The 115065-nt window shown below is 65.4% G+C and carries 103 protein-coding genes, 1 other RNA gene, 1 pseudogene and 1 riboswitch (1 of these 106 only partly in view); of the genes and pseudogenes, 52 read left to right on the forward strand and 53 right to left on the reverse strand.

Features of this window, described 5'->3' with window-relative positions; translation table 11 throughout:
* Nucleotides 1-263 precede the first annotated feature (263 nt).
* Nucleotides 264-710: a DUF192 domain-containing protein gene (locus J2X57_RS14030; RefSeq protein ID WP_036116148.1), complete on the forward strand. Its 447-nt coding sequence runs from the start codon at nucleotides 264-266 to the stop codon at nucleotides 708-710.
* A gap of 255 nt (nucleotides 711-965) precedes the next feature.
* Here J2X57_RS14030 and J2X57_RS14035 read toward each other — a convergent pair whose 3' ends face one another.
* Complete coding sequence (locus J2X57_RS14035; protein WP_036116149.1) at nucleotides 966-1157, reverse strand: rubredoxin; 192 nt, start codon at nucleotides 1155-1157, stop codon at nucleotides 966-968.
* A gap of 95 nt (nucleotides 1158-1252) precedes the next feature.
* Here J2X57_RS14035 and thiE point away from each other — a divergent pair, with 95 nt between their 5' ends.
* Both thiE and hemL read left to right on the forward strand, forming a co-directional pair.
* Nucleotides 1253-1900: a thiamine phosphate synthase gene (gene thiE / locus J2X57_RS14040; protein WP_309868097.1), complete on the forward strand. Its 648-nt coding sequence runs from the start codon at nucleotides 1253-1255 to the stop codon at nucleotides 1898-1900.
* Nucleotides 1897-3174: a glutamate-1-semialdehyde 2,1-aminomutase gene (gene hemL, locus J2X57_RS14045; protein WP_309868100.1), complete on the forward strand. Its 1278-nt coding sequence runs from the start codon at nucleotides 1897-1899 to the stop codon at nucleotides 3172-3174. Before thiE ends, hemL begins: the two co-directional genes overlap by 4 nt.
* Nucleotides 3175-3336: 162 nt before the next feature.
* On the opposite strand, the gene J2X57_RS14050 is transcribed toward hemL, so the two are convergent.
* The 6 genes from J2X57_RS14050 to J2X57_RS14075 form a co-directional block, all read right to left on the reverse strand.
* Complete coding sequence (locus J2X57_RS14050; protein WP_309868102.1) at nucleotides 3337-4584, reverse strand: acetylornithine/succinylornithine family transaminase; 1248 nt, start codon at nucleotides 4582-4584, stop codon at nucleotides 3337-3339.
* 353 nt (nucleotides 4585-4937) lie between these two features.
* On the reverse strand, nucleotides 4938-6275 hold the full coding sequence (locus J2X57_RS14055) for a sigma-54 dependent transcriptional regulator (protein ID WP_309868105.1): 1338 nt from the start codon (nucleotides 6273-6275) through the stop codon (nucleotides 4938-4940).
* Nucleotides 6276-6488: 213 nt separating this feature from the next.
* A complete protein-coding gene (locus J2X57_RS14060; RefSeq protein ID WP_309868108.1) occupies nucleotides 6489-7304 on the reverse strand; it encodes an NAD(P)-dependent oxidoreductase in 816 nt (271 codons plus the stop codon).
* 11 nt (nucleotides 7305-7315) lie between these two features.
* A complete protein-coding gene (locus tag J2X57_RS14065; RefSeq protein WP_043692087.1) occupies nucleotides 7316-7918 on the reverse strand; it encodes an LON peptidase substrate-binding domain-containing protein in 603 nt (200 codons plus the stop codon).
* Nucleotides 7919-7928: 10 nt separating this feature from the next.
* Nucleotides 7929-9287 (reverse strand): UDP-N-acetylmuramate:L-alanyl-gamma-D-glutamyl-meso-diaminopimelate ligase, encoded by a 1359-nt coding sequence (gene mpl / locus J2X57_RS14070; RefSeq protein WP_309868114.1) that lies wholly within the window; start codon nucleotides 9285-9287, stop codon nucleotides 7929-7931.
* Between the two features lie 5 nt (nucleotides 9288-9292).
* Nucleotides 9293-9877: an adenylate kinase gene (locus J2X57_RS14075; protein WP_309868116.1), complete on the reverse strand. Its 585-nt coding sequence runs from the start codon at nucleotides 9875-9877 to the stop codon at nucleotides 9293-9295.
* 176 nt (nucleotides 9878-10053) lie between these two features.
* Here J2X57_RS14075 and J2X57_RS14080 point away from each other — a divergent pair, with 176 nt between their 5' ends.
* Nucleotides 10054-11310 carry a 6-phosphofructokinase gene (locus tag J2X57_RS14080; protein WP_036116163.1) on the forward strand — a complete coding sequence of 419 codons (1257 nt, stop codon included), beginning with the start codon at nucleotides 10054-10056 and terminating at the stop codon, nucleotides 11308-11310.
* Between the two features lie 128 nt (nucleotides 11311-11438).
* Here J2X57_RS14080 and J2X57_RS14085 read toward each other — a convergent pair whose 3' ends face one another.
* Nucleotides 11439-12857 (reverse strand): UdgX family uracil-DNA binding protein, encoded by a 1419-nt coding sequence (locus tag J2X57_RS14085; RefSeq protein ID WP_309868119.1) that lies wholly within the window; start codon nucleotides 12855-12857, stop codon nucleotides 11439-11441.
* 2 nt (nucleotides 12858-12859) lie between these two features.
* The gene (locus J2X57_RS14090; RefSeq protein WP_036116172.1) at nucleotides 12860-14074 is read right to left on the reverse strand and encodes a putative DNA modification/repair radical SAM protein; all 1215 of its coding nucleotides are present in this window, start codon (nucleotides 14072-14074) and stop codon (nucleotides 12860-12862) included.
* 115 nt (nucleotides 14075-14189) lie between these two features.
* Between J2X57_RS14090 and J2X57_RS14095 the strand changes: the two genes are divergently transcribed.
* The 7 genes from J2X57_RS14095 to ppa all read left to right on the forward strand — a co-directional run bounded on the left by J2X57_RS14095 (nucleotide 14190) and on the right by ppa (nucleotide 29104).
* Complete coding sequence (locus J2X57_RS14095; protein ID WP_309868124.1) at nucleotides 14190-15476, forward strand: amidohydrolase family protein; 1287 nt, start codon at nucleotides 14190-14192, stop codon at nucleotides 15474-15476.
* A 149-nt stretch (nucleotides 15477-15625) separates the two neighbouring features.
* Nucleotides 15626-16048, forward strand: coding sequence for an RcnB family protein (locus J2X57_RS14100; protein ID WP_036116175.1), 423 nt, complete (start codon nucleotides 15626-15628; stop codon nucleotides 16046-16048).
* 24 nt (nucleotides 16049-16072) lie between these two features.
* Nucleotides 16073-16465 carry an RcnB family protein gene (locus J2X57_RS14105; RefSeq protein ID WP_043692073.1) on the forward strand — a complete coding sequence of 131 codons (393 nt, stop codon included), beginning with the start codon at nucleotides 16073-16075 and terminating at the stop codon, nucleotides 16463-16465.
* Between the two features lie 146 nt (nucleotides 16466-16611).
* Nucleotides 16612-23982 (forward strand): SpvB/TcaC N-terminal domain-containing protein, encoded by a 7371-nt coding sequence (locus J2X57_RS14110; protein WP_309868127.1) that lies wholly within the window; start codon nucleotides 16612-16614, stop codon nucleotides 23980-23982.
* A 118-nt stretch (nucleotides 23983-24100) separates the two neighbouring features.
* On the forward strand, nucleotides 24101-26149 hold the full coding sequence (locus J2X57_RS14115) for a sodium-translocating pyrophosphatase (RefSeq protein ID WP_043692070.1): 2049 nt from the start codon (nucleotides 24101-24103) through the stop codon (nucleotides 26147-26149).
* Nucleotides 26150-26381: 232 nt separating this feature from the next.
* Nucleotides 26382-28508, forward strand: coding sequence for a prolyl oligopeptidase family serine peptidase (locus tag J2X57_RS14120; RefSeq protein ID WP_309868130.1), 2127 nt, complete (start codon nucleotides 26382-26384; stop codon nucleotides 28506-28508).
* A 62-nt stretch (nucleotides 28509-28570) separates the two neighbouring features.
* Nucleotides 28571-29104, forward strand: a complete 534-nt coding sequence (ppa, locus tag J2X57_RS14125; protein WP_036116186.1) for an inorganic diphosphatase — start codon at nucleotides 28571-28573, stop codon at nucleotides 29102-29104.
* Nucleotides 29105-29191: 87 nt separating this feature from the next.
* On the opposite strand, the gene J2X57_RS14130 is transcribed toward ppa, so the two are convergent.
* The 4 genes from J2X57_RS14130 to J2X57_RS14145 form a co-directional block, all read right to left on the reverse strand.
* A complete protein-coding gene (locus J2X57_RS14130; RefSeq protein ID WP_036116187.1) occupies nucleotides 29192-30211 on the reverse strand; it encodes a DUF2333 family protein in 1020 nt (339 codons plus the stop codon).
* A gap of 46 nt (nucleotides 30212-30257) precedes the next feature.
* Nucleotides 30258-30848, reverse strand: a complete 591-nt coding sequence (locus J2X57_RS14135; protein ID WP_036116189.1) for a DUF892 family protein — start codon at nucleotides 30846-30848, stop codon at nucleotides 30258-30260.
* A gap of 134 nt (nucleotides 30849-30982) precedes the next feature.
* Nucleotides 30983-32830, reverse strand: a complete 1848-nt coding sequence (thiC, locus tag J2X57_RS14140; RefSeq protein ID WP_309868133.1) for a phosphomethylpyrimidine synthase ThiC — start codon at nucleotides 32828-32830, stop codon at nucleotides 30983-30985.
* A 76-nt stretch (nucleotides 32831-32906) separates the two neighbouring features.
* A riboswitch (TPP riboswitch) is annotated at nucleotides 32907-33005 on the reverse strand.
* Nucleotides 33006-33040: 35 nt separating this feature from the next.
* Nucleotides 33041-33706, reverse strand: a complete 666-nt coding sequence (locus J2X57_RS14145; RefSeq protein WP_043692063.1) for a TetR/AcrR family transcriptional regulator — start codon at nucleotides 33704-33706, stop codon at nucleotides 33041-33043.
* Nucleotides 33707-34067: 361 nt separating this feature from the next.
* On the opposite strand from J2X57_RS14145, the gene J2X57_RS14150 reads away from it, so the two are divergent.
* The 3 genes from J2X57_RS14150 to J2X57_RS14160 all read left to right on the forward strand — a co-directional run bounded on the left by J2X57_RS14150 (nucleotide 34068) and on the right by J2X57_RS14160 (nucleotide 36875).
* Nucleotides 34068-34727, forward strand: a complete 660-nt coding sequence (locus J2X57_RS14150) for a protein-L-isoaspartate O-methyltransferase (RefSeq protein ID WP_309868136.1) — start codon at nucleotides 34068-34070, stop codon at nucleotides 34725-34727.
* A 34-nt stretch (nucleotides 34728-34761) separates the two neighbouring features.
* Entirely contained in the window at nucleotides 34762-36114 is a 1353-nt protein-coding gene (locus J2X57_RS14155; RefSeq protein ID WP_043692061.1) for a TolC family outer membrane protein, read from the forward strand.
* A 167-nt stretch (nucleotides 36115-36281) separates the two neighbouring features.
* Nucleotides 36282-36875, forward strand: coding sequence for a hypothetical protein (locus J2X57_RS14160; protein ID WP_309868138.1), 594 nt, complete (start codon nucleotides 36282-36284; stop codon nucleotides 36873-36875).
* Nucleotides 36876-36879: 4 nt separating this feature from the next.
* Here the strand turns inward: J2X57_RS14160 and waaA are convergent, their stop codons facing one another.
* Nucleotides 36880-38145, reverse strand: coding sequence for a lipid IV(A) 3-deoxy-D-manno-octulosonic acid transferase (gene waaA / locus J2X57_RS14165; RefSeq protein ID WP_036118482.1), 1266 nt, complete (start codon nucleotides 38143-38145; stop codon nucleotides 36880-36882).
* 80 nt (nucleotides 38146-38225) lie between these two features.
* Between waaA and lpxL the strand changes: the two genes are divergently transcribed.
* Complete coding sequence (gene lpxL / locus J2X57_RS14170; protein WP_036116199.1) at nucleotides 38226-39143, forward strand: LpxL/LpxP family Kdo(2)-lipid IV(A) lauroyl/palmitoleoyl acyltransferase; 918 nt, start codon at nucleotides 38226-38228, stop codon at nucleotides 39141-39143.
* A gap of 245 nt (nucleotides 39144-39388) precedes the next feature.
* Entirely contained in the window at nucleotides 39389-40306 is a 918-nt protein-coding gene (locus J2X57_RS14175; RefSeq protein WP_043692056.1) for a DUF535 family protein, read from the forward strand.
* Here J2X57_RS14175 and J2X57_RS14180 read toward each other — a convergent pair.
* The 6 genes from J2X57_RS14180 to J2X57_RS14205 all read right to left on the reverse strand — a co-directional run bounded on the left by J2X57_RS14180 (nucleotide 40250) and on the right by J2X57_RS14205 (nucleotide 45083).
* Nucleotides 40250-41047, reverse strand: coding sequence for a glycosyltransferase family 2 protein (locus J2X57_RS14180; protein WP_309868140.1), 798 nt, complete (start codon nucleotides 41045-41047; stop codon nucleotides 40250-40252). The genes J2X57_RS14175 and J2X57_RS14180 overlap by 57 nt on opposite strands.
* On the reverse strand, nucleotides 41037-42317 hold the full coding sequence (locus tag J2X57_RS14185) for an O-antigen ligase family protein (protein WP_051944024.1): 1281 nt from the start codon (nucleotides 42315-42317) through the stop codon (nucleotides 41037-41039). Before J2X57_RS14185 ends, J2X57_RS14180 begins: the two co-directional genes overlap by 11 nt.
* On the reverse strand, nucleotides 42314-43453 hold the full coding sequence (locus J2X57_RS14190) for a glycosyltransferase (protein ID WP_036116201.1): 1140 nt from the start codon (nucleotides 43451-43453) through the stop codon (nucleotides 42314-42316). Before J2X57_RS14190 ends, J2X57_RS14185 begins: the two co-directional genes overlap by 4 nt.
* Nucleotides 43454-43514: 61 nt before the next feature.
* A complete protein-coding gene (locus J2X57_RS14195) occupies nucleotides 43515-43721 on the reverse strand; it encodes a zinc-finger domain-containing protein (RefSeq protein ID WP_036116202.1) in 207 nt (68 codons plus the stop codon).
* 107 nt (nucleotides 43722-43828) lie between these two features.
* Complete coding sequence (locus tag J2X57_RS14200; protein WP_036116203.1) at nucleotides 43829-44419, reverse strand: YceI family protein; 591 nt, start codon at nucleotides 44417-44419, stop codon at nucleotides 43829-43831.
* Nucleotides 44420-44489: 70 nt separating this feature from the next.
* Nucleotides 44490-45083: a malonic semialdehyde reductase gene (locus tag J2X57_RS14205; RefSeq protein ID WP_036116204.1), complete on the reverse strand. Its 594-nt coding sequence runs from the start codon at nucleotides 45081-45083 to the stop codon at nucleotides 44490-44492.
* 98 nt (nucleotides 45084-45181) lie between these two features.
* Between J2X57_RS14205 and J2X57_RS14210 the strand changes: the two genes are divergently transcribed.
* A complete protein-coding gene (locus J2X57_RS14210) occupies nucleotides 45182-46171 on the forward strand; it encodes a mitochondrial fission ELM1 family protein (RefSeq protein ID WP_309868144.1) in 990 nt (329 codons plus the stop codon).
* 12 nt (nucleotides 46172-46183) lie between these two features.
* On the opposite strand, the gene J2X57_RS14215 is transcribed toward J2X57_RS14210, so the two are convergent.
* From J2X57_RS14215 to rpoZ, 5 genes are all read right to left on the reverse strand, one after another.
* Entirely contained in the window at nucleotides 46184-48781 is a 2598-nt protein-coding gene (locus tag J2X57_RS14215) for a TIM-barrel domain-containing protein (protein ID WP_309868146.1), read from the reverse strand.
* Between the two features lie 47 nt (nucleotides 48782-48828).
* Complete coding sequence (gene recG / locus J2X57_RS14220) at nucleotides 48829-50928, reverse strand: ATP-dependent DNA helicase RecG (protein WP_309868428.1); 2100 nt, start codon at nucleotides 50926-50928, stop codon at nucleotides 48829-48831.
* Between the two features lie 37 nt (nucleotides 50929-50965).
* Nucleotides 50966-51349, reverse strand: coding sequence for a RidA family protein (locus J2X57_RS14225; protein WP_036116206.1), 384 nt, complete (start codon nucleotides 51347-51349; stop codon nucleotides 50966-50968).
* A 130-nt stretch (nucleotides 51350-51479) separates the two neighbouring features.
* The gene (locus J2X57_RS14230) at nucleotides 51480-53666 is read right to left on the reverse strand and encodes a bifunctional (p)ppGpp synthetase/guanosine-3',5'-bis(diphosphate) 3'-pyrophosphohydrolase (RefSeq protein WP_051944027.1); all 2187 of its coding nucleotides are present in this window, start codon (nucleotides 53664-53666) and stop codon (nucleotides 51480-51482) included.
* A 112-nt stretch (nucleotides 53667-53778) separates the two neighbouring features.
* Nucleotides 53779-54069 (reverse strand): DNA-directed RNA polymerase subunit omega, encoded by a 291-nt coding sequence (gene rpoZ / locus J2X57_RS14235; RefSeq protein WP_036116209.1) that lies wholly within the window; start codon nucleotides 54067-54069, stop codon nucleotides 53779-53781.
* Between the two features lie 185 nt (nucleotides 54070-54254).
* Here rpoZ and J2X57_RS14240 point away from each other — a divergent pair, with 185 nt between their 5' ends.
* The gene (locus J2X57_RS14240; protein WP_036116210.1) at nucleotides 54255-55073 is read left to right on the forward strand and encodes a VacJ family lipoprotein; all 819 of its coding nucleotides are present in this window, start codon (nucleotides 54255-54257) and stop codon (nucleotides 55071-55073) included.
* A 112-nt stretch (nucleotides 55074-55185) separates the two neighbouring features.
* On the opposite strand, the gene J2X57_RS14245 is transcribed toward J2X57_RS14240, so the two are convergent.
* The 7 genes from J2X57_RS14245 to J2X57_RS14275 form a co-directional block, all read right to left on the reverse strand.
* Nucleotides 55186-55482: an STAS domain-containing protein gene (locus J2X57_RS14245; protein ID WP_043692053.1), complete on the reverse strand. Its 297-nt coding sequence runs from the start codon at nucleotides 55480-55482 to the stop codon at nucleotides 55186-55188.
* Nucleotides 55479-56159: an ABC transporter substrate-binding protein gene (locus J2X57_RS14250; protein WP_036116214.1), complete on the reverse strand. Its 681-nt coding sequence runs from the start codon at nucleotides 56157-56159 to the stop codon at nucleotides 55479-55481. The genes J2X57_RS14245 and J2X57_RS14250 overlap by 4 nt, the downstream gene beginning before the upstream one ends.
* A 21-nt stretch (nucleotides 56160-56180) precedes the next feature.
* Complete coding sequence (gene mlaD, locus J2X57_RS14255; protein ID WP_036116215.1) at nucleotides 56181-57056, reverse strand: outer membrane lipid asymmetry maintenance protein MlaD; 876 nt, start codon at nucleotides 57054-57056, stop codon at nucleotides 56181-56183.
* Between the two features lie 58 nt (nucleotides 57057-57114).
* On the reverse strand, nucleotides 57115-57882 hold the full coding sequence (gene mlaE, locus J2X57_RS14260; RefSeq protein ID WP_036116216.1) for a lipid asymmetry maintenance ABC transporter permease subunit MlaE: 768 nt from the start codon (nucleotides 57880-57882) through the stop codon (nucleotides 57115-57117).
* The gene (locus J2X57_RS14265) at nucleotides 57879-58691 is read right to left on the reverse strand and encodes an ATP-binding cassette domain-containing protein (protein WP_036116217.1); all 813 of its coding nucleotides are present in this window, start codon (nucleotides 58689-58691) and stop codon (nucleotides 57879-57881) included. The genes mlaE and J2X57_RS14265 overlap by 4 nt, the downstream gene beginning before the upstream one ends.
* On the reverse strand, nucleotides 58688-59305 hold the full coding sequence (gene gmk / locus J2X57_RS14270) for a guanylate kinase (RefSeq protein ID WP_036116218.1): 618 nt from the start codon (nucleotides 59303-59305) through the stop codon (nucleotides 58688-58690). Before gmk ends, J2X57_RS14265 begins: the two co-directional genes overlap by 4 nt.
* Before the next feature lie 94 nt (nucleotides 59306-59399).
* Nucleotides 59400-60326, reverse strand: a complete 927-nt coding sequence (locus J2X57_RS14275; protein ID WP_309868155.1) for an AraC family transcriptional regulator — start codon at nucleotides 60324-60326, stop codon at nucleotides 59400-59402.
* A gap of 117 nt (nucleotides 60327-60443) precedes the next feature.
* Between J2X57_RS14275 and J2X57_RS14280 the strand changes: the two genes are divergently transcribed.
* Entirely contained in the window at nucleotides 60444-61412 is a 969-nt protein-coding gene (locus J2X57_RS14280; protein ID WP_309868430.1) for an oxidoreductase, read from the forward strand.
* Nucleotides 61413-61487: 75 nt separating this feature from the next.
* Here the strand turns inward: J2X57_RS14280 and J2X57_RS14285 are convergent.
* Both J2X57_RS14285 and J2X57_RS14290 read right to left on the reverse strand, forming a co-directional pair.
* Nucleotides 61488-62792, reverse strand: a pseudogene (locus tag J2X57_RS14285) (amidohydrolase family protein); the annotation flags it as partial.
* A 9-nt stretch (nucleotides 62793-62801) separates the two neighbouring features.
* Nucleotides 62802-64988, reverse strand: a complete 2187-nt coding sequence (locus J2X57_RS14290; protein WP_309868157.1) for a penicillin acylase family protein — start codon at nucleotides 64986-64988, stop codon at nucleotides 62802-62804.
* Nucleotides 64989-65101: 113 nt separating this feature from the next.
* Here J2X57_RS14290 and J2X57_RS14295 point away from each other — a divergent pair, with 113 nt between their 5' ends.
* Nucleotides 65102-65614: a lactoylglutathione lyase family protein gene (locus tag J2X57_RS14295; protein WP_309868159.1), complete on the forward strand. Its 513-nt coding sequence runs from the start codon at nucleotides 65102-65104 to the stop codon at nucleotides 65612-65614.
* A complete protein-coding gene (locus tag J2X57_RS14300; protein ID WP_309868161.1) occupies nucleotides 65611-66726 on the forward strand; it encodes an alkene reductase in 1116 nt (371 codons plus the stop codon). The genes J2X57_RS14295 and J2X57_RS14300 overlap by 4 nt, the downstream gene beginning before the upstream one ends.
* 50 nt (nucleotides 66727-66776) lie before the next feature.
* On the opposite strand, the gene J2X57_RS14305 is transcribed toward J2X57_RS14300, so the two are convergent.
* The 4 genes from J2X57_RS14305 to J2X57_RS14320 form a co-directional block, all read right to left on the reverse strand.
* Nucleotides 66777-67418, reverse strand: a complete 642-nt coding sequence (locus J2X57_RS14305) for a hypothetical protein (RefSeq protein WP_036116232.1) — start codon at nucleotides 67416-67418, stop codon at nucleotides 66777-66779.
* Nucleotides 67411-67974: a hypothetical protein gene (locus tag J2X57_RS14310; RefSeq protein WP_156108807.1), complete on the reverse strand. Its 564-nt coding sequence runs from the start codon at nucleotides 67972-67974 to the stop codon at nucleotides 67411-67413. The genes J2X57_RS14305 and J2X57_RS14310 overlap by 8 nt, the downstream gene beginning before the upstream one ends.
* A gap of 665 nt (nucleotides 67975-68639) precedes the next feature.
* A complete protein-coding gene (locus tag J2X57_RS14315) occupies nucleotides 68640-69560 on the reverse strand; it encodes a M14 family metallocarboxypeptidase (protein WP_309868165.1) in 921 nt (306 codons plus the stop codon).
* Nucleotides 69561-69571: 11 nt separating this feature from the next.
* A complete protein-coding gene (locus J2X57_RS14320) occupies nucleotides 69572-70435 on the reverse strand; it encodes a YicC/YloC family endoribonuclease (RefSeq protein WP_036116235.1) in 864 nt (287 codons plus the stop codon).
* Nucleotides 70436-70510: 75 nt separating this feature from the next.
* On the opposite strand from J2X57_RS14320, the gene rph reads away from it, so the two are divergent.
* The 8 genes from rph (at nucleotide 70511) to pepQ (ending at nucleotide 78255) form a co-directional block, all read left to right on the forward strand.
* Entirely contained in the window at nucleotides 70511-71242 is a 732-nt protein-coding gene (gene rph / locus J2X57_RS14325; protein ID WP_036116236.1) for a ribonuclease PH, read from the forward strand.
* Nucleotides 71239-71751, forward strand: coding sequence for an N-acetyltransferase (locus J2X57_RS14330; protein WP_036116239.1), 513 nt, complete (start codon nucleotides 71239-71241; stop codon nucleotides 71749-71751). The genes rph and J2X57_RS14330 overlap by 4 nt, the downstream gene beginning before the upstream one ends.
* Before the next feature lie 3 nt (nucleotides 71752-71754).
* Nucleotides 71755-72348 (forward strand): RdgB/HAM1 family non-canonical purine NTP pyrophosphatase, encoded by a 594-nt coding sequence (rdgB, locus tag J2X57_RS14335; protein ID WP_036116240.1) that lies wholly within the window; start codon nucleotides 71755-71757, stop codon nucleotides 72346-72348.
* Entirely contained in the window at nucleotides 72345-73502 is a 1158-nt protein-coding gene (gene hemW / locus J2X57_RS14340; protein ID WP_036116242.1) for a radical SAM family heme chaperone HemW, read from the forward strand. Before rdgB ends, hemW begins: the two co-directional genes overlap by 4 nt.
* A 116-nt stretch (nucleotides 73503-73618) precedes the next feature.
* Nucleotides 73619-75838, forward strand: coding sequence for a DUF1631 family protein (locus J2X57_RS14345; protein WP_308852119.1), 2220 nt, complete (start codon nucleotides 73619-73621; stop codon nucleotides 75836-75838).
* Nucleotides 75835-76182 carry a PilZ domain-containing protein gene (locus J2X57_RS14350; protein ID WP_036116246.1) on the forward strand — a complete coding sequence of 116 codons (348 nt, stop codon included), beginning with the start codon at nucleotides 75835-75837 and terminating at the stop codon, nucleotides 76180-76182. The genes J2X57_RS14345 and J2X57_RS14350 overlap by 4 nt, the downstream gene beginning before the upstream one ends.
* Before the next feature lie 58 nt (nucleotides 76183-76240).
* Nucleotides 76241-76855, forward strand: coding sequence for a hypothetical protein (locus tag J2X57_RS14355; RefSeq protein ID WP_309868170.1), 615 nt, complete (start codon nucleotides 76241-76243; stop codon nucleotides 76853-76855).
* Between the two features lie 80 nt (nucleotides 76856-76935).
* On the forward strand, nucleotides 76936-78255 hold the full coding sequence (pepQ, locus tag J2X57_RS14360) for a Xaa-Pro dipeptidase (protein WP_309868172.1): 1320 nt from the start codon (nucleotides 76936-76938) through the stop codon (nucleotides 78253-78255).
* 36 nt (nucleotides 78256-78291) lie between these two features.
* Here the strand turns inward: pepQ and J2X57_RS14365 are convergent, their stop codons facing one another.
* From J2X57_RS14365 to J2X57_RS14380, 4 genes are all read right to left on the reverse strand, one after another.
* Complete coding sequence (locus tag J2X57_RS14365) at nucleotides 78292-79362, reverse strand: heparan-alpha-glucosaminide N-acetyltransferase domain-containing protein (RefSeq protein ID WP_309868173.1); 1071 nt, start codon at nucleotides 79360-79362, stop codon at nucleotides 78292-78294.
* 95 nt (nucleotides 79363-79457) lie between these two features.
* Nucleotides 79458-80993: an N-acetylmuramoyl-L-alanine amidase gene (locus tag J2X57_RS14370; protein WP_309868174.1), complete on the reverse strand. Its 1536-nt coding sequence runs from the start codon at nucleotides 80991-80993 to the stop codon at nucleotides 79458-79460.
* A 130-nt stretch (nucleotides 80994-81123) separates the two neighbouring features.
* A complete protein-coding gene (locus tag J2X57_RS14375; protein WP_139382644.1) occupies nucleotides 81124-82416 on the reverse strand; it encodes an aminopeptidase P N-terminal domain-containing protein in 1293 nt (430 codons plus the stop codon).
* Complete coding sequence (locus J2X57_RS14380; RefSeq protein WP_036116256.1) at nucleotides 82413-82979, reverse strand: UPF0149 family protein; 567 nt, start codon at nucleotides 82977-82979, stop codon at nucleotides 82413-82415. Before J2X57_RS14380 ends, J2X57_RS14375 begins: the two co-directional genes overlap by 4 nt.
* Before the next feature lie 115 nt (nucleotides 82980-83094).
* Here J2X57_RS14380 and J2X57_RS14385 point away from each other — a divergent pair, with 115 nt between their 5' ends.
* The 11 genes from J2X57_RS14385 (at nucleotide 83095) to J2X57_RS14435 (ending at nucleotide 92631) form a co-directional block, all read left to right on the forward strand.
* The gene (locus J2X57_RS14385) at nucleotides 83095-83319 is read left to right on the forward strand and encodes a TIGR02449 family protein (RefSeq protein ID WP_036116258.1); all 225 of its coding nucleotides are present in this window, start codon (nucleotides 83095-83097) and stop codon (nucleotides 83317-83319) included.
* A 9-nt stretch (nucleotides 83320-83328) separates the two neighbouring features.
* Nucleotides 83329-83637: a cell division protein ZapA gene (locus J2X57_RS14390; RefSeq protein ID WP_036116260.1), complete on the forward strand. Its 309-nt coding sequence runs from the start codon at nucleotides 83329-83331 to the stop codon at nucleotides 83635-83637.
* 7 nt (nucleotides 83638-83644) lie between these two features.
* Nucleotides 83645-83828, forward strand: a non-coding RNA gene (gene ssrS / locus J2X57_RS14395) — 6S RNA.
* A 65-nt stretch (nucleotides 83829-83893) separates the two neighbouring features.
* Nucleotides 83894-84505, forward strand: coding sequence for a 5-formyltetrahydrofolate cyclo-ligase (locus tag J2X57_RS14400; protein ID WP_036116261.1), 612 nt, complete (start codon nucleotides 83894-83896; stop codon nucleotides 84503-84505).
* A complete protein-coding gene (locus J2X57_RS14405; protein ID WP_036116262.1) occupies nucleotides 84502-84960 on the forward strand; it encodes an EVE domain-containing protein in 459 nt (152 codons plus the stop codon). Before J2X57_RS14400 ends, J2X57_RS14405 begins: the two co-directional genes overlap by 4 nt.
* Complete coding sequence (gene rpiA, locus J2X57_RS14410) at nucleotides 84957-85613, forward strand: ribose-5-phosphate isomerase RpiA (protein ID WP_036116263.1); 657 nt, start codon at nucleotides 84957-84959, stop codon at nucleotides 85611-85613. Before J2X57_RS14405 ends, rpiA begins: the two co-directional genes overlap by 4 nt.
* Nucleotides 85614-85674: 61 nt before the next feature.
* Complete coding sequence (gene rmuC, locus J2X57_RS14415) at nucleotides 85675-87132, forward strand: DNA recombination protein RmuC (RefSeq protein ID WP_309868176.1); 1458 nt, start codon at nucleotides 85675-85677, stop codon at nucleotides 87130-87132.
* Nucleotides 87133-87212: 80 nt separating this feature from the next.
* Nucleotides 87213-87809, forward strand: coding sequence for a GTP cyclohydrolase I FolE (gene folE, locus J2X57_RS14420; protein ID WP_043692025.1), 597 nt, complete (start codon nucleotides 87213-87215; stop codon nucleotides 87807-87809).
* A 2-nt stretch (nucleotides 87810-87811) separates the two neighbouring features.
* Complete coding sequence (locus J2X57_RS14425; protein ID WP_309868179.1) at nucleotides 87812-89122, forward strand: hypothetical protein; 1311 nt, start codon at nucleotides 87812-87814, stop codon at nucleotides 89120-89122.
* Nucleotides 89115-89846 (forward strand): hypothetical protein, encoded by a 732-nt coding sequence (locus J2X57_RS14430; protein WP_308846263.1) that lies wholly within the window; start codon nucleotides 89115-89117, stop codon nucleotides 89844-89846. The genes J2X57_RS14425 and J2X57_RS14430 overlap by 8 nt, the downstream gene beginning before the upstream one ends.
* A complete protein-coding gene (locus tag J2X57_RS14435) occupies nucleotides 89839-92631 on the forward strand; it encodes an AAA family ATPase (protein ID WP_309868182.1) in 2793 nt (930 codons plus the stop codon). The genes J2X57_RS14430 and J2X57_RS14435 overlap by 8 nt, the downstream gene beginning before the upstream one ends.
* Before the next feature lie 33 nt (nucleotides 92632-92664).
* Here J2X57_RS14435 and J2X57_RS14440 read toward each other — a convergent pair whose 3' ends face one another.
* Both J2X57_RS14440 and cysK read right to left on the reverse strand, forming a co-directional pair.
* On the reverse strand, nucleotides 92665-93048 hold the full coding sequence (locus J2X57_RS14440; protein ID WP_036116269.1) for a hypothetical protein: 384 nt from the start codon (nucleotides 93046-93048) through the stop codon (nucleotides 92665-92667).
* A gap of 114 nt (nucleotides 93049-93162) precedes the next feature.
* Entirely contained in the window at nucleotides 93163-94116 is a 954-nt protein-coding gene (gene cysK / locus J2X57_RS14445) for a cysteine synthase A (protein ID WP_308846266.1), read from the reverse strand.
* Nucleotides 94117-94209: 93 nt separating this feature from the next.
* On the opposite strand from cysK, the gene J2X57_RS14450 reads away from it, so the two are divergent.
* The 4 genes from J2X57_RS14450 (at nucleotide 94210) to J2X57_RS14465 (ending at nucleotide 98578) form a co-directional block, all read left to right on the forward strand.
* Entirely contained in the window at nucleotides 94210-94554 is a 345-nt protein-coding gene (locus tag J2X57_RS14450; protein WP_036116277.1) for a hypothetical protein, read from the forward strand.
* A gap of 58 nt (nucleotides 94555-94612) precedes the next feature.
* Nucleotides 94613-95797, forward strand: coding sequence for a cation:proton antiporter (locus J2X57_RS14455; RefSeq protein ID WP_309868186.1), 1185 nt, complete (start codon nucleotides 94613-94615; stop codon nucleotides 95795-95797).
* Nucleotides 95794-97056 carry a TCR/Tet family MFS transporter gene (locus J2X57_RS14460; RefSeq protein ID WP_309868188.1) on the forward strand — a complete coding sequence of 421 codons (1263 nt, stop codon included), beginning with the start codon at nucleotides 95794-95796 and terminating at the stop codon, nucleotides 97054-97056. Before J2X57_RS14455 ends, J2X57_RS14460 begins: the two co-directional genes overlap by 4 nt.
* Nucleotides 97057-97213: 157 nt before the next feature.
* Nucleotides 97214-98578, forward strand: a complete 1365-nt coding sequence (locus J2X57_RS14465; protein WP_036116282.1) for a diguanylate cyclase — start codon at nucleotides 97214-97216, stop codon at nucleotides 98576-98578.
* A gap of 4 nt (nucleotides 98579-98582) precedes the next feature.
* Here the strand turns inward: J2X57_RS14465 and J2X57_RS14470 are convergent, their stop codons facing one another.
* The 4 genes from J2X57_RS14470 to J2X57_RS14485 all read right to left on the reverse strand — a co-directional run bounded on the left by J2X57_RS14470 (nucleotide 98583) and on the right by J2X57_RS14485 (nucleotide 101649).
* A complete protein-coding gene (locus J2X57_RS14470) occupies nucleotides 98583-99281 on the reverse strand; it encodes a VIT family protein (protein WP_309868190.1) in 699 nt (232 codons plus the stop codon).
* Nucleotides 99259-99873: an FUSC family protein gene (locus tag J2X57_RS14475; RefSeq protein WP_081907601.1), complete on the reverse strand. Its 615-nt coding sequence runs from the start codon at nucleotides 99871-99873 to the stop codon at nucleotides 99259-99261. The genes J2X57_RS14470 and J2X57_RS14475 overlap by 23 nt, the downstream gene beginning before the upstream one ends.
* A gap of 70 nt (nucleotides 99874-99943) precedes the next feature.
* Nucleotides 99944-100705, reverse strand: a complete 762-nt coding sequence (locus J2X57_RS14480) for an ABC transporter permease (protein ID WP_036116285.1) — start codon at nucleotides 100703-100705, stop codon at nucleotides 99944-99946.
* The gene (locus tag J2X57_RS14485; protein WP_036116286.1) at nucleotides 100702-101649 is read right to left on the reverse strand and encodes an ABC transporter ATP-binding protein; all 948 of its coding nucleotides are present in this window, start codon (nucleotides 101647-101649) and stop codon (nucleotides 100702-100704) included. The genes J2X57_RS14480 and J2X57_RS14485 overlap by 4 nt, the downstream gene beginning before the upstream one ends.
* 124 nt (nucleotides 101650-101773) lie before the next feature.
* Between J2X57_RS14485 and J2X57_RS14490 the strand changes: the two genes are divergently transcribed.
* The 5 genes from J2X57_RS14490 (at nucleotide 101774) to J2X57_RS14510 (ending at nucleotide 105918) form a co-directional block, all read left to right on the forward strand.
* A complete protein-coding gene (locus tag J2X57_RS14490) occupies nucleotides 101774-102268 on the forward strand; it encodes a DUF1993 domain-containing protein (protein ID WP_036116287.1) in 495 nt (164 codons plus the stop codon).
* On the forward strand, nucleotides 102265-102849 hold the full coding sequence (locus J2X57_RS14495; RefSeq protein WP_036116288.1) for a DNA-3-methyladenine glycosylase I: 585 nt from the start codon (nucleotides 102265-102267) through the stop codon (nucleotides 102847-102849). Before J2X57_RS14490 ends, J2X57_RS14495 begins: the two co-directional genes overlap by 4 nt.
* A 90-nt stretch (nucleotides 102850-102939) precedes the next feature.
* Nucleotides 102940-103221, forward strand: a complete 282-nt coding sequence (locus J2X57_RS14500) for a DUF2188 domain-containing protein (RefSeq protein WP_036116289.1) — start codon at nucleotides 102940-102942, stop codon at nucleotides 103219-103221.
* Between the two features lie 67 nt (nucleotides 103222-103288).
* On the forward strand, nucleotides 103289-105385 hold the full coding sequence (gene dinG / locus J2X57_RS14505) for an ATP-dependent DNA helicase DinG (protein ID WP_309868197.1): 2097 nt from the start codon (nucleotides 103289-103291) through the stop codon (nucleotides 105383-105385).
* A complete protein-coding gene (locus J2X57_RS14510; RefSeq protein WP_309868199.1) occupies nucleotides 105382-105918 on the forward strand; it encodes a HutD family protein in 537 nt (178 codons plus the stop codon). The genes dinG and J2X57_RS14510 overlap by 4 nt, the downstream gene beginning before the upstream one ends.
* A gap of 14 nt (nucleotides 105919-105932) precedes the next feature.
* Here the strand turns inward: J2X57_RS14510 and J2X57_RS14515 are convergent, their stop codons facing one another.
* Entirely contained in the window at nucleotides 105933-106310 is a 378-nt protein-coding gene (locus J2X57_RS14515; protein WP_309868201.1) for a hypothetical protein, read from the reverse strand.
* A gap of 168 nt (nucleotides 106311-106478) precedes the next feature.
* Between J2X57_RS14515 and J2X57_RS14520 the strand changes: the two genes are divergently transcribed.
* From J2X57_RS14520 to J2X57_RS14530, 3 genes are read left to right on the forward strand one after another with little or no spacing between them, the layout of a single operon-like run.
* A complete protein-coding gene (locus tag J2X57_RS14520; RefSeq protein WP_309868433.1) occupies nucleotides 106479-106982 on the forward strand; it encodes a lipocalin family protein in 504 nt (167 codons plus the stop codon).
* 5 nt (nucleotides 106983-106987) lie between these two features.
* On the forward strand, nucleotides 106988-107386 hold the full coding sequence (locus J2X57_RS14525) for a YchJ family metal-binding protein (protein ID WP_309868203.1): 399 nt from the start codon (nucleotides 106988-106990) through the stop codon (nucleotides 107384-107386).
* Entirely contained in the window at nucleotides 107383-107694 is a 312-nt protein-coding gene (locus tag J2X57_RS14530; protein WP_051944040.1) for a hypothetical protein, read from the forward strand. The genes J2X57_RS14525 and J2X57_RS14530 overlap by 4 nt, the downstream gene beginning before the upstream one ends.
* 97 nt (nucleotides 107695-107791) lie before the next feature.
* On the opposite strand, the gene J2X57_RS14535 is transcribed toward J2X57_RS14530, so the two are convergent.
* From J2X57_RS14535 to gltB, 4 genes are all read right to left on the reverse strand, one after another.
* The gene (locus J2X57_RS14535) at nucleotides 107792-108586 is read right to left on the reverse strand and encodes an SDR family oxidoreductase (protein ID WP_036116299.1); all 795 of its coding nucleotides are present in this window, start codon (nucleotides 108584-108586) and stop codon (nucleotides 107792-107794) included.
* 202 nt (nucleotides 108587-108788) lie between these two features.
* The gene (locus J2X57_RS14540) at nucleotides 108789-109640 is read right to left on the reverse strand and encodes an NRDE family protein (protein WP_309868205.1); all 852 of its coding nucleotides are present in this window, start codon (nucleotides 109638-109640) and stop codon (nucleotides 108789-108791) included.
* A 156-nt stretch (nucleotides 109641-109796) separates the two neighbouring features.
* The gene (locus J2X57_RS14545) at nucleotides 109797-111233 is read right to left on the reverse strand and encodes a glutamate synthase subunit beta (protein WP_309868207.1); all 1437 of its coding nucleotides are present in this window, start codon (nucleotides 111231-111233) and stop codon (nucleotides 109797-109799) included.
* Nucleotides 111230-115065: the 3' portion of a glutamate synthase large subunit gene (gene gltB, locus J2X57_RS14550; RefSeq protein WP_308846274.1), read on the reverse strand. It continues 616 nt past the right edge of the window; the window shows 3836 of its 4452 coding nt (coding positions 617-4452); its start codon lies off the right edge, out of view; the stop codon is at nucleotides 111230-111232. The genes J2X57_RS14545 and gltB overlap by 4 nt, the downstream gene beginning before the upstream one ends.

Genomic DNA, 115065 nt, shown 5'->3' on the forward strand with positions numbered 1-115065 from the left:
TTTCTGCGTCAGGACGTTTCGTCCTAGTGAGCCGCCCATTCTATATCGTTTTTCGTTTCCGTCAACACCCTCGTGAAACTTTTTTTCGAGGTTGTTGGTGAAGCAGAAGAACTTAGGAACTGTCGCGTGGGCTGCTTTGTTCGCGACCAGAAGAGAAGTATAGGGTCGTATCGACGATCTGTGAAGGGGTTTTCGACATCTTTCTGAAAAAAAGTCACACGCTAGACTTAATCCATCTGCTCATACTAATAAGGTGTCTTTCGATGTTACGTCGCGCTGCTCTTATCGCACTGCTTTTCGTTACTCACGGCGCTTCCGCCGCGACCGCCCCTTCGGTCACGCTCCATGGCAAGACGTTCTCCACCGAATTCGCCACCGACGATGCGTCGCGCGAGCTCGGGCTGATGAATCGCACCGAACTCGCGGCCGACCACAGCATGCTCTTCGTCTTCGTCGATGACGAACCACGCGCGTTCTGGATGAAGAACACCCTCATCCCGCTGGACATCCTCTACTTCAACAAGGATCGCCAGCTGGTCTCCATGCAGCTCAACGCGCAGCCCTGCAAGGCCGATCCCTGCGCGATCTACCCCAGTGGCGGTCAGTACGCGCGATACGTGCTCGAGCTCAAGGCGGGCACCGCGGGCAAGCTTGGGCTGAAGCTGGGCGAGACACTGACCATCGAGGGCGATCCCGGCACGGTGCGCTGATCGGACGACAACCCGCGCTCGCAGGGCACGTCGACCCGGTACGGCAACAGCCGGGACGGATCCAGAGCGGCCAGCTCGTCCCACTGATCTTCGAAAGGTATGAATCGCTGCATGAGTGCTTCCTCCACGTATAGGCACGCGTTGCGCGGCCGTGGAGCTATGGAAGCAGGATTTCCTGCGTTATCGCAGGCGGAATGGGGCGAAACGATGTCAGCCCCATCGCCGGACGCTATCCGTCGGGGACGGCGGCATCTGTCAGTCCAGCTCGACCATCTCGAAGTCGTCCTTGGTCACGCCGCAGTCGGGGCAGGTCCAGGTATCCGGGATATCCTCCCAGCGCGTACCCGGTTCGATGCCTTCATCCGGCAGGCCCAGGGCTTCGTCGTAGATGAAGCCGCAAACGACGCACATCCATTTGCGAAGGGTGGTTTCAGTGCTCTGGCTCATGGCTTGCGTACTGTCGTCAAACGGGAAAGTCCCCCATTCTGTCACCCCCGGCGCGGCGACGGTAGCGCGCCACCGTCACATTCCGAAGGACCTGTATGAGCACCCTCCTCCGACACCGCCCGCATGGCAAGGGCGTTTACGTGATTACCGACGGCCCTCGCGACGATCTTTTCGCCGCCGTCGAGGCCGCGCTGGCCGGTGGCGCCCGCATGCTTCAGTACCGCGACAAGTCCACCGACGCGGACCGCCGACGCAGAGAGGCCGACGAGATCTCCCGCCTGTGCGCCCTCCACGACGCGCCCTTTATCGTGAATAACGACGTCCCGCTCGCCCTGGCCACGGGCGGCGGGGTGCATCTGGGCCGCGAGGATGTGTCGATCGCCGAAGCCCGCGCGGAACTGGGCCCGGACGCCATCATCGGTGTCTCCTGCTATGGATCCCTCGAGCGGGCGAAGCAACTGGCGGGAGAGGGGGCGGACTACCTGGCTTTCGGCGCCATGTACCCGTCGACCACCAAGCCCCATGCCCCGGTCGCCCCGCACGACGTTTTGACGCAGGTCGCCCTCCTGGGCCTGCCGGTCGTGGCGATTGGCGGGATCACCCCCGACAATGGACGGGTCCTTATCGAAGCGGGTGCCGACTACCTTGCCGTGGTCTCCGCCGTTTTCGCCGCGCCCGATATCCAGGCCGCGACGCGCCGCTTCGCCGATCTTTTCGACTCACGCCCCGGAATCATTCAATGACCAGCAACCAGGAACTCTTCGCCCGCGCCCGAAAGCTGCTGCCCGGAGGGGTCAATTCGCCCGTGCGCGCCTTCCGGTCGGTCGGCGGCGAGCCGTTCTTCACCGCCCGGGCTGACGGTCCCTTCCTCTGGGACGTCGAGGGCAAGCGCTACATCGATTACGTCGGCTCCTGGGGCCCCATGGTCGTGGGCCATAATCATCCGGCTGTGCGCGAGGCCGTCGAACGCGCCGTCAGGAACGGACTGTCGTTCGGCACGCCCTGCCCCGCCGAGGTCACGATGGCCGAGACCATCGTCGATCTGGTGCCGTCCATCGACATGGTGCGCATGGTCAACTCGGGTACGGAAGCCACGATGTCGGCGATCCGCCTGGCGCGTGGTGCGACCGGCCGCTCGAAGATCGTCAAGTTCGAAGGCTGCTACCACGGCCACGGCGACAGCTTTCTGGTGAAGGCCGGTTCGGGCGCGCTGACCTTCGGCGTGCCGACCTCGCCGGGCGTGCCCAAGGCGTCGGCCGACCTGACGCTCACCCTCCCCTATAACGACATCGATGCCGCCCGCCTGCTCTTCACACAGGAAGGCAAGGAAATCGCCGCCCTGATCATCGAGCCGGTCGCCGGCAACATGAACTGCATTCCGCCGAAGGAAGGCTACCTCCAGGCCTTGCGCGACCTGTGCACCGAGCATGGCGTGCTGCTGATTTTCGACGAAGTCATGACCGGCTTTCGCGTGGCTCTCGGCGGCGCGCAGGCGCACTACGGCATCACGCCGGACCTGACCTGCTTCGGCAAGATCATCGGTGGCGGCATGCCGGTCGGTGCCTATGGCGGCCGCCGCGACCTGATGGAGCAGATCGCTCCGGCCGGTCCGATCTATCAGGCGGGCACCTTGTCGGGAAATCCGGTGGCGATGGCGGCGGGTCTGGCGATGCTGGAGTTGATCCAGGCGCCGGGCTTCCATGACGACCTGGCGGCGCGCACGGTGAAGCTGACCGACGGCATCCTTGGTGCGGCGAAGCGCGCCGGTGTGCCTTTCAGCGTCAATCGCGTGGGTGGGATGTTCGGCTTGTTCTTTACGGACGAAACCGTCGAGAGCTATGCGCAGGCGACCAAGGCCGACGTGGATGCGTTCAATCGCTTCTTCCACGGCATGCTGGAGCGCGGGGTTTACCTGGCACCGTCGGCGTTTGAGGCCGGGTTTGTTTCCAGCGCGCACGACGATGATGTCATCGCGGGCACGGTGGCGGTGGCCGGTGAGGTGTTTGCTTCGCTGTGATATCTGCGGAGTAACGCATGTGGAGGCCGTGCCTGGCGTTGGATGCGCGGCACGGCTTCACTCGTTTTTTTGCCGGGGTGAGGGTTCGCCAGCAGGCTGGCTCCTGCCGGAGAAGAGCATCGTCGATCCGGGCGGCGAGGCCGGCCGGATCGACAGGATCGCTCAGGCGACTTGCGCTTCCTTGGTGAAGGCGTGCAGTGCCGCGCCGAGGCGTTCGAGGCCTTCCGCGGTTTCTTCGTCGGTGATGGTCAACGGCGGAACGATGCGCAGCACATCCGGGCCGGCCTGCAGAATCAGCAAACCATGCGCGGCGGCAAGGTCGAGGATTTCACCCGCCCGGCCCTTATAGGCATCACTGAGCACCGCACCGATCATCAGGCCACGTCCACGGACTTCCGAGAAGAGGTGCAGGTCGTGGTTGAGCTTGTTGAGCCCGGCGCGGATGTCGTTGCCCTGGCGTTCGACGTTGAGCAACACGGCGGGCGACGAGATCTTCTTCAGCGCGACGCGGGCCACCGCGGCGGCCATCGGATTGCCACCAAACGTGGTGCCATGCGCACCGAACTGCATGATGTCGGCGACCTTGGGGCCGACCAGCATCGCACCGATCGGGAAGCCCGCGCCCAGCGCCTTGGCCAGCGTGACGATGTCGGGCGTGACATGGTCGTGCGCGTGGGCGAACAGCGTGCCCGTGCGACCCATGCCGGACTGGATTTCATCCAGCACCAGCAAGGCGTCGTGCTTGTCGCAGAGCTCGCGTACGACCTTGAGAAAACCAGGTTCGGCCGGCATGACACCGCCCTCACCCTGAATCGGCTCCAGCATCACCGCCGACACGCCGCCCTGCGCAAACGCTTCTTCCAGTGCGGGCACGTCGTTGAATGCCACATAGCGGAAGCCACCGGGCAACGGCTCGTAACCTTCCTGGTATTTCGGCTGCGCCGTAGCCGTCACCGACGCGAGCGTGCGCCCGTGAAACGAGCCCTTGAAGGTGATGATGACGCGCTCTTCCGGCGGGCGGCCCTTCGAAGTAGCCCACTTGCGCACCAGCTTGATGGCGGCCTCGTTGGCCTCCGTACCGGAGTTGCAGAGAAATACCCGCTCGGCGAACGGGGCGTGCCCGATCAGTTCTTCGGCCAGGCGCAGCGGCGGCTCGGTCCAGAAGACATTGCTTGCGTGCCAGAGCTTGCCGGCCTGCGTGTTCAGCGCGGCGACCAGATCGGGGTCCTGGTGACCCAGCGCGTTGACCGCGATGCCCGCACCGAAATCGAGGTAGTCGCGGCCTTCGGTATCCCAGACGCGGGAGCCCTTGCCGTGGTCAAGGACGACGTCGCGGGGACGATAAACGGACAGCCAGTAGCGCTTGCCGAGGCCGATGAGATCGGAGGAATCGACAGGATGCGAGGACATGGAACGAACTCCCGGGCCCGGCCGCAGCGCCGGAACCCTTACAGAAACGGATGGAATCGCACGGTACGCTCTGCGGTCCGACATCGAACCCGCATCGTATGATCGGCTGTACCGCGCGTGCAACGACTCTGTGACACGCCGCTTCAGCGGCTGAACGGCCACGCGCCGCAGACCGACGGGAAACTCCTTGCGAATCAAAGCACCTGCCACGTGGCACGGCGTTTGCTGCCTGTGGGACAAGGCCCTGTGAAGCCCGCGATGTTCGTTCGCCCGACGACCCTGCCAAGCCGAGCGACGAATGGGAACTCCCGGTCCCCCAGAGGACCGGGAGTTTTCTTCACTCCGCTGACGGATCAACGCAGCTGGTCGAGCGCCAGCTGGTGCTTCTTGCACAGGCGATAGACGGTGACGCGGGAGACGCGCAGACGGCGCGCGCATTCGCTGATGTTGAACGCACTGGCGCGCAGACAATCGACGATCGCCTCGCGCTCGGCCGAGGTTCGGGCGCTGCCAAGGCTGTCCCGGTCGCCGCCGGGCGCATCCGGCGTCAGCTCGAGATCCTCGGGCGTAATGAGGGCGTCGTCGGCAATGACGGCGGCGCGCTGCACGCGGTTCATCAGCTCACGGACGTTGCCCGGCCACGGGAAGCCGTTCATCGCCTTGCGCGCGGCGGTGCTGAAGGCCCGTGCGCGCGTGCCATAGGTTTCGCGGAAAGCGTCGAGAAAATGCTGGGCCAGCAGCTCGATATCGCCGGCGCGCTCCCGCAGAGGCGGCATTCGCAGCCGGAGCACGTTGAGCCGGTAGAACAGGTCCTCGCGGAAACGGCCCTGGGCGACGGCCCTTTCCAGGTCCACATGAGTGGCGGCCAGCACGCGGACGTCGACATGCACGGACTGACAGCTGCCGACGCGATCGATCGTTCCTTCCTGAAGCACACGCAGCAGATTGGTCTGGGCATCCAACGGAAGGTCGCCGATCTCATCGAGAAAGACGGTGCCGCCGTCCGCCGCCTCGAAATGGCCGATACGCCGTGCCGTCGCGCCGGTGAAGGCACCGCGCTCGTGCCCGAACAATTCCGACTGGACCAGGTTGGCCGGCAGCGCACCGCAATTGATCGCGGCGAACGGCTTTCCGTGACGGCCGGAGAGTTGATGCAGGGCGCGGGCGGCCATCTCCTTGCCGGTGCCTGTCTCGCCCGTAATGAGGAGCGGGAGTTCGACCGGCGCGAATTTTCGAATGTTCTGTGACAGTGCGCGAATGGCCGGGCTGTCGCCGGTCATCACGGTGGGGCGCTCGTCGGGCGGCTCGAGACCACCCTCGTGCGGCACCCTGAGCAGCGCCTGGCGCAGGGCGGCGAACGACGACGCGCCGTCGATGAGTTCGAGCGCGCAGGGCAAGGCGAGCCGGACGGCAGGGTCGCTGGAGGGCGTGTGTGGACCGGTGAGCCCGATCCAAGGCATGCCGGGATGCGACCGCCGCAGTTCGCCCAGGAGTTTCAGGGCTTCAGGAGCCGCCGAACGCAGGTCGACCACGGCGACCGCCATCTCACCGCACTCGGGCAGGTCGCCGCCCACACGACCGGGATCGGCTACCAACGTACGCCATCCCGCCCGGATCAGACCGAAGTGTTCCTCGACGCTCGGCCTGCCCACCCAGACGACACAACGACCCGTCATTTCCCCGCGCGACATGCCTGCTCCTCACACGATACGTGGCCTGCTGCCGGCTCTCGCGGATTCATGACCGGACCCGCCGCCGGCACCCCCTGCTGGCCGACAAGCCCCACATCGCCACTCGGTTGTCAGCCGGCGGCGACAGGGAGAGACGGTACCGCTGCCTGCCGGAAGCGGCCATACGCCAAACGGGCTAGCTCCCGGGAGGCCGCGGCATAGCTGTCGCGGTAGCTACAGAAACAAATCGGGCAGCAGCGGTTCGCCGGGCACCACGGCGTAGCGGTCGAAGTCGGTGACACCCTGCTCCCGCAGGATGTCTTCATCGATGACGAAGTGCCCGGTGTAATCACGGGAAGGCCGCGTCAGGATGGCATGCGCCGCATCGGCCACGATCGCGGGCGTGCGGCAGTTCTGCGGGCGGACGCCCTCGATCATGGCGATGGCCGCCGTGGCGATCACCGTCCGGGGCCACAAAGCGTTGACGGCGATACCCATCGGCGCGAACTCGGGCGCCATACCCAGGACACAAAGGCTCATGCCGAACTTGGCGATCGTGTAGGCCACATGCGGCGCGTACCACGTCGGGTCGATGCTCGGCGGAGGCGACAGCATCAGCACGTGCGGATTCGCGGCTTCTTTCAGGTACGGCAGGCAGGCCTGCGTCACCAGAAACGTGCCGCGGGTGTTCACCTCGTGCATCAGGTCGAAGCGTTTCATCGGCGTGTCTTCGACACCCTTGAGCCAGATCGCGCTGGCGTTGTTCACCACGATATCGATGCCGCCGAAGCGCTCGGCCGCCGTAGCCGCCGCCATGCGCACCTCGGATTCCTCACGGATGTCGACTTTCAGCGGCAGCGCCACGCCACCTTCCGCTTCGATCTCGGCGGCTGCGCTGTGGATGGTTCCCGGCAGCTTCGGATTGGCCACGCTGCTCTTGGCCGCGATGACGATGTTGGCGCCGTCACGGGCCGCGCGCTTCGCGATCGCCAGGCCGATACCGCGCGACGCGCCGGTGATGAACAGCGTCTTGCCCTTCAGCGATGTCATGGTGGTACCCCTTAGGCGCGCTGGAAGCGCGGGAGGATGTCACGCAATTCGGCCAGGCGTTGCAGCGGGTCGTCGAGCTCGAGCATGTGCTGGCACTCGTTCGGATCCAGCGGCAGCAGTTCGGAAAGACGAAAACCGACCCAGCTCGCATCGTCGGCGCGCTCGGCCATGTCATGACGCCACGGCGGCATCATCTGATCGGCGAGGCGCTCCAGGATCGTCGCGAGCAAGCCGAATTCCGCCGGCAGTTCCATCTTCGGTTCGTCGACCCACGGCGCGATGTCACCGCGCACCTGGCCGTCCGAACGCACGCGCGTGCGGGTGACGCGAAAGCGCTGACCGCCCTGGGCGACGATGCCGAGCAGGCCGTCCTCACTGGTATGAAAGTCGGTGATGGTGGCCAGCGTGCCGACGGCGGCGGGCACCGCGGGCTGTCCCGCCTCACGGCCCTCGAGGATCATGCAGACGCCGAACGCGCGACCGGTCCGCGAGCATTCGCGCACGAGGTCGATGTAGCGCGGTTCGAAGATGCGCAGCTGCAGGTGACCGCCCGGGAAGAGGACGTTCGACAGGGGAAACAACGGCAGATCGAGTGCGGGCGTGGTGGCAGCCATGCCCCTGAGTCTAACCTGCGTCCAGCACGTTGAAGAAGCGCCGGGGCGCGCCTTCGAAGCCACCGTTGGACATGAAGACGACCTGGTCGCCGTCCGCCGCTTCGGCGACCAGCGCGTCGATCAGGGCATCGACGGTGGAGGCGGTGGTTCCGCGGCCACCGAGTGCGCCGGTCACCTTGCCCGCGTCCCAGTCCAGCTCGGGACGATGCAGAAACACCACACGATCCGCATCGGCGAGCGAGGGCGCCAGCGCATCGGCATGCGCGCCCAGACGCATCGAATTGGAGCGCGGCTCGAGTGCCACGACGATGCGACCCTTACCGACTTTGGCGCGAAGGCCGGCCAGCGTCGTGGCGATGGCGGTCGGGTGATGGGCGAAGTCGTCGTAAACGGTGACGCCCTTTGCCTGGCCGATCAGCTCCATCCGCCGCCGGGCACTGGCGAAATCGGCGAAGGCCGGCAGCAACGCCACGGGATCGGCACCGGCGGCGGTCGCCGCCGCCAGCGCGGCCAGCGCGTTCATCACGTTGTGACGCCCGAGCGAACCCCAGCGAATCTCGCCGAGCGCGGTGTCACCACGGCGCACGCGGAAGTGCGAACCGTCGGCGGCAATCAGCTCGGCACGCCAGTCGCCCGCGTCGATGCCGAAGGTTTCGACCGGCGTCCACGCACCCATCGCCAGCACCTCGGCCAGATACGGATCCTCGGCGTTGACGATCAGCCGGCCATTGCCGGGCACCGTCCGCACGAGATGGTGGAACTGGCGCTGGATGGCGGCGACGTCCGGGAAGATATCCGCGTGGTCGTATTCGAGGTTGTTGAGAATGGCGATGCGCGGGCGGTAATGAACGAACTTGGAGCGCTTGTCGAAGAACGCCGAGTCGTATTCGTCGGCTTCGATGACGAAGGGCTTACCGTTGCCACGCCGCGCGGACACGTCGAAATTACCCGGGACACCGCCGATCAGGAACCCGGGCGACTGCCCCGCGGCTTCGAGCAGATGCGCCAGCAAGCTGGTGGTCGTGGTCTTGCCGTGGGTGCCGGCGACAGCCAGCACCTCGCGTCCGCCCAGCAGCGTCTCGCCCAGCCATTGCGGGCCGGAGATATAGCGCAGGCCCGCGTCGAGCATGTACTCGACGGCCGGGTTGCCGCGCGTCATCGCGTTGCCGACCACCACCAGATCGGGCGCGGGCTGCAGGTGCTCCGCCCTGTAACCCTGCATCAGACCGATGCCGAGCTGCTCGAGCTGGGTGCTCATGGGCGGGTAGACGTTGGCGTCCGAGCCCTCGACCGTCAGGCCGAGCTCACGCGCCAGCGCGGCGACTCCTCCCATGAAGGTGCCGCAGATACCGAGGATATGGACGCGCACGGGGGTCAGGCGCTGGCGGCCTTGACGCCACCGGGCAGCACATCCAGCACGCGCTGGGTGACCTCGTCGAGTTCGCCGACGCCGTCGACGACCTGCAGCTTGCCGCGCTGCTTGTAGAAGTCGGCTACCGGAGCGGTCTGGTCGGCATAGATGCCAAGACGCTTCTTGACGGTATCCGGGTTGTCGTCGGGACGGCCTTCCTTCTCGAAACGGACCTCGCAGCGGCCGATGATGGCCGCGTCGGGCACGTCGAGCTTGACCACCACGTCCAGCGGCTGGCCGATACGGGCCAGCACGGTGTCCAGCGCGTCGGCCTGGGCCAGGTTGCGCGGGTAGCCGTCGAGGATGAAGCCCGGCCCGGCGTCCGGCTCGCCCAGACGGTGCTCGATGATGCCGAGCATGATGTCGTCGGGCAGCAGCTGACCGGCGTCCATCAGGCCCTTGGCCTTGAGGCCGAGCTCGGTGCCTGCCTTGATCTCACCGCGCAGAAGATCGCCGGTGGAGATGTGCGGCACGCCGAGGCGCTCCTTGAGGCGGGTGGCCTGAGTACCTTTGCCGGAGCCGGGGGCGCCGAATAGCACGAGTCGCATTGATGCTCCGTTCGTCGGACATGCGGGGTAACCCCGCCGCCGGACACAAGAAAATGGGTCTCAAGGTAACGGGCGGGGCGCCACGCCGTCAAACAGGCGACATGTCGCAGGTGTAGGGCGGTTTGACGCGCGTCGCGTTACCCTGCCGGCTCCGCTCCCGCAGAAGGACCCGAAGCATGGCCGCCGGCAAAATCCTCTACGCCCAGTCGGGCGGTGTCTCCGCCGTCATCAACGCCACCGCCGCCGGCGTCATCGAGACCGCCCGGGACAAGGGCATCCCCGTCTACGCCGCGCGCAACGGGATCCTCGGCGCACTGCGCGAGGAGCTGATCGACACGACCAGGGAAGCCAAGGCGAACATCGCCGCGCTGAAGCACACGCCGGGGGGCGCCTTCGGCTCCTGCCGCTACAAGCTCAAGTCGCTCGAAGAGAACCGCGCCGAATACGAGCGCCTGATCGAGGTGTTCAAGGCGCACGACATCCGTACCTTCCTTTACAACGGCGGCAACGACTCGGCGGACACGGCCAACAAGGTCTCCAGGATCGGCCAGGCACTCGGCTACGAGGTCAACTGCATCGGCGTGCCGAAAACCATCGACAACGACCTGGTGGTGACCGACACCTGCCCGGGCTTCGGCTCCGTGGCCAAGTACACCGCCATCGCCGTCCGCGAAGCGAGCCTGGACGTCGCCTCCATGGCCGACACCTCGACCAAGGTGTTCATCATCGAGGTGATGGGCCGCCATGCGGGCTGGATCGCCGCGGCCGCCGGCCTTGCGGGCTCGGGACCCAACGATGCACCGCACGTCATCCTGTTCCCGGAGAACGTGTTCGACCCCGAGGCCTTCCTGGCCAGGGTGCAGGCCACGGTCGAGAAGGTCGGCTACTGCACCGTCGTGGTATCCGAGGGGGTGAAGAACAAGGAGGGCACGTTCCTGGCCGAGTCCGGCGCGCGCGATGCGTTCGGCCATGCGCAGCTCGGCGGTGCGGCACCGGTGCTGGCGGCTCTCGTTCGCGAGAAGCTGGGCTACAAGTATCACTGGGCGTTGCCCGACTACCTGCAGCGCTCGGCACGGCATGTCGCATCCAAGACGGACGTCGATCAGGCGTACGCGGTGGGCAAGAAGGCGGTGGAGTACGCCGCCGAGGGGCTCAACGCGATCATGCCGGTGATCGTGCGCGTGTCCGATGAGCCGTATAAGTGGAAGATCGAAGCGGCGCCGCTGGACAAGATCGCCAACCACGAGAAGAAGATGCCGAAGAACTTCATGTCGAAGGATGGCTTCGGGATCACCGCGGCGGCGCGACGGTATCTGGCGCCGCTGATCGTGGGGGAGGTGCCCCCGCCCTACGGCGACGATGGGCTGCCGGTGTATGTGACGCTGAAGAATGCTTCGGTGCCGAAGAAGCTGAGGAAGTTCAAGCCTGGGTGACGTGTCGCGTCGGGCCGGCGGCGAGCGGGGCGCGCCAGCGGTCGTCGCGGTGTGGGTCGCGCGCGGGGCGCGCTCCTACATGGTCACCGTGCACGTGTAGGAGCGCGCCTGCGTGCGATGCTCCGACCTCAGCCCAACACCCCCCGCATCAACCCCAGATCCCGCACGAACTCCGCATACCCCGCCTCTCTCGCCTCGGCATCCGGCAAGCGCAGCAGATACGAAGGGTGCACCGTGGCCATCGCCTTCCGTCCATCGGGCAGGTCGATCCACTCGCCACGTTGCGCCATCAGCCGGAACGACGAACCGAAAACCGCCTGCGCCGCCATGGCGCCAAGGCAGACCAGGGCCTCGGGCTGCACACGATCGATCTCGGCGGCGAGCCAGGGCCGGCAGGCGGCCTGCTCCTCCGCGTTGGCGCGCTTGTGCAGCCGCACCTTTCCGCGTGGCTCGAACTTGAAGTGCTTCACCGTGTTGGTGACATAGAGCAGGTCTCGCTCGATCCCCGCCTCTTCCAGCGCGCGATCGAACAGCTTGCCCGCCGGCCCGACGAATGGCTTTCCGGCCAGATCTTCCTGATCGCCCGGCTGCTCGCCGATCACGACCACCTTCGCGTGCACCGGGCCTTCGCCGAACACCGTCTGCGTCGCGGGCTTCCACAGGTCGCAGGCACGGCATTCGCGCGCCTGCGCGCGCAACGCCGTGATACTGCCTTCGGGCGCCGCCGCGACCGCTTTCTGCAGCGGCGTGATTTTCTTCTTCGGAATCGTCGGCTGCTTGTCGACCATCGCCTGCATCCTCGGTAACGCGTCGCGTACCAGGCCTGGAATGAGCTTCGCTTCCGGCAGGTTCTTCCAGTACTTCACCGGCATCTCGCGCCGCATCGCATCGACTTTCAACCGGGCCGGATTGAAGATGCTGGCGTAATACGTGCGCCAGAGATCTTCGAGCGCATCGTCGGTGGGTGCATCCGCCCTGCTCGCACCCGGCCCGAACGACAGCGTCTCGCCATTCCAGTGTGCCGTGCGTGACGGCGTCAGCAGGGACCAGTGCATGCCAGTGAAGCGACGCACGAAGAATGGCGCGACGCGTTTGACGATGTCGAACGACGGCTCGAACCAGGCGACGTAGACCGTGTCCTCCCCATGCCGGACTTCACGAAAGCGCACGAACGCCTTCATCTTGTGCATGTCGCGGCTGACCTGCTTCACGCAGGTGTGAGCCCAGGCGACATCGTCATCGGTAGCGATGCGCAGCAAGGCTTTCTCACCGTGCGCCAGCCGCCACAGCATGCGATAGAGCGTGGCGTGGCGACGCCTGTCGGTATGCGCCAGCACGGCGCTGGCGACATTCAGAAAGTCGCGGGGGACGGCGGGAACGCTGGTGCGCACAGGCGGAGGAATCGCGTCGTCGCCGGCGAACAATCCGCCGGCGCCGCCGCCTTCCCAGTCCACTTCGGACGGTTCGATGTCGGCCAGCAACAGCGCCCGCGCCTTGGCGCGCCACTCGTCGAAGTCCGACGGGTCGTCCAGCGTAACGACGCGCATGATCAGCCGAAAAGATCCGGCTGCGAGGGCTCGCGCAGGTCACGGCGAAGCGCCACGCTCTCGTGATCCCCGCGCGGACGGTGATCGACCGTCTCGACGAAGGGTGCCACTTTCTTCACCGGCACACGCAGGCGAATGAGATCGTCATAGCGGATACGCCGGTGCCCTCGCATCGCGATCATCTTGTCGACCGTCTTGACGCCAAGGCCAGGCACGCGCAACAAGGTCTCGCGTGGCGCGCGGTTCACATCCACGGGGAACTGATCCCGATGGCGCAGCGCCCAGGCCAGCTTCGGATCGACGTCGAGCGACAGCATGCCGTCGTCGCCCGGCGGCGCGATTTCGTCGGCGCCGAAGCCGTAGAAGCGCATCAGCCAGTCCGCCTGGTAGAGGCGGTGCTCGCGTACCAGCGGCGGTGGCTTCAGCGGCAGGATCTTCGACGCGTCGGGGATCGGGCTGAAGGCCGAATAGTAGACGCGACGTAGCCGGTAATTCGTATACAGGTTGGTGCTGGCCGAGAGCACGTCGCGGTCGCTGGCATCGTCGGCACCGACGATCATCTGCGTGCTCTGACCGGCAGGCGCGAAGCGAGGCGCCTTCTTCTCCGCCTTGGCTTCGTCGATGGACAGACGCAAGCGACCCATCGCGCTGCGGATGTCACCCAGGTGTTTCTCCGGCGCCAGCGACTTCAAGCCGCCTTCGGTCGGCATCTCGACATTGATGCTCAGGCGATCCGCCCAGCGACCGGCGGCGTCGATGAGTTCAGGCGACGCGTCGGGAATGGTCTTGAGGTGGATGTAGCCGCCGAACTTGTGCTCGGTGCGCAGCGTACGTGCCACGCGCACCAGCTGCTCCATCGTGTAGTCGGGCGACTGGATGATGCCTGACGAGAGAAACAGGCCCTCGATGTAATTGCGCCGGTAGAACTCGAGGGTGAGATTGACCACTTCCTCGGCCGTGAAGCGCGCTCGCGGCACATTGCTGCTGCGCCGGTTGACGCAGTACACGCAGTCGTAGACGCAGAAATTGGTCAGCAGGATCTTCAGCAGCGATATACAGCGGCCGTCCGGCGCGTACGCATGACAGATGCCCATACCTTCGGTCGAGCCGATGCCCCCGCTTTTCAGCGAGTTGCGGCCTTTGCCACCGCTGGATGAGCAGGACGCGTCGTACTTCGCGGCGTCGGCGAGGATGGCGAGTTTGTCGGAAAGCTTCATGGGGGAAGTGATGGTGCCAAAACCGGGCCGGGCCTGCGTGAAGGCGGCCGATCGAGCGATTACCCCGCCAGCGACCCGCCCGTTATCATCCCTGCTTTAAACACTGGCGCCCACCATGGACCTCATCATCCGTCACGCCACGCTTCCCGACGGCCGCAAGGACGTCGACATCGGCATCGAGGGCGGGCGATTCGCAGCGATCCAGCCGGCGCTTCCGGCAAAGGGCGTCGAAGAGATCGACGCGCACGGCCGTCTGGTCAGCCCGCCGTTCGTCGACGCGCATTTCCACATGGATGCGACGTTGTCCCTGGGCCTGCCACGCCTCAACGCCTCCGGCACCCTGCTCGAAGGCATCGCACTGTGGGGCGAACTCAAGCCCGACCTCACGCAGCAGGCGCTGGTCGACCGCGCCATGGCCTACTGCGACATGGCGGTGGCCCAGGGCCTGCTCGCCATCCGCAGCCACGTCGACATCTGTGACGACCGTCTACTGGCGACCGAGGCCCTGCTCGAAGTGAAGCGCCGCGTCGCGCCCTACCTGCATCTCGAACTCGTCGCTTTCCCACAGGACGGGCTGCTCCGCTCACCGACCGCGAAGGCCAACCTGGTCCGCGCCCTCGACATGGGCGTGGACGTGGTCGGCGGCATCCCGCACTTCGAACGCACGATGGCCGACGGCGCGGCATCCGTCCGCTGGCTGTGCGAACTCGCCGCCGAACGTGGCCTGCGGGTGGATATGCACTGCGACGAATCCGACGACCCGCTGTCACGGCATATCGAGACGCTTGCGGCGGAAACGGTGCGCACGGGCCTGCAGGATCGCGTCACCGGGTCGCATCTCACCTCGATGCATTCGATGGACAACTACTACGTGTCCAAGCTGCTACCGCTGATCGCCGAGGCGGGCGTGCATGCCATCGCCAATCCGCTGATCAACATCACCCTCCAGGGCCGGCACGATACCTACCCGAAGCGTCGCGGCATGACGCGCGTCCCCGAGTTGCTCGATGCGGGCGTCAATGTCGCGTTCGGCCACGACTGCGTGATGGATCCGTGGTACGGCATGGGCTCCGGCGACATGCTGGAAGTGGCACACATGGGCCTGCATGTGGCGCAGATGACCTCGACCCGGGGCGTCGCACATTGCTTCGACGCGGTGACGGTCAACGCCGCGCGCGTCCTCGGGCTGGAAGGCTACGGGATCCAGCCGGGCCACCGTGCGGACTTCGTTCTACTTCAGGCGGCTGACGCCTTTGAGGCCATCCGGCTGAAGGCGGCCCGTCTTCTGGTCGTTCGGGGCGGAAAAATCCTTGCCCGCGCACCTGAACGGCGTTCGGCGCTCTTTCTGACGGAACGCCCGTCGAATCTGACACTTGAGTTCCGGCCCGGATCGATTTCCTGAACCGACGGGTTCAATAGCTGTCGCGACAGTGAACGCTTTCGTGAACCTTTCAAAATGTAAGACTTTGCGTTCAGCTTTCCCTTCATAGCATCCGAATCGTCGATCGGCCGTAGCGAGTCACGGCGAGACGATCGTCCAGGAGACAGGCTATGAAAATGATGCTTCGTACCGCCTTTGCCGCCCTCGCCCTGGTCGCCACGACCGCGGCGTTCGCCGACGACCACCGCGATCACGATCGCCACGGTGACTACCGTGGGCATGATCGCGGCCATGACCGTGGCGACTGGCATCATGACAACGGCTGGCACGGTCACCGTCCGCCGCCCCCGCCGCCGCGCTACTACGGCGGGTATCACCACGGGCCGGATCACTACTACCGTCCGCCCCCGCCGCGGTACTACGGCCACTGGGAGCGCGGTCACCGCTACGCCGGTCGCAACGTCGTCGTGTACGACTACGGCAGCTACCGCCTGCGCCCGCCGCCGCGCGGCTACCACTGGGTCCGCGAGAACAACGATTTTCTGCTCGTCGCTGTGGCGACCGGCATCATCCTCGACATCGCCACGCGCTAAAGCGCGCTTAACAGGGACTCGCTCATGAAGATGCTCACCAGAATGGTTTTCTGCATCGCCGCGGCTGGCGCGATCGCACCGGCTTTCGCCCTGGCACCGGCGCCGCAGGACTGGCACCACGACGATCACGACAATCGCAACGATCGTCGTGACGATCATCGCGACGACCACCGCGACGATCATCGCGACCATCGGGACGACCGCCACGACGATCGTCGTGCCGACTGGCACCCGCGCCCGGGCGGTCACTGGGAGCGCGGTCACCGCTATGACGGTCGCGTGGTCGTCGTGAACGATTATCGCGAGCGTCACCTCCGCGAACCGCCACGTGGCTATCACTGGGTGCGCGCCGATAACAACGATCTGCTGCTCGTGGCGATCGCCACCGGTGTGATCGCGGACATTCTGTCGCAGTAACGAAGTGAGGCTTAACAAGGGATTGTGGTCTGAAGCGCCGGATCGGCATATGGATTTGTGCCGATCCGAACGCTGAGCCCGTGCATGAAGGCGGATTCGGGCTATAAAGGAGACGGCAATCTCTGACGCATGGATGTGTCGACATCATGAATGCTCGTCTTGGAGTTATCGAGCCGGAGTCGCTCACCGCGCCCGTCGTGTCACCTCCGATTGGCACGGACTGGGAAGATCCGGATATCCGTGGAGCGGTCTCGTTCGAGATCCCCCTGCCGCTTCCCGCAGCCAGGGGGGCACCCATACTTCGCTTTTCCTATGTGTCGACTTGTGCCTCCGGCCCTTTCGGTGTTGGCTGGAGCCTCAACATGCTTCCGATCGCAAGACGCCCGGGCGGAACAGCGTTGCGATTCGACGACACGGACAATTTCTGCGGGCCTGATGGATCGCCCATTCTCCCCTGGGATGAGACGAGCGTGACGTCGTTCCGGGGCGATGCACTTCCCATGCCCTTTCGTGTTCGCCAGTTCCTTCCCAGGGTGGAAGGAGCCTTCAGACGCATCGAGCATTGGCAAGCGGAAGGCGCACACGATTTCTGGCTCGTGCACGATGCGGACGGTACGCTGCACGTCTATGGCGCGCACGCCGACGCGCGACTGAGCGACCCCGCCGACCCCGAGAGGATCGCAGAGTGGCGCGTCCAGGAATCGCTCTCACCGCACGGAGCACGCACCGTCTACGAATATGCGCGAGAAGACGGCGTGGGACACCCGGACGATGGTCGCGACTCCACCTCCGCTCGCTACCTATCTCGCATCCGCTATGGGAACCGCCACCCCGGAGCGAATCTGCTCGTCTGGGAAACCGCGACCCTGCCTGACGATGACTGGCACTTCGACTGCATATTCGATTACGGGGCCCGGGACACAGGGCCATCCTCCTGTCCGTCGTATGAGCCCGGCGCGCCTTGGCCAGCACGACCCGACCCGGTATGCGATGTCGCGTATGGATTCGAACATCGCCAACTACGCCTTTGCCGTCAGATCCTCGCATTCCATCGCTTCCCCCTGCTCGGGGCGAATCCCGTACTGGTGCATCGCCTGCTCCTGGATTACACGGCCACGCCTCGCTATTGCCTGCTCCAGCGAGTAACACGACTGGCATACGACGAGCACGAGAAATGTCACGCGCTGCCTCCCCTGACGCTTACCTGGAACGAACCCGACGCATCCTTAGGCCAGACCTGCATCTTCGACTGCCCCTCCCCGATGGATCGGACGTCCGATATCCGACTGATCGATCTCTACGGCGGGGGCCTTCCCGGACTGCTCTGGCAGAGCACCGTGGGATGGCTATATGCCGAACCGTACAGAAATCCTGGCGAAGCGGACGGCATTGTCTACGGGCCGGCCGTAGCTTTACCCATGCCAAGCACGGGTAAACCTGGCACATCGCTCCTCGAATTCGTCGGAAGCAGTCCCTGGCGATTCGTCGATGCCAGCTGCGACGGCCGGCTGGAATGGATGCTCAACACCGACACCGTCAAGGGAACGAACCGAATCGGGTCGAACAAGCAATGGACGCGCTTCACCTCGTGCACGTCCATGCCGACGGAATACGTCCCTTCATTTGCCCACGAGGTCGACATCGACGGCTCAGGTCGCCGTGCGATGGTCATCGTAGAACGGCATGCACTCCGCATCTTTGCGCGAAACGCCGCCGGCGACTTTCTTCCACCCCGCACCGAGACGCACCTCGCCGACGCGCTCCCGACGGGGTCGGATCCACGCGAATGGAAAGCGTTCGCCGCGCTCCTGGTCCCTGGAGCAAATGACCTCGTCACGGTGGATGTCCATGGCGCGGTTGTCGCCTGGGCCGACAGGGGTCATGGACGGCTTGCCGCTCGTCGTGCCGTCTGCCAGCTCGATGTCGGTGAAAACCTCGACCCTGCACGACTCTTCGTGGTCGATGTCGATGGCGACGGGCTTGCCGACATTCTCTACGCATCGCGCCGGGGGTTGTTGATTTTCTTTAACCGATCCGGCCATGGTTTCGATCAGGCGCTGATACGTGCCTGGCCCGACGGCTACCGGCTGGACGATACGTGGCACTTCGAGACAGGCGACTTTGCAGGACGCGGAGGATTCAGCCTGCTGATACAGGCACCCGGTGTCGCGGGTAACCGGCCGACGAGATGGCGAATGGATATCGGACTGCCGTTCCCCCTTCGTCTCGCCACGACCGACAACCACCAGGGCGCGCTCACCCGTGTGGATTGGCGGAGTAGTGCGCAGGAAGCGCTTGACGGCGCTCACCAAGGGCTATGCCCCATCGACAGACTCCCTTACGCCATACCCGTTGCCAAACGCATCACCTTGACCGACGAGATTGCCGGCCGCTCCTGCTATCGCGAGTACGCCTATCGCGACGGCCACCACGACGCCGTGGAAAACATATGTCGTGGGTTTCAACGTATCGATACGTTGACCGTGCCAGGAGACGACAGCATCGCCGCCAACTTACAGCGTTGCTGGTACCACGTTGGAGACGCGTCCGTCGACGATGGGCGTACGGGTTTCAACGACACGGCCCCAGGCGCGATCCCGCTAGCGGAAGTGCGGTTCACACAATGGCTCGGTTCGGATGACCGTGACGATCCTCTGCAGAACCCCGAAGACGCCAACGAGCTGCGTCATGCGCTGATCGGATCTCTCCGTCGAAGGGAAACTTACGAGTGCGACAACGGAGGCGAGAACACCCTACTCATCGCCCTCACCGAGGTCAGACATCAGGTGCGCCGCGTCGTGGCGGCCGGCGAAGCCGCACCTTTCGGCTGTTCGCTGCCGCTCATGCTCGAGGATGCGAACGAGGATCGCTCCGGCTGGGAAAGCGATCCTCGACGAGAGCATGGCCTGTATCTCGATCACGACGCTTTCGGCATCGCGCGGCGAACCATCCGCGTAGCGTGCTCGCGAGAGATGGGATGCCCTCCAGATGACGATGAAAGCCGCCGACTATGGGCCGACTCGCACGACGAACAGCAACATGTTCAGACCGTCGTGGAAACTCATATCATGCCGTGGCACAGTTCCGATCGCCAGGCGTGGCGACTTGGACTTGCGGGAGACTGGCGAGTAGACCGCATGATCCTGAGTAACGTCGCCTTGCCCACCGCAACCATCCGCGCCGAGCGCTTCGAGGGAGAGAGCGACCCCACCCTTCATGGGACACGCGCACTGGTCGCTCTTTCTTCGACCGAGTATGTATCAGCCGATGGCCAGGCTCTCCCTGATCTGAACGGCCTGGTCGCATGTGTCATGGTCGCAAGCATCGACGCCGAAGCGCAGACCGGCTACCGGTTGGCGCTTGGCGACGACCGCTTTGCGACGATGGCAGATCACGCCGGTCATATACCTATGCGCAGCCGCTTGATGAGTCCATCGGAAGGCCTCCTCGGCGAGGAACTCGAGCTGCGTGAATACGATGGTCGCGACCATTTCTTCCGCGTCCGACGCGACTCTCCAGCGCGAAGCATCGGATGGACGTCCTATCGCTACGATGCCAGCGACCTGTTCGTCATCAGCGCCAGTGACCCTGTCGGTTGGAACGTGCGATTCGACATCGACTACCGCCGGCTTCGGCCGTGGCGAACAACCGATGCCAACGGCGTCGTCCGCTCCATCGCCATGGATGCCTTCGGTTCGCTTCGGCGCGGCACCATCCATGGCAAACAACGCGACTCCGCCGGCGTAGTGTCCGACACCGGTTTCGGCCAGATATCTCCCATCACACCACTACCTGCCTCGACCGTCGGCGAGAGCGTGGACGACCCGGGAAGTGCGGTGGGGAATCATGGCTTTGCATGGGTTGCCAACGAAAATGCCTGGGACACCGAAAGGCAGCCCACGCATGCTCTGAAGATCGTCGCCGATCGCTATCCCACCGACGCCGCGCGTCAATTTCATCGCTCGATCGTGCATTTCGACGGTTTCGGGAGGCTGATCAGGGAAGTGCACGCAACGTCGTCAACAGCAACGGCATGGTCCGTGCGACGGCAGTTCCACTGGATAACGGATGGCCCGATTGCCGCCAGTTCACTGCCTTACGGCACACAGGACTGGCTCTACCGCGCCATACCTCCCGATGTCGGCGCGACGCGCTTCGCATGGGATGCGCGTGCGCGCCTGACAGCGACGACCGATGCCGAGGGACGCACGAAAAGAACCTGGCGCTTTAGCTGGTACACGGTCGACGAGGACGAGAACCGCGTCGCCGCGAAGCAAAACCTTGCTGACCCGCTTCCTTCCTCACCGCAGATGGTTTCCTTCGATGCGGGCGGCACGGCTATCCGCTTCACCCGCTATCTTGCTGGCTCCACATCGGACGTGACGGAACCTTGCATCGAACGCACCTTGCTTCACCTCGACGGACAGCCTGTATCGGTAGTCGACGCACGATCCTTTCCGCAGGGGCAAGCCGTGCGAACGTACGCCACAGGTCTCGGCGCCGGTCACGTGTGGAGCGCCGATGCCGGGGACGTCTGGTCGCTTATCAACGATGCGGGCAACCTGGTCTGGCGACGGGATGCGACAGGTGTGGACCACGAATGGACCTACGATGCCGCCGGGCGGCTGACCACTACCGACGTGGCGACCGGCACATCCCGCCGAACCATCACACGAGTCGCTTACCGCGACCCGGAGAGATCCCCGTCGGGAGACAATCTCGCGTCGTTGGCGACATGTACGTACGACACAGGTGGACGCATCGATATCGTTCGTGCATCGCTTCTGGGCCGCCCGTTGACTCGGTCGCGTCGACTTCTGAAGGCAGGCGTGCTGGCGAACTGGATCGATAACGATACGATCGACGACGCGCTCGAAGCGGAAGCTTCGGTGACCCATATGGATTGCGACGCGCTGGGAGCGCCCGTCTCGATCACCCACTCCGCAGGCTACCGGCAAGAAGCATCGTGGGCCGCGGATCGCACGATGAAGGAACTACGGGTCTTCACCACCGGCGATGCGCCTGTTGCCGTCGTCGGATACGACTCGCGTGACGCCGCCGGTAGGGCACTTCAGGTGCATTTCGGCTCTATGACCCGGGCCCTCGAGTACGAGGCTGCAACCGGGCGCCTGATCTCCGAGTCCACCGCGACCGGAGCGGGCGGTGTCCTTCACGAGACGCGGATCACCCGTGACCGCGTTGGTAACATCATCGCCCTGGACCTTGGCGATGACGACCAGCGCCATTATCGCTACGACGGCGGCTACCGCCTGGTCGAGGCTTCGGGCCGTGAGTCCGTGACGTCGCCGGTCGACGGTGCCCTTCCTCCGCTGATCCTCGGTCCCGTACTCCCCTCGCTCACCGTGGGCTACACCCAACGATTTGAGTACGATGCATCCGATAACGTAGTGAACGTCGAACATCGTCGCGACGATGGCCGTTTGCGATCCGAATCCACGGTGGTAGCCGCCCTGTCCAATCGCGGATTGCCGGCAGCCACCGGCGCCGTCCCAGGGGACGTGGACCAGTGGTTCGACGCTGCCGGAAGGTTGTCCGTGCTCTGGCCCGGCAAACGACGTCTACTCTGGGACACGGAGGGGCGCCTGCATGAACTCGGCTCGGTGAGCGATCCAGATGGCCACGAGGTCAGCACGTACGGGGGCGACGGCATGCGCCTCCGCAAGACCTGGTGGAGACCCGATGGCACCGGCGAAATCCGTTACGATGGCGCGCTCGCACAGCAAAGCGGCTCACTCGGCGAAACGGACGTCCTCGAAGTGCCGGCAGAAGGCGTCGTGCTCCGCATGCGGGTACACCAGGGCTCCCCCGCGGTGTCTTATGAACTGGATACGACCTCCCGACCGGCTTCTTATGTGGTGGACGACAGCGGCACCATGCTGACGAGCGAGGAATACCATCCATACGGTACTTCGGCGTTACGCGCTGCCCGCGCCGAAGCGGATGAAGCGGCGAAGAATGTCCGTTACAGCGGCAAGGAACGGGAAAGCTGGGGAGGCCAGGACTTCGGCCACCGATTCTACGAGGCGTGGCAATGGCGATGGATGTCGCCGGATCCGGCAGCCGATGCAGCCGGCCTCAATCGCTATGCGATGGTCCACGGCAACCCCGTCACTCACGAAGACGTCGATGGGCTCATGACGCCCGAGGAGCGCCTCGTGCGAGACCAGGACGAACGAGGCATGCGCACGCCCGGAGCCGATATCGCCAGGGCAAGACGACTATTCTTGGACGACGCCGCACGTTACGTTTCCGCACGCCTGCGCGAGGGGCAGACGGGCGAGCAAGCCTTACAGCGAGGCGCCGCGTACGCGGGATTTTTCATTCCTGTCACTAGAACTTTCAGCTTGCAGGCCGTATCCCATGCGCTGGAGACGCATGCCGATACGCTGCAGGTAAGCCTTCAGAACAACAGGGTCGTCGGGATCGCGCAGAATGGCTTCGTCAATCCAGTGGCTCCGGTGTATGGCGATGGGCCGTTCCCCGGCACAACGCCGCTGACGCATGGGGAAATCAGGGGATCCAACGTGTCGTTCAACATTGCTGAGCAGCATCTTCAGGGGGGCACTGCGAGGACGGCGAGTCAGTTTGCGATTACCGACTTCGATGCGTATATCGGCGGCATCAATCGTGCATTCAGACGCTCTGCCAGCGATAGCAGGGCAATCCGCCGTGAGCCCCACGCCGCACCGGCAGAGCTTCATCAATGGACGATAGAGAACATCCGTCAGCATCTCGCGCCACATACCGCTCCGCGAGATCAGGGTGATGTCACCGTTGAGGTTCGGCCCATGCGGCGTGTGGACGGTATCGGCGGCGCACACGCCGAAGTTCAGGCGATCAACCAGGCAAATCGCATCCTCGCGAGTCGTCTTGCATTTAACGACATCCCGGAGAGAGTCATCGTATTCACCGTCAAATTACGACCATCCATTCAGCTCGGACGTGCAGCATCGACCGGGCAGATCGATAGGAAACTCTTGCCATTCGTGGCCTGCTATCACTGCGACGGCATTCTGAGCGGCGCACCAGTGCCGCATGGCGCCATCGCACGGGTGCAGACGGGCCGCTCTAACAACAGCGGATACTTGCCTGAGAGACCCGCATCGCAAAATCGGCCGGACAATGAGCGCAGACATCGCCGTCCGGACTATCGCAGTGATGCCGAGAGCAACTACGCATCATCGGGTAGCAGCCGTTCCAGCAGCGTATCCAGCCGCTCCAGCCGCTCCAGCAGCGTATCAAGCAGAAATTCGGGGAGCTCGCATCACACCAGCGAGAGCGGACGTTCCAGCCGCGGCGAATCGCGACAAGATAGAAGCCGCTCTCCTCGCGGCCGCCCCTCGGAGTTGGCGCAGCGACACCCCATCCTTTATCGAGCGCTCACCACGGATATGCCGCCGCCCGGGCACCGCCCCCCGCGGTCACCCGTCCAGGGGAACAGAACTCCGCGATCACCGCCGCACCGTCCGGGTACGTCGCGGCAACTGGAATTTTGATCGTAGCCAGTTCTCGTCACGCCGCGCACGTGGCGCAGCGCACAACACCTTCGACCGCCTCCCCTGCCTATACTCGGCCCGGGCCCTTGGCGGGCTCCTACAATTCGGGGAGGCTTCGATGCTGCAGCAGTACGGTTTATGGATCGCGCTGGCATGTGCGGTCGTTGCGATTCTGTATGGCGCATTTTCGGTCAGCTGGGTTCTGGCCAGATCGCCGGGCAACGAACGAATGCAGGAGATCGCCGCGGCGATCCAGGAAGGCGCCCGCGCCTACCTTAACCGCCAGTACGCCACCATCGGTGTCGTCGGCATCGTCCTTTTCCTGCTCATCGGCATCTTCCTCGACTGGGGAACGGCGATCGGCTTCTCGCTGGGAGCGCTCCTCTCGGGGGCGACCGGTTACATCGGCATGAACGTGTCCGTTCGGGCCAACGTTCGAACCGCCGAGGCCGCCAGAAGCGGCCTTTCTTCCGCCCTCGCAGTGGCTTTCCGGGGCGGCGCGGTCACCGGCATGCTGGTGGTTGGCCTCGGCCTGCTCGGGGTCGCTGGCTACTACGGCGTATTGCTGCACATGGGCTACGAGCGCACGCACGCGCTGCATGCCCTCGTCGGCTTCGCCTTCGGGTCCTCGCTGATCTCGATCTTCGCGCGTCTGGGCGGCGGCATCTTTACCAAGGGTGCCGACGTGGGCGCGGATCTGGTCGGCAAGGTCGAGGCCGGCATCCCCGAGGACGATCCGCGAAACCCCGCGGTCATCGCGGACAACGTCGGTGACAACGTCGGCGATTGCGCGGGCATGGCGGCCGACCTGTTCGAAACCTACGCGGTCACGCTGATCGCCACGATGCTGCTGGGCGGTGTCATGGCCACCGAGGTCGGTCCGTCGGGGGTGCTGTATCCGCTGGTGCTCGGCGGCGCATCGATCGTCGCTTCGGTGATCGGCACGTTCTTCGTCAAGACCCGCGGCGGCAAGATCATGAATGCGCTGTATGCCGGCGTGTTCGTCTCAGCGCTGCTTGCGGCCATCGCATTCTGGCCGATCACGCAATCGCTGATGGCCGACTCCTCCTACGGTGCCAACCGGATCTTCGGCTGCGCCGTCATCGGGCTGGTGCTGACGGGCGCGATGGTCGTGATCACCGAGTACTACACGGCGACCGAATATCGCCCCGTGCGTCACGTGGCACAGTCGTCGACTACCGGCCATGCGACCAACATCATCGCCGGTCTGGGTGTGTCGATGAAATCGACGGCCTTGCCCGTTCTGGCGGTATGTGCGGCGATCTGGGGAGCGCACACGCTCGCGGGTCTGTACGGCATCGCCATCGCGGCCACCGCGATGCTGAGCATGACCGGCATGATCGTGGCGCTGGATGCCTATGGCCCGATCACCGATAACGCCGGCGGCATCGCCGAGATGGCCGAACTGCCCGCCGAAGTACGCGGTGTCACCGACCCGCTGGACGCCGTGGGCAACACGACCAAGGCGGTGACCAAGGGGTACGCGATCGGCTCGGCCGGCCTCGCCGCGCTGGTGCTGTTCGCCGACTACACGCACAACCTCAACCTGCACTTCGGCGGCACGGAGGTGCGTTTCGACCTGTCCAACCACTACGTCATCATCGGTCTGCTGATCGGCGGCCTGATCCCTTACCTGTTCGCCGCGATGGCGATGGAGGCCGTGGGCCGGGCGGCGGGAGCGGTAGTCGAAGAAGTGCGGCGGCAGTTCCGCGAGATCGCCGGGATCATGGAAGGTACGACGCGCCCCGATTATTCGCGGGCGGTGGACATGCTGACCCGTTCGGCCATCCGCGAGATGCTGGTGCCGTCACTGTTGCCGGTACTGGTGCCGGTGGTGGTGATTTTCGGCTTCAAGTGGCTGGGCGGTCCCGAAGCCGGCGCGCAGGCACTGGGTGGTGTGCTGATCGGCACCATCGTGACCGGCCTGTTCGTCGCGATCTCGATGACGACGGGCGGCGGCGCCTGGGATAACGCGAAGAAGTACATTGAGGACGGGCACTTCGGGGGTAAGGGCTCCGATGCGCATAAGGCGGCGGTCACGGGAGATACCGTGGGCGATCCGTATAAGGACACGGCCGGACCGGCGGTGAATCCGCTGATCAAGATCATCAATATCGTGGCTTTGTTGTTGATTCCCCTGTTGTAGGGCTTCCGGGCGAGGAGCATCGCCAGCAGGGCTGGCTCCTACCCGAGCAGGGATACCCAGCTCGGGTAGGAGCCAGAGCCAGGGGTACCCAGCTCCGGGGGCAGCCAGCCATGCTCGCGAAAGCCCGGCTGCCTCAGCGTCGGACTGGCACCCGCTAGCCCACAAGTCATGCCCCGGACCCCGCCTTCCGTAAGCTAATGTCAGGGAACCGCTAGCAAACGGACCCGACCCCATGCACCGACGCTGGATTGCGCTGGCCATCGCCCTTACTTTCAGTGGCATGACCCACGCCCACGACACTCCCAAGACTTCTTCCGCCCCCGCCACTCAGGCCGCCGGCGACGACGAAAACCTCTGGCTCGACGACATCGACGGCGCGAAGCCGCTCGCATGGGTCCGGCAGGAAAACGCGAAGACCGTCAGCCGCTACGCGGAAGGCGCGGACTTCAAGACGCTGGAGGCACGCATCCTCGAGGTGCTGGACTCCGATGCGAAGATCCCGATGGTCAGCAAGATCGGCGATCATTTCTACAATTTCTGGCGCGACAAGCAGCATCCCAAGGGCCTCTGGCGCCGCACCACCCTGGCGGAATACCGCAAGGACAAGCCGGCCTGGGAGACCGTGATCGATCTGGACGCCTTGTCGGCGGCCGAGAAGGAAAACTGGGTCTGGCACGGCGCGCAATGCCTGCGTCCGGCGAACCGCCGCTGCCTGGTGTCGCTGTCGCGCGGCGGTGCCGATGCCGACGTCGTCCGCGAATTCGACCTGTCGACCCGGACGTTCATCAAGGACGGCTTCACCCTTCCGGAGGCGAAGACGCTGGTCAGCTGGGTCGACGACGACCATCTCTTCGTCGCCACGGACTTCGGCCCCGGCTCCATGACCGAATCGAGCTACCCGCGCATCGTGAAGGAATGGAAGCGCGGCACCCCGCTGTCGTCGGCGACGGTGGTTTACGAGGGCACGCCCAAGGACATGTCCATCTCGGCGTACCGCGACCAGACGCCGGGATTCCAGCGCGATTTCGTACAGCGCTCGCTCGAGTTCTACAACTCGGAAGTGTTCCTGCGCGGCAAGGACGGCAAGCTGAGCAAGATCGATGTACCGAACGACGCCGAAACCGACATCGAACGCGAATGGCTGCTGATCGAGTTGCGTACGGCGTGGACGGTGGGAGGGAAAACGTACCCGTCCGGTGCGCTCCTCGCGGCGAAGTTCGATGACTTCATGGCCGGCAAACGCGACCTCAATGTGCTGTTCACCCCCGATGAGCACAGCTCGCTGGCTGGCCACTCGTGGACGCGCCATCACCTGATCCTCAATGTGATGCGTGACGTGGTCAGCCAGATCCAGGTGCTGACGCCGGCCGACAAGGGCCCGTGGAAGAGCGAACCCCTGGGCGGAGCACCGGCGCTGAGCACGGTGCAGGCTGGCGGCATCGATGCGGATGAGAGCGACGAGTACTTCCTCACCGTGTCGGGCTATACCCAGCCAACGACGCTCTATTACGGCGTGATCGGTCAGGGCGAAGGCGAGGCGATCAAGCACAGCCCGGCCTTCTTCGACGGCTCGACATTCACCGTGAGCCAGCACTTCGCCACCTCGAAGGACGGCACGAAGGTGCCCTACTTCGAGATCGCGCCGAACGGGATGAAGGCCGACGGGAGCAACCCGACGCTGGTCTACGGTTACGGCGGCTTCGAGATTTCGCTGCAGCCGATGTACTCGGGCGGCGTCGGCCGCGCCTGGCTGGAAAAGGGTGGCGTCTACGTCGTGGCCAATATCCGTGGCGGCGGCGAATACGGCCCACGCTGGCACCAGGCGGCCGTCAAGGCCAACCGTCCCCGCGCCTATGAGGATTTCGCGGCGGTCTCGCAGGACCTGATCGACCGCAAGATCACCAGTCCGAAGCATCTGGGCATGATGGGCGGCAGCAACGGCGGTCTTCTGGCCGGCAATATGCTGACCCGGTACCCCCAGTTGTACGGCGCGGTGGTCAGCCAGGTCGCCCTGCTCGACATGAGGCGCTACACGCATATGTCGGCCGGTGCCTCGTGGATGGCGGAATACGGCGACCCGGACAAGCCGGAGGAGTGGAAGTACATCCAGACCTTCTCGCCGTACCACAACCTGCACAAGGGCACGCATTATCCGGCGGTGCTGTTCACCACCTCGACCCGCGACGACCGCGTGGGCCCCGTGCATGCCCGCAAGATGGCGGCCCGCATGCAGGCCATGGGTTTCGACGCGGCGTTGTACGAGAACCTCGAGGGTGGACACGGCGCGGCGGCGGACAACAAGCAGTCGGCCTTCATGAACGCACTGAGCTACACGTACCTCTGGGACCACCTGAAATAGGCCGCAAAAGGCTTTATGCTACCCGGCCGTTCTTCTACCCCACTGAATCGTCAAGGAATCCCATGGGTCTGCATCTCGTTCCCGCCGGCAAGAATGTGCCGGACGAAATCAACGTCATCATCGAAATCCCCAAGGACGCCGAGCCGGTCAAGTACGAAGTGGACAAGGAAAGCGGCGCGATCTTCGTCGACCGCATCCTCTCCACGCCGATGCGCTACCCGTGCAACTACGGCTATGTGCCTGGCACCCTGGGCGGAGACGGCGATCCGCTGGACGCCCTGGTGATCCTGCCGCTGTCGCTGGTCCCGGGCTCGGTGATCCGTTGCCACCCGGTCGGTATGCTGAAGATGACCGACGAAGCCGGCGCCGACGAGAAGCTCGTCGTGGTTCCGGTGGAGAAGGTGTTCGCGGGCTACGCGCACATCAAGGACATCGAGCAGGTTTCCGGCCACTGGCTGGAGCGCATCGGCCACTTCTTCGAGCACTACAAGGATCTGGAGAAGGGCAAGTGGGTCAAGGTCGACGGCTGGGTCGGCGCCGCTGAGGCCAAGGCCGAGATTCTGGCGGGCATGGATCGTTACAAGGCCGACCACTAAGAACGACGGTCGGCAACATATGCAGGAGCGCGCCTTGCGCGCGATGTTTCAGGTTCGCGCGCAGGGCGAGCTCCTACATTGTTTTTGTTACCCGCGGTTCAACAGCCCGCGCAGATCGATGATCGCGGCATTCGCCCGCGAGATGTAATTCGCCATCACCAGCGAGTGGTTGGCGAAGAATCCGAACGGCGAACCATTGAGCACCACCGGGCTGCCGAGCGCCTTCTGCGATTCCTCCAGTTCACGAATCACCTGCTGCAGACTGGCATCCGCATTCTTGCTTCGCAGGATTGGCGCGAAGTCGTGGCGGATGGCCTTGAGCTGCTCCAGCAACGCCCACGTGTAGCCACGCGCTTCGTAGAAGTTGTCGTCGATCTTGTTCCAGGGCGTCTTGACGTACACCGCCCGTGCCGGGCCGGCGTTGCCGCTGACGTCGGCGTTGGGCGCCGCATCCACCTTGAGCTGTCCCGCCGCTGCGGACAGCCGCTGCGAGAGGGAGCCGAGGCGCGCCGACACTGTCTGCAGGTAGTCCGCGAGGTTATCCGCGCGTGCGTAGAAGTGCGCGTTGGCGTCTTCCGCATCGCTCAGACGACCCAGATACTTCTCCAGATCGTCCACCGCCTTCGAATACTGCGACTCCGAACTCGGCAACAACCAGCGATCGTTGGGGCTGTTGAGCAGCGGATCGGCCTCGCCCAGATCCTTGTCCTCGGTGGACTGCGTCTGCGACCGGCTGAGGTCGTTGCGCAACGCGCGCGACAGGTCGCGCGAGGCGGTCAGCGAACCGAATTCCCAGTTCGGCATGTTGTCCATGAACACGCCCGGCGGCATCTTGTCGTTGCTGAGGTAGCCACCGCGCTTGTCCATCAGGGTGTCGACGGAGCGGATCAGCGTATACGTGGTGACGGCACCGGTGCTCAGCGGCCTGCCGATGTCTTTCATGTGCGCCGTGGTGACGGTAACCGGGTCGAACTGTTCAGGCTCCTTGTCCCACCACCACATGAAGAACAGGATGACGAGGATCAGGATCGCGATCGGCACGGCGACCAGCAGTCCGACAGGGTTGCGCCGACGTGGGGTCGGCGCGGGTGAGGCGGTCGCATTCATGATGTCTTTCCTTATCGTCGCGAACGTGAGCGCCTAGCTTACCCAATCAGTGCGCGGAGGGGTTCGAGGGTTCCCAGGTCGTCGTCGGCTCGCCCTTGGCGCCGAGGTTCTCCAGCAGCGTCGCCATGTCCTCGGCGTGCTCTTCTTCCTGCGCAAGGATGTCTTCCATGATGCGGCGCGTGGTCGGGTCGTCGTCGCCGATGTACGTGACGATCTCACGGTAGCTGTCGATGGCGATGCGCTCGGCGATCAGGTCTTCCTTGATCATGTCGACCAGCGTGGTGCCCTCGACATAATCGGCGTGGCTGCGGGAAAGCAGGCCCTCCGGATTGAAATTGGGCGTACCGTCGAGCTGGGTGATGCGCTCGGCGATGCGGTCGGCGTGGCCCTGTTCCTCGTTGGCGTGTTCCAGGAATTCCGACTTGACGCTCTGCGAATGAATACCCGGTGCCATGTAGTAATGGAACTTGTAGCGAAGCACGCAGACGATCTCCGTCGCGAGGGCTTCATTGAGCAGTTTGATCACCGTTTCGCGATCGGCGCGATAGCCGGCGGTCACCGCGCCGTCGTCGATGTGCTGACGCGCACGCTTACGGATGTTCTCAATATCGCTGATGAAAGGCTTGCTGCTGGCCATGGCCTGGTCTCCTGGGAGAGTGGGTTTAGGTATGGCCGGAGACGTTAAGGGCCCCGCCGGGAAGGCGGGGTGAAGGGTTTGCGGAGCACGCCACCGGCGTTGGGGCCTGCCGGCGCAGGCACCCGGCCACGCCGTCAGGCCTTTCGGTACACCTCGGCGCCCTGTGCCACGAACTCCATGCTCTTTTCCGCCATGCCCTGCTCCGCGACAAAATCGCGCACGTCCTGGGTGATTTTCATGGAACAGAACTTCGGACCGCACATCGAGCAGAAATGCGCGGATTTGTGTGCGTCTTTCGGCATGGTCTCGTCGTGAAATTCGCGGGCCTTGTCCGGATCGAGCCCCAGGTTGAACTGGTCGTCCCAGCGGAATTCGAAACGTGCCTTCGACAGCGCGTTGTCGCGCACCTGCGCCCCCGGATGCCCCTTGGCGAGATCGGCCGCGTGGGCGGCGATCTTGTAGGCGATGATGCCGTCGCGTACGTCCTGACGATTGGGCAGACCGAGGTGTTCCTTGGGCGTCACATAGCAGAGCATCGCCGTGCCGAACCAGCCGATCATCGCGGCGCCGATCGCACTGGTGATGTGGTCGTACCCGGGCGCGATATCGGTGGTGAGCGGGCCCAGCGTGTAGAACGGCGCTTCGTGGCACTTCTCCAGCTGACGTTCCATGTTCTCCCTGATCAGCTGCATCGGCACGTGGCCGGGACCTTCGATCATGGTCTGCACGTCGTGCTTCCACGCCAGCTTCGTCAGTTCGCCCAGTGTGTCCAGCTCACCGAACTGCGCCGCGTCATTGGCATCCGCCACGCAACCGGGACGCAGGCCATCGCCGAGACTGAAGGACACGTCGTACGCCTTCATGATTTCGCAGATGTCCTCGAAGTGCGTGTAGAGGAAGTTCTCGCGATGATGGGCGAGGCACCACTTGGCCATGATCGATCCGCCCCGGGAGACGATGCCGGTGACGCGCTTGGCGGTGAGGGGCACGAAGCGGAGCAGGACGCCCGCGTGGATCGTGAAATAGTCGACGCCCTGCTCCGCCTGCTCGATCAGCGTGTCGCTCAAGATGTCCCACGTGAGTTCCTCGGCCACGCCGCCGACCTTTTCCAGCGCCTGATAAATGGGCACGGTACCGATAGGCACGGGCGAGTTGCGGATGATCCATTCGCGCGTCTCGTGGATGTGCTTCCCCGTGGAAAGGTCCATGACGTTGTCGGCGCCCCAGCGGATCGCCCAGACCAGCTTTTCGACTTCTTCCGCGATGCCGGAGCTGACCGCGCTGTTGCCGATGTTGGCGTTGATCTTGGTCAGGAAATGACGGCCGATGATCATCGGCTCGGCTTCGGGATGGTTGATGTTGGCCGGAATGATGGCGCGACCACGCGCGACTTCATCGCGCACGAACGCCGGCGTGATGCGCCCGGGCAAAGCGGCGCCGAACGCTTCCCCACGATGCTGCGTGCGCAGGGCACTGTCGGCCAGCGCCTCGATGCGCTGGTTCTCGCGGATCGCGATGTATTCCATCTCCGGCGTGACGATTCCGCGGCGCGCGTAGTGCATCTGGGTGACGTTGGCGCCAGCCTTCGCCCGAAGCGGCAGGCGCGTGCTGCCGAAGCGGAAGGCATCGAGGCGTGGGTCGTGCACGCGCGAGCGGCCGAACGCCGAGGAAAGCCCATCGAGGCGCTCGACGTCGCCCCGCTCCTCGATCCAGCCTGCCCTCAGCGCAGGCAACCCCGCGGCCAGGTCGACCGTGTGCGCCGGATCCGTATAAGGCCCCGAGGTGTCGTAGACGACGATGGGCGGGTTCGCCTCTCCGCCGAACAGCGTGGGCGTGGCCGACTGCGCGATCTCGCGCATGGCGACGCGAACGTCCGCCCGGCTGCCGCCGATGTGGATCTTGCGCGAGCCGGCGATCGGCGTGGTGACGGAGGTGGAAAGCTCGCGCGCGGCGCGGGCAAGATCGGTGGGACTGGCGTTCATCGGCTTCTCGTACCTTGCGGATAAGGGAGAAGCGGACGGCGCCGCCACGCCGTGCCCCGTGCATGGACGCACGTTGCCTGTCGTGGACGAAGCTTCCTACGCCGGTACGGACCGGATCAGGTTCGAAGGGACTCTCTCAGCCCGCGCAATTGCTTGGGCACCCCCGCTTCGAGGGCGATTCAACCACGAAGCGGGGCGGGAAGCGAGCGCTCAGCCCTGGGACGAGCGCGGCTCATAGGCGCGGAGGAACATGTCGACGGCCGCCAGGGCATTGGCCTTGACCTCCTCGCCGAACTGCACGGCGCAGTCTTCGCAGCCAAACAGGCGCCGGATGAGCAGGTCGCCCTTGAGCAGCGCGAGGAACTGCGTGGTCGCACGGGAAATGTCGACGATTTCGAGCTGACCACGCGAGGTGGCGCCCTCGAGCAGGCGCATCACCAGCTTGTGCATACGTGCCGGGCCTTCCTCCCAGACCAGGCGACCGAAACGCGGATTACCGCCCGACTGGCAATCGGAAAGAATCGCGCGGAACGTACCGACGGACTCGGTGTTGGTCTCCATCGCCGCATGCCGGCTGGCGATGTTGGTCAGCGTGACGCGGATGTCCGCGCCCGGGCTGAAGTCGAACAGGTCGTCCGGCAGGCGCTCCTGTACGTGCGCACGGATGACTTCACGGAAAAGGTTGTCCTTGTCGCCGAAGTGGCTGTACACGGTGAGCTTGGAAACGCCCGCGGATGCCGCGACCGCATCCATGCTGGTGCCCGCGAAGCCGCCCTGCGTGAAGAGCGCCTTGGCGGCATCCAGGATAGCCGCGCGCTTCTCCATGTCCTTGGGACGCCCCGGGCCCTGGCTCTTCATTTTCGGGCTGGCGTTCATGGCTGCACCTTCACAAACAGAAATTATGACTTTATTATACGCAGCGGTTCAGTTATTTCCACCACTCCTGCGGCATGAGCCTCAAGGTGGCGGTACGACGGAAGCGCTGCGCGGCGGATTACAATGAAGTGGGGCCACTGCCCGGGTAAACCCAAGGCGTTCAGGGGCTTGCACCATTCATCGTTCAGGCGCCAGCGAGTGAAGGCACGGTCAGGCATGACTTCCGTCAGCCCGGTCCGGTGACTTCCGGCACTTAGCTCGGGCGGTGGCGCACCCGCAGCCTTGGCAACATTGGGAAAACGGGCGCTAAGCGCTTATCCTTTCGAACCTTTTTCAGCTTTTCGTACGGGATCCAAAAACCATGGCGATGAATTTCGAGCAGGCACGTCACAACATGGTCGAGAACCAGGTTCGTCCCTGGGAAGTCCTCGATGCCGACGTCCTGGAGACGCTGAAGGGCGTCCGTCGCGAAGATTTCGTCGCGCCGTCCCACCGTAATGTCGCCTTCGCCGACCTGACCCTGCCGCTGGGCCACGGCGAAGTGATGATGAAGCCGGTGGTCGAGGGTCGCGTGCTGCAGGCCCTGGAACTGAAGAAGACCGACGAGGTGCTGGAAATCGGTACCGGCTCGGGCTTCCTGACGGCTTGCCTCGCCCGCCTCGCCGGCAAGGTGACCAGCATCGACATGCACGCCGACTTCGTCGACGCCGCCCGCGAGCGCCTCGCCGCCGCCTCGGTGGTCAACGCCACGGTGGAAACCGCCGAAGCCGTCAACGGCTACCAGCCGACGGGCGTTTTCGATGCCGTCGTGGTCACGGGCGCCGTCCATGCGGTTCCCGAAAAATTCGTGCGCTGGCTCAAGCCGGGCGGGCGCATGTTCGTCATACGCGGCAATTCCCCCGCTCAGACGGCGGTCCTCCTCACCCACGAGGGTGACGGCCGCTATCGCGAGGAATCGCTGTTTGAAACGGACCTTCCTTACCTGGCGCATGCCGCGCCGGTGAAGCGCTTCGTGCTTTGACCCAAAGATCTCCCATCACCCACGAGGCGAAACCATGCGCTTGAAGCTGCTCACCGTCGCGCTGGCACTGGCCGCGACGCCGTTCGCGAGCCACGCTGAAGACCTGCTCGACGCCTACCGCCAGGCCCGGGCCAACGATCCGGTGCTGTCGCAGGCCGATTCCACCCGTCTCGCCACGGGTGAAACCGTCGTACAAAGCCGTGCGCTGCTGCTCCCGCAGATCAGCGCGCAGCTGGGTATCACCCAGACGGATCAGAATGGTCCGGATCGCGACACGACCACGGGCACGGACCTCGGCCATACCCGCACGCGCAGCGAGTCGGCCACGGTCACCCAGAGCGTGCTCGACTTCAGCAGGTACGCCGATCTGAAGGCCGCCAAGTCGTCGTCGCAGGCACAGGACGCCACGTACGAAGCCGCTTTGCAGCAGCTCTCCACGCGCGTGGCCACGGCCTATTTTCAGGTCCTGACCAACGACGACGCCCTGACCTTCGCCAAGGCCAACGAGCAGGCGCTCGCTCGTCAGCTCGAGCAGGCTCAGCAGCGTTTCGACGTCGGCCTGTCCGCGATCACCGACGTGCAGGACGCCAAGGCCCAGCACGACACCTCGGTCGCCGCCGTCATCACCGCCGAGAACACCCTGGCGGATTCGCGTGAAGCACTGACCCAGATCACCGGCAAGCCGGCGGACAATCTGAAGAAACTTCGCGAAGACCTGCCCATGGACGCCCCGTCGCCCAACGATCCGAAGGCCTGGGTCGCGGAAGCGGTCAAGAGCAACCCGAGCATCCTCGCGTCGCAGTACAACGTCGACTCGGCGGAGCACAGCATTTCCTCCGCCCGCGCGAGTCATCTGCCGACCATCGACGCGAGTGCCGGTTACAGCAAGAGCACCTCCTGGACGCAGAATGCGGGCAGCCCGGCGACGGACGCCCTGAACCGTGTCTCGGGCAACGGTCGCGGCGGCACCAGCGTCGGCCTGACGCTCAGCGTGCCGATCTTCTCCGGCGGCGCCACGCAGTCACGCGTTCGTCAGTCGATCTACCAGCGCGATGCCGCCCAGGACTCCCTGGAAAGCACCCGTCGTCAGGTCGTCCGCGACACGCTGAACTACTACCGCTCGGTGGTCGCCGGTATCAGCAAGGTGGAGGCCACCAAGGCCGCCGTCGCCTCTTCGGAAAGCGCGCGCGACGCGACGCAGGCCGGCTTCGAAGTCGGCACGCGCACCATCGTCGACGTGCTGATCGCCCAGCAGAACCTGACCTCGTCGCTCAGCGACTACTCGCAGGCCCGCCATCAGTTCATTCTCGACAAGCTGCTGCTCAAGCAGACGGCCGGGACCGTGGATGTGAAGGACCTCGAGGCGATCAACGCGCTGCTGCAGTAACGACTTTCCTTTCGGGGGAAGAATAAGAAACGGGCCCTCGCGGCCCGTTTTTTTTGCTCTTTGGCGGACACGCCCTACACGATCGCACGGGCGGCGCTGACTCCGACGAACCTGCCGCCCGACGAAGATGGCCGGGCCCAACCGGGCCTCGGAACCAAGGAAGAACCATGAAGGGATTTATCATCGTCGGCCTGCTGGCGACCACTGGCTTAGCCCATGCGTCGCCGGCCTCCCCGACGAACCACCGGCTCAAGGTGGTCGAATACGCGAGCGCCACGTCGTTCGAATACGACGTCCGGGCCAAAGGTGTTCTCGGCGACGTCGTTGCGCCATATGCCACGGTATGGACCAGCGCCATGGACAACTGCGATGTGCGCGGCGGCTACGTCACCGAGTACCACGACGGATTCAAGCGCAGTTATTACGACACGCGCGAAGGCGGCGTACGGGTGAACGCCTATGCCACCTGCCGCGTTGCCGAGGATCCCTTCGCCGACCGGATCAAGGAGGGCCCGATGCCCGCGGCGGCGATCGTCACCGGTGATGGCCTGGGTCCGTCGACGGGGCTTGCCCAGGCGAGCGGCGAGCCGCACTCGGCCTATCGGGCCGTCCGCGAACTGGTATACAAGACGTGCCTGGACCAGGCTCGCCGCGTTCGCTTCATGAGCACTCATGTCGACAACCGGCCCAACGCGACGCCGCAGGTGGAAGCCCGGTTCGCCTGCAATTCCGGCCTCGACGCCGGGAACCAGAGGGACTGACCCTTCACTCCTGAAGCAGGGTATCCACCAGCGCCATCACCTTGCCCACAGACCCGCGCTCGCTGTCGAAGACGTGGCGAGCGCGGTTTCCCATGATCTCCCGGCGGTCCTTGTCCCGAAGCAGGGCCAGCACCTGCTCGCCCAGCTCGTCGCCGTCCTTCACCCGCTGACCGCCGCCTTCATCGAGCAGGGCCTGCGTGATTTCCTCGAAGTTGTACGTATAAGGCCCGACAAGCACCGGCTTGTTCAGTGCGGCGGGCTCCAGGACGTTGTGTCCACCGATGGACACCAGGCTGCCACCGACGAAGGCGACATCGGCCGACGCGAAGAAACGCAGCAGTTCGCCCATCGAATCGATGACGAAGCACTGCGTGGAATGACCGGGAATGTCATCGCCGCTGCGCGTTCCCACCTGGAAGCCCAGGCTGCGGACGGATGCTTCGACGGCCTTGAACCGCTCAGGATGACGGGGCGCGATCAGCAGCAGCGCATCCGGCAGACGGCGCATCACCGCGAGGTGAGCCTCGAGGACGCACATTTCCTCGCCTTCGTGCGTGCTGGCGGCGATCCAGACCGGACGCCCCGTGCCCCATGCCTCGCGCATGGCCAGCCCCGCCTGCAACGCCGTGTCCGGCACCGGCATGTCGAACTTGAGGTTGCCGCAGACCGTGAGCTGGCTGGGCTCCGCACCGAGCAGCCGATAACGCGCGGCATCGGTGCGGGACTGTGCAGCGATATGACTGACGCAGCGCAGGGCGCGGCGGACGAGGGAGCTCATGCGCGCGTAGCCGCGCAGCGATCGCTCGGACAACCGGGCATTGGCGATCAGCAGCGGGATGCCGTGCTTGCGGCAGGCGAAATACAGGTTCGGCCAGATTTCCGTTTCGACGATGATCGCCAGCCGCGGGCGCGTACTGCGCAGGAAGCGCTTCACGGCGAACGGCAGGTCGTACGGCAGGTACACGCTGTGGACGCTGCTGCCGAACAGCTGACGCACGCGTTCGGAGCCGGTCGGGGTCACCGTGGTGACCAGCATCGGCGCCTGCGGATAAGCCTCCATCAGCGCTTTCACCAGGGGTTCCGCGGCATTGACCTCACCTACCGAGACCGCGTGCACCCAGAGGCAGCCGGCGAGGCGCGGTTCGCGGAAGCGACCGAAGCGCTCGCGCCAGCGCACGTGGTAGTCGCCGTAGCGCATGCCACGCGCCATCAGACGCAGCATCACCAGCGGTGTGAACAGGTACATCGCGAAGTTGTAGAGCAGGCGCAGCAGCACGCGATTCCCTGGGTTGACCCGTGACCGGTCAGTATAGCCGCGCCCATTCGCTACAATGGGCGGACATGCCTGGTATGACCCGCCCTACCCTGACGCGCCAGCTTCTTACGCCCCGCCACTGGCCGGCGTGGCTCGGCGTCGGCTTCATCTGGCTTATCGCCCACCTGCCCTTCCGCTGGCTGATGCGTCTCGGACGCATGGCGGGCCGCCTGGCCCTGCACCTGAACCCCGAACGGCGGCGCATCGCCGCGACCAACATCGCCCTCTGCTTTCCGGAGCTGGATCCGGCGGCACAGAAGGCGCTGGTTCGGGCCAATCTGTGCGACGTCGGCATGATGCTGGCCGAATTCGCACTGGGCTGGATGGGCTCGGATCGCGCGATCGCGAAGGTCCCCGTCACGGTCGACGGGCTCGAACACCTGGAAGCCGCACGCGCCGCCGGCCGTGGCGTGCTCCTGGTCGGCGGACATTTCTCGCACCTCGAACTGAGCGCGCGCCTCGTCTCCTCACGCATCCGCATCGCGGGCATGTACCGCCGCATGGATTCGGAGGTGTTCGAATTCGCGGTGCTGCGCTCGCGCCTGCACTACGCGGATGCGATGTTCGACAAGGACGATATCCGCGGTACCGTGCGCTATCTGAAGGCCGGCGGCACGCTCTGGTACGCGCCCGACCAGGACATGCGCAGCAAGGACAACGTCTTCGTGCCGTTCTTCGGCGTGCCTGCCGCGACCATCACGGCCACGCATCACCTGGCGCGCCTCTCCAACGCGCTGGTGATTCCGTTCTATCACCGGCGCCTGCCGGGAGACGCGGGCTACGCCATGCGCCTCGGCGCGCCGCTTGAGGATTTTCCCAGCGACGATGCCGCGCGCGATACCGAGCGGGTGAATGCACAGATCGAGCAGATGGCGCGTGAGGCGCCTGAGCAATACCTGTGGGTGCATAAGCGGTTCAAGACGCGGCCGCCGGGTGAGCCGAAGATTTATTAGGTGGTAGCGATGGGTGGTGCGGCATCTTTGCTTCGTTGGCTTTTCGCGAACAGGGTTCGCTCCTACAGGTGCGCGGTGGGGCCAGACGGATAGCTGCCCTGGATGCTTCTTTCATGGGAGTTTCTCCCACCTTTCTTGCGGTATACGCTGACGAAATGCCGAACCTTTCGTCATAAACAACGAAAGCTTCGCGAAAAAACACGCGCGTAGAACGTCCGTCGTCACTCCTCAAGACGGACCTTCCCATGCAGTCGATCTTTCGTTTCGCGCGCTCGTTGCGCGGCCGCAGCGCGTGGCACCGCAAGCGGTCGCACGTGGTCAATGCGGTACTCAACTATGTCGGCCGCAGTGTGGCGCACTGGCGGGAGCACGACACATGGCTGGCCTTCCTGGAGACACCGCCGATGGCCGGCGTCTCGTCGATCGACACCATCCTCACCGAGCGCTACCAGCACCGCTATATCAGCAAGGCCTGGAATCGCGAGCGCCGGCTGAAGGTGCTGCGCGAGCATTACGAATTCGCCCTTGCCCGGTTCCCCCGGACGCTGTTCCACGTGCTGTACCGCGAGCGCCAGGTCTTGCTTGGCAAGGTGCTCCTGCGTAACGGTGAGGCTCTCTCGCTGATGCTCAAGGCGCCGTTCCGACGCGCCCGCGAGGGCGAGATGACGCTCTCGCTGGTCGATCACCAGGGCATGCAGATCTCCTATGCGGCGTTCTCCTTCGTCGACGGCGGCAAGGCCATCGCCATCGGCTGCCTGCAGGGTGCGCCCAACCACGCCGGCCTGGAAGCCGTGCGCGAGCTCACGCGGCAGTGCCATGGCCTGCGTCCTAAAAACCTCCTGCTGTCACTGATCCGTTCGCTCGCGGAGGCTTTCGAGGTGGAACGCGTCCTCGGGATATCGAATGAGGCTCACGTCTTCGCGGGCATCGCCGACAAGGTAAAGGCCGACTACAACGGCTTCTGGCGCGAGTCCGGTGGACAGGAGACCAGCGAGGGCTTCTACGCCATGGCCCCTCACGAGCCCGTGCGTTGCGAAACCGAGGTCGAAAGCAAGCGCCGCAGTGAGTTCCGTCGGCGCGAAGCGCTGCGTCACGAAGCCTGCGATCTAGTCCTCAGGGCGTTCGGATTCGAACGCGCCGTGGTCCTGCCGCTGGCCGCCTGATACGCGGCGCTCGTACAGCTTGGCGTACTTCAGAAACGCATAGAAGGCGTGTACCCGGGCGGCGATGAAACCCGCCCAGCCGCCCCGCCAGTGACCGCGCCAGAAGTAGTACCGGGCAAAAGCGATGGCGGGATAGACCACCATACGCAGACGAAGCATCCGCGGCTCGCGCGTCTGCCGGTCGCGCACCTGCAACGTCGAGTAACGGTTGGCCTTGTCGACCCGCCCGTCGATATCGCGCTCTCCATAGTGGTCGATGATGGCATCGAGGCGCCGCACCGGCCCGCGCACCAGGACACTCTCGTGTACTTCGTGACCGCTCATGCCGGCGTGTGTGCGGTCGAACAGACGCACGTAGTGATTCAGGCGCGCGCGACCGGGCTGCCAGCGCCAGAACACCCATTCGCGACGAAGCATCTCGAAACCTGCGACGTCGGGCGTGACGAGCGCCGCCCTCACCCGCTCGGCGGCGATGGCGGGCAGCGCCTCGTCCGAGTCCAACAGCAATACCCAGCGGTGGATGGCGAGGTCGATCGCCGCCTGCTTCTGTGCGCTGTACCCGGCGAACGGCTGAATGCTGACCCGTGCCCCATGCGACGCGGCAATGTCGCGCGTCTCATCGGTCGATCCGGAATCCAGCACGACGATGTCGTCGGCAAAACGGACGGAAGCGAGACAGGCGCCGATCGTCGCCGCGCTGTTGAACGTGGTCACGACGACCGACAGCGGTTCACGCTCCACGGGACGGTTCCAGGTCCGGCAGATCGACGAGCAGCGCCGCGCACCACACGGCGAACAGCCACGCGGTGAGCAGACCCCACCATGCCGAATAGAAGGCCATGTGCGTGTTCAGCGGGAAGAAGATCGCAAACAGCGCCACGCTGGCGGGGAATGCACGCTCGCGCGCCACGGGACCCGCTTTCCACCACACGCGGACGGCCAGCACGGTAGCCGCCAGCCACGCGAGGAGGCCGAGCGTTCCGGTCTCGGTGGCGGCCTCGAGCACGACCTGATGAGGATGGCAGGCACCCTCCCCATCGCCGCATTTCTCGATGGTCAGGAAGTGGTCTCCGGGCGACGCGACCGATGGATAGGCCACGCGGAAGCCGCGGACGCCCACGCCGTTGATGGGATGCGCCGCATAGAGGCGCAGTGACGTCGTCCAGATATCGAGACGCCCGGTCAGCGCGGCGTCCAGGCCCGCGCTGGTACCGGTGAGGGCGGGCAAGGTATGCGCCACCCGGTCGCGGAATCGCGGCGATACCTGCCATGCCAGTGCGCCGACCAGAAGCACGACCGCGCCCATGCCCAGACAGGCCACGGCGAAGCGACGGAACGTACCCGCCTCACGCCAGAGGAACGCCAGGGCCACGAGTGCGTAGCAGATCCACGAGGCGCGCGAACCGGAAAGCAGCACCGGCCCGAGCGCCAGCAGGAACGTCAGGATCAGGCCCCGGCGTCCCCAGCGCTCGCGCCCGGCCCAGAGAAGGAACGGCGCCAGCGCGGACACCGCGGGACCGAGCTTCAGGTTGGTCGCACCGAAGATGCCGGACAGGCGCGCCGGATCGGAGGCGCCCGCGAGGCCATAACCGGTCAGCGCCTGCACCCAGGCATCGGCGACCCAGAGCGCGACGACCGCTGCGGTGGCGAACCACATGGCACGCACCTTCCCTGGCCGGCGCATGGCGAAACACGTGTACACACCCAGCGGAGCGAACCGGAGGATGCCCGCCAGCGTGCCCCAGCTCTTCCCGGGCGCGACGGCGTCGACGACGGAGACGAGCGCGGCACCCGCGTAGGCGGCGAATAACCAGAGAAACAGGCGCGCACCGGGATGATGACGAATCGCCGTCGGCTCGCGCACGACGAGCAGTATCGAGCCGACCAGTGCGAGAAACACGCCGACCTCGGCACTGCGCCCCAGCGGCAGCAACGCGGGCACCAGCCAGATCGGCAGGAGCGGCGAGGCAAGCCCCGCTTTCAGCAGCGCACCGGGCCCGCGCGAGCTCACGCGGCCGGGGTGCCTTCGACCAGCTCGGCGTACAAGGCGAGCGTGGCCGACTGCATGTCGACGAGGCGGTAGCTGCGCGGCGGCGGAATCGGCGGAGCGAAACGCAGGAGTTCGGCGGCGCGCTCGACCAGGCGTTCGCGATCGCCCAGCGGCACGCGGCCCGCGGGATAGAGCTCGGCCAGAAGTTCGCCGACGCCACCGTGCGCGTAACCCATGACGGGGCGGCACAAGGCCAGCGCCTCGACCACCGTACGGCCGAACGACTCCGGCCGCACCGACAGCTGCAGGACGAGATCGGACAGGGCGTAGACGTCGCGCACGTCCGATCGCGCCGGCGAGATCACCACACGGTCGTCGAGGCCGCGCGCATGAATGAGCTGACGCAGCTCGGCGACATACGCCTCTCGCCCCGGTTCGTCCGCGCCGAGCAGCAGCAGACGCGCATCGATGGCGCGCTGTTGAAGGTCCGCGATCAGTTCGATCGCGTCGGCATGACCTTTCAGGCGGGTGCCACGGCCCGGCAGGGTCAGCAGGGGCGCGCCGGCCAGTTGCGGGTATTGCTCGAAGAACGCCCGCTGCCAGCTGTCGTCGGGACGGTAACCGTAGGGAAACGCCTCGGTGTCGATGCCACGCGGCACCACGGCGATCCGCGCGGTCTCGATATCGTCGGGGTAGTGGCGGAGCACGTAGTCACGCAGGGTCTGCGAGACCACGATGACCCGCTCCCCTCGGAGCAGGATCGCGCTGTAGCGACCCGGACTGTTCAGCCCGTGAACGGTCGTGACGAAGTGCGGACGGGGCTTGACCCCACGCATCGCCCACCAGCCGATCCATGCCGGCAGCCGCGACCGGGCGTGCACGATGTCGGGCTTCAGTTCGCGCAGGATGCGGCGCAGCTTGCCTACCGTGAACAGGGTGCCCAGGGATTTGCGACCGATGGGCAGGGCGATGTGCTCGCTGCCTTCGGCCTCCAGCTGCGCCACCAGGCGTCCGCCCGCCGACACCACTACCGACCGGTGCCCCGCAGCCACCAGCGCCCGCGCGATTTCCAGGGTCGAGCGCTCGGCCCCGCCCGAATGGAGCGAGGGGATCAGCTGTACGACGGTCATCGTCCGGTGCGGGGAGACGGTGGCCATGGGTGGTTCCGGTGAGTGTGATGACGCAGACGAAGCACGAAACGTGCCCGCAGGGGGCCGTTCAGTCTTTCAGGACGTACGTCGCGCCACAGTACATGCACTTTGAGGTGCCACCGTCGTCTTCGATGGACAGGTAGACCCGGGGGTGCGAGTTCCACAGATACATCCCCGGCATCGGGCAGGACAGCGGCAGGTCGGCGCGCGTCACTTCGTAACGGTTTTCGGCGTTTGCCGGGATCAGCGGCGCTGCCGCGGGATTGGGTCGCATGGGGAAACTCCGGGCAAAACGGTAAACCGAGGCCTGCGATGGTAACAAAAAAGAAAACCCGCGCCGTTGCCGGCGCGGGTTTTTCACGGCCGTGAAAGCCGGGACGATTACTTCTTGTCAGCCGAGGCGTCGTGGCCTTCGGTCGTGATGCGGATCTTGATGTCGTCCGACACGTTCGGGACGTAGGCACCGACGCCGAAGTCCGAGCGCTTGATGGTGGCGGTGGCGTCGAAGCCGATCGACTGCACCTTCATCATCGGGTGCGGGCCAACCTTGTTCAGGGTGGCGTCGAGGGTGACCGGCTTGGTCACACCGTGGACGGTGAGGTCACCGGTGACCTTGAGCTTGTCCTTGCCGGCCGAGACCACCTTGGTGCTCTTGAAGGTGATGTTCGGGAACTTGGCGGCATCGAGGAAATCCGCCGACTTCAGGTGCTCGTCGAGCTTGGGCACGAAGGTGTCCAGACCGGACAGCGGCAGGGTCACCTCGACGGTGGCCTTGGTCGGGGCGGCTTCGTCGTAGACGAGGGTGCCGTCGACCTGATTGAGATTGGCGGTCGGATTCGAGAAGCCGAAGTGATTCCAGCTGAACAGGACCATGGTGTGGGTCGGGTCGAGCTTGTAGGTCACCGGGGCGGCGGCGGCGGTGCCGGCGGTGGCGAGCAGGCCGGCGAGGGCAACGTAACGGAGGGCGCGCATGGTGTTTCTCCAGCAGTGAGGTGGGTACGGCGTGTGACGGCGGGACCGGAGGGTCACCGCGGGAAAGAGGTCAGGCGATCTGGGCGGCTTCGTCGAAGTCCAGACGCGGCAGGCGGCCGAACAGGTTCTTGTCCGGATCGCCGTAACCGATGTTGATGAGAAAATTGGACTTGACCTGGCTGCCGGCGAAGAACTCGGCATCCACGCCCGCCTGATCGAATCCGGACATCGGACCGCAGTCGAGCCCCAGCGCGCGGGCCGCCATGATCAGGTAGGCGCCCTGCAGCGAACCGTTGCGCGAGCCGGAGGACTGGATCAGGTCTTCGTTGCCGACGAACCAGCTGCGTGCGTCCGCATGCGGGAACAGCTTGGGCAGGTGCTCGTAGAACGCGAAGTCGGTCGCGACGATGGCCGTAACCGGAGCCGACATGGTCTTCTCGGCGTTGTTCTCGGCCAGGTACGGCTTCAGACGCGCCTTGGCGTCCTGCGACTTGATGAAGATGACGCGCATCGGCGAGGAGTTGGCGGCGGTGGGGCCGAACTTCGCCAGCTCGTACAACCGGTGGATCTGCTCGTCGGTCACTTCCTTCGGCAGCCAGGCGTTGTAGGTGCGGGCGGTGAGGAAGAGCTGGTCAAGCGATGCATCGGACAACGGAGCGCTCATGGATATCCTTGTACAGTGATGGAACGCCGGAGGCCCGGCATCCCGACAGTGTAAGCGTCGCGACGCCCTGTGTGGACCGGTCGGACAAGGAACGAACTGTGCCGAATTCGACAACAATCACCGATCGTGACCTGTGCTGGGTCGTGACCGACGGCGCGGCCGGCAATCGCCGCCAGGCGCTGGCACTGGCCGAAGCTCTCACGCCGTCGATCCGCGAGATCACCATCGATCTACGCGCCCCCTGGTCGTGGGCGGCCCCGCGCCTGCTGCCGGGCGCGCGTCTGGCGCTTGGGCGTGCCAACCAGAACCTGCTGCCGCCATGGCCCTCGCTGGTCATCGGCTGCGGACGCACGGCCGCCTGGGCGACGCGGCAGATCCGCCGCTGGTCGGCAGGCCGCACGCTGTCGGTGCAGTTGCTCGATCCCCGGCTGGATCCGAGACACTGGGACCTGGTGATCGCGCCGAAGCACGATGAGCTGACCGGCGACAACGTGCTCCGTCCGATCGGGTCGCTGCATCCCATCGATGACGCCTGGCTCGCCGACGGGCGCGAGGCGTTTGCCGGCCTGGCCGACCTACCCGGCCCGCGTCTGGGGGTGCTGGTCGGCGGCGACCGGCGTGGCGCGCCGCTCGACGGCAAGGCGGCCGATGCCTTCGTCTCCGCCGTTCGCCGGCGACTTGCGACGGATGGCGGCTCGGTCATGGTCGCCGCCTCGCGACGCACGCCGCCTGCGCTCCTGCCGGTGCTTCGCGACGCCTTCGCCGACTGGCCGGGCGTGATCTGGACGGGCAGCGCCGACGGCCCCAATCCGTATCCCGGCATCCTGGCGTGGGCCGACCGTCTCGTGGTCACACCCGACTCGGTCAATATGTTGTGCGAGGCCTGCGCCACCGGGGCGCCGGTGCATACCGTCGTGACGGCGCCGCTGGATGCGAAGCTGGGGCGGTTTCATGCAGAGCTGCGAGCGGCGGGACGGCTGCATGACATCGATGCGGTGACACCGGAGCGGCAGGCGCCGCTCCGGGAAACGGCGACGATCGCGGACGAAGTGCGCAAGCACCTCGGCCTGTCCGCACCCCCGGCCTGACCGGTTTTCGTCCTAGGGCCTGGGATTCAGCCGCGCCCGGAACCCTGCCTTCAGCTCGTCCGACATCGGCGCGGCGGCGAGTATCGCGTCGAGCTTCGCCACCCGGTTGCGGAAGGCCGCCACTTCGTCCCTGAACCGGTCGGGATGGTAGTCGATCAGCAGGTCCGCCTGCGCCGCCGCCGAAAGCTCGTCGGGGATACCGCCGAAGTCCTCCCAGTGCCCCTTCAGCCAGGCCACCGCATCGCGCACATCGCGCATCTGTCCGACCAGACCGTCGACATCGGGTGCATCGGTGGGCCACGTCACGTCGACCACCTGCGGATGGGCGAAGTCGTGCTCCGGCAGCGTCACATGCAGCGTCAGGTCGCGTCCGGTGAGCCGCCAGGTGCCGGGCTTGTCGTCATCCGCCCGCGGAAGCGCCACGCCGTCCACCGTCACCTTCGATGGCATCGCGACGGCGACGAAGGCCACGGACCACGTCCGTGACGTCGGCATGCCGGGATACGTACCGTCGCGCGCCGCGATTTTCAGGCGTACGCCCTGCTTCGTCCGCTCGGTCGCCAGAGCCGTGCGAGCGAACGCCGTGCCCCGGTAGGCTTCGTCGTCGCCCGCGTCTTCGTACAGCGTGGCCGACTGATTGCCGCCCGGGTAGACGAGCAAGGTCCGCGCACCCGTGTCGTGGGACACGCTCACCGTCGTATTCGTATTGGTCGGCACGATGGCGCCGGCACGCGCAAAGACCGGTACCTCATCGAGTCGGTAACGGCCCGCGAGCGCACGCTCACCATGCAACGAGCGACCGCGGGTCGTGTCGAACCAGTCGCCTCTCGGCAACCAGGTCTCCTGGCTGGCGAAACCGTCGCTGCCCGCGGCGGCCGTTACCGGATCCACCAGCAGGTCGTCGCCGAACATGTATTCGGCGCCGCTCGCGTAGGACCGGTCGTCTTCCGGCCACGCGTAGTACAGCGGCCTGACCAGCGACACGCCCGTGTCGAACGCCTTCCGACCCATCGTGTAGGTGTACGGCAGCAAGCGGTAACGTGTCAGCACCGTGTCGCGCAAGGCGTCGAATTCCGCAGGCGCGAACCGCCAGGGCTCCTTGCGCAGGTTCGGGTTCTTCGTGGTGTGTGTGCGCATGATCGGGCTGTACGCACCGAACTGCATCCAGCGCACGTAGAGTTCCGGATCGACCCGGCGCGTCTTCGGATCGCTTTCGTCGCGGAAGGTGTGACCGCCGAGGTCGTGGCTCCAGTAGCCATAAAGCACGTTGGACGCGGTCGACGTGAAGCGCGGCTGGAACGCCAGCGAACCCCACGAGATGATCGAGTCGCCCGAGAAGCCGATCTGGTAGCGGTGGTTCCCCAGTCCGCCCCAGCGGTGATAGATCAGCGCACGCTTGTCGCTGGTCTGCTGCATGTGGGTGAAGAACACATGGTTGAGCCACCAGGTGTTGCTCAGTCCCGGCATAGCTTTCGATTCGCGCCATTGCTGCCAGTCCAGCCACCAGAAGCTCACGCCCATCGCCTGCAGGGGATCGAGCACCGTGCTGAAGAGTGCCGACATGTAGCTCGCGTCCGCGGCTTCGAAAGGCAGCGGATGGGCGCGGTCGGCCTTCATCGCATCCATGAATCGGCCGTACGCATCCTCGTGGGGAAGCATGCCCGAGGCGGGGTGCAGGTTCAGCGTGATCCTCAGGCCCTGGTCGCCAAGCCAGCGGAGCAGCCGTTGCGGATCGGGAAACAGGCTTCGGTTCCAGGAGAAGCCCGTCCAGCCCGGCGTCTGGCCCGCGATGTCCCGTTTGTCCGAACCGGAGGCGAGACCTGGCGTCGTGTGCCAGTCCATATCGATCACGAGAACATCCAGCGGAATGCCGTACCGCGCGAAGTCCGCCGCCACGTCGCGGATCTCACTGTCACTGTAATTCCAGTAACGCGACCACCAGTAACCAAAGGCATAGCGCGGCGGCAACGGCTCGCGGCCGGCGATTTTCGTGAAATCACCCAGCGCGGCGACGTAGTCGTGGCCGTAGCCGAAGAACGTCCAGTCGGTGCATGCCTGGCAGGCGCGACGGTGCACCCACGGCAGCTTCTCATCGCCAAAGACGAAGCTTCCCGTGTCGTCGACGACGTGCCAGCCGTCGCGTGAGAGCAAGCCGTCGCCGAGATCCAGCGGCGTGTTGTCGGACGCATGACGGTCGCCATCGACCTGATCGAGCGTGCGCGCCGTACCGCCGAGATTTCGTGTTTCCTTCAGGCCGGGGTGCCAGGCGATGGCCGGCTTGAGCTGCTTCGATTCGACCGTCAGGTTGTCGGCACCGAACGGGCCGGAACCCTCTTTGTAGCGCAGCGTCAGCAAGTCGGTGCGAATGACGAGCCAGCCCTTTTCATGGGAGACCTTCGCGGGAACGTCGCCTGCGTTACCGCGTGTCGCGAAGACCAGCGAAGGCGCGTCCTCGAACTGTTTCGAGGACGAATATTCCATGCGAATGACGCGGGGCGTCAGGACCGTGAAGCGAGCCTCGCCGCTGGTGACGGGATCGGCGTGCGCCGATGACGATGCGACGGCGACAACAAACGTCGCGAACGCGACGGCAGCCCGGATCACTCTCATGCACCCTGCCTCCCCTTAAAGGAAGCTCCGACTCTAGCATGAGTCCGTCAGGCGTCGACGTAACGCGCCGCGTCGCCGACCCAGCGTGCGATGAGCCTCTCACAACGCGCGGGATGATCTTTCATCATGGCTTCGGCGACCCGCTGCACTTCGGGCATGAGATGACCGTCACGGGTGAGGTCGGCTATGCGGAACTGCAGCTGGCCCGTCTGACGCGTGCCCAGTACTTCACCGGGGCCACGCAGTTCCAGATCCTTTTCGGCGATGCGAAACCCGTCGTTGGTCTCACGCATCACCTGTAGTCGCTCTTTCGCCAGACGCGACAGCGGTGTCTGATAGAGCAGCACGCAATTGGATGCGATGGCGCCACGACCCACGCGCCCGCGCAGCTGATGCAGCTGGGCGAGACCGAGGCGCTCACTGTTCTCGATGACCATGAGGCTGGCGTTGGGCACGTCGACGCCCACCTCGATGACGGTGGTGGCGACCAGCACGGCAAGTTCGCCGGCCTTGAACGCATCCATCACCGCCTGTTTCTCCTTCGGCTTCATGCGTCCATGAATCAGGCCCACGGCCAGATCGGGAAGGCCGGTCGTCAGCTCCGCGTGCGCCACCTCGGCGGCTTGCGCGTTCAGCTGCTCGGACTCTTCGATCAACGTGCAGACCCAGTAGACCTGCCTGCCCTGCATGCAGGCCGCATGGATGCGCTCCATGACCTCGTAGCGACGCTCGTTCGAGATCGCGACGGTCTGCACCGGCGTGCGTCCGGGTGGTAGTTCGTCGATGGACGAGACGTCGAGATCGGCGTACGCGCTCATCGCCAGCGTGCGCGGGATCGGTGTGGCGGTAAGTACGAGCTGGTGCGGAATGAGCGAGCCCTCGGCGCCCTTGTCGCGCAGAGCGAGCCGCTGATGCACACCGAAGCGGTGCTGCTCGTCGACGATCACCAGGCCGAGTTTCCTGAACGCGACGCCTTCCTGCATGAGTGCGTGCGTGCCGACCACGACATGGGCGTGGCCCTCCGCCGCGCGTGACAGCGCGCTCTTGCGCGCCTTGCCCTGCACCTTGCCGGCCATCCATTCCACTTCGAGACCGAGGGGCTCGAGCCATGCACGGAAGTTACGAAGATGCTGCTCGGCAAGCAGTTCGGTCGGCGCCATCAGGGCGACCTGGTAACCGCTCTCGACGGCGGCGACCGCGGCCAGCGCGGCAACGACCGTCTTACCGCTGCCGACATCGCCCTGCACGAGTCGCAGCATGGGATGGGCACGCGACAGGTCGCGTGCGACTTCCTTCGACACGCGCGTCTGCGCGCGGGTCAGCGCGAACGGAAGCGCGGCGAGCAGACGATCCTTCAGTGTGCCCGCGCTTTTCAGCGCGGGCGCCTTGCGTTCTTTCACCGCCGCACGCATGCGGCGCAACGTCAGGTGCTGGGTCAGCAACTCCTCGAAGGCGAGCCGCTGTTGCGCCGGATGCCGCCCTTCCTCCAGCTGCCGCAGATCGACATCCGTGGGGGGGCGATGCACGTAGGACAGCGCGTCGCGCAGCGACGTCAGCCCCGCCGGCCGGCCGATTTCCTCGGGAATCAACTCCAGACGATCGTCGGTCGGCAGGTGCGCCAGCGCACGGGCGATGACGCTGGCGAGGCGACGCGGCCCGAGTCCTTCCGTCGTCGGATACACCGGGGTCAGCCGCTCGTCCATGAGGACGGGTTCGTCGGTCTCGATGCGCTGGTACTGCGGATGGACGATCTCCAGCCCTTGCGGGCCCTGGCGCACTTCACCGAAGCACAGCAGGCGCGCGCCTTTCGGCAGCTGATCGACCTGCGACTTGCGAAAGTGGAAGAAGCGCAGCAACAACGGACGACCGGAGTCGTCGCCGATGATCACCTTGAGTTGCGGACGAAAGCGAAAGCCGCGCTCGACATGTTCGACGACACCCTCGACCTGGGCGCGATCGCCCGGGCGCAGATCGGCGATCGGCACGACCGTGGTGCGGTCCTCGTAACGCAAAGGCAGATGGAACCAGAGGTCCTGCACTTCGCGAAGGCCGAGCTTGCGCAAGGTCTCGGCAAGCGCCGGCCCGACGCCGCCGAGCGATGTCAGCGGCGCACGCCCGGGGTCCGCCACCGGAACGGCAGCGGTGATCGGCGTTGCGCGACGGGCCACGGGAATGACGGCGCCCTTACGGCAGGACGAGGATCGCGTCGACTTCGACCGTTGCCGCCTTGGGCAGTGCCGAGACCTGGATGGTCGAGCGCGCCGGGTACGGCTGCTGGAAATATTCGGCCATCACGGCGTTCACCGCGGCGAAGTCGCCCAGATCGGTGACGTAGATGCCCACACGGACGATGTCGGCCAGCTTGCCGCCCGCGGCTTCCGCCACCGCGACCAGGTTGTCGAAGACGCGACGCGTCTGCACGGTGATGTCGCCCTCGACGAGATTTCCGGTGGCCGGGTCGAGCGGAATCTGCCCTGAGAAATACACCGTGTTGCCGGCGCGCACGGCCTGCGAGTATGGGCCGATGGCCGACGGAGCCTTATCGGTGGCGATGGTGCTGCGGGTCATGGATACATCCTCGATGAATTCACAGCAGTCTATCTACGCCGCGCCACGCTAGCTACCTGAAGCGACGTGCAGGAGCACGCCCCGTGCGAATGCTCACCCACGGTGAACCCATCGCGCGCAGGGCGCGGTCCTACAGGGGGTGGCGGTATACGCCGCTGACTACACCCGTGCGCCTGACCCGGCGCATGACGTCGGCAAGATGCTTGCGCCCCTTGACCTCGATGGCGAAGAGCAGCGTGGCCGCCGTGCTGTCGCGCTCGATGTATTCGACGTTCTCGATGTTCGAGCTGGCGTCGGCGATGGCCGCGGCCACCGTGGCGAGGACGCCGGGGCGGTTGAGCACCTCGATGCGCAGTTCGGCACGGTAGTCGCCCGACACGTCGCGATCCCACTCGATGGCCACGATGCGCTCGGGCGTCTTGCGGAACTCCGGCACGTTCGGGCATTCCACCCGGTGCACGACGATACCCTTGCCCGAGGAAAGGAATCCGATGATTTCGTCGCCCGGCAACGGATGACAGCAATTGCCGAAGCTGAGCACGCCGCGCTCGGCGCCGCTGATGCGGATCTTCTCCGCGCTGTGCTGCTGCTCAGACGACGCCGACGGCTCGCCCTTGCCCGGCCCGAGCAGAGCGACCAGCTGCGTGGCGACCTGGTCGGCAAACCGGTTACCCAGCGCGATCTCGGACAGGAGTTCTTCCAGGCGTTTGAGCTTGGCGTCTTCGAGGAAGCGATCCAGCGTAGCGGCCGGCACCGAGTCGAGGCTCATGCCGCGCGCGTCGAGCGCGCGATCCAGCATGCGGTGACCGAAGTCCACGGCATCCTCGTGCTGCAGATGCTTGAGGTACTGACGAATGGCGGTGCGCGCCTTGCCCGTGACCACCGCTTCCAGCCATGCGGGGTTGGGCACCGCCGACGGCGCCGTGATGATCTCGACCTGCTGGCCGGAAATCAGGCGCGTGCGCAGCGGCACGAGTTTCTTGTCCACACGCGCCGCGACGGCATGATCGCCCACGTCCGTATGCACGGCGTAAGCGAAATCCAGCGCGGTCGCGTTTCGCGGCAGCGAGAAAATCTCGCCGCGCGGGGTAAACAGGTAGACCTCGTCCGGGAACAGGTCGATCTTGACGTTTTCCAGGAACTCGGACGCTGAGGGGGTGTTGGCCTGGCTGTCCGCCAGCGCGGACAGCCACTCACGTGCACGCGCCTGGGCACTGTTGGCGGGACCGGAATCGGACTTGTATGCCCAGTGGGCCGCCACGCCGCGCTCCGCGACCGATTCCATCTCCGAGGTACGGATCTGGATCTCGATCGGCGCCCCGAAGGGCCCGAGCAGCACGGTGTGCAACGACTGGTAGCCGTTGCCTTTGGGAATGGCGATGAAGTCCTTGAAGCGACCGTCGACCGGCTTGTACAGCCCATGCACGGCGCCCAGCGCCATGTAGCAGTGCATGGCGTTATCGGTGATGACGCGGAAGCCGTAGACGTCCATCAGCTGCGCAAACGACTTGTGGTCGCCGCGCATCTTGGAATAGATGCTCCATGCCGACTTGATCCGGCTGACCGCACGACCGGGAATCTTCTCGGCGGCAAGCCGACCTTCGAGGGCCATCTCGATCTTGGCCATCGCTTCGCGACGGTTACCGAGCGCAGCGCGGATGCGCTCGCCGATGATGCGGTGGCGATCCGGGTAGAGCGCCTTGAAGCCGAGGTCCTGCAGTTCGGCCTTGAACTTGTTCATGCCGAGGCGCTGGGCGATCGGCGCGTAGATCTCGAGCGTTTCGCGCGCGATACGACGGCGCGAGGTCGCGTCCTTGGCGCCCAGCGTACGCATGTTGTGCAGGCGGTCGGACAGCTTGATCAGGATGACCCGCAGGTCGCGCGCCATGGCCAGGAGCATCTTGCGGAAGCTTTCCGCATCGGCTTCCTGGCGACTGGAAAAGCGCATCTTGTCGAGCTTGGTGACGCCGTCGACCAGCTCCGCCACGGTCTCGCCGAATTCGCCGGCGAGCTCTTCGCGGGCAAGCCGGGTGTCTTCGAGGGTGTCGTGCAGGATCGCGGCGATGATGGTCTCGGCGTCGAGACCCAGCTCCGCCAGGACGTGGGCCACGGCCACGGGGTGCGTGATGTACGGCTCACCCGACTTTCGCGTCTGGCCCTCGTGCGCGGCGGCGCCGATGAGAAACGCGCGGCGGATGCGCATGACCTGGTCGTGCGGCAGGTAAGCGCCCACGCGCTCTTCCAGCGCCTGCACATAGGGAGGCACCGGGCCATCATCGACCACGTCGGTCAGTTTTTTGGCGGGAATGACTTCCATGGGAGAACCTTACACCGTCAGCCGGTGCAGCCTCCCGCGCGCGGCGTCAGCAGCCGCGCGTCAACGTGCGCAACGTTCAGATGAGTGCTGGGCCGACAGCGACCCGGCATCATCAATCATCCCCACCCTTCGAGAGGTCGTCGTCCACTTCCGTGGCGGCCCACTCGAGGGCTTCGCGCTCGGCGCGCTCGCGGGCGGCGCGGTCGATCTCGTCGATCATTTCGTCGTTGACGCGACGATCGGCGATTTCACGCAGGGCGAGCACGGTCGGCTTGTCGTTGCCCGGATCGAGCGTGGGTTCGGCACCCTTGGACAGCTGGCGGGCGCGCTTGGTCGCCATGAGCACGAGCTCAAAGCGGTTGTCGACTACCTCGAGGCAGTCTTCGACAGTAATACGGGCCATTTCAAATCCTTGACAATAAAGACACTTCTGACTGTGCAGTTTAGCGGTCAGCCCCGTTGGCTGGCAATGAGGTGAGGGGTATCATGTGCGGTTCTGACCAGGACGGACGGGCATTAGTGCAAATAATAAAACCAGGCGGTACACTATCCTATCGCCCCACCCCCAAAGTCACTCCGATGCGCCCCATGAACCTCCCCCGGATCGTCCGTAACGCCGTCGGCCTGGCCGCGCTGGCGCTGTTGGCCGCGTGCCACATCGCCCCGCCGCGAAACGACGATCCGAACGAAAAGTTCAACCGGAAGGTCTACGCCTTCAACGACAAGCTGGACAAGGCCATCATCCGGCCGGTGGCTGTCGGCTATCGTAAGATCACCACCCCGCCGGTGCGGACGGCCGTCAGCGACTTCTATACGAACATCCGGCTGCCGATCACCATCGGCAACCAGCTGCTCCAGGCTCGTCCGAAGCAGGCGGTCATTACGACCGGCCGCTTCGTGGTCAACCTGACCATCGGCTTCCTGGGCTTCAAGGATCCGGCCAGCATGCTCGGCATGCCGCTGTACGACAGCGATTTCGGCGTGACCCTGGCCCGCTGGGGCGTCCCCGAGGGCGACTACCTGGTCGTGCCGTTCGTCGGTCCGAGCACGGTGCGCGACATCTGGCGTCTGCCGGTCGACAGTTACTTCTTCGATCCGCTGAGCTACCTGTCGCGTAACCACGACTTCAAGGCCGGCCAGTACTACGCCCCGTCGGTCCTCTATCTCATTACCCTGCGCGCCCGCGCCATCGACGCGGAAAGCTTCCTGGCCTCGGCCTACGATCCCTACGTGTTCCTGCGCGACGCTTACCGCCAGCAGCGCCTGAGCCAGATCTACGACGGCAACCCGCCGGCGGAAGCGATCGAACAGCTGCAGGGCCTCGACCAGGACAAGGACTTCGATCCCGAGAAGCTCCTGGACGAACAGCACAAGTGGGAAAACCAGAACGGGCAGCAGCCCAACTGATGAAAAGGGCCCCTCGGGGCCCTTTTTTTGTGCCTGGACCCTTATGGATCGGGCGCGCCCAGCAACGAAAAAGGCCCCGAAGGGCCTGTCTCAGCTCGACATAACCACGACATCACAACAACTCGTCGACGCCCGAAACCCGCGCCAGCGCCTGCAGCCCCTCGGGGACACGAGCGACCTTGATGGCCCTGCGCTGGGCCCGCGCATGCGCCAGCAACGCCAGCACCGTGGCCAGCCCGGCGCTGTCGGCGTGCGACAGGCCGCCGAGATCCAGCACTGTCTGCTTGCCGCGGTCCAGCTCGGCGCGGGCCGAGTGGAGGGCGTCGGCGGCCGTGGCGAACGTAAGATCACCGGACACCGCGAGGGTGTCCGGCGCCGGGGTCGTCAGCGAGAACGACGCGTCGCTCACTTGTTCGCGCCGCCCGTGTCCTGCTTCATTTCCTCGATCGCGCCGGCACCCTTCTGCTCCAGGTCGGCGGTCAGCTTGTCGAGACCTTCCTTCTTGATCTCGGCATCCACCTGATTGCGATAGTTGGTGATGTACGAGATACCTTCGATGACAACGTCGTAGGCCTTCCAGTCGCCGGTGGTCTTGCTCTGGCGGAACACGTAGTTGACCGAGACGGTCTTGCCGTCGTCGAGCACGACCTGGGTCTGGACCAGGGTGCGCGACTTGTTCAGGTCGCCGTTGAACGGCAGCACCTTGACCCGGCCGCGCGTGTAGTTGAGCAGGCCCTCGGCGTAACGGTGGGTGATCGAGTTATAGAACGCCTTGGCGAAACGCTCGCGCTGCTGCGGCGAGGCTTCCTTGGCGTGCTGACCCAGCACCAGGATCGACGCGTAATCGATATCGAAATGCGGCAGGAAGGTGTCGTCGATGACGGCGATCAGCTTTTCCTTATCGTTCTTGAGCTCGGCCTGGTGCCCTTCGATGGCCTTGGCCAGGTCGTCGGAAATGGTCTGGACGACCTGCTGGGGACCCTGCTGCTGGCCGGCCGACGCCGGAGCGGCATCCTGGGCGAGCACGGGGGCGGCCACGACCGTACCGATGGCAAGGGCGATGGCGAGGGAAATCTGACGCAGCATGCGATATCTCCTGAGCCGGCCTTACTTCTTGCCGGCGTTGTCGGGTTGGTTGCCGCCCGGGGCGGAACCGTTCTTGTTGTCGCTCGGCGAACCGTTCACGAGGAACTTGCCGATCAGATCTTCCAGCTGCAGCGCCGACTGCGTGAGCACCAGCTCATCGCCGTCAGCCAGGTATTCCGGCGAGCCGCCGGGCTGGATCGCAACATACTGGCTACCGATCAAACCGCTTGTGAACACCGCGGCGGCCGAGTCGTCAGGTATCTGGGAGTAACGCTTGTCGATCGCAAGGGTCACGGTCGCTTCCGACGAACCGGGCTTGACCACCACCGATTCGACGCTGCCGATCGGCACACCGGCCAGCTTGACCGCGGCACCGGGCTGCAGGCCGCCGATGTTGGTGAAGTTGCCCGTCACGTGGAAGGTGCCACCCAGACGGTCGGGGGCGCTGCCGCCGCCGAAGAACTTGCCGATCATCTCTTCCAGCTGCTGAGCCGGACGGGTGAAGGCGAGCTCACCGCCCGCCTTGACCGGCGTCTTCGACTGGCCGAACTGCAGGCCGACGTACTGGTCGCCGAGCAGGCCGCTGGTGTAGATCGTGGCCACGGAGTCATCGGGAATGTCCTTGTGGCTGTCGTCGATCGACAGGGTCACCTTCGCCTCTTCCTTGCCCGGAACCAGGTCGATCGCGTCGACCGAGCCGACACGCACGCCGGCAACCTTCACCGGGGCGCGGACCTTGAGCTGTCCGACATTGACGAAGCGCGTGGTCACCTCATAGGCGGAACCGCGATGCGAATTGGCCACCGACGTGGTCTGCGTGGCGAGGTAGGCCAACGCGGCGAAACCGAGCACGATGAACAGGCCGGTGCCGACGGCATAGGAAGGTCTCTGGCTCACGGCACGATCCTCGAATGGGAGATAGGGAAAAGAAGGGTCATGGCGGGTCTCCGGTGCCTCAGATCAGGAACGAGGTGAGGACGAAGTCCAGCGCCAGGATGGCGATGGACGAAGCGACCACCGTGCGCGTCGTCGCGTATGCGACGCCCTCGCTGGTGGGCGGCGTGGTGTAGCCCTGGAACACCGCGATCAGCGAGACCACGATGCCGAAGGCAAACGATTTGAGCAGGACCCCGTCGATGATGTCCTTGTGGACGTCGACCGACGCGGTCATGTTCGACCAGAAGGTGCCGTTGTCGATGCCCAGCCAGGTCACGCCGACCAGATGGCCGCCGAACACACCCATGGCGCAGAACACGACGGCCAGCAGCGGCAGCGCGACCACGCCGGCGAGGAAACGCGGCGCCACCACATAGGCGACCGGATCCACCGCCATCATTTCCATGGCGTCGAGCTGATCGGTCGCGCGCATCAGGCCGATCTCGGCGGTCACCGAGGTGCCGGCGCGGCCGGCGAAGAGCAACGCGGTGACGACGGGACCGAGCTCGCGGTAGATCGCGATGGCGACGACCGTACCGGTGGCCGAGGTGCCTCCGAAGATCGACAGCACGTCGTACAGCTGCAGGCCGAGCACCATGCCGACGAACAGACCGCAGGTCATCACGATCGTCAGGCTCATCGCGCCGACGAACCAGATCTGCCGCAGCGTCTCACTGAAGTAGCGGAAGCTGCGCGGCACCGCACCGAGGATATTGATGAGGAACAGGCCACACGCGCCGATCTGCGCGAGGCTGCGGATGACGACATTGTCGTCCCGGGTGGTCATGCCTTGCCTCCGGGGAAACCGAGCGCGGTGGCGTAATCGCCCGCGGGATACTGGAAAGGAACGGGACCGTCGATCTCACCGCCGAAGAACTGCGCCGTCCACGGCGAGCCATCGGTGGCCAGACTGGCGGGATCACCCTGCGCCACGACCTTGCCGTTGGCGATCAGGTAGACGTGGTCGGCCACCTTCTGCACGGCGGCGAGCTCGTGCGCGACGAGCACGCTGGTGATACCGAGCGTCTGGTTGAGCGTGCGAATCAGCAGCAGCACCTGATTCAGCGCGATCGGATCGAGGCCGACGAAGGGCTCGTCGTAGAGGATCAGCGCCGGATCGAACACGATGGCCCGGGCCAGCGCCACGCGACGGGCCATGCCGCCGGATAGCTCCGTCGGCTCGAGCTTCGCCGCACCGCGCAGGCCCACCGCCTCGAGCTTGTTCAGCACGATGTTGCGGATGAGTTCCTCGGGCAGCTTCGTGTGCTGGCGCAGCGGAAAAGCCACGTTCTCGAAGACGTCGAAGTCCGTGAGCAGCGCGGAATTCTGGAAGAGATAACCGATGCGTTCGCGCAGCTCGAACAGCTTCTCGCGCGACAACGAGGGAACGTTGTTGCCATCGACCTCGACCGTACCGGCATCGCCACGCATCTGCCCGGTGATGTGTTTGAGCAGGGTGGTCTTGCCGGTACCGCTGGGCCCCATGATGGCGGTGACCTTGCCACGCGGAATATCGAGATCCAGGGAATCGAAAATCGTCTTGCCGTTGAGTACGGTCGTCAGTCCGCGAATGCGGACGATGGCGTCGTCGGTCATGGGGCCAGCAGCTCCTCGATCAGCGTTTCGTGGCGGCGCGCCGACATGGGCGTGCGCTGGCGGACGGCGCGGACGATCGCCTGAAGGTCCGCCAGGGCGTCCTCGAAGCGATCGTTGACGATGATGTAGTCGAACTCGTGCGCATGAGCGATCTCCTCGCGCGAGTTGAACAGGCGGCGTTCAATCACCTCGGGCGCGTCCGAACCTCGACCGCGCAGGCGGCGTTCGAGTTCCGTGCGGGACGGAGGAAGGATGAAAACTGACACGCAATCGGGCTTGCCCTTACGCACCTGACGCGCGCCCTGCCAATCGATCTCGAGCAGGACGTCAGAGCCGACCTTCAGCTTCTCCTCGACCACGGTGCGCGAGGTGCCGTAGAGGTTGCCATGGACTTCGGCGTGCTCGAGGAAGATGCCCTCGGCGATCTCGTTCTCGAAGTCCGGACGCTCCACGAAGAAATAATGGCGGCCGTACTGCTCACCCACGCGCGGCGGGCGCGTCGTGTGCGAAATCGACAGGGAGATATCCGGCTCGCGCTCGAGCAGCGCGTTGACCAGCGTGGATTTACCCGCACCCGAAGGCGCGGCCACCACGAACAGGGTGCCTTCGATCATCCGCGGGCTTCTCGTAGGGGGTTCATGGACATTCCCTGCCGGGCAAAACGCAATTGTAGCGAAATTCTGCACGGACCCGGCTTTCGCGGGCACTTCAGCCCCCGTACCGGCTCGGCGAGATACCGACCACGCGCTTGAACGCGTGGCTGAAAGCGCTTTCGGAGGCGTAGCCCAGATCGCGTGCCAGCGCCGCGACCGGCACGCCGCCACGACGTAGCGCGTGCTCAGCCAGACGCATCCGCCAGCGGGTGAGGTAAGCGAGCGGCGCCACCCCCGCGACGGCCTTGAACTGCGTCGCGAAGACGGTTCGGGACATGGCGGCGGCCCGGGCCAGCTGGTCGAGGCGCCAGGCGCGGCCCGGCTCGCCGTGCATCATCTTCAACACAGGCCCAAGGCGAGGATCCGCGGCGGCGCGCAGCCAGCCCGCGGGCAATTCGCCGCCCTTGTCCAGATGAGAACGCAACACGTGGACGAACAGCAGATAGGCCAGCTGCGTCGTTACCATCCCTGAGCCCGGGCGGTCTACGTCGCATTCCTCGACCAGACGATCGAGCACCCAGCGCATGACCTGGGCCTCATCGGATTCGCCGCGGACGTGGATCAGGGGCGGGAACGCCTCGTTGAGCATAGACGCGTAGGCGGGATTGATCCGCACATGGCCACCGAGATGCAGAGTCACGTCCTGGCCGCCCTCGCGGGGACTCCCGCCCAGCGCCCGGATCTCAGGGCGCGTCATGCCGGCGAAGAGGGATGACGCCTCGATCGGCGGCTGATCCGGATCGCTGGCCATGATGAAGCCTCGTGCCGCCGTCAGGAGGACGACATCGCCCTCCTCCATCCGCAGCGCGGCCTCTTCGCCATCCATGCGCAGCCAGCAGGCGCCGTGGACGGCGGCGAAGAACTTGATGCGGTCCGGCGGGGGAAAACGGACCGCCCACGCGCCGCTGGCGGAGAATCCGCCCGACATCACGGATTCGACGTCGGCCAACCGAAGGACCTGGGAAATGGGGTCGTCGTTCATTCCCGAACGATTGAGCATGCATGAGGGATTTTCAAGCATTCATCGTTCGACTTCGTACCCCTATCTTTCCTGGGAGACCCCACAGGATCCCATCCCATGTCGACCCCGCAGAGCCCCATGGCTACTGGATTTACCGCCGCCTCCACCGCCGACGACGTGCTGGCCGGCATCGACCTCACCGGCAAGACCGCCATCGTCACCGGCGGCTACTCCGGCATAGGCACCGAGACCAGCCGGGCCCTCCGTGCCGCCGGCGCCCGCGTTATCGTCCCCGCACGGGACCTCGCCAAGGCACGAAAGGCACTGGACGGCCTGGACATCGTCATCGAACCCATGGACCTGGCCGATCCGGCGTCCATCGACGCTTTCGCCGCTCGCTTCGTCGCACGAGGCGAACCGCTGCATATCCTCATCGACAGCGCCGGCGTCATGGCCTGTCCACTGGAAAGGGATACGCGTGGCTACGAACGCCAGTTCGCGACCAATCACCTCGGTCATTTCCAGCTCGCCATGCGGCTATGGCCCGCACTCGCCGCGGCAGGCGGTGCGCGCGTGGTGTCACTGTCGTCTCGCGGCCATCGACTCGCGGGCGTCGATCTCGACGACCCGCACTTCGAGCGCCGCGCGTACGATCCGTGGATCGCCTACGGTCAGTCAAAGACCGCCAACGCACTATTTGCGGTTGCACTCGACGCCCGTGGTAAAGCACATGGCGTCCGCGCCTTCTCGGTGCATCCGGGGGCAATCGTCACCGATCTTGCGCGCTACATGAGCGAAGACGATCTCCGCGCCCGTGGCGCCATCGACGAGGAAGGCCGGCCGGTCGTGGACCTTGCACGTGGCATGAAAAGTGTGGCGCAGGGCGCGGCGACCAGCGTGTGGTGCGCGACGAGTCCGCAACTCGACGGCATGGGTGGCGTCTACTGCGAGGACGTCAATGTGTCGCCCGTCATGCCGCCCGTCGATGACGAACTCGCCCTGGGCTTCCAGGCGGTTGGCGTGCGTCCCTGGGCGGTCGATGTTGAAGCCGCCGAGCGACTGTGGACACTCAGCGAAACGCAGACGAACGTGAGATTCCCCTACTGACAGGGCATTCAGTTGCGCCGGTGACGATGAGATCGCCACCGGCATTCCCGAGCGCTTGTAAACCACCCCGCCCTTCATGACGAACGCCACGTTCGCCAGCGCGCCGATATCCGTCGTCGGGTCACCCTGTACCGCGATGATGTCGGCATCCAGGCCCGGCCTGAGCTGACCGATGCGATCCTGCTGACGAAGCACGTTCGCGTCGATAGCGGTGGCGGCCAGCAATGCCTTCGCAGGTGACATACCTTCGCGCACCATCCACTCCAGTTCCTTGTAGTTCTGCCCATGGGTGAAGACACCCACGTCGCTGCCATTACCTATCGTCACACCCGCATCCATCGCCAGCTTGAATGCCCTCGCCGCCCTCTGCATCGATTCCGTCGGCGGGCGGCCCGGCTTCCAGTCACCGAAATATTCCGACGTCGCGGCGCTGGCCTCGAGCGTCGGCATGAAGGCGACACCGTGCTTCTTCATCAGCGCGAAGACTTCGGGCGTGCCTTCGTAGCCGTGCTCGATCGTGTCGACGCCCGCCATGACGGAACGACGCATGCCTTCGGCTGTGGTCGAGTGGACGGCAACGGGCAGGCCCATGGCGTGAGCGGCATCCACGGCGGCCTTCAGCTCTTCTTCGGTGAACGTCGGCATCGAGCCCTTCGCCTTGCCGCAGTGATAGTCCGCGTAGAGCTTGATCCAGTCCGCTCCGTGGGCGGCCTGGTCGCGCACGGCATCGAGCATCTGCGCCGTGCCGCTGACCGGAATCGCGCCCTGCGGCAGGTCCATGTCGTCGCGGAAGCCCAGCGGGCCCGGGCCGTAGCAGTGCGCGGCGATCGTGGCTCGCGTGGCCACATACAGATGGGGGCCCGGGATAACGCCCTTATCGATCGCGTGCTGCACGTCGACATCGGCGTAGCCGGCGCCTTCGGTGCCGAGGTCTCGTAGCGCCGTGAAGCCGGCCATCAAGGTGTCGCGCGCGTGCTGCACAGCTTCGATCGTGCGGAAGGGCAAGGTTTCCTTGAGTACCTGGTCGTTCCAGGAGGTCTCGTTGTACGGGTGCAGGAAGATGTGCGAATGCGCGTCGATGAGTCCAGGCAAGAGCGTCGTCCCGGGCAGATCGATGGTCTGTGTGTCGGCGGGAACGGTGACGTCGTTGGGCGCGCCGACCGCCAGGATGCGCTCGCCCTGCACCAGCACGACCCAACCCGAATGAGTCTTCTCGCTGCGGGCGTCAAAGACGCGGTCAGCCTTAAGCAGCCACGTTGATTGCGGAGCGGCTTGCGCTGACGCTATTTTCTGCGCCACCGCACTGGTGGCGAGCAGCAAACCGAGCACACACGCGAGCCCTGCTCGCAACCCCACAGACCGTGCCATAGATATCCTCATGTGAATCGGTTACTCGCCAGGATGATAGGTGCGCTCGATGTGGCCTTGCAGATCCTCGGGCCAGAAATACACCTTACGCAGGTTGCCCGTGGTGTAACGCTCGGCCTCGTCATTGAAGTGCTTCGACCCAGGATCACCGCTCTCACCGCCCGCCGTGATCGCGCGGGCGCTCACTTTGTCACCGAACTCGACCACGGCGACAAAGCTATTGCCGCTGGTTCCGTAATAGCGTTTCGTACCCGGCCAGCGATGCGCGCCGAAGGAGGCGAGAGATCCCCAGCGCGACGAGGTGAATGGCACCGGGATGCTCGGTTTGCCGTCGTCGAAGCCCTGCTTGATCGCGCCGTCAACGCGCTGATAGCGGTTGATCTCGCCCCAGGGTACGCCCCAGCTACCGAAGTCCTTCTGCAGACGATCGACCGCTTCGGATAGCGCGGCGAGCCTCACGTCGGGCCCCGCCTTTCCCGCCATCCTGTCGTAAACGCTGAGCCCCTCTTCGGAGTCCAGTTTGCTCGCCTTGTCCCAGAGGATGTCGCCCCAGAACACCGCCAGTGACGTCGGCATCGACGTGACGCCCCAGCGGTAGTCCCAGGTACGCAGGAGGCCGATCGGCCCGGCCAGGGCCTTCTTACGCGGATCGCTCGACGGCAATGCGTCGTAATCGGCGATAAGGATCGGCAGCTGCCGGGCGAACGCCGGGAGATACGGGTCGAACGCCGCGTCGATCAACGACGCCTGGGTGAAATCGTGACGTCCCGTCAGCACGCGCGTCGCATGCAGGCCACGCGGATTCTCGCCAACCGCGTCCATGTAGCGCGGAAAGTCGGCCTGCTTCGGACTGTCGGGGCCCGCTGCTGAATACGGCCAGTCGTTGGTGTTGAAGATCCAGCCCGTCGGCGGGTCGAGCAGATGTGGCGCCTTGTCGAGCGGCAACAAGCTCTTCCAGTCCGTCGCCGGATCGCTGCCGTCGACCGGCTTCGAATAATCGAAGCGGTTGTCACGGTTCGGGATGAACTGCGGATGCAGGTACGCGATGTGGCCCTTATCGTCTGCGTAGATCGTGTTGTTCGACGAATTGGCCTTGAAGTCCGCGACTTTCATATACGCGGCGTAATCGTTGGCCTTGGTGCGAAGCCAACTCTGCTGCAGCGCTTCGAGCGGCTTGTTCATCAGCGCAAGCGCAATCCACTTATCGCCGTCGGCACGCACGATGGGGCCGTGGTGCGTGGCGTACACCGTGAAGGTACGCGCGGCGCGCGAGCCATCCGCCATGCGATACGGCACGACGACGTCGCGCGACGTGACCGGACGAAGCTCACTACCGTAGCGGTAGAAGGGCTTGCCGTCCCTTTGCACGATGGTCTCGGCGAATTCATCCACCACGTCGGCACCGGTCGACGTATGCATCCAGCCGATGTGCTTGTTAAAGCCCTGATAGATGAAGAACTGCCCCCAGGTCACCGCGCCATAGGCGTCGAGACCCTCGTCGCTGGACATCTGCAACTCGGAGCGGAAGAAAAACGAGGTATGCGGATTGATCAGCAGCAAGGCATGTCCGTTCGCCGTCAGTTTCGGCGCGATGGCGATGCCATTGGAGCCCGTGGGCTCCCACCAGCTGGAGGGTGGGGTGAACTGTGCCAGGGCGCCTTCCGGGTCGTTGTCATAGAAGGCCTGCAAGCCCTTCGTCGACGCACGCTCGATGTCGCCGCCGATGCTGCCTTCGCTGAAGCTCAGCGCCATCCAGGGTTCGAAATGCGTGATGACCCGCGGATGCACGTCCGGATGGGTGGCCAGGTAGTCGTTCAGTCCGTCCGCCCAGGCATTCATCAGCGACTTGAGCCAGTCGGGGCTGCGCGCATAGAGCGCCTTGAGATCGTTCGGGTCGACGAAGAGCTTCTGGCGCAGGTCCTGCCACAGAGCCGACTCTCCTTCCGCTTCGGCCAGTCGACCGAGCGAGACGAGATAGTTGGTCTCGACGCGGTTGAAGTCGTCCTCGGCCTGGGCATACGCCATGCCGAAAACGGCATCGGCATCTGTCTTGCCATGCACATGGGCGATGCCCCAGTCATCGCGCTGGATGGTGACCGCGCCCGCCTCGTGTTTCCAGCGAACCGCATCGTCGGCGGCCTGGACGGACGATACGGCCGTCAGCGCCAGAAGCAGGGGCAGACACAACGAGAGGCGACGTACGGACATGCATTCCCCTTGGCAACCATAAGAATATCTAATCAACATGATAACGGGATGGTCATTCCCATTATGGCGATGCGCTACTAGCTTCACACGGATATAAATCGAGGAAGCGCGCCATGTCGACCTATCCACGCAGTTTTTCCCATATCGGCCTCTCCGTCACCGATCTGGACGCCGCCGTCACCTTCTATACCGAGGTCATGGGCTGGTACCTCATCATGCCGCCGACCACGATCGAGGAAGACGACAGCGCCATCGGCGTGATGTGCACCGACGTATTCGGCGTCGGCTGGGGTTCGTTCCGCATCGCGCATATGTCCACGGGCGACCGCGTGGGCGTGGAGCTCTTTCAGTTCCGTAACGCGCAGCGCCCGGACAACAACTTCGAATACTGGAAGACCAGCGTCTTTCATTTCTGCGTACAGGATCCTGACGTCGAGGGTCTGGCGGCGAAGATCGTCGCCGCGGGCGGCAAGCAGCGCATGCCCGTGCGCGAATATTTTCCCGGCGAGAAGCCCTATCGCATGGTCTACATGGAAGACCCGTTCGGCAACATCCTCGAGATCTACAGCCACAGCTACGAGCTGACCTATTCCGCGGGTGCGTACGGCAAGGCAGCGGATGCATGAGCACGACGACGCTCTTCGACGCCTATGACCTCTCGGGCGTACCGCTGAAGAACCGCGCGGTCATGGCACCCATGACGCGTGCGCGCGCCCCGGGCTATGTGCCCACGGACGATACCGTGCGTTATTACCGCCAGCGCTCGGGAGCCGGCCTGATCGTCACCGAAGGCACGCCGATCTCGAGGGAAGGCAATGGCTTCGTCGACTGCCCGGGCCTGTGGAACGACGAGCAGGTGACGGCCTGGCGCAAGGTGACCGACGCGGTGCACGATCTCGTGGGCGTCATCTTCACGCAGATCTGGCACGTCGGACGCATGTCGCACACCTCGCTCCAGGAAAACGGTGCGGCACCGGTAAGTTCCACTAACCGTCCGGCCGCCGGTTGTTCGGCGTTCGGTTATGACGCGGACGGCAACCCGGCTTTCGTTGCCGCCAGTACGCCGCGCGCGCTTGGCACTGACGAAGTGCCGCGCGTGGTCGCCGATTTCGCGCGCGCGGCGACCAACGCCGTCGCCGCCGGCTTCGACGGCGTGGAAATCCACGGCGCCAACGGCTACCTCGTCGAGCAGTTCATCAACGGCGCCGTCAACGACCGCACCGATGCCTATGGCGGCGACACGGTCGAACACCGCGCACGCTTCGCACTCGATGTCGTGGATGCGTGCATCGCCGCCATCGGCGCCGCGAAGGTGGGCATTCGACTGTCGCCGTTCGGACGCCTGCATGACCTGGGCGACTTCGAAGGTGAAGAGGAGACCTTCCTCTATCTGGCACGTGAACTGGGCAAGCGCAACATCGCGTACGTCCACATCATGGATCAGGCCAGCCGTGGCGCACCCGCCATGCCGACTGGGTTCCTCGCGAGATTCCGGGCCGCCTATGGTGGAACGTTGATCCTTGCAGGCGGCCTCGACCTCGCGAAGGCCAACGCGATGATCGCGGGCGGGCTGATCGATCTGGCCGCCTTCGGCGCGCCGTATATCGCCAATCCCGACCTCGTCGATCGTTATCGTCATGGCTGGCCGGTGGCCAAGGCGGACCAGGCGACGTACTACGGCGGCGATGCGCGGGGTTATACGGACTACCCGTTCTACGGGGCCACAAACGCGGTCTAACGCACGAAGTAACCCGTGGCGGCCGGTAGAGCCGGTGGGAGCCAACCCTGTTACCGTGAGGCGTGGCTCAGTCGTTCGCGAGCGAGTGCCACGCCTTCGCGACTGAGATCACAATCGCGCATCCGTTGAATGATTCTGACGGAGGCATCGGCACTATCGAGGAAGACAAACCATTCCTGAAGCATGCTGTATAGCCCTTCGTCGACCCGAGCCAACATCGCACGCCACTCATCCCCAGGTCCAGCGCACAGCGCAAGAGTTTGGCTAAGTTGATCGAGGGAGTCCGCTAGCCCCGTTGCCATCATTCCCGGCGCTGCCTCCTCCTCAAGCTGAAAGCTCATCGAGCTTCTGTCAAAGCCCGTCACCATGAGCAGGGCGCTGTCTCGCATAGCACTACGGTCGCCTGCGCACTGGGCAAGCAATACCTGCTGGAAGAGCTCAAGAGCCTTACTCGCGAAGAGAATATCCACGCCTCTGGATCCGACAAGCGGACGGCCGCCGAAGAAAATTGTCGCGGTAGCGGTCTCACTTTTTTCGTTGAGCGCCGCTTCGAGGTCCGCCTCGATCGCCTCTATCCTGCATTTGTATTGCAAGATGGCTAGCGGGTCACGATAGGCGCGAGCAGACCGAAGCATGTCGCGTGCCGCTCCAAGGTCGGCGCGTAGCCACTCTATGTTTGAGAAGTTACTCACTATTTAATCCTTTCGTTGCTAAGGCGAGCTCACCAGAATCGACAAGATCGACCTGAAGCATGCCCTTCCATCGATTGCTTTCACGACGGTGTGAGAACAGTCCGTGCCAATAGGTTATCTGGCGCATGAGCCACAATGATCGTGAATCGAGGTCGATGCAATAGGCATCACATCGGAACATCAGCTTGGTCCGATGCGCCGCGAACAGGTCGCCGCGCTCATCCATCGCCGTCCACCAGGCTTCGTCTCGCCGGAGATGGCGCGGGCGACGCGCGAACGTGACGACATCGATGTCGCGCGGACAACGATTTTCGGTTCGCTCGACGTCTTCGACGAAGCTGCCGTCGAGCCACTGGAAACCGTCGACGATGCCGAAGCCTCGGAGGGCTTCGCGATAGCGCAAAAGGCCGTCGAATAGCTCTTTTCGGGCAGGAGACGTAGCCAGTCGCTCGTGAACTTCACGGAGGCTCACCGGATACGGAGAGCGCCCATCTATCGCCTGGGCGCTGCCTGTATAGGGCGGAAGGACGCCCGAGAAATCGAATGCCGGAATCATGGCCCCGCCGTCCGTGAAGTGATCGGCTGAGCATGCGTGTGAGTAAAGTTCTGAACGACCAGCGTCGGCCGATGCTGTGAGTAGGCTTTGCCCAGACCGGCGGCCCAGCTTGCTGCGCGGACAGCGCTGGTTTGCCCGATTCGCAGGTGTTTGCACGCCGACGCAGCGGTAAATTGTCGCTTTGGCACGGCAGAATGTAGCACCTCCAGCAGCTTCAGCACCTCTGCTACCTCGACCTCGGCAAGTTGACGACGTGGGCGTCGGGCTCGATGCACATCACGCTCGGCGATCGACCGGGGCCATGCTGCCGCTGGAATTGGACATCCACTTCATCGCACCCGGTCGGCCCGAGGCGGATGAACTTAAGCTCAGCGGCTATCTGGATACGTCGCGGGTGGCGCGCGAAGGACAAGCGGGACGCGTGAGCGGCCGATCCGGGTTCTACGCGATCGGGTCTCAGAAGGTTTTCCACGAGCCAGGAGACACACGCCGCGGGCTGACCATGGCGGCCGAGTGGATGTGGGCCGACCGCCATAGCGCCCGGATCACCCGCTGGTATTCGCTCGATGCGATGTATCGGGGCCCCTTCCCCGGCCTGCCGGCACGAGCCGGATGCGGTGGCTATCGGCGCGCAGCTGATGGCGACCTTCTGAGCGCCGATTGCTTCATGCCTGATGCGCCAGCGCGTAGTCGAAGGCCGCACTCACCGCCGCCACCTGGGCATCGTTGCACTGCTGAGGCGTCGCGCGCGGGCTGTCCGGATAGACCTCGGTGGTCGTGACATAGCGGGCGTTGGTGATGCCTGCGCAGAGCCCGAGTTTTTTGACGTCGTATTCGATCACGCCCGGTGCGACGACCGGCGAGCCGATGATTTCGCCCTGCGCATCGGCGGGTGCGATATGGGTGACCTTGGCGACCGCCTCGATGATGGCGTTCTGGAACGCCGGCTGCGGGTTGCCTGAATCGTCGACGAGGTAGAACCCGTCGGGGATCTCACCCGGCTCGTAATCGACGCCATCGCGCGCGGCCAGTGCCGGGCGGAATTCCGACTCGTCGGAGTCGGTGGTCTCGTGCAGATCGATGTGCACCAGCACGGCATCGACGAGCGGCGCCAGCAGTTCGACCAGCGCGGCCGACTCCGCCGCCGGGCTGTCGACGACGAAGTTGCGGTTGGGGTCGATCGCTTCCGGGTTCCAGCGCAGGATGCGCTCATAGGCCCACGGGCTCACGCAAGGCACGACCAGAAGGTTGGCATGACCGGCGTAATCGTCGCCATGCTCACGCACGAACTGCAGCGCGCCTTCGACGCCACTGGTCTCGTATCCGTGTACGCCACCGGTGACGAGCAAAACGGGAAGCTGGTCGTTCCAGCCACGGCTACGGATCGCCAGCAGCGGGTATTCGCCTTCCGCATACATGAGGCGGCCGTATTCGCTCACATCGAAACGTTCGCGCAGCGGCTCAATGGCACGCAGGACGTCGTCCGCATAGGTGCGCGTCTTCACCTGACGCGCGCGCCAGGCGGCAACGTCACATGCGTTCCAGGGCTGACCGGGCGTGCCGACGGGGTATGCAGGGGTATTCATGGTGGGGTGGCTCATTCGATGTTCTGCACCTGCTCACGCATCTGCTCGATCAACACCTTGAGCTCGACGGCGGCGTTCGTCGTACGCGAATCGACCGATTTCGACCCGAGCGTATTCGCTTCGCGGTTGAATTCCTGCATGAGGAAGTCGAGACGACGGCCGACCGGCTCCTTCAGCGCCAGCACGCGACGTGCCTCGGCGATATGGGTGGTCAGGCGATCCAGCTCTTCGTCCACGTCGACGCGGGTGATCTGCAGCACCAGTTCCTGCTCCAGACGGCCCGGCTCCACCGGCTGCCGGATGTCGGCAAGCCGCCCCTCGAGGCGGGCACGCAAGGCCGCCTGAATTTCGGGCAGCCAGACGCGGACGTCGGCCACGATCTTTTCGATGCCGTCCAGACGTTCTTTCAGCATCTCGCCCAGCTTCTGGCCTTCACGGGCGCGGGTGTCGTTGAGGGCAACCAGGGCTCGCTCGAGCACGTCCAGCAGGGCGACCTGCAGGGCATCGGCGTCGGTTTCCGGCTGCTGGAGCACGCCCGGGAAGCGGAGCAGTTCCGTGAACTCGATGGTCATCCGCGGGAAGCGCTGCTCGAAGTCCAGCGCCAGCTCGGACAGGCGCGCCAGCACCGCGCCGTTGACCTGCGGGCCTTCCGCCGCACCGGCCTCGGCGCGCAGGCGCACCGTGATATCGACCTTGCCACGGGACAGCCGGGCGCCGATCCGCTCGCGCAGGGCGCTCTCGAAGCCGCGCATGTCCTCGGGCAGCCGGGGGCTGATCTCGAGGTACCGGTGGTTCACGGTACGCAGCTCGCAGGTGAGCGTGCCGGACGGGCCGGCGCGCTCGGCGGAGGCGTAAGCGGTCATGCTGCGGATCATCGAAGGCTCGCTTGCGCTGGAGGAAAGGGCGCAATGGTAAACTGACCCACCGCCCGCGCCCAAATCAGGCCCTCCATGACTTTCTCCCGCCCGAGCGGACGCGCAGCCGACCAGCTGCGCCCCGTCACCATCGAACGCCACTACACCCGCCACGCCGAGGGCTCCGTCCTCGTGTCCTTTGGCGACACCAAGGTGCTGTGCACCGCGTCGATCGAAGAGCGCGTCCCACCCTGGCTGCGCGGCAAGGGCGAGGGCTGGGTCACCGCCGAGTACGGCATGCTGCCCCGCGCCACCACCGACCGCACGCAGCGCGAAGCCGCGCGCGGTGGCCAGGGCGGCCGCACCATGGAAATCCAGCGCCTGATCGGCCGCTCCCTGCGCGCCTGCGTCGACCGCGCCGCCCTCGGCGAACGCGTCATCACGCTGGACTGCGACGTGATCCAGGCCGACGGCGGCACGCGCACGGCCGCCATTACGGGTGCCTACGTAGCCCTGGTCGATGCGGTCGCGACACTGACGAAGCGCAATGCGATCAAGCGCAACCCGATTCTCGGCGCCATCGCCGCCGTGTCGGTAGGCGTTTACAACGGCGTGCCGGTGCTGGATCTCGACTACCCCGAAGACTCCAACTGCGATACCGACATGAACGTCGTCATGAACGACGGTGGCGGCTTTATCGAGGTGCAGGGTACGGCCGAGGGCCACGCGTTCCGCCGTGACGAGATGAACGCGCTGCTCGACCTGGCCGCCAAGGGCATCGACGAACTGGTGGCCGCGCAGCGCGCCGCACTGGAGACGGCCCCATGACCGAGGTCCGTGCCGCCACGGCCGCCGATCTCGACGCCATCGTCGCCATCCACCGCGCCGCCTTCGGGCGCGACGCGGAGGCGACACTGGTGCGCAAGCTGGTCGACGCCGGCCGCGCCACGGTGTCACTGGTCGCCGTCGATGACGAGGACACGGTGATCGGTCACGTGCTGCTGTCGCCGGTCTCGATCGAAGAAGGCGACGACGGGAAGTCGCTGGGCCTGGCCCCCGTCGCCGTGCACCCCGACCACCAGCGCCAGGGCATCGGCCATGCGCTGATCGAGGAAGGCATCGGCGCGTGCTTCGTGCAGGACGCGCGAGCGATATTCGTGCTGGGCTCGCCCGCGTATTACACGACGTTCGGCTTCGGCAAGGCGTCCGCGCATGGTCTGCACGATGCGTCCGAGGGCGGCAACGCGTTTCAGGTGCTGCCGCTGACGATCGAGGGACTGACCGGCTATCGCGGACGCGTGGACTACGCTCCCGAGTTCACGGCCGGAGACCTCTGACCCATGCGTTTCGTACTTGCATCCGGTAATGCCGGCAAGGTCGTGGAACTGGAACAGCTGCTCGCCGGCAGCGGTGTCGAACTGGTCGCGCAGACCAGCCTCGGTGTCAGCGACGCGGACGAGACCGGCCTGACCTTCGTCGAGAATGCGCTGATCAAGGCGCGCCACGCGGCGCGTATCACCGGACTGCCCGCGCTGGCCGACGATTCGGGCATCTGCGTCGACGCGCTGGACGGTGCCCCGGGCCTGTACGCCGCACGCTATGCCGGCACGCACGGCGACAGCGCCGCCAACAACGCGAAGCTGCTGCGCGAGCTCGACGGCGTGCCGTCCGACAAGCGCACGGCGTATTTCATCGCCGTGCTGGTGGTGCTGCGTCATGCGGACGACCCCGCGCCGCTGATCGCCGAAGGCCGCTGGTATGGGCGCATTCTCGAGGCGCCACGCGGTGAGGGCGGTTTCGGCTACGACCCGCTGTTCCTGCCCGACGGCTACGACGTCAGCGCGGCGGAACTTGATGTCGCCCTGAAGAATCGCCTCAGCCATCGCGGCCAGGCGCTGGACGTGCTGAAGGCGCGCTTCGCCGAGCTCGCATGACGCTGATCCCGCCGCCGCTGTCGCTTTACGTCCACATGCCGTGGTGCGTGCGCAAATGCCCGTACTGCGATTTCAACTCGCACGGCGTGCGCGGCACACCCGAGTACGCGACGTATGTCGACGTGCTGCTGGCCGACCTCGACGCGGATCTGCGTGACATGGGCGAGGCGCTGCACGGCCGGTCGATCGGCACGGTGTTCTTCGGCGGCGGCACCCCCAGCCTGTTCTCGCCCGAGCTGGTCGGACGGTTTCTGGACGGCGCCAAAGAACGCTTCGCGTTCGCGCACGACGCCGAGGTCACGCTGGAAACCAACCCGGGCACCGTCGAGCACGGCCGCTTCGACGGCTACCTCGCCGCGGGCGTGAACCGCATTTCCTTCGGCGTGCAGAGTTTCGACAACACCAAGCTGCACCGTCTGGGTCGCATCCACTCCGCGAGCGAGGCCGCCAACGCGGTGCGCAGCGCGCAGGACGCCGGACTGGACAATATCAACATCGACCTGATGTACGCCCTGCCCGAGCAGGACCTGGCGGGCGCGCTTGACGATGTCGACAAGGCCATCGCGCTGGCACCGACGCATATTTCGCACTATCAGCTGACGCTGGAGCCGAATACGGCGTTCGCCGCCAACCCGCCGCCGCTGCCCGATGACGATGCCGCCTGGGCGATCCAGGAAGCCTGCGAGGTTCGCCTCGCGGAGGGCGGCTACGGACAGTACGAAGTGTCGGCTTATGCGCAGGCTGGCCGCCGTTGCGCGCATAACCTGAACTACTGGCGCTTCGGCGACTACCTCGGCATCGGTGCCGGGGCACACGGCAAGATCAGCGACGCCAGCGGCGTGCGCCGTCGCTGGAAAACCCGCCTGCCTGCGGCCTATCTCGCGTCCGCAGGTCAGCCGGCGCGTATCGGTGGCGACGGCTACGTCGGTGCGGACGACCTGCCCTTCGAATACATGTTGAATGCGTTGCGCCTGATCGATGGCGTGCCCATGGCCGATTTCACGCAACGGACCGGGCTGCCGCCGGAGACGATCGCGCAGGGTCTCGCGCTCTGCCTCCGGCGCGGCTGGCTGGTGGACGACCCGTCGGTCCTGCGCACCACCGCGCTCGGCCAGCGCTTTCTCAACGATGTGATCGAAGCGTTCATGGCGTAACGGTTAGCGCCCGCCTACTCCATAAGTGGTAAGCCGTAAGCCCGCCATGGTTTCGCTGGCGTCGCACCCGCCCGCACACCTAAACTTCCTGCGAAGGTCGGGGAGGACCTTAAGTCATGACACCAGGCACGCCGCCGTACGGCCGGACGGGACCGCATCCCGTCGCCCTGTCGCCGCGCGCCGAGCGCGAAGCGCAGCAGGGTCTGTCGCTTTGCCTGACGTGGCTGGACATGCCCTTGCGGGAGTCGCTGCGCGATTTCGACCGGCGCCTGTTCGCGTCCGCCGAGAGCAGCCGCAACCATCTCGAGCAACAAGCGTGCTTCGAGAGCCGCACCATCGTCGAACGCGATGGCCCGGCGTTCCGTAACCGTTTCGCGGCCTGCCTGTCGGAGCGCTTCCGCCATCTGGGCGAGAGCGCGGAGCACAAACCGTCTCTGGCCGGTCAGCTGACCACGGGGCTCAGCCTCGTCGATCCCGAAGAGCAGGAAATCGAGGACGCACTGGCCAGCATGGCTGCCCGCGGTGAAGCGCGCAGCGCCAGCAGCCTGTTCGAACTGGGTTACCGCCTCGCGGTGCTGGCGGGAACCCCGCCATTGGAAGGCGAGGCGCTGCCCGCCGGGCCGCGCGCACTGGCCGCCGCACTGAACGCCGCGGTCAAGCCGATGCCGTTGACCACCGCCCATCGCCTCCTGCTGTTCCACGCGGTGGACGCACGCGTGCTGGCGCAGAGCGAATCGTTCTACGGAGCGCTCAACGAGCACTACCGTACACGTGGCATCCTGCCCGGATTCCGTGTCTACCCCAACGTGCGGGTCGCATCCACGCCGGCGACCGAGCGCCGGTCGAAACCCGGCGAGCCCGCGGCGGCAACCGCGACGACGCACGATGCATCCGCCGCGCCCACGGCGACCGCCGAGGGCCACATCGGAGTGCTCGAAAGTCTGCGCAACCTGCTGACCACGCGCGTGCAGACCGGACGTGGCGCCGGTTTCGCTCCAGGCCGTCTGGCCTCCGACGACGAACTGCAGACCGCGCTGTTCGCCCTGCAAGGTCACGTGAGTGACGTCACCGACGCGGCGCAGCGGGAAATCCGTAGCGCCCAGGCCTTGCGCGACGAACTGCTCACCCAGCTCAACCGCAGCCGGCCGGCCGGCTCCCCGCTTGCCGAGCTGTCGCAGGAACAGGGCGACACGGTGGAACTCACCGCCCTCCTCTTCCAGAACCTGGGCCAGCAGGTCGCCGCCGCCAGTCCGGCGCGCGCCGTCCTGGGTGGACTGCAGTGGCCCATGCTGCGTGCCGCCGTCAACGATCGCGGCTTCTTCGACCAGCCCGAACATCCGGCGCGCCAGCTGCTCGACACGGTGAGCGAGGCCGCACACCACTGGCTCGATCCGACGGAAGGCGAGCCGGATGCGGCACTGGTCGACCGCCTCGAGCGACTCGTCGTGGAAGCCAGCCACGCGCAGGTAATCGACCCCGCGTGGCGCGCGGACATCGAGCAGCAGATCGCCATGCTGGCACGCAAGGCGCATGTCGCCGAGCGCCGGCAGATCGAAGCGATGGAAGGTCGCGACCGTCTCGAGCGGGCGCGCCAGCGCGCCACCGAGATCATGGGTGAGCGCATGACCGGCGACGCGCCGCCACGCGGTGTCCTGCGCATCCTGCTGGAACGCACCTGGGCCGACGTACTCGCGCTGCACATCCTGCGTGGTGGCGAGAACGGTGAAGCCTTTCTTCACTGCCTCGGTGTCACCGATCAGTTGCTCGGACGCCGACCGATCGCCGATGTGCAGAAGCTGCGCGTCGAAGTCGAACGGGGACTGGAACATCTGGGCATGCATCCCGCGGAAGCGCGGCAGGTCGCTGGCGGACTGTTCGAGCCGTCGGGACGCGAAGCGACCGATGCCGATCTCACGCCGACCGACGTGGCCGTACGCCTGAAGCAGCGGCCGCGCCTTGGCGAAGGCACGGCGCACGGCGAACCGGTCCCCGCCGTCGAGCCGACGCCCATGGACGGCGCCGCGCGGCGCGTCTACGACGGTTTCGCCACGCTTCGCTTCGGTACCTGGTTCGAATTCACCCAGCCGGACGGCAGCCAGACCCGGCGCAAACTGGCGTGGTTCTCGCCAGCCACCGGCCGCTGCCTGTTCGTGAACCAGCGCGGCGGCCGTGCCGACGATATCGACCTTACCCGCCTGGCCCGCCTCGTCGCCACGAACGAAGCGCGTGAGTGGAGGGAGCAACGTGTGTCGCTGATCGATCGGGCCTGGCAGGCCATCGCGCGCAACCTGCGCCGCGACAGTGACGACACCCGGCGCAAGGCGGGCCACGCATGAACCGCGATTTCGAACAACGTCGCGCACCGCGCAAGCGAGCCACTTCACCCATACCGATCGTGGACGTCATGACCGAGCGCGTGATCGGCCAGCTCGGCAATCTCTCGGCCACGGGACTGATGCTGCTGGGCCCTCATGCGCCGCGCAGCGGTGCCGTCCACCAGGTGGCTTTCATGCTGCCGGGCGCCCAGCATGGCGAGCATCGCGTCGAGATCGGCCTCCAGGAACAGTGGCACGAACCGGCGGCCGCCGCCGGCCAGTTCTGGTCCGGCTACCGCATCGTGGCCGCGAGCGACGACGACGTCCGCGCCATCGACGAGTGGATCGGACCGCCACCGGACTGAACGGAGCCATTTGTCCATGCTTTACGACGCCCCGCGCGGAGAGTCAACATCGCTCCTTATGAGCGACGCCACCACGATCCTGGTCGATACCGAACTCGAACGCGACGATGCCGCGGCCGCCGCCGTCGAGCTGTATCGCCGCCTGGTCGGCGAAGGCAGTATCGCGCCGCTGCCATCGAACCCGTCCGACCCCTGTTTCCCCGTGCTCGACGATCCGCTGTTCGCCGAGAGCGGCGTGCGTGCGATCGGCCTGCATGCCAGCGGTCATCGCTGGCGTGAGGACGGCACGGGCGGCGCCGTACTGATCGACGGTGGCCGTGAGAATGGCATTTTCTGCCCCTATGACGGCAGCTTCTGCATCCGCTGCCCCGAATGCAATCAGCCGCTCGCGCCCGGCGACGATGGCAGCGAAGCCCTCGAGGAAGCCCTGGCGGTGTGGTGCGAAGCGCCCGATTCCGCCTACGTGGCCTGCCCCTCCTGCGCCAACTGGACCCCGCTGACCCAGTGGCGCTCCCCCGGTCACGACTTCGCGGTGGGCCATTTCGCCATCACCCTCTACGGCGCCCATGTGCGGTCCCTCACCGGCGCGGGCGCCGATCACGCGGCGACGCTGCTCCGCCACCGGCTCGGCGATCTGGCCAGCGACTACGCCGTGGTCTTCGCCCGGGGCTGATAGCGCTCCCCGGGGTTGGCTAGGTGCGCACGGAGGCGCACCATTGACGTTTGTCCCACTCCCCTTCCCCGGAGATCACGATGAACGACGCGCTTGCCGCGCTTTACCCCCAGCACCTCGCGACCCTGCGCGAGCGCACCGACACCGCCCTGGCGCGCGGCGGCTTCGAGCATCTGGTGGTGCCCGCCGGCCGGCCGATCACCAAGTTCCTGGACGACCAGGACTACCCGTTCATCGTCAATCCGCACTTCAAGCACTGGCTGCCACTGGTCGACGCGCCGGGTAGCTGGCTGGTCTACACCCCGGGCGAAAAACCGAAGCTGGTCTTCCTGCAGCCGCGTGACTACTGGCACGTGGTGCCCGAAGCGCCGACCGGTTACTGGGTCGACCACTTCGACATCGTCGTGGTGCGCAAGGCGGCCGACGCCATCGCCGAGCTGCCGGGACTCGCACGCAGCGCGGTGATCGGCGATCAGCATTGCGGCCTTCAGGACATCGTGGCGAACAACCCGCCCGAGGTCATCGACCACCTGCACTATCACCGTGCGTTCAAGACGCCGTATGAACTCGAACTCATGCGCGAGGCCAGCCGTCGGGGCACGCGTGGTCACCGCGCCGCCGAGCGTGCCTTCCGGGACGGAGCCAGCGAACTGGGCATCCATCAGGCCTATCTGGCCGCCGTCGGCCAGCTCGACGCGGAGCTGCCTTACGCCAGCATCGTCGGGCTCAATGAGCACGGCGCCGTCCTGCATTACACGAACTTCGACCGCAGCGCGCCGGCCGACAGCCGCTCGTTCCTGATCGACGCCGGTGCCAGCGCGTCCGGCTACGCCAGCGACATCACGCGCACGTATGCAGGCAAGAACGCGGGTGAATTCCAGGCACTGATCGATTCCGTCGATGCCGCCGAGCAATCGTTCGTCGCCAGGGTCCGTGCGGGGCAGAGCTATCCGGAGTTGCATGTCCATGCACACCACGTGCTCGCGGGCGTCTTGCGTGAGCACGGCTTCATTCGCATGAGCGCCGAGAGCGCGGTCGAATCGGGTGTATCGTCCGCCTTCTTCCCGCACGGGCTGGGTCACGGCATCGGCATGCAGGTGCACGACGTCGGCGGCTTCCAGGCGGCGGAGACGGGTGGCACGATCGCCAAGCCCGAAGGTCATCCGTACCTTCGTCTGACGCGCAAACTCGAAGCCGGGATGGTCGTCACCATCGAGCCGGGCATCTACTTCATCGACATGCTGCTGGCCGAACTGAAGGACAAGCCGTTCTCGGGCGACATCGACTGGACCAGGGTCGACGCCTTCCGCAAATACGGCGGCATCCGCATCGAAGACGACGTGGTCTGCACCGCGAGCGAGCCGGAAAACCTGACCCGCGACGCCTTCGCCCTCCTGTAGGAGCGCGCCTGCGCGCGACCGCACGACGGTCGCGCGCTACACCTTCAGATAGATCCCGCGCCGATCCATCCAGCGCACCACGCCCCACCAGATCGCCACGAACACCACACCCCACGCCGCCGACGGAACATACGGGCCGAACAGCGGCGTCATCCACGACGCAAAAACGATGCGGTACAGCGGCGCCGTGACACCCAGGGCGATCAGCAGGTAAACCATCAGCCCGGAACCCGCATAAGCCGCAATGGCGTTCTTGCCAAAGGCGCGACCCGGCAGGCGCCAGCCACGCTGATCCACCAGAACATGAGCCAGGGACAACAGTGCGAACGACACCCCGGCGGTCCACAGGACATAGCTCGGTGTCCACAGGTTCTTGTTGAACGGCCAGACCCCTTGCAGAAGCCAGCCCGCCGCAGCGAATACGACGGCGGCCACAAGCAGCTTTCGCAGCGCGCCCGTGCGCAACCACGCCCCGGCGCGCATGCCGATCAACGTGGTCGCCAGCGACGGAAGCGTCGCAAGCAAGCCCTCCGGATCGTGACCACGCCCCGTCGCGGGATCGATGACGTAAACGAAGGGTCCGAATACCATGCTGTCGACCTGACTCACCCAGTTGGTCCAGGGCGACATGCCACCAGTCAGCAACAGTCTCCCGTACAGAACGAGCAGTCCAACGCAGACGATGTCCCGAGTCACTGCCCGTGCGTAGATCGCTAGCAACGAAGCGAAAGCGAAACAGATACCGATCCGCTGCAGAACGCCCGGAAGACGCAGATGCGCCTCCGGAATGGCGAGCCACCCGATGAGGTTCAACGCCAGTCCCAGGCCGACGATACGCAGCGCACGGCGAAGGGCGGCATCGCGGATCGGCGCCTGCACGGCGCCAGCTTCGACACGCGGCACGATCGCCAGCGCGATCGATACGCCGACGATAAAGAGGAACAGTGGAAAGACCAGATCGGTGGGTGTGCAGCCGTTCCATTCGGCGTGCTCGAGCGGCCACCAGACGTGGCCCCAGTCGCCGGGGTCGTTAACCAGAAGCATGGCCGCGACGGTGAGGCCGCGAAGGACATCGACGGAACCATAGCGCACTGTGTTCTGCGTCATTCGGGGATACGCTTGCGCCTGTAGGAAAGCGGAAGGATAACCCCGACAGGGCACGAGCAGATCGTCTCCGTCGGCTCATGCCGATACCCCGGATTTCAACCGGGCTTTACACACTTTACCTGGTACGTGACCGACGGCGTCCACACGCCATCGAGATCCCGAGCCTCGACGGTGAATTCGACGGGCCCTTTCTCGTCGCCGCGCCAGCACAAATGATTGAAACGATAGGCGTCAGCTTCCTTCTTGCTGTGCACCATCTTAGCCTTGGTACGACACTTCACCTGCCCGCAATGAAGTTGCGTCGCCCTGATATCGACGGGGTAGACGGGATTCCCGGAAAGTGAAACAGACATCCAAGCATCCTTTCCAAGGTTTGCGGTAAAGGGGGGCTGCTCTTGGACCAGGAAAGGAGCGCACGACGCGCCATCCCGAAATAGCCGCAATCCTTTTGCAACGCCTCTCATTGAGAGCCTTTGAAAATCCCTTTCCTGCAGAAGCTTCGCATCGTTCGTATTGGTGTGGAAGCCTACTTCCACGATCATCGATGGAACCTTGGCGTATCGATTTTCACCTTTTGAAGGATCGCCCGTCGGCGCACGTGAGACCGAGTAGCTTGCGTATCGGGGGTCGGATCCTAACGATTCCTTCATACTGCAAAGCGTCAGTTCCGCTAGCTTTTGGTCCTTCTCTCGCCCGGGATGCACGATGACTCGGGTGCCCGTGGCGGATGGCGCGCTAGCGTTCGTATGGATATGGACCGCAGCGTCAGCACCAATGAAGTTGGCGTACAGTGGTCGACTTCTGATGTCTTGAAATCGCTCCCGCTGCGGATCTTTGTCTTCTGGACTCGTACCCCAGATTTCCGGATTCTCCGGCCTCCAGTTTTCGAGAAAGTACCTGGCAGCGACACTCCGCCATGGCAGACCGCTAGGTTCGTGCACCAAGCTGACTCGGCCACCACGAACCCTCACCGCCTCCACACCACTTGGCGCAACGAACTGAGCAAGGTACTCAGCAAAATCCTGAGTTATTTCGTCTTCGAGCACCCCATTTATGCGTTCGCGCTGCATGGTCCAGCCATATTTCCCATGAAGGTACGCACCATGACCCGCAGCGACTACTACCTTTGCGGCCTGATCAGCGTCGGCACGCTGCATTGTCTGGGATGGAGTGACGGTATTCGTGAGGGGGACGGCTTTATTGAACCAATAGTCCATATCTCGACCGCCAATTCTCCAGTCTACGAAAGTAAATCCAGGAATTTTATCAGTCAGGTCTTCGAGGCCGGTCCTTATCCAACCCTGCATGTCCTCGAGCTCCAATCCACCGACATAACGACCGAAGCTCTCATCAAGCTCGAGGATCACGGAGTTTGAAGAACGATCCAGGGAAGTCCGGATAGTCACAGGCCGGGTGACCTCTTCGAAAAACTCGCGGCTGTTGGCTATCTCGTTGACTCGCTCGCCTATGGCTTTCTCAAGCTGCTGCCACTGCACGTCGGTCAGCGGAGTTGTGGGTGGGATCTGGTCCTGGGCAAATGAGGGAGAAGCTACAAGCAATCCAGAAATCATGAATGCGCAAATAGCTTTCTCGCGGAGGGTCGAGCGGAAGGCCCAATAAAAGTGATGCATGTCGACATTCCTGGCAGGCCGCATATGCGGCCTGTCCATACTCGACATTTAACTTTTTTAACGGCATCGGCCGCGCCTGCGTCGTTACGGGCGCAAACGCTCTGGCCACGTAAGCCACGCCCGCAGTTGGTCAGCGCTCCAGCGCATCCGGTGATTTCGGCACCATCGCCGTCATCACATCCGGCGAGCCCTTCGTGACCGCCACGTCATCCTCGATGCGGACACCGATACCCCGCCATCGTCCATCGACTCGCTTGTCGTCAGGCGGCACGTAGATACCCGGCTCGACCGTGACGACCATGCCCTCTTCGAGAATGCGCGGCTCCCCATCGATGCGATAGTCGCCGACATCGTGGACATCGAGACCGAGCCAGTGCCCCGTCTTGCTCGGGAAGTACGGCTTATAGCTGCCTTCCGCAATCGCGCGGTCGGCGCCGCCCTTGAGTATCCCGACAGCGCAAAGACCCTCGGCGATAATGCGCACGGCCGCGTCGTGCGAGTCGGCAAAGGAACGCCCCGGGCGCACCGCATCGATCGCCGCCAGCTGCGCTTCATGCACGATCTCGTACAGCGCGCGCTGCTCCGTCGTGAAACGACCACCGACGGGGAACGTACGCGTGATGTCGGACGCATAGCAATCGACTTCAGCACCCGCATCGATCAACAGCAGATCGCCCTCGCGCAGAACCGCACGATTGGCCTGGTAATGCATGATGCAGGCGTTGGCGCCACCAGCCACCGTCGGAGGAAAGGCGGGAAACGCACCCTGGCCGCGAATGGTGCGAAGGATCTCACCTTCAATTTCGTATTCAGCGACACCGGGCCTTGCAATCGCCATGGCCGCAACGTGCGCCGCCCCTGCCACCTCCGCCGAGCGACGCATCAATGCCAGTTCGTCTTTCGACTTGAAGAGCCGCATGTCGTGCAGCAGATGGCTGAGCGCGACGAGGTCTTTCGGCACCACGCCGCCGCCACGTGCGGTGCGTAAACGACGCATCCACGCGAGCAGCCGTGCGTCGAAGTCGGGCTCCTGACCGAAATGGCAGTAGACCCGCGCGCGCCCCTCGATCATCCCCGGAAGGATGTCGTCGATATCGTCGATGGGGAAGGCATCGTCCAGACGAAGTTCGCGCGCCGCACGATCGGTGCCCATGCGCTCGCCATCCCAGCGCTCGCGCTCGGCATCGCGCTCGCGGCAGAACAGCACGGTTTCGCCGTGCGCTCGCCCCGGCAGCAGGGCGAGCACGGCTTCCGGCTCATCGAAGCCGGTGAGGTAATGAAAGTCCGAGTCCTGTCGGTAGGGCCACGGGGCGTCGGCATTGCGCATTCGCTCGGGAGCGGCGGCAAGGATCACCACCGCGTCCTCACCGGTCATACGCATCAGCTCCCGGCGCCGCCGGGCGTACTCGGCCGCGGCAATCAATGCAGGGTGTCGTTGGCCGGTCGGGAGGCGCGGCTGAGTTCGGCGTGCAGCAGCATGGCGCCAGCGCGGACGAATTCTTCGAGCTCGGTCAGGCTTTCGTCGTTGACGTCGTCGTCCGCGTCGAACTCGAACTCCGTGGTGGCGATGCCGGCCATGTCCTGCAGCACTTCCTTGGCGTCATCGCTCATGCCCCGGTTGACTTCGACCGAGCCGCCGAGGCCGAAACCGCCTAGAAAGCCCTGGACCCAATCGGTCAGGCCCTCCGCGCGTTCCGGCACGGGTGCGTCGTCATCGGGAAGCCACGGCGAAAAGGTCAGCTCGGGGTCGGCCAGCCACTCTTCCGTCTGATGACGCAGCCGGGTCAGCATGGCCTGCTCGTCCGCATTGGGTGCGGGATCGGGCTCGAATTCGAGGGCGGACAGCACGGAGCCGTGAGGGAAACGGCCGCCGGCACTTAAGTAACCCACGAGAGAGCCATGAAATTCACTGACCGATATGGACAGCTTGCAGCGGGCGATGAGTTCGGCGATCTCTTCCGGATCGACGGTCTGGTTGGCCGACATGGCGGATACTCCTGGGAAACTGAGCGGTCAGTCTAATGCAGCCGCCTTCACGCTGCGCCTGCCTTCCGCTTCACGGATTGCCGACAGCGCGAAAACGTCCTGTTATAGTCCGCGCATGACGAACCCGGACGCCTTCAAGACTGAACTGGAAGCCCTGAGCGCCACGCTCGACCGGCTCGTCGACACCGTTCGCCGTCTTACCGAGGAAAACCGCAGTCTGCGGCACAGCCAGGAACAGCTGGCGAACGAACGTGCGGGGCTGATGGCGCGCAATGAACAGGCGCGCAGCCGCGTGGAAGCGATGATCCAGCGCCTCAAGGCGCTCGAGAACACGGGCTGATACCTCCTTATGAATGCCACCGCCAGCGAACCGGTATCCCTGCGCCTGCTCGATCGCGAGTTTCACATCGCGTGCGCGCCGGAGGAACGTGACGGCCTGATCGACGCCGCCCGGTTTCTCGACGGCAAGATGCGTGAGCTGAAGTCGCATTCCAAGGCGCCTGGCTTCGATCGCCTGGCCGTCCTGGCCGCCGTCAGCATCGCCCACGAGCTGCTTTCGCTCAGAAAGGAGCACGGCTCGCAGGAACAGGTGCTGACCGACGGACTGGCCGCTTTGCGCAGAAAGCTTGATGGTCTGCTCGACGCACCGGTAAAATGACGGCAGGCGTTCCCTGCGGTGTTCGCCAGCGCACTTTACATTTGCCTTGTTCCTACATACGACCCCGGGTCGGCTTTTGGTGGCTGTTGTGCATGTCCGCCTTCGTGCGGAAAGCCTTGATGCCGCCTAGCTCTCCCACCTGATCCTTTGGATCAAGGTCGTTTGGTGCGCAGCGGCATCGCGGAGAACGCCTCTCCCTATTTAGCCGGTCGGTCCGCAGGGGCCGGTCAGCGCCCCCACCGCGGCTGATCGTCCCATGTCAAAGCTCCCCGAGAGACGCGAACTTCGAGCCGACCTCGTCCAGCGCCGACGCCAGCTGAAGCCGGCCGAGCGTGTCGCCGCGGCCCAGGGCCTGCGCCATTCGCTCGAACAGCTGCCGGAATTCCTCACCGACAAGCACGTCGCCGGCTACTGGGCTACGGGCGGCGAATTGCCGCTGAACCTGGCCATCGCCCCGCTCGCCGAGCGCGGGCAGACGTTCTACCTGCCCATCGTGACCAAGTCGGGTGGCAAGCGCCGTCTGACCTTCGCACCGTGGACCACGGGCGAGGATGTCGAGGCCAACGAAATGGGCATCCCCGAGCCGAAAGCCTCCGGGCACGTCGTCGAGGCCGCGAAGCTGGACCTCGTGCTGGTGCCGCTGCTGGGCTTCGACCGCAAGGGCAACCGCCTCGGCTTCGGCGGCGGCTACTACGACCGCAGCTTCGAATTCCTGCGCGATCAGAAGCGCCCGGCACAGCCCCTGCTGGTCGGCGTGGCTTATGACTTCCAGGAACTCGACGGTATCGAGAGGGCCGAGTGGGATATCCCGCTCGACTACATCGCCACCGACAAGGAGCTCATCGACTGCACGGGCGCCGCCGAATGAAGTACTGGCTCATGAAGTCCGAGCCGGACACCTTCTCGATCGACGATCTGAAACGCAAGGGTGTCGAGCCCTGGGACGGGGTGCGCAACTATCAGGCGCGCAACTTCATGCGCGACGGGATGAAGGTCGGCGACAAGATCTTCTTCTATCACTCCAATACCGACGTACCCGGCATCGTGGGCATCGCATCGGTGGCTTCGTCCGCGTATCCGGACGAGAGCCAGTTCAACGCCAAGTCCAAGTATTACGACGAGAAGAGCACGCGCGAAGAACCGCGCTGGATGCTGGTCGACGTGAAGTTCGAGCGCAAGCTCGCACGCACCATCTCGCTGGACGAACTGAAAAACCGTGACGAACTGGCGGACATGCCGCTGGTCCGCAAGGGCAACCGGCTGTCGGTGATGCCGGTGGCCAAAGGCGACTGGGATTTCATCCTCAAGCTGGAAAAAGCATGAGCCAGGACAACGAGAAGCGCCTTGCCGCCGAAACCGCCGCCTTCCGCTACGTGGGTGAAGGCCGTTTCAAGGGCGGCATCATCGGCGTGGGTACCGGTTCCACCGTGAACTTCTTCATCGACGAACTGGCCCAGTACCGCGACCGGATCAAGGCCGCCGTCTCCAGCTCCGAAGCCTCCAGCGATCGCCTGCGCAAGCTCGGTATCGACGTGCTGGACCTCAACGCCGCCGGCCGCCTCGACCTCTATGTCGACGGCGCCGACGAGTGCGATCCGCAGCGACGCCTGATCAAGGGTGGCGGTGCCGCGCTCACGCGCGAAAAGATCGTCGCCGCCGCCTCCGACAAATTCGTCTGCATCATCGATGCGAGCAAGCAGGTCGATGTGCTGGGCAAGTTTCCGCTACCCATCGAAGTGATCCCGATGGCGCGTAGCCATGTGGCGCGCGAGATCGTCGCGCGTGGCGGTCAGCCGGTGTGGCGCGATGGCGTCGTGACCGACAACGGCAACTGGATCCTCGACGTGCACAACTGGCGCATCGCGAATCCCGTGGAACTGGAAGCGGATCTGAATCAGATCGTCGGCGTGGTGGCTGTGGGGTTGTTTGCGAAGCGGCCCGCCGATGTGGTGATCGTGGGCAATCGCGAGATCTGAGAAGGCCAGGCGATAGCCTGGCGCCTGCGGATCATCGCGAACACAGGTACCCTCTCGCCCCATGACCCTCGAATCCATCCTACTTATCATCCTGCTGGTCGCCGTTCTGGCGTGCCTGGCGCTGCTTTTCGTCCTGATGTCCCGCAACGGCAGACAACAGGACGACGGCAGTGCCGCGAAGCTGGACGCACTGCGCGACGACACGCGCCGCCTCGAGTCCGTGCTGCGCGACGAACAGCGCGCCGGCCGTGGCGAACTCGGCGAGAGTTTCGGCCAGTTCCGCGGCCACGTGCAGGAACAGCTGCAACTCGCGGCCGAGCGCCAGCACGAGCGCATCGAAGCCTTCGGCAAGCGACTCGACCAGCTCACTGAACGCACGGATCTCGGCCTGCAGTCGCTTCGCCAGGGCCTGGCCGACGACTCGCGCAAGACCCGCGAAGAGTCCGCCGTTACCCTGAAGCACTTCGGCGAACTGATCGACCAGCGCTTCGCCGCGCTTACCCTGGATAACGAGAAGCGCCTGACCGAAGTGCGCGCCACGCTGGAAACCCGTCTGGGCGCGATCCAGCAGGACAACGCGGCCAAGCTCGAGCAGATGCGCGCCACCGTGGATGAGAAGCTGCAATCCACGCTCGAAACCCGCCTCGGCCAGTCCTTCCAGCTGGTGTCGGAGCGCCTGGAAGCCGTTCAGCGCGGCCTCGGCGAAATGCAGGCCCTCGCCACGGGCGTCGGCGATCTCAAGCGCGTGCTGACCAACGTGAAGACCCGCGGCACCTTTGGCGAAGTCCAGCTGGGCGCCCTGCTCGAACAGATTCTCATCGCCGAACAGTACGCGGCCAACGTGGCCACGGTGCCCGGTTCGGCCGAGCGCGTGGAATACGCCATCCGCCTGCCCGGCGCCGACGATGACGGCGCCCAGGTATGGCTGCCGATCGACGCGAAATACCCGATCGAGGATTATCAGCGTCTGCTGGACGCCCAGGACGCGGCGGACGTCGAAGGCGCGCTCGTCGCCGGCAAGGCCCTTGAACTACGGGTGCGGGAAGAAGCCAAGCGGATTCGCACGAAGTACGTCGCTCCGCCGCATACCACGGACTTCGCTATTCTCTTCCTGCCCACCGAAGGCCTGTACGCCGAGGTCATCCGCCGGCCGGGGCTGTCCGACCAGTTGCAGCGCGACCATCGCGTTACCGTTGCCGGCCCGACCACGCTCACCGCCCTGCTCAACAGCCTGCAGATGGGCTTCCGCACCCTGGCCATCCAGAAGCGCTCGTCCGAGGTCTGGCAGGTGCTGGCGGCGGTCAAGAACGAGTTCGGCAAGTTCGCCACGGTCCTGGAACGCACCCAGAAACAGCTCGATTCGGCGACCAACAGCATCAAGAACGCGGGGGTCCGCACCCGCGCCATCGAGCGCAAGCTCCGCGGCGTCGAATCGCTGGGTGGCGAAGAGTCGCAGAAGCTGCTGGATCTGGGTGCGGCCGATGAGCCAGACGCGACCGCGGACGACACCTCGGACTGAGCCGGGGCCTTCCGGGCCATCGCGAGCAGGCCTGCTCCCACGTTACAATCGTCGTTTGCACCGTTAAGGAACCTCCCCCGATGAGCGACGACGCCAAGTCCCGTCCGGTCAGCCGCGAACAGGCGGAAGAAGCCGTACGCACCCTGCTGCTCTGGGCAGGTGAGGATCCGAACCGCGAAGGCCTGCTCGACACGCCCAAGCGCGTGGTCAAGGCCTATGGCGACTGGTTCAAGGGCTACGACGAAGATCCCGCCGAGTACCTGCGCCGCACCTTCGAGGAAGTGGCCGGTTACGACGAAATGATCGTCCTGCGCGACATCGAGTTCGAAAGCCATTGCGAGCATCACATGGCGCCGATCATCGGCCGCGCGCACGTGGGTTACGTGCCGACCGACCGCGTCGTCGGCATCAGCAAGCTGGCCCGGGTGGTCGATGGTTTCGCCCGTCGCTTCCAGGTCCAGGAAAAGCTCACCGCCCAGATCGCGCATTGCATCGAAGACACGCTGCGTCCGCGCGGCGTCGGTGTGGTCATCGACGCCAGTCACGAATGCATGACCACCCGTGGTGTGCACAAGCGTGGCGTGTCGATGATCACCAGCCAGATGCTCGGCAGCTTCCGCGAAGATCCACGCACACGGGGCGAGTTCCTTCGCTTCGTCGGCGTCGACCGTCGCTGACCTTGAGCGGCCCGCTCGATACCCACGTCCACGACGAACGCCTGCAGGATCTCTTCCGCGACGGCGTCGTCGCCGAGGACCTCCCCACCGTTTTTCCGCTCTTGCGCGGTCGCGGCTTGCTGCGCGCGTTTTCCGCGCTGTTTCATGGGAGCGAGGCGCAGGTGCTGTTGCGCCTGCTCGTGCTGCGCACGATCGGCGCACGCTCTCACGCGACGGAATGGACGCCGCAGGAAATCCGCGACAACCTGGCGTTCGTCGACACGGTAAAGCTCGAAACGGTGGTTCAGCGACTCAAGGACCACGAGCTGCTCGTCTACGACGCGGAGATCCAGCGTTATCGCGTCGGCCCGCTCGGTCGTAAGGCGCTCGCCGCGCTGGCGGTGATGCTCGAGTTCGAGAACGACGATGACGACGGTCTCGGTTACCTCACCGCGCAGCTCGCTGCCGGTCAGGCGGTGGGCCGTGTGTCCGTCGACGAGCTCGGCCATCTGCTTTCGCGCCTGACGGAGCTGAAGGAAGACTTCGACCGCGCGGTGTTGTCCGGCTCGGAGCACCGTATCCGCCGCGCCGCCGAACGTCTGGATTCCGTGTGGACCTGGGTCGAGAAAGGCACCGAGGTCGTCGCCGGCATCACCGAAAAGGACGAGCTCGAGCCGGCGGCGCACCGGCTCGCCCAGGCCGTGGGTCGCGCCCAGAGCGCGCTGCTGCGTCAGGCGGGCACGTTCCAGCGCGAACTGAACAAGATCGACCAGCATCGTGTGCACCTGGGACGCACCGGCCTGTCCTCGTCGGACCTGGTCGGCTGGCTGCGCGTCCAGGACATCGATGCACTGGCTTCCTTCGAAGACGGGCAGCTGCTGCTGCCGCTGCCTGCGCCGTTCATCCACGATCAGATCGCCCTCGACGTGGCGGAGTTCGAGCTGCTGGAGCGTGAGCGTCTTGCCGCCGAGGTCACCGCCCTGCCCGGCGCGGAAGAACCACCCGATGCCGCCGACCTGCCGATGGACGAGGAAGACCTGCGATTCCTCGAAGACTGGAGCATCGAACTGGCCGCCATCACCGAGCCGCGCGAACTGTCGGACACCCTGATCGGCGACGACTACGCCCTGTCCGCGTACCGGCTCTCGCTGCTCGGCCTGCTCGGCGATCCCGAGTCCGCCGCCCTCGAAGGGGGCACCGCCGATCTCGCGCGACTACCGCTCGCGCTCGAGATCGAGCCCCTGCTCATCGAAACCGACCTGCCCCAGATCGCGCTGGTCAGCGCGGGACGCCTGCGTCCACGCGACGCCGCCAAGGACACCGCCGATGCATGACGATACCGCCACCCTCGTAACCCGGCTGCTGTCACAGCGCTGGTTGCCACGCGACGACGTGCAGGCCCGCAAGGCACTGCTCGACGAGGGATACCGCGAAGAACTCGACCGCCGGCTCGAAGCGGTCGGCCTCGAACTGCGCGAACACCCTTATGCCGCGTACATCGGCCTTGCCGTGGCGCGCAAGAGCGAGCGCGCCGTCTTCGGCGGCAGCGACAGCTGGATCTCCAACACCCTGCAACTCGACCGCGACGGCGTCGCGCTGCTGGTCGTGGTCTGGGCCCTCATCGTGCTGCCCAAGCGCCAGCGGCAGGTGGAGCGCCAGGAGGCCGAAGCCGCCGCCTCGCAGAGCCAGATGTTCGCGGAAGAGAAACCGATCCCGCGCGACCCCGCCGTGTCGCCAGTGATCGCCGAGCGTACCCTCCTCGCCGATTTCGGTGACAAGCTGGGCGGCAAGACGCGCGTCGGTTTCAACCTCGGCACGCTGAACCGCCTGGGCTTCATCATCCGTCGCAAGGGCGAAGTGGCCGAGGGTCCGCTGCTGGATCTCGCCTTCGATTACGAACGCACCGCTCGCCGCATCCTCGACGGCGCACTGGGCGACCTCCTGTCCGATGCTGCGGCACGCGCGCCGGTCCGGTCGCACCATGACGACACCGACGATCCGGACGAGCCGGGCGACGACGACGTGATCGACGACACCGAGGAAAACACCGATGTTTGATTTCCGCAGCCTCGAAGTCGTCCATTGGGATTACTGGCAGCGCTTCAGCCTGCCGCTCGACACCAACATCGTCACCGTCGTGGGCCCGAATGGCTCCGGCAAGACGACGCTGCTCGACGCGCTGCGCACGTTGCTGACGATCGACTGCGCGGGCAATCGCGACTACAAGAGCTACCTCCGCCACAACGGCAAGCCGTTCGCGTGGCTGCGCGCCCGCGTCGGCAATATCCCCGGACCGAGCGGCGAGCGTCCGTTCTTCCCGCTGATGGACCGTGAGGTCACCCTCGCCTGCCGCATTCAGAAGAAGGGCGGCGAGTGGACGCGGCAGTACGCCGTGGTCGGCGGCGACGTGAGTGTCGAAGAGATCGAAGCGCGCAACGATTTTCTCGGCCTTCGCGAGTACCGCGTGCGTCTCGAAGGCGCCGGTCTTTCGCAGGCGATCCGCCGCGTGCTCACGCTCGAACAGGGCGCCACGGACAAGCTCTGCCAGATGCCGCCCAAGGCGCTGCTCGACCTGGTCTTCGACGTGTTCGGCGATAAGGCCGTTCTCGATGACTATCAGCGGGCACGCAACGAACAGATCGAAGCCGACCGAGAACAGCACGGTCTCGAACATCAGCTCTCGCTGATCGGCGTGAGCCTGCAGGAGGCCGAAGGCCGCGCCCGCTCGTTCCAGGAATGGAACGCGCTCAAGAGCGAGCGCGTCGATCTGGTGGCGAGCATCCTTCCGCGCACCGAGCTGGCCGAGCTGGGCGGTGGCGTGCGCGGTGCACGTCCGCAACTCACCGGCGTCAAACGTCGCGTCGCCGAACTGGAGCAGCGCGATGCGGACCTCGCGAAGCAGCTCGGGGATTTCGATGCCTCGGGCGAAGCGCTTCGCGGCGAACAGCACGAGGCCGACCTGGCGCGCCAGCAGACGCAGAAGAGCCTCGACGCGGCGCGTGCCGAGCTCGCCCAGAATGATCTGTTGATCAAACAGGAGACGCGCCTGCGCGAGATGGTCGCCGCCCAGGGTGGCGCCGATCACGAACGTCTCGCCGATGTCGCACGCGATGCCCGCGCCCAGGCGAGCCTGCTGCAGACCGAGGAAGGCAAGCTGCGCCAGGAACTGGCGACGCTGACCGGTCAGCTGTCGGCGTGGCGCAGCGGCCGACGCTACACCCCGGATTTCGAAGCCTCGTTCCGTCGCGCCCTCGATGAGGCGGGCATTCGTCACAGCATGCTCAGCGAGATCGTCGAGATCGTCGAGCCACGCTGGCAGCCGGCCGTCGAAGCGGTCCTCGCGGGCTATCGCCACGTGGTGCTGCTCGACGACCCGCGCGATCGCGAGAAAGCGTGGAAGCTGGGCGAGCAGCACCGCTACAAGCACTTCGTCGTCGCCGACCGCGCCCCCGCCGGGCGCGCCACGCGCAGCTCGCTGCTCGAGGTGGTCGAGTTCTCCGCCGCACCGCCTGACTGGCTGCTGCGTAACCTCGACCGTATCCGCCGCGTCGAGGACATCGCCGATGGCGCGACATTGGGCAAGGATCAGGACTGGATCACGCCGCAGGGCTACTTCCGCGAACGTCGCGGCGGTCGCCATCTCGGCGTGGATGACATGTACTTCGGTTCCGGCGCGCGCGAACGACAGCTGCGCGACGGTGAGGCGAAACTGCGTGACATCGAGGCACGACTGCGCGACATCGCGACCGAGCGAAAGGACGCCATGGCGCGCGCCAGCGACGCCGAAGGCATCCTGCGTGGCGCCAGCGCGAGCAGCCAGCTCGCCGACCGCGCGGACGAATTCGCCGAAGCGCACGCGCAACAGGCCGGCTTGCGCGAAGACGTGCAGCGGACGGCTGACAGCCATGTCGCTGCGGAGGCGCATTACGAAGCGGTGCGCGAAAAACGCCTCAGGACGTCGAACGCACGCGACAACGCCGCGCGCGAACAGCTTTCGACGCAGAAGCAACTCGCCGAGACCGTTCGCCAGTACCACCAGCTGCGTGGTGAGCAGATCGACCGGCTGAAGGCATTCCGCGCGAAGCGTGCGCATGTGCCCCTGGCTTTGCGCAGCCGCGCCGCCGTCGCGGCACTACGCGAGCGTTACGAGTCGCCCGCATCCGTGCGTCGCGAGATCGACCGCATCGAGCGTCGCCTCGAGGAGGGCCACTGGGAGGAGGATCCGAGCGTCGTCGCGCTGCGCGAGAAACTGCTCGCCGATCACGAAGGCCTCAGACACGATCTCGAGAAACGCCGCATCCACCTCGAGCGCGCCTCGCGCATCACGCACGAGGCGCGCGGTGCCTATATCCAGGTCTTGCGCAACACGGTGCGTCGTTACGCCCGGAACCTGAAAGTGCTTGCCGAACTCGCGGGCATCGGCGTCGACGTCGATCTTCCGGAGCTCAGCAACGACGATCTGGCACTCGCCTCGGCCGCGCTGCATGTGCGCTTCGAGTTCGACAAGAAGGGCTGGATCGGGATGGACGATGGCGAAGCCTCGGGGGGCCAGCAGGTGATGAAGTCGCTGCTCCTGCTCGTGGCGCTGATGCGCGATGAAGACCGGCCCGGCGGATTCGTGTTCATCGACGAGCCTTTCGCGCATCTGGACATCTTCAACATCGACAAGGTCGGTGCATTCCTGAAGTCCACGCGCGCGCAGTACATCCTGACGACGCCGGCCACGCATAACGTCAACGTGTTCCAGCCTTCGGAGCTGACGCTCGTCACCAGCAAGCGCCGGCCGGGCGCAACCTGGGCGCAGCCGTTGGCGGTGCTGCGGCGGCGCTCACACGCCGCATGACGTAACGGCCCCGACAAGGGGCCGTTCGATCGCTCAGTGGCGCGCGGTCTCGCCCGACATGGGATTGTCTTCACCCGATCCATCCAGCGCGTTGCCGCTGGCATCAGTCGGGCGCTGACGCGTCGGATTATGTTCGTCTTCCTCGGGCCGCACGCGTGCATGGTGACGCGCGATGAGCCATGCCGCCGCGATGGCGCCGACACCCAGACCCACGCCAATGGCGAGACCCAGCGGGCGACGACGCGCGTGACGTCCCGCTTCCGCCAGCGCCTGCGAGGTCAGTGAGCCCGCGCGGCCGGCATACTCACGCGCCGTGCCGATGGCCTGATGTTCGCGGTTGCCGGTCATCGAACCGACGAGGCGCTCGGCGCGGCCGAAAAGTTCCGCACGGAGGCTCTTGCTGCGCAGGAATGTCATGGCTGTCTCCTTGTTTCGAGACCGACACGATGACCGCCATGGCGTGATGATTTTGCGGTGGCGGCGTGGAGGCTGCTACGAGCCTCCACGCCCTGGTCGTGCGCGGGCGCGCTCCTACAAGGTTTCCAGCCAGGCTTCGTCGGAGCCTTCTTCCACGCCCTCGAACAGGAAGGTGGAGAGATAGCGCTCGCCGGTGTCCGGGAGCATGGCGAGGATGACGCTGCCCTCCTCGGCGCTTTCGGCGTATTTCAGGGCGGCGGCAAGCGTCGCACCGGCGGAGATACCGACAAAGAGACCTTCCTCGCTGGCGAGTCGGCGGGCCGTATCGCGGGCGAGCACCTCGTCCACCGGGATATCGACGTCGAAGATCTTGCGGTTGAGTACCTCGGGCACGAAGTCCGGCGTCCAGCCCTGGATCTTGTGCGGTGCCCAGGGCTGGTCGGCGAGCAACTGGGCCGCGGCCGGCTCAGTGGTGACAATCTTCACCTCGGGGCGCGCGATCTTGAGCACCTCGCCCACACCGGTCAGTGTGCCGCCGGTGCCCCAGCCGGTCACGAAGGCATCGAGGCGGCGGCCGGCGAAGTCCTGGAGGATCTCGGCGGCGGTGGTGCTCCGGTGATAGGCCGGGTTAGCCGGATTCTGGAATTGCCTGGGCAGGAACCAGCCGTGCTTCGCCGCAAGCTCCTCGGCACGTCGGACCATGCCGCTGCCGCGCTCGGCGGCGGGGGTCAGGATCACGCGGGCACCGTAGGCGCGCATCAGCTTGCGGCGCTCGACGGAGAAGCTGTCCGCCATGGTCGCCACGAACTTGTAACCCTTGGCCGCGCAGACCATGGCCAGCGCGACGCCCGTATTGCCCGAGGTGGCCTCGACCACGGTGTCGCCGGGTTTCAGCAGACCCTTGGCCTCGGCATCGAGAATGACCGCGATGGCCAGGCGGTCCTTGACCGAGCCGCCGGGGTTGAAGAATTCGACCTTCGCGTACAGGGAAATGCCAGCCGGGGCGACGCGATGCAGGCGAACGATGGGCGTGCGGCCGATCGTGTCGAGAATGCTCTCGTGAATCATGGGGTAATCCTTGACGGGAAGTACGAGAACCCAGAAGGTACTCCCCGGACCACGGGGCGACAAACCCCACCGGATCACGCAGACTCCCGGCCCATGAATCGACGTCCATACGCCTTCGCCGCCACCCTGCTGCTGACCGCCGCCGCCCAGGCACAGGACTTTCCGCGGACGCCGGCCGAATACCTTCGACGCATGGACGCCAATGGCGACGGCAAGGTCGACGAGGCCGAGTACGTCCGCTACATGAGCCAGGGCTTCCTGCGCATGGACGTCAACGGCGACGGCGTGCTCGATGCCAACGATGGCCCGATGCGGCCCGGCGCCAGGCCCGTGAGGCTGGAAGAGTTCCAGCGCAACCTGATCCTCCAGTTCCACAAGCTGGACAGGAACAGGGACGGTTTCCTCAACGCGAAGGAACTGTCCCAGCCGCCGATGTGACATCGCGCCCGCAAGAGCCTGCGGTGCGTTACCCTCTGCCCCACTTTGGAGAGGACGGATGAATACGACGGAACTGTTCCTGATCGCGATGACGATCATTCTTGGCGTGCCTTATCTGATCTGGCGCGTCTTTCGGACCGACTACTGGGCACCGCTGGTGGTGGTGCAGATCCTTACCGGGATCCTGCTGGGGCCGGGCGTGCTGGGGAAGGTCTTCCCCGACTACTACACGACGGTATTCGCGCCGCCCGTCATCGGTGCCCTCAACGGCATCGCCTGGTGGGCCGTGATGGTCTTCGTCTGGATCGCCGGCATCGAGCTCGACCTGCGCGACGCCTGGAAGCAACGCCGTGAATGCGGGACCACGGCCGCCCTCGCCCTCGGCGTGCCTCTTGCGACCGGCTGCCTCGCCGCGCTGGCCATGCTGGCCTGGCACGGGGGATGGATGGGTGAAGCAGCGACGACGTGGCAATTCGTGCTGGGCATCGGCATGGCCTGCGCCGTGACCGCGCTACCGATCCTCATCCTGCTGATGGAGAAGATGGGTATTCTGCGGGCACCGCTGGGACAGCGTGTGCTGCGCTATGCGAGCCTGGACGATCTCGCGATCTGGGCGGTGCTGGCGATCATCCTGCTCGACTGGAAACGTGTCGGCCATCAGGTGGCCTTCCTGGCCGTGTTCGCTGTCGCCTCCGCCGCATTCCGGCGGCTGATGGCACGTGTGCCGGAGCCGGACCGCTATTTCATCGGTCTGATCTGGCTGGCCGCGTGTGGTTACGGTGCCGACTGGTGCGGTCTGCACTTCATGGTCGGAGCCTTCCTTGCGGGCGCCGTGATGGAGCGTGACTGGTTCACGCTCGAAAAGCTCGACGGCCTGCGTCACAACGTCCTGCTCGTCATCATGCCGGTGTTCTTCCTGTCCACCGGTCTGCGAACGAACTGGCAGGTCGGAGGCACGGCGGTGTTCGCCGCCGCGGCTCTGCTGCTGGTCGCCTCCGTCGTGGGCAAGCTGGCCGGCGTCGGCATCGCCGGTAAGCTGCTCGGCTGGGCACGTGGCGATGCCTGGACCATCGGCTGGCTGCTGCAGACCAAGGCGCTGATCATGATCATCTTCGTCAACGTGCTGCTCGACCGTCACATCATCACCAGCGAGACATTCACCGCGCTGCTGCTGATGGCGGTGGCCAGCACCATGCTGACCACCCCGATCGTCAAACCGCGGCTGAAGCACTTCACCCCATGAGTACGACGGAACCGAAGAGCACGACGCACACACCGGTGCGCCGCGCCGCCGTGATCTTCATCTTCGTCACGGTGCTGATCGACATTCTGGCGTTCGGCATCATCATTCCGGTGTTGCCGCACCTCATCGAACAGATGACCGGCAATACCGTATCGAACGCGGCGTGGTGGGTCGGTGTGTTCGGTACGGTCTTCGCCGCGGTGCAGTTCATTTCGTCGCCGATCCAGGGGGCGTTGTCGGACCGCTTCGGGCGTCGCCCTGTCGTGTTGCTTTCGAATCTCGGGCTTGGACTCGACTTCGTATTGATGGCCGTGGCGCCTTCGTTGTGGCTGCTGTTCGTCGGGCGCGTCATCTCCGGCATGACCGCCGCCAGCTTCACCACGGCCAATGCCTACATCGCCGATGTCACGCCGCCGGAAAAACGCGCGGCGGCCTTCGGCATGCTTGGCGGCGCGTTCGGTATCGGCTTCATCATCGGACCGGCGCTCGGCGGGTTCCTTGGCGGATTCGACCTGCGCCTGCCGTTCTGGGTCGCCGCGGGTCTGGCGCTGACGAACTTCCTTTACGGGTATTTCATCCTGCCGGAGTCGCTACCGGTGGAGAAGCGCAGCGCACGCTTCGAACCGCACAGCGCCAGTCCACTGGGCTCGCTGAAGATGCTTCGCCGGCATCGCGAGATTTTCGGTCTGTCGGTCGTGATGTTCCTTTTCTACCTCGGGCACTACGTTTTACAGACGGTGTTCGTCCTCTATGCCGACTACCGTTATCACTGGGGTCCCCAGGCGGTGGGGTACGTGCTCGCGCTCGTCGGCGCCTGCGATGGATCGGTGCAGGCATTCCTCACCGGTCGACTGACTGCGCGCTTCGGGGAGCGACGGGTCATGGTCGCGGGGCTGTCGTTCGGTGTGGCGGCATTCGCCGTCATGGGTTTCGCCACGACCGGATGGGTATTCCTGATCGGTATTCCGCTGCTGTCACTGTGGGGGCTGTCCGGACCGCCGATCCAGTCGATCATGACGCGCCATGTGGCGCCCGATGAGCAGGGTCGTCTGCAAGGCGCCGTGACCAGCCTGGGCAGCTTCGCCGGGATCTTCGGGCCTTATCTGTTTGCGCAGATCTTCGCCTTCGCGATCGCGCCGGAGCGGAGCGTGCATGTACCGGGCGTCCCGTTCCTCCTGGCCGCTGCGCTGGTCGGGGCCGGAGCGGTTATCGCCGCGCGGGCTACCCGGCAGGAGAGCCCCAGCATAACGAGCCCCTGACACGTTCGGGCGGTCCATGACCGCCTGGGCGTGCCCTTCGCCAGGGTCAGGTGATGGACGAGCCGCCCCTCCGGCGCTACCCGCGAAAACGTGAGCTAATTCGCAATCGCCGTCGTATCATGGGCAGAATTTCGACCTATCACGCGACGGCTGGGGCGTGCGTTTGGACAACCAGTTGTGGGAAAGCAAATATCACGAGGCGGTCGACCGGCTGACCCGTGAGGAAACCCAGTGGAAGACCGCCGAGTCCCTGCTGCGCCAGCTGGTCGGCTGCCTTGGCCGCGCGGCGCACGGCTCGAACGACCAGCTCGATCCGCATATCGAGCAACTGTCCTCGGCCTTGCACGGCCCCGTCGACGCCATGGTGCTCGAGCCACTGGTCAACGACCTGAGCCAGGCGCTGGACAGGCTGGGCGAGCGCCCGCAGAACGCCGTCGAAGAACGCTCCATCCCGATCACCCGCCCCCAGCGCACCGAGCACGGATCCTCCGTGCAGTCGGCGCTGAGCCGGCTGGTCGATCGTATCGTCGTCCTGCCGAAGCTGGCTGACCGCGCCAACGACCTCCGTCACGATGTGGCGGACGCCGGCGACCTGGTCGCCCTGGCGGCGTGCGGTGATCGCCTCGCGGATCTGGTCAACGAGCAGCGGATCGGCCTTCAGCGGGAAATCGACGCGCTTCAGGCGGTGCTTCGCCATGTCACCAGCCGTCTCGACGAGATGAGCCAGTACATGTCGCGCGAGCTCGCCGACCAGTCCACCGGAGAGGCCAATGGCCAGGCGCTGGACGCCTCGGTAAGTCACGAGATGCGCCTGCTGGACGAAGCCGCCCTGGAACTGGACGACATTCACGACCTGCGCGAGCGCGTCGGCGAAAGCATCGAAAAGATTGCCGCCTGTTTCCGCGAGTTTCGCGATCGCGAAGGCAGCCGTCTTACGGCGTACCGTGACCGTGCCGAAAAGATGCGCCTGCGCATCGAACAGCTCGAAACCGAACGCAACGCTCTGCAGCGTTCGCTCGAACGCGAGCACGAGCTGGCCCAGACCGACACGATGATCGGCATGCCCAACCGCCTTGCTTACGAAAAGCGGATCGAGGTGGCGTTCGAGGCATGGAAGACGGCGTCCCGCCCGCTGTGCGTCGCGGCGATCGACATCGACCACTTCAAGAGCATCAACGACACCTACGGCCACACCGCCGGCGACGCCGTCCTGCGCATCATCGGCCAGGCCCTGGTGAAGCATGTGCGCCCGTGCGACTTCGTCGCCCGCTACGGCGGCGAAGAGTTCATCGTGGTGTTCGATGGCGCCGACGAGCATGAAGCGCTGCAGGTCTGCGAGCGCCTGCGCGGGAAGATCCAGCATCTGGCCTTCCACGCCAGCCGGCAGCCGGTGCGGGTCACCGCCTCCATCGGTCTGACGCAGTTCCAGTCGGGCGATACACCCCAGACGGTGTTCGATCGCGCCGACCTTGCGCTCTATACCGCCAAGAACGGCGGACGGAACCGCTGCGTCATCGGCTAGCCCGCTACGTCGCCACGCCGAAGATACGCCCGACCGTCGAGGACAGCACCATCGCGGCGGTGCCCCAGAACACGATGCGCACCATGCCGCGAAGCATGCCGGCGCCTGCCAGCCGTGCCGACATCGCCCCGAGCGCCGCGAGAGCGATCAACGAGACGACGATGATCGCGGGTGTCATTGCCACGCGAGGCACCAGCGCGGCAGCCGCGATGGGCAGAATCGCGCCGACGGCAAAGCTGGCCGCCGACGCCGCGGCAGCCTGCAATGGCCGCGCAGCCGTCGCATCCGACATGCCGAGCTCGTCGCGCAGATGCGCACCCAACGCGTCGTGCGCCATCAGCTGATCGGCGACCTCACTGGCAAGCTTGCGGTCCAGACCGCGATGCACATAGATCTCGGTCAGCTCGCGATGCTCGCCCACCGGATCTTCGGCCAGTTCGATCGATTCGAGCTGACGCTCGGCGTGCTCACTGTCGGCCTGCGAACGCACGGAGACATACTCACCCGCCGCCATCGACATCGCGCCGGCGACCAGCCCAGCGACACCGGCCAGCAGGACCTGGCTGCCACCGGCCTCGGCGGATGCCACGCCGACCAGCAGGCTCGCCGTGGAAAGGATCCCGTCGTTGGCCCCGAGCACGGCGGCGCGGAGCCAGCCGATACGGTCCAGGCGATGATGCTCATGGTGTCGTATGCGATGCATCGTCTTCTTCCTTCTTCTTGTTCTCGTCAGCGCGCTCTTCCGCGAACGCCACGAGCCAGCCGATGCCCAGGGCGCAGGCCGTACCCAGCAAGACTTCACCCAGTCGATAGAGCGCGGTTTCCCAAACGGGGCCATCGCTGGGCACGAGGAGCAGGATGGCGGCCGTGATGCCACCCACGCGTGCCGCGGCACCCGCATTGGCGGTCCAGCAGGCAATAGTGACGACGCCCAGCCCGACGGCGAAGGAAAGCAGGTCGCCACCGCCGCCGACCCAGAGGCCGAGCAGCCCGGCCACGCCACCGAAGGCGGTCCCGAGGATACGATCGCGACCGGCGCCACGCGTATCGCCGAAATGGGGCTGAATGACCGCGATGGCGCTGATCGCGGCCCAGAAGGCCTGACCCGTGTGCAGCGCATGGCCGATGCCGTAAGCCACACTGGCGGCGAGAACCGTCTTCAGCGCCATGAACACGCCGGTGCGCACCCGGCCGCCCAGCGGCATGGTGCGGAGCATGCGGTCCAGCATCGACTGCGCGCGATGCAGGCGGGTCGTCCGGCGCTCGGTCTCGGTTCGGGAGTCGGTCTCGCTCATGCCACCATCGTAACCGCAGGGTGTGTGGAGAAATCGCGCGCGGGGCGCGCTCCTACACGAGCAGGGGACTTCAGGACTTCAGTTTCCAGCCGGTACGGAAGATCCACCAGACCACGGCGAGGCAGACGACCAGGAACCCCACCGTCGCTCCCACGCTCACCAGCACGTTGACGTCGGCCTGGCCGTAGAAGCTCCAGCGAAAACCGTTGACCAGATAGACCACCGGATTGAACAAGGTGATCTTCTGCCACATCGGCGGCAACATCGAGATGGAATAGAAGCTGCCGCCGAGGAAGGTCAGCGGCGTGATCACCATCAACGGCACCACCTGCAGTTTCTGGAAATCATCCGCCCACAGACCGATGATGAAACCGAACAGGCTGAAGGTCACCGCGGTCAGCAGCAGGAAGCCGATCATCCACACGGGGTGCTGGATCTCGTAAGGCACGAACAAGCGTGCGGTCACGAGGATCAGCAGCCCGAGAATCACCGACTTGGTGGCCGCCGCACCGACGTAGCCGATGACGACTTCGACATAGGACACCGGTGCCGAAAGCAGCTCGTAAATCGTGCCAGCCCATTTCGGCATATAGATACCGAACGATGCATTGGAGACGCTCTCGTTGAGCAACGACAGCATGATCAGGCCGGGGATGATGAAAGCGCCGTAGCTGATGCCTCCGATGGCGCCCATGCGTGAGCCGATGGCCGCGCCGAAGACGACGAAGTACAACGACGTGGAAAGCACGGGCGAGGCGATGCTCTGGGTCAGCGTGCGGAACGTGCGGGCCATTTCGAAGCGGTAGATGGCACGGATCGCGTGGATATTCATACGCCACCCCTCACCAGGCTTACGAAAATGTCTTCGAGCGAACTCTCGCTCGAATGGAGATCCTTGAAATCGATGCCCAGCTCGTTGAGCTTGCGCAGCAGCACCGCGATACCGGTATCGTCGCCCTGCGTATCGAACGTGTACGTCAGGGACTGGCCATCCGCGCTCAGCTCCAGCGGCCACTCGTTCAGGCCTTCGGGCACGGCGGTCAGCGGGCTCTGCAGGGACAGCGTCAGCTGCTTCTTGCCCAGCTTGCGCATGAGAGTGTGCTTCTCTTCCACGATGACGATTTCGCCGCGATTGATGACGCCGATGCGGTCGGCCATCTCCTGCGCTTCTTCGATGTAATGCGTGGTGAGGATGATGGTGACACCCGACTCGCGCAGGCGACGGACCATCTGCCACATGTCGTGGCGCAGTTCGACGTCGACACCGGCCGTGGGCTCGTCGAGAAACAACACGCGAGGCTCGTGCGCCAGCGCCTTCGCGATCAGCACGCGGCGCTTCATGCCGCCGGACAGCGACATGATTTTCGAGTCGCGTTTCTCCCATAACGACAGATCGCGCAGGACGCGTTCCAGGTGCACGGGGTTGGGCGCCTTGCCGAACAGGCCGCGGCTGAATTTCACCGTGGCCCAGACGGTTTCGAAGGCATCCGTGGACAGCTCCTGCGGCACCAGCCCGATCAGGCCGCGCGCGGCGCGGAAGTCCTTGCGGATGTCATGACCGTCGACGGTCACGCTGCCGCCGGTGCCGTTGACGATGCCGCAGACGATGCTGATCAGGGTGGTCTTGCCGGCGCCGTTCGGGCCGAGCAACGCGAAGATCTCGCCCCGCTTGATGTCGAGGTCCACGCCGTTCAGTGCGCGCAGCCCGCTTTTGTATTCTTTGGTCAATCCGCGGATCGCGACGATGGCGTCGGGCGCGGCGGTGGTGGCATCCATGGTAACCCGCGATGTCGATGGGTAAGACGGCCGATGGTAGACCCATGCGGAGCATGGGGCGAGACCTTGTGGATCGGCGCGGCGGCCCCAGATCGAACGCGATTGCCCACCCAAAGGCCCTGCCATGTCCATCTCGCTCTACGACGCCACGGTTCCCGTCTTCGTCCGCGGCTTCCGCGTCCTGTCCGACCTGCTCACCAAGGCGGAGGCCCAGGCCGACGCTTCCGTCCTGATCGATGCCCGTCTCGCGCCGGACATGCTCAGCCTCGCGGGCCAGATCCAGCGCGCCAGCGATACCGCCAAGTTCGCCGTGGCCCGCGTGGGTGAAGTGCAGCCGCCGTCGTTCGAGGACAACGAAACCACCTTCGCCGACCTGCGCAAGCGCATCGATGCGACCGTAGCCTGGATCGAATCCGTGGACCGCGCCGCCATCGACGCGGGCGAATCGCGCACGATCACGCGCAAGTTCAAGGATAAGGAATACAACTTCTCGGCGCAGGAGTACCTGCTGACCTTCGGCATCCCCAACTTCTTCTTCCACGTGACCACCGCGTACGACATCCTGCGCCATAACGGCGTCGCCATCGGCAAGCTGGATTACCTCGGCTTTGCCGGATGAGTGACGGCCGATGCCGTTGCGCCTGGGGTGAGACCGACGACCTGCTGCGCGGGTACCACGACCGCGAATGGGGCGTGCCCGAGCGCGACGGCCGGCGGCTATGGGAGAAGCTGGTTCTGGACGGTTTCCAGGCGGGGCTGTCGTGGCGAACCATCCTGGCGCGTCGCGACGGCTTCCGGCAGGCGTTCGAAGGATTCGATCCGGACGTCGTCGCGGCCTACGGTCCACGCGAGATCGAGCGGCTGTTGGCCGATCCGGGAATCATCCGCTCGCGGTCCAAGATAGGCGCCGCCGTCGGCAACGCGAAGGCGTACGTGGCCATGCGGGAAGCTGGCGAGGATTTCGCCGGTTTCTGCTGGAACTTCGTGGGGGGTGACCCCATGCTTTGGGAAGGGCCGGTGCCACCGAACAGTCCACTGTCGGAGCAGGCATCCAGAGCCCTGAAGAAACGCGGTTTCACCTTCGTCGGACCGACCATCGTGTTCGCCTGGATGGAAGCCACCGGGATGATCAACAGCCACGCCCCGGACTGCTTCAGGCGCACCGAGCTATCGCGTAAGCCTTTACCGGACAAGGGTTAACGCCTTTTTTAGCCGGGAAGGCGTAGGTTCGACTCAACGCCGCCACGCGGCGTTTTCCGTCTGGTCCACCCAACCATCTGTGAGGGTCCCATGGCTTCGAGTTCCGCCCAGCTGTTCATTCCGCACTGCGAATCGACACAGGGACCGTGGATCGTCCGCCGTGCCTCGTCACCGCTTGGCCGCTACGCCAGTCAGGCCATGGCCATCGCCGCCGCGGAGGCGCTCGCGCCGGGCCTCTCCGACAGCCTCGGCCTCCCCGTGGAGATCCACGTTCAGCAAGCCGATGGCACGTGGGAAGAACACACCTACGTAGTCGCCGGGCTGGTGGCCGGCCTCCCTGCGTCGCCCGCCGGGATCAACCGTCACGCCTGAGCGTCATGGGGTGAGACGTCGATGAGGTAACCTTGACCGGTTGCCTCTTCCTCTTTTGCGCCCATCGATGCTCACCGACGACACCAAAGCCGCCATCCGCGCTGCCTACACGCGGCTGAAGGACGGGCTTGCGGGTTTCCGCGGCCGTTCGGCGCAGCTGAAGATGATCGCGGAGGTCGCCAAGGCGCTGGCCGAACCGGCGGGCGCCGCGGTGATCGAGGCGCCGACCGGCACGGGTAAGTCGATGGCTTACCTCATCGCTGGCCTGGAAGTCGCCCGGGCCCAGAAGAAGAAGCTGGTCATCGCGACGGCCACGGTGGCGCTGCAGGAGCAGCTGGTCCAGCGCGACATTCCCCAATACCTCAGCTTGTGCGGCGTCGAGGCCAAGATTGCGCTGGCCAAGGGCCGTGGCCGTTACCTGTGCCCGCGCAATCTGCGCATGGCCGGTGCCGAACCCGCCGCCCAGACCGGTTTCGATTTCGACGCCGATCTCGCCTTGTGGTCACGCCCACCGGCGGAGCGCGACACCAAGGCGGTCGAGAAACTCGGCAAGGCCTTCGAATCGCGTGAGTGGAGCGGCGACATCGACACCAGCCCGGAGCCTCTGTCCGATCTGGTCCGCGGCATGATCACGACCAGCGCCGGCGGTTGCACGGGACGCAAATGCGGCGCCTTCGCGGTGTGCCCGTTCTTCGTCGCCCGCCGCGCCATCGGCGAGGCCGACATCGTGGTCGCGAACCAGGATCTGGTGCTGGCCGACCTGACCATGCCGCGCGACGAAGACACCTTCGGCGGCGTCATCCTGCCAAAGCCGGAAGACACCCTCTACATCTTCGACGAGGCGCACCACGTGCCTGCCAAGGCCATCGACCGTGGCGCGGCCGATGTGCACCTCGCCACGGCCGTGCGTCGCATCGGTCGTCTGCAGAACCAGATTCACGGCGCCTATTCGCTCACCGACAAGGAGAGCATCGGCAACCTCACGCTGGAAGCCGGCGACGAGAAGATGGTGGCCATGTCCAACGCACTCGAAGAAATCGAGCGCGAGATCCGCATGACGTGGACGCCGTCGTCCAACGAAACCGAGCCCGTCTTCCGCGCGTCGCTGGGCCAGCTTCCGGAAAACTGGAAGATGCATGCCGAGCATCTGCACCTGATCACGCGGGACATCCAGCGCTGGCTGCGCACCGTGCGCCGCACCGTCGTCGAGATGGGAGCGGGCGGCCCCACGCAGGAAGCGCTGTCGCGCGAGCTGGGCATCGCGCTCGAACGCCTCGAGCGCCAGGTGAAGACCTGGTATGCCTGGTCGACCGAGGATCGCGAGAACGGTCCGCCGCTGGCGCGCTGGGTCACGATGACGCCGGAGCAGCAGCTGGTCTGTCATGCATCCGCGGTATCCGCGGGTGGCCTGTTGCGTAACGTACTGTGGGACAACGCATCGGCGGTGGTCATGACCTCGGCCACGTTGAGCGCGGGCGGAAATTTCCGGGGGTTTGCGGACTCCGTCGGACTGCCCAACGAGGCCGTCACGCTGAGCCTCCCATCGCCATTCGATCTCGAAAATCAGGCGACATTGAGTGTGCCGAGCATGCGCACCTTGCCGGACGATCGGGAAGGCCACGCTCGGGAAATCTCCGAGTGGCTGGCGAAGAATCTGGACTGGAACGCGGGAAACCTGGTGCTGTTCACCTCGCGCGCCAAGCTCGACCGTGTGTTGCAGACCTTGCCGATCGAGTTCGTGCGCAAGGTGCGCGCGCAGGGTTCGTTGTCCAAGCAGCAGCTCATTACCGAGCATCGCGAAGACATCGAAGCCGGCAAGGGCAGCACGCTGTTCGGCCTGGCCTCGTTCGGCGAGGGTCTCGATCTGCCCGGCAAGCTGTGCGAGACCGTGGTCGTGACGCAGCTTCCGTTTGCCGTGCCGACCGATCCGGTAGGCGCGACCTATGCGGAGTGGCTGGAGTCGCGCGGACGCAATCCGTTTATCGAGGTGAGCGTGCCGGACGCGACGCGTATTCTCACGCAGTACTGCGGCCGGCTGATTCGTACCGAGACGGATACGGGGCGCATCGTGCTGCTCGACCGTCGCGTGATCACCAAGCGCTACGGCACCGGCATGTTGCGCGCGCTGCCGCCATTCGCACGCGATATCGAGCGCGTGGCATGAGCATCGTCCGCTTCGACGCATTGAAAGCCGTGCCGTGGAAGAACGGCCTCGGCATCACGCGTGAGATCGTGGTCGAGCCGCCGGGCGCGACGATGGATGATTTTCTGTGGCGTGTGAGCATCGCCGACGTGGATACGGCCTCCCCGTTCTCGGTGTTCGCAGGCGTCGATCGCACGATCGTTCTCCTCGAAGGCGATGGATTCACGATGACCCTCGACGGTGAGCGTCAGCATGCGTTGACGACGGCTTGCGAGCCGTTTGCGTTTGCGGGCGAGTCACGGGTGGACGTGCGGCTAGCCGGTGGCGCGACGCGTGATTTCAATCTCATGGTGCGGCGCGGCCATGCCTCGGGACGGATCGATGTCGTGCGCGGGCCCGTTACGATGGACGGCTCGAACATCGCGTTGCTGCATGTCGCGCGCGGCGAGGCAACCATCGACGGCGAGGCCTGCGCTCAGGGCGACACCGCTATCGCTCCGCGGTCGGTGACGCTGCGCGATAACGCGACCGCCCTTCTGATCCGGATCGCCTGACCCGACCGGTTCGATCAGGCGACGTGGTCGACCGCCGGATCTTCCGGCGCCTGGGGCTCTTCCCGCTTCCACAGGTCCACGGACGTGAGCTGAAAGGCCACCGGAGGCACGGCGGCCTGCCAGTCCCCGATGCCGGGGAACGCGTTCCCGAGGTCGCGGACCAGTTCGGTGAATCCCCGGTCGTTCTCGGACACGGCCAGTGGCGAAACGCCTTCCGCGTGGAAATACAGGAAAATCGTTTCGAACGAGCCGTCGTCGCGATTGCCCGCCTCGACGCGCGTCACCTGCTCCAGCGCCAGTTCCGTGGCGTGGAAACGCGCCGGGCAATGCACGATGACCTGCGCCTCGCGGTCCAGGTGCACCGTGCCGCGCGCGCCGAACCGGTCGCGCAAGCGCCGGAGCAGGGGCCTTCGGGCAGGGGGTGATCGGTGATCCATGGCGCGACGTTACCCAGCGTCGATCGCAAATTCAAACGGGGTTCACCCCCGATACGCATCGTAGGGGGTCGCCCCAACGGAATCTCCGCCATGCGCTCTGCCCTCACGGCCCTTCTCCTGTCCATGGCCTCGACCGGTGCCCTTGCGAGCACGCCGGTCACGGCCGTCTCCGATCTCGACCTGCAGCGCTATGCCGGAACGTGGCACGAGATCGCCCGCCTGCCCATGTGGTTCCAGCGGAAGTGCGAGAAGGACGTTACCGCGCATTACACCCCGAATCCCGACGGCACGGTAGCCGTGCGCAACGCCTGCGTCACGGCGGAGGGGAAGACCATCGCCAGCGACGGCGTGGCTCGTCGGCCTGAGCCGTATTCACGGGGCAAGCTGCAGGTGCGCTTCGCGCCAGCCTGGCTGTCGTGGGTGCCCCTGGTCTGGGCGGATTACTGGGTCATCGCGCTGGACAACGACTATCGCTGGGCGATGGTGGGGCAGCCGGGGCGCAAGTACCTGTGGATTCTGTCCCGGGAGCCTACGCTGGACCGGAAAACGTTCGAGGCCCTGAAGGCGCAGGCGGTGGCGATGGGCTACGATCTCGCGCCTCTGATCATGTCCGGAAAGGTCGAGTAACCCGAATGAGCAGCGCAAGCCCCGCTACCTGCCCCTGCGGGCTCGATACGCCCTACGTCGCATGCTGCGGCCGATGGCATGGCGGTGTGCCCGCGCCTACGGCCGAAGCGCTGATGCGCTCGCGCTACACCGCTTACGTCCTCGGACTCGAGGACTACCTGCTTGCCACCTGGCATGTATCGACGCGTCCTGCGGCACTTGGACTCGCGAGTCAGTCTCCCAGGCCCACGTGGCTGGGTCTGACTGTGAAGCGGCACGAGAGTCCCTCGCCCGATACGGCGATCGTCGCCTTCGTCGCACGCCTGCGCATGGGCGGTGGCAGTGCGGAACGGATGCACGAGACGAGCCGTTTCGTACGCGACGACGGGCGCTGGTTTTACGTGGACGGCGATCTGGGCGCATGACGCCCGATTCCGGCGCGATCGTTTGTCGTGCCATTCGTGAGCGGCGCTTGCTCGTGGTCGGATACGGCGGTGCGCAGCGTGTCGTGCAGCCCCATGTGTATGGCGACGACCATTCCGGTGACCGGTTGCTCAGCGCTTATCAGGTCAGCGGCGGCAGCGCTTCCGGTGCATCGCAGGGGTGGAAGACGCTCCGGATGGACCGGGTGGAATCGATCGCTTTATCCGACGAGCGGTTTCACGGTGCGCGGTCGGATTTTCAGCGCGATGATGGGGCGTTTCTGAGGATCGTCTGTCAGCTGACCGACTGAGGCGGCGTGTTCTCACCAGTGGGCTGGCTCCGACCAGGTGCCGGTTTCGGTGGGAGCCAACCCTGTTGGCGATGGGCTGCGGCAGCAGCCCACCCGATCAGATGATGGACCGCGTCACGCCACCATCGACCCGAATGGCCGCACCTGTCGTGCCCGACGCCTGCTCGGACGCGAGGTAAACCGACGCGTTGGCGACTTCCTCAACGCTCAGCAGGCGCTTGATCAGCGACGTCGGACGATGCGTCTGGATGAAGTCCTTCTCGACCGCCTCCATCGTCGTCCCCTGATCCTTCGCGATCTTGCCGAAGAACTCGCTCACACCTTCGGACAAGGTCGGACCCGGGAGGATGGCGTTGACCGTGACACCGGTGCCCGAGAGCACCTCGGCGAGACCACGCGACACGCCGAGCTGCGCCGTCTTGGTCACGCCGTAATGGACCATCTCAGCCGGTACCTGGACGCCCGACTCGCTGGAGATGAACTGCACGCGACCCCAGCCACGCTCGGCCATCCCCCTGGCGTAGTGACGCGACAGACGCACGCCGGAGTTCACGTTCACTTCGAAGAAGCGGCTCCACTCGGCGTCGTCGATGGCGAAGAAGTCCTTCGGCTCGAAGATGCCGAGGTTGTTTACCAGGATGTCGGTATCGGGCACGGCCTTGATCAGGGCCGCGGCACCCTCGGCCGTGCCGAGATCGGCGGCGACGCCCGTGACGGTCGCATTCGGCGCGGCCTTCTTCACGGCGGCGATCGCTTCGTCGACGCGACCCTGGGTGCGGCCGGTGATGACAACGCTGGCGCCGGCGACGGCGAGGCCGGTCGCGATGGCCAGGCCGATGCCCGCGGTGGAACCGGTGACGATGGCGCTGCGCTTGCTGAGGTCGATGTTCATGGGGCGGCTCCGGATGGATGAGGGGTAGACCTCCATCATCGTCGGGGCGGTGTGGGACGGGATCAATCGCTGACCGGAGGAAAGACTTTCGCGCTGGGGCCAAGAAAGGGGCGTGATGGGGTGCCCGCTGGCGCGGGAATCGCCAGCAGGGCTGGCTCCTACAGGGGCATCGCAAGACTCGGCGTTTGGACCGGCGTCTGGGTTAAACGGCCGGATCGGCGGTGAGGCGGGTTTCGCCCTGGGGGACGCCGTTGGGGCCGAAGCGGCGTTCGGCGATCGTGGTGCGACCGTCGCGGTCGACCAGGATGACCGTGCTGGCACGGGTGCCGTAGGTTTCGCCGACGATGAAGGCGCTGGAGAGAAAGCGCTCCCGTTCGATGCCGATGCCGGTGTCGGGGAGCACGTCATCGGGCCAGCGGCCCTGATCGGAGAGCATGGCGAAGAGCGGTTCCAATGCGCCGTCCGCACTCGCACTGGCGCCGACGGCGTTGGCTGCGCGGCTGGTGTTGCCTTCAGCGCTTGCGTTGGGCGCGAGGTCGTAGCCCGCGCCATGCTTTAGCCAATCGGAAAGGCGACCCACAAGTGCACGTGTCTTCGGCCAGGGCGCATTGAAGTCCGCGTTGCTCAGACCGTGCATGCCAGTGTCGACCGGCTGCGCACGGGCACTGGGATGATTGCCCAGGTAATACGCGTCGTCGCGATCGAAGGTCAGCAGATTGAAGGGCCGGTAGTCCCGCGCGCTGGCCATGAGTTCGATCGCGTGCGTCCGCGCCGGCAACGTGGAGCCGAGGTAGTCCGCGACCAGCAGGCCACGGGAGAGGCCGCTGTGGTCGGCGGTCATGTCCCGGACGTTGGTGATGACGCTGACCCTGCCATCGGGAGCGACGCCGGCCCAGGTTCCCCCGGCTTCGAGATCACGACCGGCGAGGATCTGCGGTGCCTCATCCCACGCGGCGAGCGGCGCGGTGGGACGGGCGTGAAATTCATCGCGGTTGGCGACGAGCACGAGGCGCCAGCGCGGATGGGCGCGCCAGGCGAAGGCAATCAGGCACATGAGGGGGTCGGAGCCTGGGGAAGCATTCCGGCTATTGTGCGCCCTCGGGCCGTCCTGTGGACACCGGCCTGGCGGGAGCCGACGCCCCGCTGGGAGCAACCGGGCTGGCTCCCACCATAACACGGTGGCAACGGTTCGCCGGTGCCACCGGCACGCTCACGCCGCGACGGTGACCTCGGCTTTCTTCGCGGCGAGCATGCGTGCGATGGAGGCGGCGGCTTCGCGACCGTCGTAGACGGCACGCACCACCAGATCCGCACCGCGCACGTTGTCGCCGCCGGCGAAGACACGCGGGTTGCTGGTCTGCAGCGGCAGGCGGCCTTCGCCACCGGCCACGATGCGACCGCTGCGATCGCGCTCGATGCCGAACGTGTCGCACCAGTCGGGCGGACTCGCCTGAAAGCCGAAGGCCTGGATGACGACGTCGGCGCGCAGATCGGTTTCGCTGCCCGGTACGTTCTGCGGACGCGGACGGCCATCGTCGCCTTCGACCAGCTGGGTCTCGACGACACGAACGGCTTTCACACGGCCATCTTCACCGACCAGGGCCGTCGGCTGACGCTGAAACAGGAAGCGGACGCCCTCTTCGCGGGAGTAACCGACTTCGCGACGCGAGCCCGGCATGCTGGGCTCGTCGCGACGATAGACGCAGGTGACCGACGCGGCACCGAGACGAATCGCCGTGCGGTTGCAGTCCATGCCGGTATCGCCACCGCCGAGCACGACGACGTGCTTGCCGGCGAGATCGTATTCGGCGGCCGGCTCTTCTTCGCGCAACAGACGGTCGGTGTTGGCGATGAGGAACGGCAGCGCGTCGTGCACACCCACCAGATCGCGACCGTCGAGCTGGCCGTCGACATAGGTGTATGCGCCGGTACCGACAAACACGGCGTCGTAATCGGCCAGCAACTCGTCGAACGCGATGTCGCGACCGATCTCGACGCCGAGGCGGAAGGTCACGCCCATGCCTTCGAGCACCATGCGGCGCGTGCGCACGACGGACTTGTCGAGCTTGAACGGCGGAATGCCGAAGGTCAGCAGACCACCGATCTCGTGATACTTGTCGAACACATCGGCGGCGATACCCGCGCGACGCAGGCGATCCGCGCAGGCCAGACCAGCGGGACCCGCGCCGACGATGGCGACGCGCGCACCGGTTTCCTTCACACGCGACAGATCGGGGCGCCAGCCCTGACGAATCGCTTCGTCCGTCGCCCAGCGTTCGACGCTGCCGATGGTGACGGCACCGAAGTCACCCTGCTCGAGGGTGCATGCACCCTCGCAGAGACGATCCTGCGGACAGACGCGACCGCAGATCTCCGGCAAGGGGTTGGTCTCGTGCATCAGCGTCGCCGCTTCGAACAGACGGCCGTCCTGCACCAGCTTCAGCCAGTTCGGGATGTAGTTGTGCACCGGGCAGGCGTGCTCGCAATACGGGTTACCGCAGTCGATACAACGCTCCGACTGCGATGCGGCTTCCGACGACGCGAAGTCGCCGGAGATCTCGCCGTAGCCGAGCACGCGCACCGCGACCGGCACCGTACGCGGCGTCTGGCGGGGGATTTCGAGAAAGCGGAAGTCCTTCGAACTCATGCCGCACTCCGCAGTTCTTCGGCCAGCGCGTCGAGACTCGCGGCCTTGGGTTTCACCAGCCAGAAGCGCTGCAGCAGGCCACGGAAATCGCCGAGTACCTTGCGACCCCAGGCGGAGTCGGTGAGTTCGGCGTGGCGGGCGATCAGCTGGCGCAGATGCTGCATGTAATGTTCCATGCCTTCGTGAGAGATGCGCACGATGTCGACGAGTTCGTGGTTGTAGCAATCGACGAAATTGCGCTCCATGTCCAGCACGTAGGCGAAACCGCCGGTCATGCCGGCGCCGAAGTTCAGTCCGGTGCGTCCCAGCACGGCGACGACGCCACCGGTCATGTACTCGCAGCAATGGTCGCCCGCGCCTTCGACGACGGCCAATGCGCCGGAATTGCGCACGGCGAAGCGTTCGCCGGCCTGACCCGCGGCGAACAGTTCGCCACCGGTTGCGCCGTACAGACAGGTATTGCCGATGATCGAGGCGTCCTGGCTGGCGAACGGCGAATCGGCCGGCGGACGAATGACCAGACGGCCACCTGCCATACCCTTACCGACGCCGTCGTTGGCCTCGCCGATCAGATCGATGTTGACGCCGGCGGCGTTCCACGCACCGAGACTCTGCCCCGCCGCGCCGAGCAGATGCAGGTTCACCGGTTTGCCCGCCATGCCCATATCGCCCCAGCGACGGGCGACGTCACCGGACAGCCGCGCACCGATGGCGCGATCCGTGTTGGCAATCGGGTAGGTAAACGTGCCGCCCAGGCCATCCTTCACCGCTTCGCGCGTTTCCGCCGCGATGCGACTGGCGAGCGCCGCGGGGTCGCGCATCGGGTTACGCGCGAAGGTGCAGGCGAAGTCGACCTTCTCACCCATGCCGTCTTCGCTGATGAGCGGCGACAGATCGAGGCGTTCCTGCACCGGCGTCACGCCGTCACGCTGCTCGAGGCGACCGCTCTGGCCGATGAGTTCGGCGATGGAGCGGACACCCAGTTGCGCGAGATGCTGGCGCACGTCCTCCGCGATGAAGCGGAAGTAGTTCATCACCATGTCGGGCAGCCCGAGGAAGTGCTTCTGCCGCAGGATCGGGTGCTGCGTGGCGACGCCCGTCGCGCAGTTGTTCAGATGGCAGATACGCAGGTACTTGCAGCCGAGCGCGACCATCGGACCGGTGCCGAAGCCGAAGCTTTCCGCGCCGAGCATCGCCGCCTTGATGACATCGAGACCGGTCTTCAGACCACCGTCGGTCTGCAGGCGCACGCGACCGCGCAGGTCGTTGAGGCGAAGCGTCTGCTGTGTCTCCGCCAGACCCAGCTCCCACGGGGTACCCGCGTACTTGATCGAGGTGAGCGGACTGGCACCGGTACCGCCGTCGTGGCCGGAAACCGTGATCAGATCCGCGCCCGCCTTGACCACACCGGCGGCCACGGTGCCGACGCCCGCGTGCGAGACGAGCTTCACCGAGATCAGCGCCTGCGGATTCACTTCCTTGAGGTCGTGGATCAGCTGGGCGAGGTCTTCGATGGAATAGATGTCGTGATGGGGCGGCGGCGAGATCAGACCGATACCCGGCTTCGCGTAACGAAGACGAGCGATGGTCGCGTCGACCTTGTGACCCGGCAGCTGACCGCCCTCACCCGGCTTGGCGCCCTGGGCGATCTTGATCTGCAGCACTTCGGCGTTGACCAGATACGTCGGTGTGACGCCGAAACGACCCGAGGCCACCTGCTTGATCTTGGACGCGCGGTCGGTGCCGTAGCGCGCGGGATCTTCACCGCCCTCACCCGAGTTGCTGCGGGCGCCGAGGCGGTTCATCGCGATAGCGAGCGCCTCGTGCGCTTCGGGCGACAGCGCACCGAGCGACATGCCGGCGGAGTCGAAACGCTTGAGGATGTCCTCGACCGGTTCGACGTCGTCCAGCGGAATGGGCGTGGTCGCGCGTGGCACGAGCAGATCGCGCAGTGCGGACGGCGGACGCGTGTCGACGTAACGCGCGTATTTGGCGTAGTCGGCGTAGTCGCCCGTACGTACCGCCACCTGGAGGCTGGCGATGACGTCCGGGTTGTACATGTGGAACTCGCCACCGTGCACGTACTTGAACAGGCCACCGGCACGCAGCGCGTGCGCTTCGTCCCAGGCTTCGGCGGCGAGCAGACGCTGCTCCTGCTCGAGGTCGGCGAAGGTGGACCCGCCGATACGCGACGGCGTGCCCGGGAAACAGGCGGCGACGACTTCCGGCGCCAGACCGACGATCTCGAACAGCTGCGCACCGCGATAGCCCGCCACCGTGGAGATACCCATCTTCGACAGGATCTTCAGCAGGCCCTTGCGGATGCCGCGACGGTAGTTGCGGCCGATCTCGCGCGGAGCGCCTTCGCCGTTGCGGATGTGCCCGCTGCGGCCCATGTCGAACAGACTCTGGTAGGCCAGCCACGGGTAGATCGCGGTGGCGCCGAAACCGAGCAGACACGCGAAGTGATGCGGATCGCGCGGCGTCGCCGTCTCGACCATGATGTTGCACTGACAGCGCAGGCCCTTGTCGACCAGACGCGCATGCACGGCACCGGTGGCCAGCAGCGAATGAATCGGCAACAGGTCGCGGCGCGGATAGCGGTCGCTGAGGAACACGATACGCACGCCCGCGCGCACGGCTTTCTCGACGTCGTCGCAGATACGGAGGAGCGCCTGCTCGAGCGTTTCGTCCGCGCCGTACATGAGGTCGAAACGTGGCGTGTCCGCATAGTCCTCATTCGCCAGGATCTGACGCAGCTTGCGCTGCGAAAGGATCGGCGAGTTGAGCAGGATCTGCTTCGCGTTCTCCGGGCCGAGATCGAAGATGTTGCGTTCCTGGCCTATCTGGGTAACCAGCGACATCACCAGGCGCTCGCGCAGCGGATCGATCGGCGGATTCGTCACCTGGGCGAAGCCCTGGCGGAAGCGATCGAACAGCGGACGGATCTGTCGCGACAGCACGGCCATCGGCGTGTCGTCACCCATCGAGCCCGTGGCTTCCGCCTCGGTTTCGGCCAGCACCTTCAGCACCGACTCGCACTCTTCGCGCGACAGGCCGTAGAGCTTCTGGTAGCGGCGCAGTTCGTCGGCGGGTAGCGGTTCCGCCGCCAGGCTCGGATCGATCAGGTCGGACTCGAGATAGGTCACGCCGTCGCGCAGCCAGTCACGGAACGGTGCCCGCTGGCGGTTGATCGCGTCGATGTCGGCGTCACGCAGCAGACGGTGCTCGCGGAAGTCCACGGCGATCATCTCGCCGGGCGCAAGACGACCCTTGGCGACGATACGCGACGACGGGACGTCCCACAGACCGGCCTCGGACGCCACGATCAGATGATTGTCGTCGGACAACGCCCAGCGCGCGGGACGCAGGCCGTTACGGTCCAGGGTGCAGGCGGCGTAACGGCCGTCGCACATCACCAGACCGGCGGGGCCGTCCCACGGCTCGCTATGCAGCGCGTAATACTCGTAGAACGCGGCGAGATCCTCGTCGATGTCTTCGCGCGCGGCGTAAGCCGGCGGCACGAGCACGCGCATGGCGGTGAGCAGATCCATGCCGCCCATGAGCAGCACTTCGAGCGCGTTGTCGAGACTTTCCGAATCCGAGCCGCTCTGGCGCACCAGCGGACCGATGTCGGACAGATCGACGAGCTCGGAACGCATGACGGCCGTGCGGGCCTGCATCCAGCGACGGTTGGCACGAATGGTGTTGATCTCGCCGTTGTGCGCGAGCAAGCGGAACGGCTGGGCGAGGCGCCACTGCGGCGACGTGTTGGTCGAGAAACGCTGGTGGAAGACCACCGCGTCGGCGACCAGCGCCGGGTGCGCGAGGT

Origin of the sequence: Luteibacter sp. 1214 (assembly GCF_031455395.1) — a bacterium.
Taxonomy (GTDB): Bacteria; Pseudomonadota; Gammaproteobacteria; order Xanthomonadales; family Rhodanobacteraceae; genus Luteibacter; species Luteibacter mycovicinus.

Bases quoted from the DNA above. Each gene is read 5' to 3' on its own strand.
- J2X57_RS14030 (WP_036116148.1), top strand. From the start codon at position 264: ATGTTACGTCGCGCTGCTCTTATCGCACTGCTTTTCGTTACTCACGGC.
- J2X57_RS14035 (WP_036116149.1), bottom strand. From the start codon at position 1,157: ATGAGCCAGAGCACTGAAACCACCCTTCGCAAATGGATGTGCGTCGTT.
- thiE (WP_309868097.1), top strand. From the start codon at position 1,253: ATGAGCACCCTCCTCCGACACCGCCCGCATGGCAAGGGCGTTTACGTG.
- hemL (WP_309868100.1), top strand. From the start codon at position 1,897: ATGACCAGCAACCAGGAACTCTTCGCCCGCGCCCGAAAGCTGCTGCCC.
- J2X57_RS14050 (WP_309868102.1), bottom strand. From the start codon at position 4,584: ATGTCCTCGCATCCTGTCGATTCCTCCGATCTCATCGGCCTCGGCAAG.
- J2X57_RS14055 (WP_309868105.1), bottom strand. From the start codon at position 6,275: ATGTCGCGCGGGGAAATGACGGGTCGTTGTGTCGTCTGGGTGGGCAGG.
- J2X57_RS14060 (WP_309868108.1), bottom strand. From the start codon at position 7,304: ATGACATCGCTGAAGGGCAAGACGCTGTTCATCACCGGCGCGTCGCGC.
- J2X57_RS14065 (WP_043692087.1), bottom strand. From the start codon at position 7,918: ATGGCTGCCACCACGCCCGCACTCGATCTGCCGTTGTTTCCCCTGTCG.
- J2X57_RS14075 (WP_309868116.1), bottom strand. From the start codon at position 9,877: ATGCGACTCGTGCTATTCGGCGCCCCCGGCTCCGGCAAAGGTACTCAG.
- J2X57_RS14080 (WP_036116163.1), top strand. From the start codon at position 10,054: ATGGCCGCCGGCAAAATCCTCTACGCCCAGTCGGGCGGTGTCTCCGCC.
- J2X57_RS14085 (WP_309868119.1), bottom strand. From the start codon at position 12,857: ATGCGCGTCGTTACGCTGGACGACCCGTCGGACTTCGACGAGTGGCGC.
- J2X57_RS14090 (WP_036116172.1), bottom strand. From the start codon at position 14,074: ATGAAGCTTTCCGACAAACTCGCCATCCTCGCCGACGCCGCGAAGTAC.
- J2X57_RS14095 (WP_309868124.1), top strand. From the start codon at position 14,190: ATGGACCTCATCATCCGTCACGCCACGCTTCCCGACGGCCGCAAGGAC.
- J2X57_RS14100 (WP_036116175.1), top strand. From the start codon at position 15,626: ATGAAAATGATGCTTCGTACCGCCTTTGCCGCCCTCGCCCTGGTCGCC.
- J2X57_RS14105 (WP_043692073.1), top strand. From the start codon at position 16,073: ATGAAGATGCTCACCAGAATGGTTTTCTGCATCGCCGCGGCTGGCGCG.
- J2X57_RS14110 (WP_309868127.1), top strand. From the start codon at position 16,612: ATGAATGCTCGTCTTGGAGTTATCGAGCCGGAGTCGCTCACCGCGCCC.
- J2X57_RS14115 (WP_043692070.1), top strand. From the start codon at position 24,101: ATGCTGCAGCAGTACGGTTTATGGATCGCGCTGGCATGTGCGGTCGTT.
- J2X57_RS14120 (WP_309868130.1), top strand. From the start codon at position 26,382: ATGCACCGACGCTGGATTGCGCTGGCCATCGCCCTTACTTTCAGTGGC.
- ppa (WP_036116186.1), top strand. From the start codon at position 28,571: ATGGGTCTGCATCTCGTTCCCGCCGGCAAGAATGTGCCGGACGAAATC.
- J2X57_RS14130 (WP_036116187.1), bottom strand. From the start codon at position 30,211: ATGAATGCGACCGCCTCACCCGCGCCGACCCCACGTCGGCGCAACCCT.
- J2X57_RS14135 (WP_036116189.1), bottom strand. From the start codon at position 30,848: ATGGCCAGCAGCAAGCCTTTCATCAGCGATATTGAGAACATCCGTAAG.
- thiC (WP_309868133.1), bottom strand. From the start codon at position 32,830: ATGAACGCCAGTCCCACCGATCTTGCCCGCGCCGCGCGCGAGCTTTCC.
- J2X57_RS14145 (WP_043692063.1), bottom strand. From the start codon at position 33,706: ATGAACGCCAGCCCGAAAATGAAGAGCCAGGGCCCGGGGCGTCCCAAG.
- J2X57_RS14150 (WP_309868136.1), top strand. From the start codon at position 34,068: ATGGCGATGAATTTCGAGCAGGCACGTCACAACATGGTCGAGAACCAG.
- J2X57_RS14155 (WP_043692061.1), top strand. From the start codon at position 34,762: ATGCGCTTGAAGCTGCTCACCGTCGCGCTGGCACTGGCCGCGACGCCG.
- J2X57_RS14160 (WP_309868138.1), top strand. From the start codon at position 36,282: ATGAAGGGATTTATCATCGTCGGCCTGCTGGCGACCACTGGCTTAGCC.
- lpxL (WP_036116199.1), top strand. From the start codon at position 38,226: ATGACCCGCCCTACCCTGACGCGCCAGCTTCTTACGCCCCGCCACTGG.
- J2X57_RS14175 (WP_043692056.1), top strand. From the start codon at position 39,389: ATGCAGTCGATCTTTCGTTTCGCGCGCTCGTTGCGCGGCCGCAGCGCG.
- J2X57_RS14190 (WP_036116201.1), bottom strand. From the start codon at position 43,453: ATGGCCACCGTCTCCCCGCACCGGACGATGACCGTCGTACAGCTGATC.
- J2X57_RS14195 (WP_036116202.1), bottom strand. From the start codon at position 43,721: ATGCGACCCAATCCCGCGGCAGCGCCGCTGATCCCGGCAAACGCCGAA.
- J2X57_RS14200 (WP_036116203.1), bottom strand. From the start codon at position 44,419: ATGCGCGCCCTCCGTTACGTTGCCCTCGCCGGCCTGCTCGCCACCGCC.
- J2X57_RS14205 (WP_036116204.1), bottom strand. From the start codon at position 45,083: ATGAGCGCTCCGTTGTCCGATGCATCGCTTGACCAGCTCTTCCTCACC.
- J2X57_RS14215 (WP_309868146.1), bottom strand. From the start codon at position 48,781: ATGAGAGTGATCCGGGCTGCCGTCGCGTTCGCGACGTTTGTTGTCGCC.
- J2X57_RS14225 (WP_036116206.1), bottom strand. From the start codon at position 51,349: ATGACCCGCAGCACCATCGCCACCGATAAGGCTCCGTCGGCCATCGGC.
- J2X57_RS14230 (WP_051944027.1), bottom strand. From the start codon at position 53,666: ATGGAAGTCATTCCCGCCAAAAAACTGACCGACGTGGTCGATGATGGC.
- rpoZ (WP_036116209.1), bottom strand. From the start codon at position 54,069: ATGGCCCGTATTACTGTCGAAGACTGCCTCGAGGTAGTCGACAACCGC.
- J2X57_RS14240 (WP_036116210.1), top strand. From the start codon at position 54,255: ATGAACCTCCCCCGGATCGTCCGTAACGCCGTCGGCCTGGCCGCGCTG.
- J2X57_RS14250 (WP_036116214.1), bottom strand. From the start codon at position 56,159: ATGCTGCGTCAGATTTCCCTCGCCATCGCCCTTGCCATCGGTACGGTC.
- mlaE (WP_036116216.1), bottom strand. From the start codon at position 57,882: ATGACCACCCGGGACGACAATGTCGTCATCCGCAGCCTCGCGCAGATC.
- J2X57_RS14265 (WP_036116217.1), bottom strand. From the start codon at position 58,691: ATGACCGACGACGCCATCGTCCGCATTCGCGGACTGACGACCGTACTC.
- gmk (WP_036116218.1), bottom strand. From the start codon at position 59,305: ATGATCGAAGGCACCCTGTTCGTGGTGGCCGCGCCTTCGGGTGCGGGT.
- J2X57_RS14275 (WP_309868155.1), bottom strand. From the start codon at position 60,326: ATGAACGACGACCCCATTTCCCAGGTCCTTCGGTTGGCCGACGTCGAA.
- J2X57_RS14280 (WP_309868430.1), top strand. From the start codon at position 60,444: ATGGCTACTGGATTTACCGCCGCCTCCACCGCCGACGACGTGCTGGCC.
- J2X57_RS14290 (WP_309868157.1), bottom strand. From the start codon at position 64,988: ATGTCCGTACGTCGCCTCTCGTTGTGTCTGCCCCTGCTTCTGGCGCTG.
- J2X57_RS14295 (WP_309868159.1), top strand. From the start codon at position 65,102: ATGTCGACCTATCCACGCAGTTTTTCCCATATCGGCCTCTCCGTCACC.
- J2X57_RS14300 (WP_309868161.1), top strand. From the start codon at position 65,611: ATGAGCACGACGACGCTCTTCGACGCCTATGACCTCTCGGGCGTACCG.
- J2X57_RS14310 (WP_156108807.1), bottom strand. From the start codon at position 67,974: ATGATTCCGGCATTCGATTTCTCGGGCGTCCTTCCGCCCTATACAGGC.
- J2X57_RS14315 (WP_309868165.1), bottom strand. From the start codon at position 69,560: ATGAATACCCCTGCATACCCCGTCGGCACGCCCGGTCAGCCCTGGAAC.
- J2X57_RS14320 (WP_036116235.1), bottom strand. From the start codon at position 70,435: ATGATCCGCAGCATGACCGCTTACGCCTCCGCCGAGCGCGCCGGCCCG.
- rph (WP_036116236.1), top strand. From the start codon at position 70,511: ATGACTTTCTCCCGCCCGAGCGGACGCGCAGCCGACCAGCTGCGCCCC.
- J2X57_RS14330 (WP_036116239.1), top strand. From the start codon at position 71,239: ATGACCGAGGTCCGTGCCGCCACGGCCGCCGATCTCGACGCCATCGTC.
- rdgB (WP_036116240.1), top strand. From the start codon at position 71,755: ATGCGTTTCGTACTTGCATCCGGTAATGCCGGCAAGGTCGTGGAACTG.
- hemW (WP_036116242.1), top strand. From the start codon at position 72,345: ATGACGCTGATCCCGCCGCCGCTGTCGCTTTACGTCCACATGCCGTGG.
- J2X57_RS14345 (WP_308852119.1), top strand. From the start codon at position 73,619: ATGACACCAGGCACGCCGCCGTACGGCCGGACGGGACCGCATCCCGTC.
- J2X57_RS14350 (WP_036116246.1), top strand. From the start codon at position 75,835: ATGAACCGCGATTTCGAACAACGTCGCGCACCGCGCAAGCGAGCCACT.
- J2X57_RS14355 (WP_309868170.1), top strand. From the start codon at position 76,241: ATGAGCGACGCCACCACGATCCTGGTCGATACCGAACTCGAACGCGAC.
- pepQ (WP_309868172.1), top strand. From the start codon at position 76,936: ATGAACGACGCGCTTGCCGCGCTTTACCCCCAGCACCTCGCGACCCTG.
- J2X57_RS14365 (WP_309868173.1), bottom strand. From the start codon at position 79,362: ATGACGCAGAACACAGTGCGCTATGGTTCCGTCGATGTCCTTCGCGGC.
- J2X57_RS14370 (WP_309868174.1), bottom strand. From the start codon at position 80,993: ATGCATCACTTTTATTGGGCCTTCCGCTCGACCCTCCGCGAGAAAGCT.
- J2X57_RS14380 (WP_036116256.1), bottom strand. From the start codon at position 82,979: ATGTCGGCCAACCAGACCGTCGATCCGGAAGAGATCGCCGAACTCATC.
- J2X57_RS14385 (WP_036116258.1), top strand. From the start codon at position 83,095: ATGACGAACCCGGACGCCTTCAAGACTGAACTGGAAGCCCTGAGCGCC.
- J2X57_RS14390 (WP_036116260.1), top strand. From the start codon at position 83,329: ATGAATGCCACCGCCAGCGAACCGGTATCCCTGCGCCTGCTCGATCGC.
- J2X57_RS14400 (WP_036116261.1), top strand. From the start codon at position 83,894: ATGTCAAAGCTCCCCGAGAGACGCGAACTTCGAGCCGACCTCGTCCAG.
- J2X57_RS14405 (WP_036116262.1), top strand. From the start codon at position 84,502: ATGAAGTACTGGCTCATGAAGTCCGAGCCGGACACCTTCTCGATCGAC.
- rpiA (WP_036116263.1), top strand. From the start codon at position 84,957: ATGAGCCAGGACAACGAGAAGCGCCTTGCCGCCGAAACCGCCGCCTTC.
- rmuC (WP_309868176.1), top strand. From the start codon at position 85,675: ATGACCCTCGAATCCATCCTACTTATCATCCTGCTGGTCGCCGTTCTG.
- folE (WP_043692025.1), top strand. From the start codon at position 87,213: ATGAGCGACGACGCCAAGTCCCGTCCGGTCAGCCGCGAACAGGCGGAA.
- J2X57_RS14430 (WP_308846263.1), top strand. From the start codon at position 89,115: ATGCATGACGATACCGCCACCCTCGTAACCCGGCTGCTGTCACAGCGC.
- J2X57_RS14435 (WP_309868182.1), top strand. From the start codon at position 89,839: ATGTTTGATTTCCGCAGCCTCGAAGTCGTCCATTGGGATTACTGGCAG.
- J2X57_RS14440 (WP_036116269.1), bottom strand. From the start codon at position 93,048: ATGACATTCCTGCGCAGCAAGAGCCTCCGTGCGGAACTTTTCGGCCGC.
- cysK (WP_308846266.1), bottom strand. From the start codon at position 94,116: ATGATTCACGAGAGCATTCTCGACACGATCGGCCGCACGCCCATCGTT.
- J2X57_RS14450 (WP_036116277.1), top strand. From the start codon at position 94,210: ATGAATCGACGTCCATACGCCTTCGCCGCCACCCTGCTGCTGACCGCC.
- J2X57_RS14455 (WP_309868186.1), top strand. From the start codon at position 94,613: ATGAATACGACGGAACTGTTCCTGATCGCGATGACGATCATTCTTGGC.
- J2X57_RS14460 (WP_309868188.1), top strand. From the start codon at position 95,794: ATGAGTACGACGGAACCGAAGAGCACGACGCACACACCGGTGCGCCGC.
- J2X57_RS14470 (WP_309868190.1), bottom strand. From the start codon at position 99,281: ATGCATCGCATACGACACCATGAGCATCATCGCCTGGACCGTATCGGC.
- J2X57_RS14475 (WP_081907601.1), bottom strand. From the start codon at position 99,873: ATGAGCGAGACCGACTCCCGAACCGAGACCGAGCGCCGGACGACCCGC.
- J2X57_RS14480 (WP_036116285.1), bottom strand. From the start codon at position 100,705: ATGAATATCCACGCGATCCGTGCCATCTACCGCTTCGAAATGGCCCGC.
- J2X57_RS14485 (WP_036116286.1), bottom strand. From the start codon at position 101,649: ATGGATGCCACCACCGCCGCGCCCGACGCCATCGTCGCGATCCGCGGA.
- J2X57_RS14490 (WP_036116287.1), top strand. From the start codon at position 101,774: ATGTCCATCTCGCTCTACGACGCCACGGTTCCCGTCTTCGTCCGCGGC.
- J2X57_RS14495 (WP_036116288.1), top strand. From the start codon at position 102,265: ATGAGTGACGGCCGATGCCGTTGCGCCTGGGGTGAGACCGACGACCTG.
- J2X57_RS14500 (WP_036116289.1), top strand. From the start codon at position 102,940: ATGGCTTCGAGTTCCGCCCAGCTGTTCATTCCGCACTGCGAATCGACA.
- dinG (WP_309868197.1), top strand. From the start codon at position 103,289: ATGCTCACCGACGACACCAAAGCCGCCATCCGCGCTGCCTACACGCGG.
- J2X57_RS14510 (WP_309868199.1), top strand. From the start codon at position 105,382: ATGAGCATCGTCCGCTTCGACGCATTGAAAGCCGTGCCGTGGAAGAAC.
- J2X57_RS14520 (WP_309868433.1), top strand. From the start codon at position 106,479: ATGGCCTCGACCGGTGCCCTTGCGAGCACGCCGGTCACGGCCGTCTCC.
- J2X57_RS14525 (WP_309868203.1), top strand. From the start codon at position 106,988: ATGAGCAGCGCAAGCCCCGCTACCTGCCCCTGCGGGCTCGATACGCCC.
- J2X57_RS14530 (WP_051944040.1), top strand. From the start codon at position 107,383: ATGACGCCCGATTCCGGCGCGATCGTTTGTCGTGCCATTCGTGAGCGG.
- J2X57_RS14535 (WP_036116299.1), bottom strand. From the start codon at position 108,586: ATGAACATCGACCTCAGCAAGCGCAGCGCCATCGTCACCGGTTCCACC.
- J2X57_RS14540 (WP_309868205.1), bottom strand. From the start codon at position 109,640: ATGTGCCTGATTGCCTTCGCCTGGCGCGCCCATCCGCGCTGGCGCCTC.
- J2X57_RS14545 (WP_309868207.1), bottom strand. From the start codon at position 111,233: ATGAGTTCGAAGGACTTCCGCTTTCTCGAAATCCCCCGCCAGACGCCG.